The 115,343-nt window shown below is 33.1% G+C and carries 68 protein-coding genes, 3 tRNA genes and 1 riboswitch (1 of these 72 running past the window's edge); of the genes, 30 read left to right on the plus strand and 41 right to left on the minus strand.

From position 1 onward, the window contains the following. Positions 1–1,158 precede the first annotated feature (1,158 nt). A complete protein-coding gene (locus OXU93_RS03050) occupies positions 1,159–1,584 on the plus strand; it encodes a TerB family tellurite resistance protein (protein WP_267384415.1) in 426 nt (141 codons plus the stop codon). A gap of 124 nt (positions 1,585–1,708) precedes the next feature. Here the strand turns inward: OXU93_RS03050 and aroB are convergent, their stop codons facing one another. Continuing rightward, positions 1,709–2,800, minus strand: coding sequence for a 3-dehydroquinate synthase (gene aroB / locus OXU93_RS03055; RefSeq protein ID WP_267384416.1), 1,092 nt, complete (start codon positions 2,798–2,800; stop codon positions 1,709–1,711). 861 nt (positions 2,801–3,661) lie between these two features. On the opposite strand from aroB, the gene petL reads away from it, so the two are divergent. Then, entirely contained in the window at positions 3,662–3,763 is a 102-nt protein-coding gene (petL, locus tag OXU93_RS03060) for a cytochrome b6-f complex subunit PetL (RefSeq protein ID WP_267384417.1), read from the plus strand. Between the two features lie 383 nt (positions 3,764–4,146). On the opposite strand, the gene OXU93_RS03065 is transcribed toward petL, so the two are convergent. Both OXU93_RS03065 and ldpA read right to left on the minus strand, forming a co-directional pair. After that, a complete protein-coding gene (locus OXU93_RS03065) occupies positions 4,147–5,967 on the minus strand; it encodes a R3H domain-containing nucleic acid-binding protein (RefSeq protein WP_416378779.1) in 1,821 nt (606 codons plus the stop codon). A gap of 41 nt (positions 5,968–6,008) precedes the next feature. Continuing rightward, a complete protein-coding gene (ldpA, locus tag OXU93_RS03070) occupies positions 6,009–7,085 on the minus strand; it encodes a circadian clock protein LdpA (protein ID WP_416378780.1) in 1,077 nt (358 codons plus the stop codon). 360 nt (positions 7,086–7,445) lie between these two features. Here ldpA and OXU93_RS03075 point away from each other — a divergent pair, with 360 nt between their 5' ends. The 5 genes from OXU93_RS03075 (at position 7,446) to OXU93_RS03095 (ending at position 16,643) form a co-directional block, all read left to right on the plus strand. Then, positions 7,446–8,621 carry a glycosyltransferase gene (locus tag OXU93_RS03075; protein WP_267384419.1) on the plus strand — a complete coding sequence of 392 codons (1,176 nt, stop codon included), beginning with the start codon at positions 7,446–7,448 and terminating at the stop codon, positions 8,619–8,621. Between the two features lie 2,241 nt (positions 8,622–10,862). Further along, the gene (locus OXU93_RS03080) at positions 10,863–11,120 is read left to right on the plus strand and encodes a hypothetical protein (protein ID WP_267384420.1); all 258 of its coding nucleotides are present in this window, start codon (positions 10,863–10,865) and stop codon (positions 11,118–11,120) included. Between the two features lie 1,017 nt (positions 11,121–12,137). After that, the gene (locus OXU93_RS03085; RefSeq protein ID WP_416378781.1) at positions 12,138–14,174 is read left to right on the plus strand and encodes an FAD-dependent oxidoreductase; all 2,037 of its coding nucleotides are present in this window, start codon (positions 12,138–12,140) and stop codon (positions 14,172–14,174) included. Between the two features lie 320 nt (positions 14,175–14,494). Then, the gene (locus tag OXU93_RS03090; RefSeq protein ID WP_267384768.1) at positions 14,495–15,793 is read left to right on the plus strand and encodes a homoserine dehydrogenase; all 1,299 of its coding nucleotides are present in this window, start codon (positions 14,495–14,497) and stop codon (positions 15,791–15,793) included. A 4-nt stretch (positions 15,794–15,797) separates the two neighbouring features. After that, entirely contained in the window at positions 15,798–16,643 is an 846-nt protein-coding gene (locus OXU93_RS03095; protein WP_267384421.1) for a peptidoglycan DD-metalloendopeptidase family protein, read from the plus strand. Between the two features lie 125 nt (positions 16,644–16,768). Here OXU93_RS03095 and OXU93_RS03100 read toward each other — a convergent pair whose 3' ends face one another. Further along, positions 16,769–17,614 (minus strand): hypothetical protein, encoded by an 846-nt coding sequence (locus OXU93_RS03100; protein ID WP_267384422.1) that lies wholly within the window; start codon positions 17,612–17,614, stop codon positions 16,769–16,771. Between the two features lie 603 nt (positions 17,615–18,217). Further along, complete coding sequence (gltB, locus tag OXU93_RS03105) at positions 18,218–22,903, minus strand: glutamate synthase large subunit (RefSeq protein ID WP_267384423.1); 4,686 nt, start codon at positions 22,901–22,903, stop codon at positions 18,218–18,220. A gap of 519 nt (positions 22,904–23,422) precedes the next feature. On the opposite strand from gltB, the gene OXU93_RS03110 reads away from it, so the two are divergent. Together OXU93_RS03110 and recR are read left to right on the plus strand one after the other, a co-directional pair. Further along, positions 23,423–24,529: a DUF3747 domain-containing protein gene (locus OXU93_RS03110; protein ID WP_267384424.1), complete on the plus strand. Its 1,107-nt coding sequence runs from the start codon at positions 23,423–23,425 to the stop codon at positions 24,527–24,529. Positions 24,530–24,667: 138 nt separating this feature from the next. Further along, entirely contained in the window at positions 24,668–25,258 is a 591-nt protein-coding gene (recR, locus tag OXU93_RS03115; RefSeq protein ID WP_267384425.1) for a recombination mediator RecR, read from the plus strand. Between the two features lie 569 nt (positions 25,259–25,827). Here the strand turns inward: recR and OXU93_RS03120 are convergent. From OXU93_RS03120 to accC, 6 genes are all read right to left on the minus strand, one after another. Then, on the minus strand, positions 25,828–27,444 hold the full coding sequence (locus tag OXU93_RS03120; RefSeq protein WP_267384426.1) for a M48 family metallopeptidase: 1,617 nt from the start codon (positions 27,442–27,444) through the stop codon (positions 25,828–25,830). Between the two features lie 1,048 nt (positions 27,445–28,492). After that, a complete protein-coding gene (gene thiC / locus OXU93_RS03125; protein WP_267384427.1) occupies positions 28,493–29,875 on the minus strand; it encodes a phosphomethylpyrimidine synthase in 1,383 nt (460 codons plus the stop codon). Positions 29,876–29,884: 9 nt separating this feature from the next. After that, positions 29,885–29,981: riboswitch (TPP riboswitch) on the minus strand. A gap of 519 nt (positions 29,982–30,500) precedes the next feature. Then, positions 30,501–30,965, minus strand: a complete 465-nt coding sequence (locus OXU93_RS03130) for an MEKHLA domain-containing protein (protein ID WP_267384428.1) — start codon at positions 30,963–30,965, stop codon at positions 30,501–30,503. 343 nt (positions 30,966–31,308) lie between these two features. Beyond that, positions 31,309–31,380 (minus strand) — tRNA-Gln (locus OXU93_RS03135). A gap of 255 nt (positions 31,381–31,635) precedes the next feature. Next, a complete protein-coding gene (locus OXU93_RS03140; RefSeq protein ID WP_267384429.1) occupies positions 31,636–33,216 on the minus strand; it encodes a glucose-6-phosphate isomerase in 1,581 nt (526 codons plus the stop codon). Positions 33,217–34,150: 934 nt separating this feature from the next. Continuing rightward, entirely contained in the window at positions 34,151–35,515 is a 1,365-nt protein-coding gene (gene accC, locus OXU93_RS03145; RefSeq protein WP_267384430.1) for an acetyl-CoA carboxylase biotin carboxylase subunit, read from the minus strand. A gap of 832 nt (positions 35,516–36,347) precedes the next feature. Between accC and OXU93_RS03150 the strand changes: the two genes are divergently transcribed. The 3 genes from OXU93_RS03150 to lexA all read left to right on the plus strand — a co-directional run bounded on the left by OXU93_RS03150 (position 36,348) and on the right by lexA (position 40,214). Further along, a complete protein-coding gene (locus tag OXU93_RS03150; protein ID WP_267384431.1) occupies positions 36,348–36,851 on the plus strand; it encodes a hypothetical protein in 504 nt (167 codons plus the stop codon). Between the two features lie 518 nt (positions 36,852–37,369). Then, positions 37,370–38,959 carry a YcjF family protein gene (locus OXU93_RS03155; protein ID WP_267384432.1) on the plus strand — a complete coding sequence of 530 codons (1,590 nt, stop codon included), beginning with the start codon at positions 37,370–37,372 and terminating at the stop codon, positions 38,957–38,959. Positions 38,960–39,608: 649 nt separating this feature from the next. Beyond that, positions 39,609–40,214: a transcriptional repressor LexA gene (lexA, locus tag OXU93_RS03160; protein WP_267384434.1), complete on the plus strand. Its 606-nt coding sequence runs from the start codon at positions 39,609–39,611 to the stop codon at positions 40,212–40,214. 1,106 nt (positions 40,215–41,320) lie between these two features. Here the strand turns inward: lexA and OXU93_RS03165 are convergent. Further along, positions 41,321–43,105 (minus strand): glycosyltransferase family 39 protein, encoded by a 1,785-nt coding sequence (locus tag OXU93_RS03165; protein ID WP_267384435.1) that lies wholly within the window; start codon positions 43,103–43,105, stop codon positions 41,321–41,323. A 912-nt stretch (positions 43,106–44,017) separates the two neighbouring features. On the opposite strand from OXU93_RS03165, the gene OXU93_RS03170 reads away from it, so the two are divergent. Then, entirely contained in the window at positions 44,018–44,710 is a 693-nt protein-coding gene (locus OXU93_RS03170) for a PHP domain-containing protein (RefSeq protein WP_267384436.1), read from the plus strand. A gap of 70 nt (positions 44,711–44,780) precedes the next feature. On the opposite strand, the gene nagA is transcribed toward OXU93_RS03170, so the two are convergent. Next, positions 44,781–45,950 carry an N-acetylglucosamine-6-phosphate deacetylase gene (gene nagA / locus OXU93_RS03175; protein WP_267384437.1) on the minus strand — a complete coding sequence of 390 codons (1,170 nt, stop codon included), beginning with the start codon at positions 45,948–45,950 and terminating at the stop codon, positions 44,781–44,783. A 175-nt stretch (positions 45,951–46,125) separates the two neighbouring features. Here nagA and purE point away from each other — a divergent pair, with 175 nt between their 5' ends. From purE to OXU93_RS03190, 3 genes are all read left to right on the plus strand, one after another. Continuing rightward, positions 46,126–46,662 (plus strand): 5-(carboxyamino)imidazole ribonucleotide mutase, encoded by a 537-nt coding sequence (purE, locus tag OXU93_RS03180; RefSeq protein ID WP_267384438.1) that lies wholly within the window; start codon positions 46,126–46,128, stop codon positions 46,660–46,662. A 32-nt stretch (positions 46,663–46,694) separates the two neighbouring features. Beyond that, positions 46,695–47,504 (plus strand): tetratricopeptide repeat protein, encoded by an 810-nt coding sequence (locus OXU93_RS03185; RefSeq protein WP_267384439.1) that lies wholly within the window; start codon positions 46,695–46,697, stop codon positions 47,502–47,504. 1,199 nt (positions 47,505–48,703) lie between these two features. Next, entirely contained in the window at positions 48,704–49,678 is a 975-nt protein-coding gene (locus tag OXU93_RS03190; RefSeq protein ID WP_267384440.1) for a sirohydrochlorin chelatase, read from the plus strand. Positions 49,679–49,728: 50 nt separating this feature from the next. On the opposite strand, the gene OXU93_RS03195 is transcribed toward OXU93_RS03190, so the two are convergent. After that, complete coding sequence (locus OXU93_RS03195; protein WP_267384769.1) at positions 49,729–50,088, minus strand: DUF1823 family protein; 360 nt, start codon at positions 50,086–50,088, stop codon at positions 49,729–49,731. A 1,511-nt stretch (positions 50,089–51,599) separates the two neighbouring features. Beyond that, complete coding sequence (locus OXU93_RS03200) at positions 51,600–52,514, minus strand: transposase (RefSeq protein ID WP_267384441.1); 915 nt, start codon at positions 52,512–52,514, stop codon at positions 51,600–51,602. Between the two features lie 204 nt (positions 52,515–52,718). On the opposite strand from OXU93_RS03200, the gene carA reads away from it, so the two are divergent. Together carA and OXU93_RS03210 are read left to right on the plus strand one after the other, a co-directional pair. Continuing rightward, the gene (gene carA, locus OXU93_RS03205; RefSeq protein WP_267384442.1) at positions 52,719–53,861 is read left to right on the plus strand and encodes a glutamine-hydrolyzing carbamoyl-phosphate synthase small subunit; all 1,143 of its coding nucleotides are present in this window, start codon (positions 52,719–52,721) and stop codon (positions 53,859–53,861) included. A gap of 1,114 nt (positions 53,862–54,975) precedes the next feature. Continuing rightward, entirely contained in the window at positions 54,976–55,251 is a 276-nt protein-coding gene (locus OXU93_RS03210; RefSeq protein WP_416378782.1) for a phasin family protein, read from the plus strand. Positions 55,252–56,431: 1,180 nt separating this feature from the next. On the opposite strand, the gene OXU93_RS03215 is transcribed toward OXU93_RS03210, so the two are convergent. Further along, a complete protein-coding gene (locus OXU93_RS03215) occupies positions 56,432–58,303 on the minus strand; it encodes a phosphodiester glycosidase family protein (RefSeq protein ID WP_267384443.1) in 1,872 nt (623 codons plus the stop codon). 917 nt (positions 58,304–59,220) lie between these two features. On the opposite strand from OXU93_RS03215, the gene OXU93_RS03220 reads away from it, so the two are divergent. Then, entirely contained in the window at positions 59,221–60,222 is a 1,002-nt protein-coding gene (locus OXU93_RS03220; protein WP_267384444.1) for a DnaJ C-terminal domain-containing protein, read from the plus strand. A 1,394-nt stretch (positions 60,223–61,616) separates the two neighbouring features. Here the strand turns inward: OXU93_RS03220 and OXU93_RS03225 are convergent. From OXU93_RS03225 to OXU93_RS03245, 5 genes are all read right to left on the minus strand, one after another. Beyond that, the gene (locus tag OXU93_RS03225) at positions 61,617–63,074 is read right to left on the minus strand and encodes a DUF4335 domain-containing protein (RefSeq protein ID WP_267384445.1); all 1,458 of its coding nucleotides are present in this window, start codon (positions 63,072–63,074) and stop codon (positions 61,617–61,619) included. 61 nt (positions 63,075–63,135) lie between these two features. Then, a complete protein-coding gene (locus OXU93_RS03230) occupies positions 63,136–63,720 on the minus strand; it encodes a DUF3038 domain-containing protein (protein WP_267384446.1) in 585 nt (194 codons plus the stop codon). Positions 63,721–65,072: 1,352 nt separating this feature from the next. After that, positions 65,073–65,672, minus strand: coding sequence for a peroxiredoxin (locus tag OXU93_RS03235; RefSeq protein WP_267384447.1), 600 nt, complete (start codon positions 65,670–65,672; stop codon positions 65,073–65,075). Between the two features lie 228 nt (positions 65,673–65,900). Continuing rightward, positions 65,901–66,311, minus strand: coding sequence for a CAAD domain-containing protein (locus OXU93_RS03240; RefSeq protein WP_267384448.1), 411 nt, complete (start codon positions 66,309–66,311; stop codon positions 65,901–65,903). A 213-nt stretch (positions 66,312–66,524) separates the two neighbouring features. Then, entirely contained in the window at positions 66,525–67,400 is an 876-nt protein-coding gene (locus OXU93_RS03245) for a 6-pyruvoyl trahydropterin synthase family protein (RefSeq protein ID WP_267384770.1), read from the minus strand. A 720-nt stretch (positions 67,401–68,120) separates the two neighbouring features. On the opposite strand from OXU93_RS03245, the gene OXU93_RS03250 reads away from it, so the two are divergent. Further along, complete coding sequence (locus OXU93_RS03250; protein ID WP_267384449.1) at positions 68,121–68,735, plus strand: hypothetical protein; 615 nt, start codon at positions 68,121–68,123, stop codon at positions 68,733–68,735. 921 nt (positions 68,736–69,656) lie between these two features. Then, complete coding sequence (gor, locus tag OXU93_RS03255; protein ID WP_267384450.1) at positions 69,657–71,009, plus strand: glutathione-disulfide reductase; 1,353 nt, start codon at positions 69,657–69,659, stop codon at positions 71,007–71,009. A 366-nt stretch (positions 71,010–71,375) separates the two neighbouring features. Here the strand turns inward: gor and OXU93_RS03260 are convergent, their stop codons facing one another. The 3 genes from OXU93_RS03260 to folD all read right to left on the minus strand — a co-directional run bounded on the left by OXU93_RS03260 (position 71,376) and on the right by folD (position 76,628). Then, positions 71,376–74,414: a plasmid replication protein, CyRepA1 family gene (locus OXU93_RS03260; protein WP_267384451.1), complete on the minus strand. Its 3,039-nt coding sequence runs from the start codon at positions 74,412–74,414 to the stop codon at positions 71,376–71,378. Positions 74,415–75,231: 817 nt separating this feature from the next. Further along, positions 75,232–75,750 (minus strand): hypothetical protein, encoded by a 519-nt coding sequence (locus OXU93_RS03265; protein ID WP_267384452.1) that lies wholly within the window; start codon positions 75,748–75,750, stop codon positions 75,232–75,234. Further along, on the minus strand, positions 75,747–76,628 hold the full coding sequence (gene folD, locus OXU93_RS03270) for a bifunctional methylenetetrahydrofolate dehydrogenase/methenyltetrahydrofolate cyclohydrolase FolD (RefSeq protein WP_267384453.1): 882 nt from the start codon (positions 76,626–76,628) through the stop codon (positions 75,747–75,749). The genes OXU93_RS03265 and folD overlap by 4 nt, the downstream gene beginning before the upstream one ends. Positions 76,629–76,721: 93 nt before the next feature. On the opposite strand from folD, the gene OXU93_RS03275 reads away from it, so the two are divergent. Together OXU93_RS03275 and ctpB are read left to right on the plus strand one after the other, a co-directional pair. After that, positions 76,722–77,240: a DNA-binding protein gene (locus OXU93_RS03275; RefSeq protein WP_267384454.1), complete on the plus strand. Its 519-nt coding sequence runs from the start codon at positions 76,722–76,724 to the stop codon at positions 77,238–77,240. A gap of 674 nt (positions 77,241–77,914) precedes the next feature. Further along, the gene (gene ctpB / locus OXU93_RS03280) at positions 77,915–79,285 is read left to right on the plus strand and encodes a carboxyl-terminal processing protease CtpB (protein WP_267384455.1); all 1,371 of its coding nucleotides are present in this window, start codon (positions 77,915–77,917) and stop codon (positions 79,283–79,285) included. Between the two features lie 330 nt (positions 79,286–79,615). Here ctpB and OXU93_RS03285 read toward each other — a convergent pair whose 3' ends face one another. Together OXU93_RS03285 and OXU93_RS03290 are read right to left on the minus strand one after the other, a co-directional pair. Further along, the gene (locus tag OXU93_RS03285; RefSeq protein WP_267384456.1) at positions 79,616–80,782 is read right to left on the minus strand and encodes a cysteine desulfurase family protein; all 1,167 of its coding nucleotides are present in this window, start codon (positions 80,780–80,782) and stop codon (positions 79,616–79,618) included. Between the two features lie 102 nt (positions 80,783–80,884). Continuing rightward, positions 80,885–81,292 (minus strand): zf-TFIIB domain-containing protein, encoded by a 408-nt coding sequence (locus OXU93_RS03290; protein WP_267384457.1) that lies wholly within the window; start codon positions 81,290–81,292, stop codon positions 80,885–80,887. A gap of 112 nt (positions 81,293–81,404) precedes the next feature. On the opposite strand from OXU93_RS03290, the gene coaE reads away from it, so the two are divergent. Then, a complete protein-coding gene (gene coaE, locus OXU93_RS03295; RefSeq protein WP_267384458.1) occupies positions 81,405–82,016 on the plus strand; it encodes a dephospho-CoA kinase in 612 nt (203 codons plus the stop codon). A 1,276-nt stretch (positions 82,017–83,292) separates the two neighbouring features. On the opposite strand, the gene OXU93_RS03300 is transcribed toward coaE, so the two are convergent. Next, positions 83,293–83,366: transfer RNA gene (locus OXU93_RS03300), tRNA-Asp, on the minus strand. A gap of 772 nt (positions 83,367–84,138) precedes the next feature. Beyond that, positions 84,139–86,214: a M3 family metallopeptidase gene (locus OXU93_RS03305; RefSeq protein ID WP_267384459.1), complete on the minus strand. Its 2,076-nt coding sequence runs from the start codon at positions 86,212–86,214 to the stop codon at positions 84,139–84,141. Between the two features lie 3,178 nt (positions 86,215–89,392). On the opposite strand from OXU93_RS03305, the gene OXU93_RS03310 reads away from it, so the two are divergent. Then, positions 89,393–91,678 (plus strand): Rne/Rng family ribonuclease, encoded by a 2,286-nt coding sequence (locus tag OXU93_RS03310; RefSeq protein ID WP_416378783.1) that lies wholly within the window; start codon positions 89,393–89,395, stop codon positions 91,676–91,678. A 785-nt stretch (positions 91,679–92,463) separates the two neighbouring features. After that, positions 92,464–93,330 carry a prephenate dehydratase gene (pheA, locus tag OXU93_RS03315; RefSeq protein WP_267384460.1) on the plus strand — a complete coding sequence of 289 codons (867 nt, stop codon included), beginning with the start codon at positions 92,464–92,466 and terminating at the stop codon, positions 93,328–93,330. A 220-nt stretch (positions 93,331–93,550) separates the two neighbouring features. On the opposite strand, the gene OXU93_RS03320 is transcribed toward pheA, so the two are convergent. Both OXU93_RS03320 and OXU93_RS03325 read right to left on the minus strand, forming a co-directional pair. Next, a tRNA-Ser gene (locus OXU93_RS03320) sits at positions 93,551–93,635 on the minus strand. Between the two features lie 126 nt (positions 93,636–93,761). After that, positions 93,762–94,709, minus strand: coding sequence for a TIGR04168 family protein (locus OXU93_RS03325; protein WP_267384461.1), 948 nt, complete (start codon positions 94,707–94,709; stop codon positions 93,762–93,764). 1,471 nt (positions 94,710–96,180) lie between these two features. On the opposite strand from OXU93_RS03325, the gene OXU93_RS03330 reads away from it, so the two are divergent. Together OXU93_RS03330 and ftsY are read left to right on the plus strand one after the other, a co-directional pair. Next, positions 96,181–96,639, plus strand: a complete 459-nt coding sequence (locus OXU93_RS03330; protein ID WP_267384462.1) for a DUF2141 domain-containing protein — start codon at positions 96,181–96,183, stop codon at positions 96,637–96,639. A 1,642-nt stretch (positions 96,640–98,281) separates the two neighbouring features. After that, entirely contained in the window at positions 98,282–99,703 is a 1,422-nt protein-coding gene (ftsY, locus tag OXU93_RS03335; protein ID WP_267384463.1) for a signal recognition particle-docking protein FtsY, read from the plus strand. Positions 99,704–100,102: 399 nt separating this feature from the next. Here ftsY and OXU93_RS03340 read toward each other — a convergent pair whose 3' ends face one another. The 8 genes from OXU93_RS03340 to OXU93_RS03375 all read right to left on the minus strand — a co-directional run bounded on the left by OXU93_RS03340 (position 100,103) and on the right by OXU93_RS03375 (position 109,756). Further along, positions 100,103–101,602, minus strand: a complete 1,500-nt coding sequence (locus OXU93_RS03340) for an Ig-like domain-containing protein (protein ID WP_267384464.1) — start codon at positions 101,600–101,602, stop codon at positions 100,103–100,105. A 53-nt stretch (positions 101,603–101,655) separates the two neighbouring features. Further along, complete coding sequence (locus OXU93_RS03345) at positions 101,656–102,474, minus strand: TIGR03943 family putative permease subunit (protein ID WP_267384465.1); 819 nt, start codon at positions 102,472–102,474, stop codon at positions 101,656–101,658. Positions 102,475–102,513: 39 nt separating this feature from the next. Continuing rightward, positions 102,514–103,554 (minus strand): permease, encoded by a 1,041-nt coding sequence (locus OXU93_RS03350; protein ID WP_267384466.1) that lies wholly within the window; start codon positions 103,552–103,554, stop codon positions 102,514–102,516. Positions 103,555–103,922: 368 nt separating this feature from the next. Next, positions 103,923–105,173 (minus strand): precorrin-6y C5,15-methyltransferase (decarboxylating) subunit CbiE, encoded by a 1,251-nt coding sequence (gene cbiE / locus OXU93_RS03355; RefSeq protein WP_267384467.1) that lies wholly within the window; start codon positions 105,171–105,173, stop codon positions 103,923–103,925. A 29-nt stretch (positions 105,174–105,202) separates the two neighbouring features. After that, positions 105,203–105,823 carry a cobalt-precorrin-8X methylmutase gene (locus OXU93_RS03360; protein WP_267384468.1) on the minus strand — a complete coding sequence of 207 codons (621 nt, stop codon included), beginning with the start codon at positions 105,821–105,823 and terminating at the stop codon, positions 105,203–105,205. A 365-nt stretch (positions 105,824–106,188) separates the two neighbouring features. Then, positions 106,189–107,361: an amino acid ABC transporter permease gene (locus OXU93_RS03365; RefSeq protein WP_267384469.1), complete on the minus strand. Its 1,173-nt coding sequence runs from the start codon at positions 107,359–107,361 to the stop codon at positions 106,189–106,191. Between the two features lie 145 nt (positions 107,362–107,506). Further along, positions 107,507–108,574, minus strand: a complete 1,068-nt coding sequence (locus tag OXU93_RS03370) for an amino acid ABC transporter substrate-binding protein (protein WP_267384771.1) — start codon at positions 108,572–108,574, stop codon at positions 107,507–107,509. 714 nt (positions 108,575–109,288) lie between these two features. Continuing rightward, a complete protein-coding gene (locus OXU93_RS03375) occupies positions 109,289–109,756 on the minus strand; it encodes a DUF4168 domain-containing protein (protein ID WP_267384471.1) in 468 nt (155 codons plus the stop codon). A gap of 177 nt (positions 109,757–109,933) precedes the next feature. Here OXU93_RS03375 and rsmH point away from each other — a divergent pair, with 177 nt between their 5' ends. Then, positions 109,934–110,842, plus strand: a complete 909-nt coding sequence (gene rsmH / locus OXU93_RS03380; RefSeq protein ID WP_267384472.1) for a 16S rRNA (cytosine(1402)-N(4))-methyltransferase RsmH — start codon at positions 109,934–109,936, stop codon at positions 110,840–110,842. A 73-nt stretch (positions 110,843–110,915) separates the two neighbouring features. Here rsmH and kaiC read toward each other — a convergent pair whose 3' ends face one another. From kaiC to OXU93_RS03395, 3 genes are all read right to left on the minus strand, one after another. Further along, positions 110,916–112,478: a circadian clock protein KaiC gene (kaiC, locus tag OXU93_RS03385; RefSeq protein ID WP_267384473.1), complete on the minus strand. Its 1,563-nt coding sequence runs from the start codon at positions 112,476–112,478 to the stop codon at positions 110,916–110,918. 105 nt (positions 112,479–112,583) lie between these two features. Further along, positions 112,584–112,895, minus strand: coding sequence for a circadian clock protein KaiB (gene kaiB, locus OXU93_RS03390; protein WP_267384474.1), 312 nt, complete (start codon positions 112,893–112,895; stop codon positions 112,584–112,586). A 260-nt stretch (positions 112,896–113,155) separates the two neighbouring features. Beyond that, a complete protein-coding gene (locus tag OXU93_RS03395) occupies positions 113,156–114,040 on the minus strand; it encodes a circadian clock protein KaiA (protein WP_267384475.1) in 885 nt (294 codons plus the stop codon). Positions 114,041–114,865: 825 nt separating this feature from the next. Between OXU93_RS03395 and OXU93_RS03400 the strand changes: the two genes are divergently transcribed. After that, on the plus strand, positions 114,866–115,343 hold the 5' end (the start) of the coding sequence (locus OXU93_RS03400) for a hybrid sensor histidine kinase/response regulator (protein WP_267384476.1). The gene runs 2,048 nt beyond the window's last position; the window shows 478 of its 2,526 coding nt (coding positions 1–478); the start codon lies at positions 114,866–114,868; its stop codon lies beyond the right edge, outside the window.

Genomic DNA, 115,343 nt, shown 5'->3' on the forward strand with positions numbered 1-115,343 from the left:
TCTAAATAAAATCATTGGTATGGTTTTTTTTCTCAATGGGAGGGTTTAGATTCTCAATATCTCTTTAAAACTCAGAGGTCAGACTCTCCCAATATATTTAGTTAGTCTATAAATTTTTTATAATATTGTTACGATAGTTTTCCTGTTTTGATTTTACTCCCAGTTATTCTTCTTACTTTTTACAAAGTAAATCGCTTTCATTTTATCATTAAATTAATTTAAATATATTTAAAAATTCAGTAAAACTTTATCAATTATCTGGTTGATTTGTAAAATTTAATATATAAAAAATTAACAACAAATTGATATAAATAACTATTATTATATCTCGTAATTATTATCAGTTAATTTACTTAAAAAACAAATGTTATCTTATCATCAGATAATGTGTAGTCTATTTCTATTTCTTTTTGTAAATCTTCTATTTTGATTAGTCAAAGCTTTCCCCTTATTTTTAGTACTTCAAAGAAAAGATATAGGTAATGTAGTTTAGTTTAGCTATAGTATTTCATACTAGCAAAAAAAATTTAGATTGTTTACGATTTTTTTGATTTATAGTTATTTAAGAGTCTATAAATTCACAAAAAAGTGATACTTAACTATATATTTATTCTATAGTCTAATACTATACATTTCTTTTATAAATTCTTTACAAATAGTTCTGAGCAATAGTTTTCTATTAAAGTACGTTAATATTGTTAATTTTCTTGTAGTCTTATTATATCTTTTTATAAATTATTTTTAATTTGTTAGCAACAATGGTTTTTCTCTATAAGTTATGAGAACAAACTTGTCAATGATTAATATTTTTTCTATATTTGACTGTTGATTGATTCGATAAACTATAATTAAGGTCAGAATTTTTTCATTAATTATAGATTGTTTACTCGATTATTATTTCGTGATAGACGATCAAAAGTTCTTTGCTAAACACTTTTATCATAATATTTTCGATAAATATTATGAGGTTAAAAAGATATGTAGACATTTCCCACTTTATCTTATTAGTAACGTATATATCTTGAATGGTTATTTAAACTTCAGTCGAAACAACTAACGCAGATAATAAAAATTAATGCTTTTGTATTTTAGTTCTCAACAAACATAGATTAATGCACTTAATATATTCACAGACTTTGTATTTTAGAACATAAAATTATGGCAGGAATTATCAACACTTTAAAATCATTAGTTGATCGACATCAAAACCAAGTTCGTAACCGAAAATTTGTTGAAGCAGTAATGGCTTCTATGGCATTACTAGCATTAGCAGATGGAGAGATCAGTTTTGCTGAATTAATGGCTAGAGATTACTTTCTTGATCATGTTCAGCAATTACAAATTATTGAACCAAACGAAGCAGCAGAATTATTTCGTTATTATGCTGACACTATAAAGGATGATATCAAAGTAGGACAAGATAAAGTCTGGAATCTAGTGTCAACTTTTTGTGGTGATGACATCTTAGCACCTTTGTTATTAAATATCTGTAAAGCTATTGCCGAAGCTGACACAAATTATAGTGAACAAGAACACACAATAATTATAAAACTGACTAAGATACTAGGTCTGAAAAATTATTAGCAATGTAGATTGATATTGTTCAAATAAAAATCAGATAATAGCTTTTTGAACTAACTAAAATCAACTATTTAAATAATATAAAAGCTATCTCTAAAAGACATTGTCTTACATAAATAATTAGTAGCTAAATAAATAGACAGTTTTTAATAACCTCGAATGAAACGTGATCGCTAATGATAACTTTCCCAATTTCTGTCGGAAGAATAAAACGAACTTTACCAGCTTTAATTTTCTTATCAGTTTGTAAAACGTTAATAACTTCATTAATTTTTAATATTTTAGGGAAAGTAGTTAGCAACCCTACTTTTGCAATCAGGTCATTTTGTCGCTTAACTTCCTCTTCAGTCCATAATTGTAATTTAACAGCAATTTTGCCTGCTGCTACCATTCCAATGCCAACTGCTTCTCCATGATTAATCGTTCCATATCCAGTTAAACTTTCTATCGCATGACCAATAGTATGACCGTAGTTCAAAATAGCCCGTAAATCTACCTCTTTTTCATCTCGGACTACCACATCTACTTTTGCTCGGCAAGAACTAACTATAATATATTGCAATAACTCACAACTTAAATCATCTAAATTATTAAGAGTTGTGGCTTGCTCTAATTGTTCAAATAGGTCCCGATTCCAGATAATTCCATATTTAACCACTTCCGCCATTCCTGCACGGAATTCCCTAACAGGTAAAGTTTTTAATACAAAAGGATCAATAAATACTAAACGGGGTTGATAAAACGCCCCAATAAGGTTTTTCCCTTGGGGATGATTGACACCTGTCTTACCCCCAATAGAAGCATCTACCATTCCCAAAAGGGAGGTAGGGACCTGAACAAAATTAATTCCTCTAAGCCATGTAGCTGCTGCAAATCCTGTTATATCACCAATAACTCCTCCTCCTAAAGCTATCATAGTCGATGAACGCTCAAGACGATTTTCTAAAGCAGAATCGTAAATTCGAGTTATTGTGTCCAGATTTTTATAGGATTCCCCAGAAGGAATCAAGTGGTCAAACACTTTAAATCCTGATCTAGTAAGCGAATCTACTACTATTTTTCCATAATGGTTGAAAATTTCTGGATTAGAAATTAGAATGATTTTTTGTCCAAGATCAAGCCTTTCAAGGTAGCTTCCCAATTGACTGAGAATATTTGAGGCGATCACAACTTGATATGAGGACTGTGGTAGTTTAACTTCAATAATTGAAGATGTCATGGATAGACTATTCCTTTTTCTTAATAAGTATTGTCAATATTAATCAATTGTAGATTACAATGACATAAGTTATATTGAATCAATAATAAAATATTTTATCCATTAGTTAATAAGCATAAGTAACAGCATTAAATAACAAATATAATTACTGAATAGCGGTTGCAATCAAATAATACAGGGAGGACATTATAATTAATAATCTCCAAATTTAAAGCTTATCTTTGCTGTTTTTTGAAAATCCTTAATATTTTTATTTGTATTAGCTTTTGTTAATTGCTTATGGGGACTTTTTGTAAATACAATTTAATACCATATGTAAATATGTTTTGCTTTGATAAATAATAATAGTCTCAACTACTAACAGAGTAAAATATATTTATATTATAAAGACAACCTGTGATATTTATATCTGATTGATAATATCACTATTTATGATAGCTCTTTATTTCTAGAAAAAGCACTATTTAACTATATAATATCCGACTTTAAATAATATAGTTTTACTTGTAAAAAATTCTAGGACAGAGTACAGAAACGCTTATAATAAGCTATTGTTTATGATTTAACTCATCCTTAATAATTTAGTTTTATTAAGGATGAGTTAAATCAATCTTATTTTTTAAATATTTGATTTATAAAATATTATTTTCAAAAAATTATAAAAAAAAAGGATTAGACATATATAATTTGTGAACATTTAAATTAGAACATATGGATTTTACTTTCTCTCAATTAATAAGCTATGATTCTGTATTAGCGAATTATTTGAGCTAAAAGTATTATTATTAAATAATAATGCCTATTAAGGAGCGTTTTCGAGTACAATGACTCAATAATCATTATCATCGGAGTCATTCACAAATGTCTACTTTTGCTGTTTGTGCTTTTGCAAGTTATCTAATTTTCTTTACAGTGATTGCTTTAGGCTTATATTTTGGTCTACGATCTACTAAAATTATCTAAAAATCGTTAGTAACCAATGATTCCTAATCATTGGTTATCGAGAAACTATATTTCAAGTTTCGCTTTTAAAGCAACTGCTTCGTAACGAGTATCATTTCAAAGTAGTGGATAGGATAAGCTAACACTTAAAAATAGTGCATGTTATGTTGTTATTTAATTTAGAATTCAATAGTCAATACTTGAAGTTAGTAGTGACTAGACGATAAAACAAGAATAGAGTAGCTATAAAAAAATTATACTAAATAATTAACGTAATTGGCATTATATAAGGTACCAATAATTATAGTGAACAATTAAGTAAAACCATTCTTATCAAGATATCTACTAGGGTTAACTGTGTCTACTTTTCTGAATATTTGAGATTGACTGACACTTGGTTAGGTTTAAACTGGATATATTCGCAGTCTCCGGTTAGGTTCTTTCCCAAGACTATTAGATTGTAAACGATAATGTTCTACTAATTCATGTTGCATTTTTCTTACTTTGGATGATCTCGGTAATAATTCTACAGGTTGTCCTTTAGGTAGTACGATCTGTTCTACTGCCAACCTAGCTTCTTCTAAAGCCTCAAATTCATCATCGTTACCCTCACGAGCAAGCAAATGTAGATCAGCTGTTTCAGGAACCTTTAACTCATCCATACCCAAGATTATTTGTAGAGTTCGGGTAATTTGGGGAATAGTATTAGACTTCACCCCATGAATGGGAATTTGACGAACCTTAGCAATTTGAAATAACTTAGATTTGTTCTTAATATGTGATCTTAAAGCCACCACTACGTCAGCATCATGTAAATCCTTAGTTAACACAATAGGAAGACTGAGAATTTCGATCACCTGTTCGATCTGTAATCGCCCAATACCGTAAGGGTAAATATATATAGGCCAATCTTCTCCATTTGGACCTGGAGTACGAACCCTATGGTCTATTTGCTCTGATTGATGCCAGGAAGCAGATAATAGACTATCAAATTCTGAAACTAGGGAAGGACTTACTTTTTGTCTAAGTAAAGTATCTACTGGACTCATCTTCCCTGATTTACGCCATCCTGTAGGATCTTCCGGTGTTTGTAATAAAGAATGACTTCCCAAAACATTATTGAGAGGTTTTTCAGATTGTTTCTGACTAATTTGAATATATCCGTGATTATCAACTGTTCTGATTGGAGAATTCGGTTTGCCACCACGCAGAATAAGATCAACAACTTGAGAGACATTCTCATGAATAACCCAACGCTGACACTCTAACATTTCAATAGCAATTTCAAAGGTTGGAGGAGCTTTTCGTTCTAATATAGTCTTTTGCGAACTCCGTCGTCTGGCTTCCTCATCTCCTAGTATTACTGCCTGAATACCTCCGACTAAATCAGAAAGAGTTGGATTTTTGATTAAATTTTTAATACAGTTACCGTGAGCAGTTCCCACCAATTGAACTCCCCTTTCAGCAATAGTACGAGCAGCTAATGCCTCGAGTTCAGTTCCAATTTCATCAATAACAATAACTTCCGGCATATGGTTCTCTACTGCCTCAATCATCACCTTATGCTGTAATTCGGGACTAGCCACTTGCATTCGTCGGGCACGACCAATTGCAGGATGGGGAATATCTCCATCTCCGGCAATTTCGTTAGACGTATCAATGATTACTACTCTTTTATGCAAATCATCTGCTAATACCCGTGCAATTTCTCTTAAAGCAGTAGTTTTTCCCACCCCAGGACGACCTAACATTAATAGAGATTTTCCTGTTTCTACTAAATCCTGAATTAGAGTAATAGTTCCAGAAATAGCTCGTCCCATACGACAGGTTAAACCGATAATCTCTCCATTACGATTGCGAATCGCACTAATACGATGTAGAGTGCGCTCGATTCCAGCTCGGTTATCACCACTGAAATGTCCAACACGTTCAATACTGTAATTTAAATCTTCAGCAGAAACAGGAGTATTTCCTAAATATGATGCTTCATCAAGAAAACGTACTTCAGGTAACCTTCCTAAATCCATTACAATTTCAATTAAGTTGTCGTTTTGAGGATGTTTCTCAATTTTTGTTCGAATGGTGGAAGGTAGAATTTCTAAGAGTTTATTGAGATCATCAACAATTTGTATTCCTTGAGAATAGATTGGTTCTGACATTAAAGATTCTGAAGTTAAGGATAATAGGAAAGAATTAAAAACAATATTTGTCTTGGGGTTCAACATAACTCAAAGAGTATCGTCAACGACAAAAATTTGATTTTAAATCAGTGGTATTTTAGGGAACATATCAAAGAATCTGCTATTTTTAAAGCTTTTAACAGTAAATTAGGTTGGTTTTCTAAGGCTAATTGGTGATTTAAGTTCATGGATTGAGTTTCTAACTGTCTTACTATAGGGGATAATACTGAGCGGGCATAACTACCGTAGGCAATACCGGACACAGCCACAGTAGATGAAACTGAAGGAGTTAATAGTCCTATTTCTCTTAATTTGGCAACAGTGTGATGATTGGTTCCTCCTGCTAGTTGGACAAATCCAGGTATTTGAGTATCGAGAACTTTTTGAGCTAATTTAATTGCCGCGTGGGTGGTTCCCTTACCAATATCTCCACTCATAGGACGACCATCAGTTTGCCAAATTAAAGGGATTGGTAGAGGAGAAATCGTTTCATAGAGAAAATAAAGATAGTCAACAAACCCAATCCCGTCGGGACAGCTAATAGAGAGCAATTCAAAACTACTAATCCAAGGAGCAATTGCTTGCCATAATTGTTTAAACTGATTTTCTCGTCCTACTTGAGTATGAATTTCTATGGCATCAACACCTATTCCTTGAATAAGAGGAATTATTTCTTTTGAAGAGATTAAATAGGAGTTACTTTTAATTAATTGATAAGGACAGACACGGATACAACGACCACATCCATAGCAACGACTTTCTAAGACCCCAAAGTTTCCTTGTTCAGATTCAATAATAGCTCGAGGAGGACAGATTGTTTCACACGGACGAAAACAGTTTGAGGGACAATTCTGGCTATCAAAATAAGCTTTCCGAAAATGTGGATCTTCCCCGTCATTTAAACTTACCATTAACCAAGGTGTTGCTTTTCTAGAGAATTTTTGATGTCTTTGACTATATTCTAATTTTTTAGCCATTTGTATAGCTGCTTTTGCGACGATAATCACACTAGTATCAGCTGACACGTCAATGCAGTCAGCACCAGCTAAGGCATAAGCCAAAACAAGAGTACGAATAGCTGGTAAATCCTGGAAACTAGCCCCACAAATTAGCTTAAACCAATTTCCTACTCTGAGAGATTGTAAAGGATAAGATGCGCTCACTCTGTCTATGCTAGTTTTTGGTTCACTTTTTATTTTAATAAATTCCCGTCGTGTTTAATCAAATCCTTATCCCGATTAAAGATAATAAAAACTCAATCAAGAAAAATATTTATCTAAAAAACTTTAGCAATAACACTATATGATAACACGTATCGTCTTGATACCCTAATAAAATTTAGTTAACCAAAAAGTTCAATATGTTTTTATTGTTTTTATTGTCAGTCGTTGAACCCCAAATCGACTGTTGCCAAACAAGAACTAATAATAAGGTTTACAGGTATTCAAGTTTTAGTTATGATCTCCCTAAATTTAAGGCAATTTTATACCATTAAACATTCTGTGTGAGGAAAGAATAGAAAAATGTTTAGTATAATTAATATATTACAATTTCTCTGCTTAATCCCTATTCTAGGGGGGACAATATTTTCAATCCTAACAGTTTTAACAATTCAATATTTTTTAAAGAATTCGAAGTCAGATATCATTGATAGTTTTACTCCACCCCTGACTGTTCTCAAACCAGTCCGGGGATTAGAAAAGAATTTAAAACATAATTTATGTACTATTGCCACTCAGGATTATCCAAACTATCAGGTTATTTACTCAGTTCAAGATCCTGAAGATCTTGCTTTTCCTATTCTAAAAGAAATTCAAGAAAAATTTGGTTCAAGTCGAATTTCTATAGTGGTAAGTACTCTTGAAGTAGGGGCTAATGGTAAAATTAATAATCTTTTAGGAGCCATCAAAGAGGCTCGTCACGACATTATTGTTATCAGCGATAGTGATACCAATTTACGACCAGATTATCTTAAAAAGATTGTAGCTCCTTTAGATAATCCCGAAGTAGGATGTGTCTGTACTTTATTTAAGGTAACAAAAGGTGATAGTTGGTTTGAGAAAATGGAACTTTTGAGCATCAATGCTGACTTTATACCTAGTGTTATTTTTGCAGAAGTAACAGGAGCTTCTAACGCTTGTTTGGGTCCTTCTATTGCCATTAAACAGTCTACTTTAAAAGAAATAGGTGGTTTAGACAGTTTAGCAGATTACCTAGTGGAAGATTATGAAATAGGACGGAGAGTATGGACTTCTGGTAAAAAGATGATTTTATTACCTTATATTATTGATACAGTAGTAAGTTTAAAAAATGTGCGTGATTGGTGGACTCATCAAGTATATTGGGATCAAAATACTTATTTAGCAAAACCTATTCCTTTCATTGCTACTATTCTTATTAGAAGTATTCCCTTTGCTTTATTATTCGCTTTGATTCGAGGAGATATAATCGGACTATATAATTTAATAGGAGTCATAATCATTCGTTTAATAACCGCAGGAATAACATCCTGGAAAATGGAAGATATAGAAGGAATTAAAAGTCTCTATTTATTGCCATTTCGTGACATATTAGGTTTAGCATTCTGGATATTATCATTTTCCCAAAGAACAGTGGTATGGCGTGGAGTAAAGTTCAAAGTTACTAGTCATGGTAAGATGGTAGTCTGTCATGACTTAAAAATAGGTGAAAATAACTAATTTTTAATCTAAACATTATTAATAATAAATAAAAAATTTGTGTATAGGTCTGCAACCATATTCAAGATTATTTTTGATAAAATTATATAGGATGACTATCTAATGTAATTTAGTACCTACTCTAAAAGAGAGGACTATAAATTTTATATTACTATTTAATGATTGATTTGTTATGACTGTTAATCATATTTATTGATCTTTGTTTTTTTACTAGATCTAATTTATTTTTTGACATGTAATTTCTTGTAAAATATATAAAATTTTTTACCTGTTTGGATAAATAGTAATTACAATTACTTTTGTAAGTCATAGGGTAGCCTCATAATTAATTCAGTTATTTTAAACTTAAAAATATTAATTTATTAAAATAAAAAAGTAATAATATATATTTTTTATAGTTTTAAGTTAATATTTGACAAATAAAATTAATGGATATATTTTAATCTTCAATACATTTTTGATATGTTTATTTTATAACAAAACTTAGTTATTATAAACTAATATTTTTCATGATTCTAGCTATCTATCATAATCATTAATATCTAAGCTTGATTTTATAAGCTATTGAAAATTTATTGGTTTATTACCCCATTTTTTGTCTATGATATTTATATATAAATTATCTAATATTTAATTTATTTTAAATAATTATTTATTTTTTATTACTTAAAGAAGATATAGTTTTTACTTACTTATAGACAAAGTATATTTAACTATATATTTAATAACAACTTTAGTTTCCTAATAATTATAATTCTAACGCTTTTTTAGAATTTACTCATAGTATTTTATAAAAGTTATTATCAGTTTTTTTAGAATTAATACTAAAAATTCATAGAAACAAACATGATTACAATAAGAATATTTTATTTATTTTATAAAGTGATTATATAATATCTTATTTATATAAAAGGTTTTTATAACAATACCTAGTCTGTAATATTACATCTAAGTCTTGATGTAATCGTCTTGATAGAGTAACTTTGTCTATAAATATTAAGAATATACTGTTTTTAGCTAATTCAACTTAATTCCAATAACGGGTTTAAGATATTAAAGTTTAATATCCTCATGTTGTTAAGACTAAGAATTTGCCTTTAGCTAAATGACACAATAAAAGACTACTAGTATCTTATTGAGATAGCCTCTCAACACTTATATCTTGAGAAAATAAAAAAAATTTATGGTTAGAATGTATAGATATTTTAACCATAAATTTTAAGATTTTTAATTTAATAAAAAAACAACTGAATAATTCTTGATTTTAAACAAAATACTTCTTTGTTACACTAATCAATTTAATCATCTGTTGTTAAGATTCTTAAATACTTTTTTCCAAATAAAATATACTGTAATTAATTAATACGGTTTCTTAAAAAGAGCTATACAATACAATTCTTATAATTTATTATATTTGCCCACGAACCATAATGACATCGGTAAGTAAATCGCATTGGTATCGATATTATCAACATATTTATAGAAAAGAATCACATAAGAATAGTTTCTACGAGTGAAGATGACGCAGTTGTATATCATTTATTAGCTGAAAGCCTTACATAACTGAAAATTTAGATGATTTGGTAAATGATGGTATCTAGATTATAAAAAACATTCCTGTTGTTACAATCATTAAGTTTTGAGTATATTCTCTAGCCATGGAAGATCTTATGTTAGGGACTGCTATATAAGAAATTTAAGTAGATACTTTGTTACAAAAATTCAAAAATATAGATTTTATGGTGACATAAATAATATATTTGGACGTTTATTGTTAATAACGTGAACTTTTCATATTTTCTTGAAGTCTTAGTATTAAGTGTTGACAGTTAGTTCTGCCACTATTAGTTGACAGTATGTCTCCATAGTTTTAATTCATGGATTTACTTGTAGTGTGCACTAAAAATTCTGTCACCTTGATTTTGTTAAACTCATTTTTTAGTGGTGTACTAAAATGATGAAGTTTAGAAAACATACTGAGATAGTCAGTTATTTTTTTCAAATGCTCTGTAAGCAAAAAAGAATTAGGATAATAACTGCTCTAAAACCCATTAGTGCTGTATTGTCCATAAATAATTTCTGCGGCAGAGTAATTTTCTATTAGATTCTCATTAAAATCCACTTATTGGTTCATGCTATGAGGTGAGGTTATCTGCCAGGATTTTAGAGAACATAGAAATTAATCTATTCGTCACCCAAGTTTATCGATTAAAACCGATAACATTCATTCTAAAACCGATTATGAAGAGTTTAAAAGCGCATATTCAGCTACAAGCAGTAATCTACCAAATTCCAGCAGAGACAGCCAGCGAATATCTAGAGCTTAATATTGCCAGAAATACTGGACTCATTTCTTCTGAAGAGTACACAGAGACAATATGGATGGTAGCTGCTGCTGTTGCAGAGACTGAACAACTATGGATAAATCACCAACTATTCTCTCAGCTAGTAACGACTTTAGTCAACGAATATTACCTTAGTTTTATTGTTTCAGATTGACTAATTACTCCCCACGATTACCACTCTATTTAAGTGTTTTTACTTAACTTAAAAGTTTTGTTGAAGTAAAATATCAAGAGAGTATTTCATAGTTTTCGTTTTGTTATGGTCCGCAAAAAGAGATATACTGTACACTTGCTGAGAATAACTTAGTAATAAGAAGTTCAACATCTCTTTCCTAACTATTTATAAAACCAAAGTTTTATAAAACTATAATAGCTCTTCTATTGTTCGGAGTAGAAGAACAGTATATACTATGATTACTGATAATTATAGCCAAGTAGATTTGGAGTTAAAGGATTAGGTGTTGGGATTAGTTCTGGTTTGCAAGGATTGATAGTAGGTATGACAAGGATTCCGACTCTATAGGAGGAAAGCAAACTTAGAATAAGATGTTTAACCAATTCTAAAGATAACTTAAGATATGCTCGAAATATACCTATAAAGACCACTATAGAAATATATATTGGTTAGTGCTTGCAAAATGAAAAATGTTAGTTTCTCTTCTTCTAAAAAATAGTCTTATTGATTATGAAAAAAACTTCTTAAATGTTAAACAATAGATATTAACTACAAGACATCTATTATTTGTGAGCAAAATATATTCTTATAATTGTTTTTAAAAAAATAAATTTTCTAGTAAATTAGAAAGTATAAAGAGTTAACAATTATAGTCAATTTCTGTTCCTATTTATTTACTACGTAAAAAAAATTATCTTAGAATTTACTCGATTTAGATTGAAATAAGTCATGAAGACTGAAAGCAGTCTATTGCATTGATTAGTCAAAAGATTATAGAATATTTTTGTATTTTAAATACTATAAATAAAATGGGTGAATTTAATAAAGATTTAATTCATAATTAAAACTGGATAAGATTTTAAGTAAAAATTGAGTACTGATTTAGTGATCTTTATACTAGGATGAAAAGAAAACTTTGATATCAATAACTTCATAGGAACTCTCCCCTAAACAATTAGTCTCACTTATCTATTTCTTGTAAAGGATGCACAAATAATGCACCAAATCTATCGTTATTTAGTTACATTGCCTGTCAGTTTTATTTTATGGCAAATTAACATTTTTTCAACTCTAGCTAACTCTCCCAGTACTCCAAATAAAATTGTTGAATGTGAAATTCTAATTGTTGGAGGAGGACTTGCGGGAACAGCCGCAGCTTATGAAGGTTTACTCGCTGGGAAGAATATATGTCTTACCGAAATAACTGATTGGGTAGGAGGACAAATTTCGTCCCAAGGAACTTCAGCTTTAGATGAACGACCAACCCAACGATCACAATTAATATACCCTCGTGGTTATCTAGAATTAAGAAAACGTATTAAAAAGCATTATGGTAAACTCAATCCCGGGAACTGTTGGGTAAGTGAATCCTGCTTTTTGCCGAGGGACGGCGATCTAATTCTAATGAAGATGTTAAAAGATGCAGCTAAGAAACACAACGGAACTCTAAGATGGTTTCCTTCAACAGTTATTAAGGAAATAAATATTGGAAAAAAAAACAGGGAAGTAACTGGAGAACAAATCTTAAGTGTAATCGCTATTCAACATCAATCGGCTGATGGTCAACCCCCTCTTAATACTGATCCTCTTTCACAAACTATTGAAGACGCTTACACTTACAAAAATTCTTCCCGCTTTGATAAAACTATTATCCATTTTATTCCCGATAAAAAGAATCAACTAGGTCCCACAGACTGGTATGTTATAGAAGGCACAGAAACAGGGGAAATTATCGGTTTAACGGGCGTTCCCCACCGTTTAGGAATTGATCCTCGTTCCTCTTTTGAACCCTCTTCATCAAGTATTATAGGTGATCCTTACTGTACTCAGGGATTTACTTTCACTTTTGCTATAGAAACTACAAAGGAACCTCAAACGCATGAAATGCCAATTTTTTATTCCCAATATGCCCCTTACTATAGTTATGAGTTAGAACGATTAGCTAACTTTGATTTAGTTTATACTTATCGACGAATTTGGAATCAGGAAAAAGGGAAACCTAAAAAATTTGGGGGAATTAATTTCACTGTTCCCACTGCTGGGGATATCTCAATGCAAAATTGGACTTGGGGGAATGATTATCGTCCAGGGAACTCTCAGGATAATCTAATCTACACTCGTCGGCAATTACAAGAGACTGGACAGTTGAAACCAGGGGGATGGATGGGAGGACTGAGGACTGAGTCTCTCCGTAAAGGTGAAGAAAACGCCTTAGGATATTTTTATTGGTTAATGAGAGGAATGACAGATTCTCAATTAGGAGAAGGAGTAAAAAAAATTAATGTTAATCATCGTTTTTTATTAGGTTTAAACTCTCCTATGGGAACTAAACATGGATTATCTAAATATCCTTATATTCGCGAAGCAAGGCGAATTATTGGACGAAAATCTTCTGCATACAAAAATGGATTTCTCATAACAGAAATTGATATTTCTCGTCGTAATTATCAAGATGAATTTTATAAAAAACATCTTACCTCTGATATCTATCGTCGTCTTCATGCAACTATTCGACGATGGGAAGGTTTCGATATTTTAAATAAAAGAATTACTCCTGGTGACGTAACAAGACGAAAGCGGTCTACTCTTTACCCTGACTCAGTAGGAATCGGTCATTATGCTATTGATTTTCACCCCTGTATGACTGAATTTCCTGTCGAAAAACCAGATAATATTGAACGAAAAGGAGAAAGACAAGGAGCGGGGCAAGCTTATCCATTTCAAGTTCCTTTAAGGGCAATGATTCCCCAAAAAATTGATAATTTATTGATAACTGGAAAAAGTATTGCCGTGAGTCATATTGCGGCTGCAGCCTACAGGGTACATTCCTTTGAATGGTCATCAGGGGCAGCAGCTGGAACTGTCGCTGCTTTTGCTTTGAATCAACAAACTTTACCGTATCAAATGGTTAAAGAACCGATTTTTCGATCAAAAATGTTAAAGAAACTACAAAAAAAATTAAACAAAAATGGTAACTTTACCAACTTTCCAGATACTTCTATTTTTAATAACGATTGGGACCATTGGAAGTAAAATTAATTTAAACTCTAGGATAGAATTGGTTAGAGGAACTTATTTAAGTATTTTATAGGTAAGATAATCCTAAAGAATTTTGCTATGTAGTCAGTCAACAATGTGATGTAAGTCCTGATAGCTTGACTCATATTTCTGTTTGTACTAAAAGTCGATAGTTTCTTTCTATCTAAAAATAGAAATGAATAGCTAAATAATGATTAGTTACTATTGACGAGGTTGAAATTTGCTGTTCATTTCTTGAAATTTTAAATTTATACTAAACTACCGCCAAAAACAGTTAATCTAGATCCAAAGAAAGGATGATTAGGAGTACGGTGGTGGCCTTTAAGATTGGTTTACTAGGTTTAGGAACAGTAGGAGCAGGAACTGCCCAGATATTGCTTGATACTTCGGGGCGAAATCCTCTGTTAAAAGAAATTATTATTGGTCGGGTAGGAGTACGAACACTAACAAAAACCCGTACACCCAAATTCCCCCCAGAAATTATCAGCACAGATTTAGAGGCTATTGTTACTGATCCTAATATTGATATTGTAGTGGAATTACTAGGAGGACTAGAACCCGCAAGATCACTCATTCTACAAGCAATTAACCGAGGAAAACACGTTGTTACCGCTAACAAAGCGGTTATCGCCCGTCACGGGTATGAAATTTACGAGGCAGCTAACCGTGCAGGTGTTTATGTTCTTCTAGAGGCATCTGTTGGTGGAGGGATTCCTATTATTAAACCGCTAAAACAGTCTTTGGGAGCAAATCGCATCACCAGTATTATCGGTATTGTCAATGGGACTACTAACTATATTCTAACCGAAATGACTACTGCTGGGGCTGATTTTAGTGATGTCTTAAATGAAGCACAAAAGTTGGGTTATGCTGAAGCAGATCCCTCTGCGGATATAGATGGGTGGGATGCAGCTGATAAGATTGCCATTTTAGCCTCTCTAGGATTCGGTGGACGGATTCAACGAGAAAGTGTCTACTGTGAAGGAATTCGTGAAGTAAGTAAAGTAGACATTGCTTACGCAGATAAATTAGGATTTGTAGTTAAACTTCTAGCAATAGCAAAGGGACTAGAGGGAACAGAGTCTGATACTCTTCAACTGCGGGTCCATCCTACTTTAGTGCCTAAATCCCATCCTTTAGCTAATGTCGACGAAGTAAACAATGCCATTCTAGTTGAAGGTGATCCTCTTGGACAAGTTATGTTTTATGGTCCAGGGGCAGGATCTGGTGCTACAGCAAGTGCAGTTGTTTCAGATATTATGAATATTGTAGCCATTCTAAAAAGTAGTAACCATACTCAAACTATTGATCCTTTATTGAGTTGTACTCATCAGCATTATTGTAAAATTACCCCTATAAAATCCATTGAGACACGTTTTTATGTTCGATTTCTCACTAGAGATGTACCGGGAGTAATCGGTCATCTCGGAACTAGTTTTGGGAACTATCAAGTGAGTTTAGAGTCCGTGGTACAGATCGGGTTTAAAGAAGGACTAGCAGAAATTGTGGTGGTCACTCATTGCGTTTGTGAAGGAAACTTTAGAACTGCCCTAGAGGAAGTCCGCACTTTAGAGGCAATTAAAAACATCCCTAGTATTTTACGAGTTTTGTAGGCCTGTGAGTAGTCAACTTCTGTTCATTTTCCTAGTTTCCTTAATCACCCTTATTATTAATTTTGCTGAAGCATCACTGTCTCAACTATGTCCTACTCCAGTGTTATCTCGCTTACAACGTCATAAGATTGTATCAGGAGAGAGCATATCTAGTATTGCTCAAGACTATAATTTAATTCCTGAAACTTTGATCAAACTTAATCCTAACCTAAAAAGAAAGTCAATTTGGGTAGGGCAAGAGATTCTAGTCCCTCCTTTTAATGGAATTCGGATAGAAGTTCCTAATGGAGCCACTTGGAATGATTTAGCTAAAGCTTATGGCATTCGTGCTGATGTACTTTTTGAAATTAATGGTTGTGCTAAGATTCCTACTGTGGTGTACATTCCTGGGGTAGATTGGCAAATAGGAGAAAAGACCGGGCAAAATGACTATATGGGACTTAAGAGATATCCTTTACCTTCTGTCACTAGGGTGGGTTTAACTTATGGATGGCACCGTAATCCAACAACAGGACAATCTTTTTTTCATGGAGGTATAGATTTATTAGCCCAGGTTGGAACTTCGGTTTTGGCTGCTGATACTGGAAGGGTAATATTTGCTGCTCAGGAAGGAACTTACGGTTTTTTAGTCGTGGTGTACCATGGCAATGGCAGACAGACCCGTTATGCTCATCTAAATCGGTTTCAGGTAAAGATAGGTCAGACAGTTAAAGAAGGAGATGTAGTAGGATATGTGGGGAAAACAGGACAACCAGATTTATTAGAACCGCATCTTCACTTTGAAGTTCGTTATAAGTTTCCAGTAGGTTGGGTTGCTCAAGATCCGGTGACTCATTTGCCGAAACTTTAAGTCATATTCGTAACAAAACGCTTCTAATTTAGTTAGAGAACAAAAAACGGGGAACAGTTTTTATCATTTTAGGCTTTCCTCATAAAAACATTTTGGCTTATATTCTATTCCCCAAACTTTTTGACCTATCCATTGGTATCTATTGGAACAAAAAGTCTTGATTTTCGTAGATATCTCCATGCTATTCCTTCAGGATCTTTATTTTGACTCCATTCAGGGAAACTAGGATCGCTTTTTCGTCTTCCAATAGTACTTGGGGTCGTATCCAAACGCTTGGCCAGATCCACTTGGATTAAAGACAATTCAGAAGAAACCTTAGCAGATTTCTCCATGCTTAACGAACTTTCTAAGATTGTCTGAGCAATTCCTTCTGGTTCAAAATCAACAACGGATTTCTCAATAGCTGTATTGTCCAATTTTCGTTCGTCTTCTTTGGGTTCAGCTAGTTGAGAAAGACCTCTTACTGCTGTATTAGAAAGCTTATCTTGCTTAATTGTAGGAGTCTTTAACATAGGATGGTGGTTAGTGCTGTTAGCTATGGGTTCAACATCCTCTGACTCTTTAATTGCAAGTTCAGGTTCACTGAAGTCAAAAATACTACCTAGAGTACTAGCGGTAATGAAGTAATAAACTATCCCTTGATCAGGGAATTCTTTGCAATAAGCTCCGTATTCCTTGGCTTTTTTGGAGAGAAATCGATGAGCGTTTTTAGCAGTAAGATTAGCTTTCAAGGACAAATCCATTGGAGTTAGACATCCCTGGTTTGCTTGTAATAACTCGTCAAAAACTGGGTTGATCTGAAAACACCATTGTTGCCATTTATAACTATTCCAAGCTCTCCAGAGAACAGTCATACCCACGACGCCTAAAATCCATAGCCAAGTTTCATACAAAAGAACGATCCCTGCCGCTAAGGGAAGAATAAGAAGAAGAAAGGCGGCCGGATTGCCATTAAATACTTTTCCAGTCATAATTTCTGGTTATTGATCGAAGTGCATGACAAAACTAATGCCATTAAGGATATCGAGTCCTGTTAACATTTTAAGATCTAAATGTTGAAAAATTTTATATTAACAGTATTGTATTCAAATGTCGTCATAATACATTTCGAACTCATCAGATAGTTGGATAATGATGTTCTCACAATATTATTGATAATAAATTATCCAATCTTGGCAAAATATGACAACATAATTTATTTTAGAAAAATATTTTTTGCATTATAAAATCGTATTATTTTGTGACTAGTACTATAGTTAAGAAAACTATCAATCAATAATTTAGTTTTCTTAACTCATTGACAATTAATTGTAGGTGGGGAAGAATATCATTTTACAAAAATTGGCATTTTTAATGTTAATTGCTATATAAAGCATAATAAAATATAGATTATTAACGGATAAATTAACATTAATTTATCCGTTAATAATCTATATTTTATTAGAAACTTAGATTCGATACTTAGTACTATTTTTACGCGTTTGTTAGTGAATAAAACGCGTAAAAAATTTTGAGATTACTCCTTTCACATCAAGATATGAGTAAAAAGAGTAACAGTGATTACGAGACACTAATTACTTAGTAGGAGTTAAGGTTTTCTCCTCAACTTTAATGGGATTAGGATTAGTCTCGGGACTATTTGCCTCGGAAGAGGGAAACACCTGCCAGAATTTACTTACATAATCTTCCCAATAATTTAAAATCATATATCCTTTTTTGCTACCGGTACGATCAACATGAGATTGAATTAACTCTTTTAATTGAAATTCTCCTGCTTCAGTACAAATCTTTTGAATTTCTACGGTTTCAAAATTCACTTTTTCAGAAAAGCTTTCTTCTTCATCCAAGAAGTAACCCAATCCTCCAGTCATGCCTGCACCTACGTTGCGACCAATACTTCCTAAGACTACAATTACGCCTCCCGTCATGTACTCACAACAATGATCTCCAGCACCTTCAATAACTGCTTTTCCGAGAGAGTTACGAACACCAAACCGTTCACCTGCACGACCATTAGCGTATAAAAAACCTCCAGTTGCTCCATAAAGACAAGTGTTGCCGATAATGACACTATTCTCTGGCTTATAGTTACTTTCCTTATGTGGAATAATCACAATTTCTCCTCCGTGCATTCCTTTACCAACATAATCGTTGGCTTCTCCTTCAAGGTGTAAAATCATGCCAGGAAGGTTAAACGCCCCAAAACTTTGACCAGATGTCCCTTTGAAGTTCAGGTTAAGCTTTCCTTTAAATCCTGTATTTCCATATTTTTTAGCAATTATTCCAGAAATACGTGCTCCAACTGTACGATCAGTATTGATGATATTAATATTTTTTGTGACGGAGCGGTGTTCATCAATCGAAGAAATAATATCCATATCAGCTAAGATGCGATCGTCTAATACCTCTCCATTGCTGTGAACTTCTTCATGGTTTAACCAACTACGCTCTTCTTTGACATCAGGGAGTTTAATCAAGCAATCTAGGTTCAACGCTTGGGTCTTGGTTAATTTTGGTGTCTTACGAGAAATTAAAAGATCGGAACGTCCAATCACTTCATCTAAGGAACGATAGCCTAATGCTGCTAGAATCGATCGTATCTCTTCGGCAATAAAGTAAAAGAAATTAGTCACATTTTCAGGAACTCCACTAAACCGTTGACGTAATTTTTCCTGTTGAGTAGCAACCCCAACCGGACAGTTATTAGTATGACAAATGCGAGCCATAATACAGCCCTCAGCAATAATAGCAATAGAACCAAAACCGTATTCTTCAGCCCCCATCAATGCAGCCATTATTACGTCCCATCCAGTTTTTAAGCCCCCATCGGCGCGTAGGATGACGCGATCACGCAATTGATTTTCTAGTAACATTCTATGAACTTCGGTAATCCCTAATTCCCAAGGACATCCCGCATGTTTGATTGAACTTAGAGGTGATGCACCTGTTCCTCCATCATGTCCTGAAACCTGAATAACATCGGCGTTAGCTTTAGCAACACCGACTGCAATAGTTCCAATGCCAATTTCTGCCACTAATTTCACTGAAACTTTAGCCATAGGATTAATTTGATGTAGGTCAAAGATCAATTGAGCCAAATCCTCAATAGAGTAAATATCATGGTGAGGAGGGGGAGAAATCAAAGTTACACCGGACCTGGACCGCCGTAACATGGCAATATAAGGACTGACTTTTTTCCCCGGTAACTGACCTCCTTCCCCAGGTTTTGCTCCCTGAGCCATCTTAATTTCCAGCTGTTTACCGTTCATTAAATATTCGGGAGTTACTCCAAACCGTCCTGACGCAATTTGTTTAATAGCAGAACTTGCTGTATCTCCATTTTTTAGTCCATTAAGGTGAGGGAATGTGGGAGAATTCCCATTAGCGTCTACATCTGTAAGAGTAATAAAGCGGATGCGATCCTCTCCTCCTTCCCCAGAATTAGACTTTCCCCCTAAACGGTTCATAGCAATCGCTAAAGTTTCATGTGCTTCTCGTGATAGAGCTCCTAAAGACATTCCCCCGATACAAAACCTTTTGACAATGGCTTCAACTGTTTCTACCTCTTCAACAGGAATAGAAGGGTGATCGCTATTAAATTCTAATAGATCTCGTAAGGCAGTAATAGGACGCTCTTCAAGATACTTACTGTACATCGCATAATGATCATATCTCTCTTTATTACCGTCATTCATTCCTTCTTTATAAACTGCTACTGCTTTATGAAGAAATTTAGCCATTTTAGGAGAGTTCATATGATATTCTCCTCCTGGACGATAGTTAATAAAGCCAAAATTTCTCAGTTTTTTATCGGTTAAACTTGGGAAAGCACGACTATGAATAGCAATGATTTCCTCAGCAAGGTCTACAGTACTTAATCCACCAACACGGCTAGTGGTTCCATCAAAGGCCATCTTAATTAATTCAGGTCCTAGTCCGATTGCTTCAAAAGTTTGTGCCCCATGATAGGAAGCCAATAAGGAAATTCCCATTTTAGAGAGAATTTTTAACAAACCTAATTCAACTGCATGACGATAGTTTGTAAATGCTTCGTCGAGAGTAATAGGTTCAATCTTTCCATTTTCCATCAACTTCTGAGTTTTGGTATCATTCCACCATTGGCGAATAGTTTCTAGGGTTAAATGGGGACAAACTGCTGACGCACCATAACCTATCAAACAAGCAAAGTGATGAGTGCTCCAACACTGTGCTGTATCTATTACCAAAGAAGTTTGCAGACGTAGACCGTGTTTAATTAAATAATGGTGAATAGTTCCTACAGCCAATAAAGGAGGGATATAACTAGTTGTTCCTGCAACACTGTCCATCTCCAAGGCACGATCACTCAAAATGATAATTTGTGAACCATCGTGAACTGCTTGAGTGGCTGCTTTACACAATCTATCTAAGCCAGTTTTTAGTCCTCCAGGTCCAGCAGTTAGATCAAACAAAGTAGATAGTTGCGTTACTTTAAATCCAGAAGATTTGATCTGCTCTAATTCCGTTTCATTGAGTAAGGGACTTTTAATTTTCAATAGTTTTGCATCTTCTGCTTTAGGATCTAATAAGTTTCCTTGTTTCCCTAATAACATTTCCAAAGACATCACCAAACTTTCCCTTAACGGATCAATGGAGGGGTTAGTCACTTGGGCAAACCGTTGTTTAAAGTAATCGTAGAGTAAATGGGGTTTATTCGAAAGAACAGCTAAGGGGATGTCGTCTCCCATACAGAAGATAGGTTCTTTCCCCTGAGTTGCCATAGGAACCACTATCATTTCGACATCTTCAGCCGTGTATCCAAAAGCGGTCTGTTGTTGCAAAAGTTGGCCAGGTCGATCAAGAAGAATTTTTTCTGCAAAAGGTTGTGGTGCAAGTTCTCGACGAAACGTATGCAACCATTCTTGGTAAGGATGTTGTAGAGCAATACGTTGCTTAATATCCCAATTTTTGAAAATTGTCTTGGATTCTAAGTCAACTGCAATAGTTTGTCCAGGACCTAATCTTCCTTTTTCTACAATATCTTCTTCCGGTAAATCGACAACTCCTGCTTCAGAGCCAACTACCAAATAATCATTTTTAGTGATGCAATAACGAGCGGGCCGTAAACCATTACGATCTAAACAGGCACCCACCGTTTTACCATCACTGAATGTGAGTAAAGCGGGACCATCCCAAGGTTCTTGAAATCCACTGTAATATTGATAAAAGCTAGTTATTTCAGGATAATCTTTTAAATCAGGTTGATTTTGGTAAGCTTCAGGCACTAGGATCATAGCTGCTTCGAGAGGACTACGTCCAGTCCTAACTAACAATTCTAAAACACTATCAAGGTTATAAGAGTCACTATTATCATTGTTAACAATGGGCGTTAATGCTTCTAAATCTTCGGCAGTCCATCCAGGAATTTTTAAATGTACTTCTCTAGCTGCCATGGAATTAATATTCCCAATGAGAGTATTAATTTCTCCATTGTGACCCAACAAACGCATGGGTTGCGCTAAAGACCACTTTGGCATGGTATTAGTACTAAAACGACGATGGTATAAAGCAAATCGGCTACTATAATTAGGGTTTTTTAAGTCTTGATAGAACTCTCCCAAGATCACACTACGTACCATTCCCTTATAGACAATAGTACGACAACTAAAAGAACAAATATAAAAATCATCTGCCAGTCGCTTGCCTATCCTTGACCGCACCACATATAACATTCGGTCTAATTCATCTCCTGATAACCCAGCAGGAGAAGTTACCATCACTTGTTCAATATGGGGTTGATTTTGTTTAGCCTGAACCCCTAAAACTTCAGATTTAACAGGAACTTCACGCCATCCCAATACCCTTAAATTAGCTGCAGATATTACTGCCTCAACATAAGCACGATCTGCTTCTCTTTTGATATTATTCTGGGGTAGAAAGACCATACCAACTCCTAAATGTTCAATAGGTGGCATTGTTAGACCTTTTCTTGAAAACCAGGGCATTAATACTTCACGAGGAATTGCTGTCATGATCCCAGAACCGTCTCCTGAATCATTATCTGCGCTACAGCCACCCCGATGTTCTATACAGCCTAACGCAACAATTGCCTGTTGAATAAGTTTATGGCTTCCTTTTCCTTTTACGTCGGCAATAAAACCAACCCCACAGGCATCTCTTTCTTCCACCAGCCATTTTTGACCAAGATAGGAAGGTAATGGTTGACTGGTTGATTGGTGATGGTGATTAGTCTGTTTTTTCATAGGGTTACGCTTATCCATACAAATTAAAGGTACGATATTATGGTTTCTAATACTGCAAAATAGGTCGCTAAAGCCGGTTCTGCGAAAAGCTCACAAGACCATCATATTTAGGATATGATCAACAACAATTAATGATAGCGGAACAAAATAGATAATCTTTCCACACTTCTAGTTGTAGAGGCATTCAAAGATCCTCGACCTCTATACTATCGAACCTTAGTCATGACAATGCAGTCTGTTAATGATAATTTAGTTTATCCAAATTCTAAACTGACTTAAATTTCTGGTAGTTTTTCAAAAGAAAAGTTAAACCGCAACGATGAAGCTAATTTTTTAGGAGATGCAACATTTGTTTCTGTCGGTGCGTCCTTGTGGAGGAGGATAGAGTACATCAATCAACAAAAACACCTAAATGACTAGTAAAAATTCAAAATAAGCCCCGAAATCTCTTACTCCAACTTTTTCCTAATTGAATTAGATCTTTGAGGAAAATAAAATACATTGATCATTTTCTAAGACATGAATATTAGAACATTTATGAGACTTACACTTTTGGGCAAAACAGCTGCCATCATCGCCTTTTGCTTAACTGTTATTACGCCTTGTCCTCCCAGTAACGCTTCAAACTTCGAGGAAAAAGAAGTTCATCAGAGCAATCTTATAGCTATTGCCAGACCTTATGGTGACAATAAATACGATTTGCTAATCATAAGCCAAATTCCTGGTCAGCAAAAGTGTTGGAGTGAAAGTGGAGCCAATCCGATCTTAGTTAATCCATTGCTTCTTAACTTTAATTTTATAGGAAGTTGCGAACGTAGTACAGACAGCAATGGCTATTCTATTCGCATTGATGGTCAAGACTATGGTCTGGATTATCTCCTGCGTATTGTAGAGCATAATGGAGAACTGATACTTATTGGAACCCATCGAAATGATCCTAGTCAACCTGCAATCATCGTCGGAAGAACTAATGGCATAGCCGATGGTTTCATTCGACTTGATCTGGAGCCTGGCTGGAGATTCACAAAACGGACCTATAATGGTAGGGAGTTAAATCATGTGTATCTTACAGGGGACAGTTTAGCTATACAAAAGCAATCCTTTCTGACAGCCACAAATTCTTCTATATCTATACAGAATACTCAAAATAGTGAGCCTATGCGGGAGATGATTTTTACAGCAGGCAGTCGACCTGATAGTCAATCTTCGGCGCTTATTTTTCAACAGTCCTCATCTAAAACCTTACCTCCCCCCCCTCAACCTCGTTCATTATCTACTACTAAATCTTTACCCAAGTTTTCCGACTTACCTCCTCTTGCGCCTCCTCCTCAAAATAATGGCAATTCTATTGTTCCTCCTCCCCAACCTCAACTCCAATCACCAATAAGCACTAACTCAAAACGTAATTTGTCTAATGCTACACCGGTCGTCTTACATGCTTCTCCCAGAGGATATCGCGTGATTGTTGCAACTAATACTAATCATCAAAAAGTTAAAGTGCAATCACTCTATCCCGAAGCGTTTCCTACTTCTCATAAGGGAAAGTCTGTTTGGCAAGTAGGATTATTTAGTGACCGCGATAATGCAGAGAAAGTCCATCGTACTCTAGAAAATGCTGGGCTAAAACCAACTATTATTCCCTAAGCGGGAAAATATAGTGATTAGTAAGAGAGAAACTCTGATTCAATTCTTTTATATAAACTTTATTTTTACTTAATAACTGAACCTAATCGATATCAATATAATAAAGGATGTGAGTTAAAACATGAAGGGGATTAGACCATGTACACTCCGCCCCTTGCCCGTTTGATTGAGCAATTGGGACATTTACCAGGAGTTGGACCAAAAACTGCTCAAAGACTCGCTCTGCATATTCTAAAATGCCCAGAGGCGGAAATTCAAGTTTTGGCTGATGCTTTAATTGAAGCCAAAAAGAAGGTCGGACTATGCCAGGTTTGTTTTCACTTTTCTGCCGATCCTGTCTGCGAAATTTGCCGCAATCCTCATAGAGATTCCCAAGTTATCTGTGTAACAGCAGATTCTCGTGATGTTATTGCCTTGGAAAAAACTAGAGAATATAAGGGAAAATATCATGTTCTGGGAGGAATTATGTCTCCAATGGATGGAGTCGGACCTGAACAATTATATATCCAACCTCTTGTTAGACGAGTCAGCCAAGATCAGGTAAAGGAAGTGATTATAGCTCTTAGTCCTACCGTAGAAGGAGAAACAACTACTCTTTACATTGGTCAACTACTCAAGCCATTTACAAAAGTTACGCGCATCGCCTTTGGATTACCGATAGGAGGAGACTTAGAATATGCCAATGAAGTAACTTTGACACGAGCATTAGAAGGGCGACAGGAACTATAATGATCAACCATCATTTCATCTTCAACAATAACTAGCGCATGGATGTAGTGGCAAGAAGAATATCATGAGTCGCTTATGTAATTAGGATGGGGCGATTGTTTTGAGTTTTATAATTAATTGATAAGTCAATTGATCTATATTAAAGATATTAAAATTAAAAATCTAATTATGGTGAAGGATATAAAGTTTATAATCAAATATGATTAACTATTTGTCTAAGATCGTAAATATTCTTTCAATAAAACCTTTGCCAAATTGTTGACTGTAGCAGTCAAAATGGAAAACTTAGATTGGCTGTGATCAGTGAAAGTAATGGGGAGTAAGTAACTTAAATATTGACACTGGATAAGAATTAGAAATTAAAGGATTAAATTTGAACAAAAACTCAGAAATATCTTGAAGATGTCTGTTTGCTTTGTTTTCAATAGTATAATTACTGTTGATTCATATCTATCTAACTAGACTATCGCTGGGATATACTAGAACTTAACATAACACTTATTAATCAAACTAATACTAATTCTCTTGAGGGGTTAGATTGCTTTCCCTGGTTTTTATCTTTTACTGTTTTACTTATCTTCTTTATCTGCGCTCTGTTCTTTTTTAAATTTAGTTAGTAATTTAGTTGCTTTTTGTCGAATTTTATAATGTTTTTCTATACCTTCATATGCGTAACGGTTAAAGTTATTTTGCACAATTATCTCTTCGAGATATTTAATCCGATCATTAGTATCTGGATGAGAAGACAACCAAGCAGGGGGATTATTTTTCTGTTTCTCATCCATGGACTCCATTAAATTCCTCACCCCATCAGCTGCATATCCAGTAGCCGCTAGTAGTCGTGTTCCAAACATATCAGCCTGTTTCTCCATTTCTCGACTATAGCTAAGGATAATAAGATTGCCGGCTAATCCTCCTAGATAGGGAACATATTGTACTATGCTGCCAGCCAATGAACTTTGAGTCATTTGTTGAAAACTGTGGGAGAGAACAGTGTGAGCTAATTCATGAGCAATTAAACCAGCTATTTCCGCTTCTGAGCTGGTTTTAGTAATTGCTCCTACATTAATAAAGATTTTGCCACCAGGCAGAGCAAAAGCATTAATGTTTTCATCCATCACAACATAAAATTCGTACTCAAACTCATCTCGTCCAGCGACGGAAGCCAGTTTTTTTCCAACTATATTAATATATTGATTAATATCATAATCTTCTACAAAAGTTAACTGTTTTTTAAGTCCCTGGACATAATTCGCTCCTATAATTGCTTCTCCTTGTATTAATAAATAAGTAGTTTCTAAGGTAGAAAGAGGAGCAAATACATTCCCCATCAAGGCCACTCCAATACCGTCCATAATTGCATTACCAATCACATTCCAAGTCATTTGTTTTCGTAATTTATTCTGATAGCGGAGCAGGTTTTGGATTGCCATTTTCTTAAACTCAGAAGCGCGAAAGTGATCTCGATTAAATAGAACAAATTGACGGGCAGTTAATGAGGCAGCTAACCAATTTTTAGCTTTTTCATCAGATCCGATTTTGGCTGCTACTAGTGAGGCTTCATTCGGGTAAAGATTTATCGCATTATATAAAACTTTCAAGGCTTCTTTTGACTTTTTGTTTGTTTCGAGAACTCTGGCATAATGGAGATGACCAGGAATAAATTCGGGATATTTTTCTGTTAGGAGTTTTAACGCACTTAATTTCTTACTTTTATAGATAGGATTGTCTCCTAAACTTTCTTGGTACAATCTCCAGTAAACACCACCACCAGGCAATAAATGTTTGGATTCATAAACAGGTTCAGGGATAATTTCTCGGTTAAGTTCTTTTTCAGCTTTAAATGGATTTTTAATTTCTCGATATAATCGTTCGGCGAGCAATGTATCTCCACAACGATAGAGATGATCAGCTTTAGATATAATTTGGTAACGAGTAATTGTCTTAGGGGAAGTAATATTTTCGTGAGCTCTTTCTATTTTTTTAGTTATTTTTTTTTCTAGTTCAGGGTCAACCTCAAAGTGTATTTTATTGATAGCAGTTACTTTATTCAATGAAATATCTTGTTTGCTAACAGCTTCTTTTTCTATTTGTGTTTTAATAAAAAAGGTAAATTCAGGCAAAGCCTCTTCACAATTTGTCATAGCTTCTTTTTTAAGAGAATAACCTGAAGTAGCAGCTTCCATATTAAAATTAGTAGATATAGTTTCTTTCTCTAGAAACTGTTTAAGTTTAGTTTTTTTTTTAAATTGTCGTTTTTGAAATTAAAATTTTGTACAGGCTGAAGTCCTAGTAAGTAATCATTTCGAAAAAAAGTCCAAGAGGGCTCCAAGTTCAATTCTACTAATTTAAACTTGTCTCGGATAAAAGAAACATTCTGGGATACTACTGTCGGGATCTGTATAGTTACACTTACTATCGTTAATAATAAACACCGGGATACACTCATAATAATACTTTTTTTCATTAGACTGCTATATATTAATTACAATAATTTTAAATCTTTTTTAAAGAAAACTATAAATAAAAGTTAAATTAGACGTATATAATTTATAGAAAATAATTTGCTAAGAGAATAAATCATTAAATATGACAATTTAATCTAGAGTCAAAGCCGGAAAATTAAATCGTTACATTTAATAGTTTATTAAAAAAGCAAATAAAATTATATCCAAACTCTAAATCTCTATAAATCAGTCAGTAATAAATATCATGTCGTTTTATATGGTGTAGTATTGGCATTGTGTTTTGAACGAATACTCTCAATAGGAACATGTCTATGTCTTTTCTAACTGATAAACCAATTATTTTAGAGTACTGATTTTTATGAATATAAATACAAAGGTACAATTTTAAAAAATTTAGTAATTTAACACATTCCAACTTAAGTAGTTAGTTTATGGCAATACGTGTTATATAAACTCAACCTAATAATAAATAACTTATCTATATAATTAGATATAGTTTCAATCTATAGTCACATCAAGATAATTTCACTATTCAAATACTACCTGCCTAACACATTTGTCACTTTCCTACCTTTCTATTGATTTCTTTCTAACTTACATTTAGGGGAAAACATCGTCTAAATTAATGATTTATCTTAGAATCTTCGCTCTTTAATCTAGTTAGTTTGATCAGAACTATTTAATTTTTTTAGATTTAAGAAATAGATAAATATTCTATAAGGTTCTAATATCGATGGGGATAAATGAGAGCTTATCCCCATCAATATTATTGAGCTACAAATTGTTTATCTTGTTCTTTAGCCAAAAATTTTTCCAGTTCCGTCAACGCATCAGCATCAACTTTTGTCTGCATAGGACAGAATTTAGGTCCACACATCGAGCAAAATTCTGCTGTTTTGTAGACATCCGCGGGTAATGTTTTGTCGTGGTACTCCCTCGCACGATCAGGATCTAAAGATAATTCAAATTGACGATTCCAGTCAAAATTATAACGAGCTTTTGACAGTTCATCATCACGATCTCTTGCTCCTGAACGGTGACGAGCAATGTCGGCTGCGTGAGCAGCAATCTTGTAAGCAATTAACCCGTTACGGACATCCTCTGCATCAGGTAATCCTAAATGCTCTTTAGGTGTAACATAACATAACATTGCTGTGCCATACCAACCAGCCATAGCAGCTCCAATTGCCGAAGTAATATGATCATAGCCTGGAGCAATATCAGTTACTAATGGTCCTAAAACATAGAAAGGCGCTTCGCTACACTCTTCTACTTGTTTTCTAACATTTAACTCAATTTGGTCCATGGGAACATGTCCCGGACCTTCTATCATTACTTGGACATCGTGTTCCCAAGCACGATGAGTTAGTTGCCCCAAAGTCTTCAATTCAGCAAATTGTGCTTCATCAGAAGCATCATGAGTACAGCCAGGACGTAAAGAGTCTCCTAGACTGAAAGAAACATCGTATTTTTTAAAGATCTCGATAATTTGATTAAAATGAGTATAAAGGGGGTTTTGCGCATGATGATGTAGCATCCACTTAGCAATAATACCGCCACCACGGGAGACGATTCCTGTTAAACGATTTTTGACTAGAGGAAGATATTCAATCAATAATCCTGCATGAATCGTCATATAATCTACACCCTGTCGAGCATGCTTTTCAATAACATGTAGAAAATCATCGGGGGTAAGATTTTCAATCTTACCATGAGCGCTCTCCACTGCCTGATAAATGGGAACAGTTCCAATAGGAACAGTAGATGCTTTGATAATAGCTTGACGAATGGTGTCTAAATCTCCCCCCCCCGTAGACAAGTCCATCACAGTATCTGCTCCGTATTTCACTGCCAGATTGAGTTTAGCTACCTCTTCATCCACATTAGACGAGTTTGGAGATGCACCAAGATTGGCATTGACTTTGCATTTAGAAGCAATGCCAATACACATCGGTTCGAGATTTGAGTGATTAATATTGGCGGGAATAATCATCCGTCCCCGTGCTACTTCTTCTCGAATTAACTTAGGAGGAAGGTTTTCTCTCTTAGCCACATAGTTCATTTCTTCAGTAATTATACCTTGACGGGCATAATGCATTTGGGACACGTTGTCATGGTTATAACGCTTAGCAACCCATTGTGATCTCATACTTATTTATACCTCAAGAAACAGCTTACCTACGCCGATATCACCCAGTATCAGATTCTAAGGGTCTTTCTCGGTCTAGTTAAATCAGACACCCCTAGTTATGACATTCCACTCAACTAAAGCCAAGTGGATCTTTAGACTGAACTTTGCCTACACTAACACTACCAGCTTTGGTTTTGCAGTTTCATATCCAGCCTAACTACACTTTCTTAAAATGAGCACCCTGATGGACTACTCCCCAAGTGTAAACTTGAATATATCCTATCCTATTTAATTTCTAATTTGATTTTAACTGTTTAGTCTTTTACTTTTATTTTTGCAACAAATGATGACTAAAAATATAAAGGTTGCGAATCCTGGTACTAAGAGATTAAGTAACTTTTATCAGGAACTTCAAGGTTATTTATTTAAAAGTGTTTCATCGCATTTTTCACTAACTGACCGATTTTTAGAGGCTTGACTATAATTTGTCTATACATTACTGATCAGGAAAAAACTATATACTAAAAAAAGAGAAAAGCAATTGAATACTACGGTAATATTTGTCCAAAAAATACTCATATATACCGAGTTGTTACCAATAATTAGTTTGGTTTGATTTTTAAGTAGGATATTAACAATAAATCTAAAGAAAAGTCCATTTAGAGAATGTAGCTGCTTGTCCATGAAATTGATTGTTAGTATCAACAATATTCCAAACAATTACATTTTCGATCAAAAATTTCTTTCCTGTACTAGAACAACGAATTCCTCTATAGTTATCGATAAAACCTCTATTTCTTACTGTTTTTAACATCTTGTCTCTTTCTTCGATTTGAGTAAAGTCTACAGGACTTTTAGAGGTAGTTTGGGTGAATTCTTCCCAATTCATTTGCCAGAGTGTTAAAGCTATCTGGTTACCGTAATTAAAAATAGGATTCATTTCTAGTCCATGAGAAACTACAACAAATGGGAGAAACCAAAGTATTTTAGCTTCTTCAATATTATTAGTTCTCTCAATCAGTTCTTTTCCTAAAAATTTACTATAACTATTTAATAATAGTTGACTCCAAGTTATTACTTCTGACTTTTTCCAGATCTCTATACTCATTATTTTATCTAACTAAAAATTACAAAAGTCAAAGCTAAATATATCTGTATATATATTTAGCTGATTAATATAGAAGTACTCTAAAAGTAGCCCAAAATTATGCTTACTTCTAACCTTTGTAACATTAATTTACTAAAAATAAATACTAATTGAAAAATTAATAACTACATTATTGCTTATCGAGTAACAATGTTAAAGGTATGCTTATAAAAAACGAAATTAGTGGAAAAAAATTGATTTTTCTCTTTATTCAGACAAAATCATCTTGAGTTGAATATCTTTTCCCCTAAGTTAGTAGAGCTCACTTTAATAATAACAAGTGACAACGTTTTTAACTATCTAACTGGGGTGCTAGGATTCGAACCTAGGAATGGCGAGACCAAAACCCGCTGCCTTACCGCTTGGCGACACCCCAATGCTAACGCCCTTGTAATTATAACAGAGTCTAATGGGAATTTGTCAAGTTTGTGTTTCGAGTAACATATTCATTAGATGACAATACAGTTAATACTCTAAATTATGCCTGATATTTATCATCAAATACAAAGATAAGAAGAATATATACTTATATACAGTGCTGTATATAAGTATATATTCTTCTTTCTCACTACGTTTTAAGTATTTTAATTTACATAACTCCGCTACAGTACCATGTTTCCTAGCAGGGTGGTCAACCGATGGAAATTTTGATAGTTGAAGGATTTCCCATATCTCCTTCTAAAATAACCCCTCGTCCATTGGCTGCCAAGTGGCGCACAATTTTGTAGACTGCTTCCACTTCATCAGAAGCCCCTGCCTTTATTGCTAATGTAGCTAGATCTAGAGTTCCAGCAGAATCTTCAATCGCTCTTTGGACTTCAGTTTGTAGAGATAAAACAGAAGAAGCCATCTTTTTACCTGCTTCTACTCCAGGTTGATGATAGGCGTTAATATTTACTAACGAGCCATAAAAGCTGACAGTACGTTCATACATCGCGATTAAAGCCCCAACAGTGCGAGGATTAACCTGAGGAATTGTAATAGTCACAGAATCACGGTTATTTTCGTATAATGCCTGCCTAGTTCCCTGAATAAATCCTGATAGATAGTCTCCAGAGGTGATTCCAGGATCTAACTCAGTAGATGATCCTTGACGATCCTCTAATACTTCAATAAAGGTTGCAAAGAAATTAGGAACTCCTTCACGCAGTTGCTGAACATAAGCATGTTGATCTGTAGACCCTTTATTTCCATAGACTGCAATACCTTGATAGACTGTATTGCCATCAAGATCTTTTTCTTTGCCCAAAGACTCCATAACTAACTGCTGTAAATAGCGACTAAATAAAAGCAAACTATCTTTATAGGGAAGTATTACCATATCTTTTTCTCCCTTCCCATCACCAGAATAATACCAAGCTAAAGCTAACAAGGCTGAGGGGTTGGTTTTAAGATCTTTAACCCTGGTTGCTTTGTCCATTTCCTTAGCCCCGATCAACATTTCTTGAATATCAATCCCCTGTAATGCGGCGGGTAACAACCCTACTGCAGAAAGTTCGGAGGTCCGTCCGCCTACCCAGTCCTGCATAGGAAAACGGGCTAACCAGTTCTGGGCTATCTGATCCATTTTACTTCCTGGCATGGTGATAGCAACAGCATGAGGAGCAAAGTCCAACCCCTTAGTTTTGTAAGCTGCTTTGACTTCCAACATACCGTTACGAGTTTCGGGAGTTCCTCCAGACTTAGTGGTTATTAAAACTAGAGTACTTTTTAGACGATCACCTAAACGAGTTAGGATACGATCCATCCCTGATGGGTCGCTGTTGTCAATGAAATGAATAGCCATAGGAGGAAAATCAGGAGATAAGGCCTCGGCTACAAATTGAGGTCCTAGCGCTGAGCCACCAATTCCAATAGATAGAACGTCGGTGAATTTATCAGCGGTAGGGGGTTTAATGCTTCCACTATGAACTTTAGTTACGAAGTCTGCAATAGCTTCAAGAGGTTCGGTGATTTCTTTTCTAATATCGTCATTAGGTGCTAATTCTGGAGCGCGTAGCCAATAGTGCCCTACCATTCTACCTTCGTCCGGGTTGGCGATCGCCCCAGCTTCTAGAGCCTCCATATCCTGAAATGCTTTCTCAAATTTGGGCTTAAGTCCGTCAACGAAAGTATCATTAAAGCGCATTCGGCTAATATCTAGATATAGTCCTAATCCTTGGTGATAATATAGCCAGTTTTGATAACGTTGCCAGAGTTGTAGCTTATTCATAGGAAATATTGCACTATCAAGATGAATTTTAGAGATAATTAAGTACCTCTCCAACAATCATAGATATAGATCTTAGAAATAAAGGGTTAAGATTTTATTATTTTTTTCAAAAAGTTTAAACTTAGGATTATATAAGTAAAGGTTTTCTTTATTTTTATAATTTTAAGATATTATATTTTGATTTATAACACTAATCTTTGTCATATAATCCGATTCATAATTGACAAATTAAATTTTTTAACGTATTTTTTGCCTTGTAAATTGATTAATAATTAATATCTTATGATTTACCAATTAAAATAAATTGTGGAGTAATATAATCTTTTATATAAACTCAATAGATCATAAAAATTTAACAAAATATCTCCCAATTTATTGTCAAATAATATTTAATTTATACATTCTTTAAGGATCAACTCAGATTTTTTAGTCATTAAAAATAATTTGTTTTTAATATTAAAAATATTCTAGAAGCTCATTTTTATCTTATATTTTAAAAATTTTTTATGAACTCTATTTGTTTTGAGATAGACATTTTTTTAAATTGATCTAATTGCTAGCTTTTTTACTTGTTTATAGATGTACACAAAAATTATATTTAAATAGTTAATTGTATAGGAGTAAAATAACTTAATACTCCTACAATCAATTTTTTAAAAAAGCATCATAACATTATTTCTTGCATAATAAAGTTGGTAACAAGTTAATCTCCCTTAATAAGTTATTGGCTTCATTTATGTATACAATATTTATCTTTAGAGAAATATTTTTTTTGTACAAATAAACTATTTTTAAGATTATATTGACTATATATAAGTACTTAATAGTATGTCTGTTTTTACTATCTGAGTACAAAAATAATACTCAGCGCTATTTCTAGAGAACAGCTCAACATAATTTAATTCAAGTTGTATAAGCTATTTAAGTAGAAAACTTAACTTTTTGTATCTGATTTTTCTAGCAAATATTCCTCAATAAAATTAGTGTATACCTCACCAGTCAAAAAAGCAGAAGTTTCCAAAATTTGTTGATGGAAATTAATAGTAGTAGGAACTCCTGTGATTGCACATTCTCTTAAAGCACGTTTCATCCGCTTAATAGCCCTTTCTCTATCAGGAGCCCAGACAATTAATTTTCCGATCAAAGAATCATAATAGGGAGGGATTTCGTAATCTGTATAGACATGAGAGTCCATTCTTACTCCCGGACCTCCAGGGGGAAGATATGCACTAATTTTACCTGGATGGGGACGGAAATTATACTGGGGATCCTCAGCATTGATACGACATTCGATTGCATGACCTTGAAATTTGATTTGATTTTGGGAAAAGCTGAGTTTTTCGCCTTGAGCAATACGAATTTGCTCAGAAATTAAATCTAATCCAGAGATCATTTCTGTCACAGGATGTTCTACCTGAATACGGGTGTTCATTTCCATAAAGTAAAAGTTTCCCTGCCTATCCACTAAAAATTCTACTGTTCCTGCCCCCACATAATTAATGCATTTAGCTGCTTTAATAGCTATTTTCCCCATTTTTGCGCGTAATTGGGGATTTAAAAAAGAACTAGGAGCTTCTTCAAGTAATTTTTGATGACGACGCTGGATAGAACAATCTCTTTCTCCTAAGTGAACTACATTGCCATAACTATCAGCCAGAATTTGAAATTCAATATGACGAGGTTGTTCAATAAACTTTTCGATGTAAACTCCTCCATTCCCAAATGCAGCCTCAGCTTCTCCTTGAGCTCCCTGAAAAGCACGAGGAAATTCTTTATCTTCCTGAACCAAGCGCATTCCTCGTCCTCCACCTCCAGCAGTGGCTTTAATGATGACGGGATAACCAATATCACGAGCAACTGCTAAAGCTTCTTGTTCCGTGTCAATTACACCCCAACTTCCAGGGATTGTAGGCACTCCTGCTTTTTGCATCGTTTTCTTCGCGGTAGACTTATCTCCCATTGATCGGATAGCTTCAGGACTTGGTCCAATAAATGTAATTTTATGATCTGCACAAATTTCAGCAAACTTAGCATTCTCCGCTAAAAAACCATATCCTGGATGAATGGCAGTGGCATTGCGTGTAAGGGCGGCAGCAATAATGTTAGGGATATTGAGATAGCTTTTATTACTCGATGGTGGACCTATACAAACACTCTCATCAGCAAGTTGTACATGAAGTGCCTGGCGGTCTATCGTCGAGTGAACAGCAACCGTAGCGATTCCTAGTTCCTCACAACTATGTAAAATTCGTAAGGCGATTTCTCCGCGATTTGCAATTAAGATTTTAGGAAGTTGCATTGTTGAACCGGTGTATAAACATAAAACAGTCGTACTTAGTAGAATATCGGGTTTTGTACGTTAATTTCACTTAACTATACAACTAGCCAATATATATCGCGTATTATATCCTTGCTCAATTGAAACTTTTTAGCCATTATTAAAGTTAGACTAAAAAAGTTGTTAACTCTTAAAATGGAGATATCGTCTTTTTTATCTTATTTCTATTGAAACTAAGAATCTATTCAATATATCTTGGCTAATTATCAAAATAATAAAATAACCATTAATTGAGGTTAATAAGCGATTATAGATGATTAAGCCTAAATTTCTTAAAAAACGAACGAAATATTTTGAGTTAGTACTCTAGTCTTTTTTCCATAATCAGAGTATCAATGCTGATATTGTTTGCTAATAGACTAACTATACTGTTACATATTGTACTTTATCTGAAACACACGCCTGACTGATCCATAAATGCTAAAAATACAGATAGTGTTGGAACTTTTGGAACAACTAAAAATTTTCTTGAGAAGATACTACATAGTTCTTTAATGTAATTAAAGTCAATCCTAAAGTGAAAGTATAGATATAGTTTCAAGATACGTTACTATCAAAATCAAGGATTATGTAGGTTATAAAAATAGTTTACATAACCAATGTCTGAAAGATATAAACGATAGCCTTGATTCAAGAATTGATTGTAAATTGTGATATTGTTAATTTTTTTCTAAAATAATTGATAATACAATATAGAGTTAAAAGTAATCGGGAGTAGAAAATAGACGTTTTTTATCCTAGCTCTTTTCTTCTAATCAAAAGTGTACTTTGCCTCAATACTTAGATAATTTTTATGAATCTAGATAACCAACTAGAAATTCTCGCCAATGACGCCCCTGGACATGGCGTACCTATAGAGATTATGGAACAAGCAATTAATCCAGTGCTTAAGTTCTTTGCTAGTCAACAGAAAAAAACAGACTATTTTGTTTTACACACGAGTGACCGTCATTGGATAGTTACAACCTTAAATAGCCGCAAATACCCCCAAATAACAAAGCGAGTTGTCTATGGTTTTGTTAGCCATCAGGATGCCTGTGATTTTCAACATACTGTAGACCCCAATGGTATTAATTCCCCTATTGATGTTATTTCCTTACCGATAACTCATCTTTTTTTCCAAATGTTTGCTATTTGTCAAGTTGATAGTATTATCCTTATGGATAAACCAAATGATAAAACACAAGGGGTTGAAATAGAGCGAAAAAATATAGATAACATGATAAAAAAGCAACTACAACAGGTAGCATCCAATATTTCTTTAAGTTCTCATAGAACGATAGTTGATTGGGCATAATTAATGCTAACTATGTCTTTAGTTTATTAACAGAAAACTATTTAATTATCTTAAGCTTGTCCTATTTATTTTCATAGTAATACTTTTATCTTAGCTTTAGTAAAAGTACTTGCAACTTATACTGTCGTAATTATCACAGCTAATTTAGAATAACAGTGATTTATATGGTCAATCAACTTTAAGCTAGTGTTGGACGAGACGAAACTGGCAGATAATAACCATTTAAAATTCCCTAATATATGGATATTAAGTCAAAGTTGTCGTTTTTATCGTTCTGTTCACTGCCATAATGGGTTTAGAAGCTTATCTTTCTTTCTCCTGCCCATAAGTCCTCTGTCTTGGTTCGTTTTGTTTACTCCAGTTTAGATTAGACAGACTTTGATCGTCTATCTAATCAGATGCTTCAATTTCCTTTGTGTTTCTGCCTAGAAGCCTTTATAAAACAGAACCAGGAACAGTAAGGCGAAAGGCGCACTAGACTCTTTATTCTTGTCCCTCTCCACTTTTTTTCTCTCTCCATGCCTCTGTCCCGTCTGTTATTTCTGATGATTGGTTTGAGTATAATTCTCGGATTGATTATATGGTTAATTAATTCGATTTATCGTCTTTATATTCAAGTCTCTTTTACAGTTCCTATTTTAGGAAATCTATTGATTTTCTTGATTATTTGTCTCCTGAGCTTGTTAATCTATGCTTTTGTTTATTTCTTCAACCGGACTTTCTCTGGTAAATTCTTTTCTACTCGTCGTCAAGAGAGATCTCGTACTAAACTACCTAAACAAAAAACTGAAGCAGCACAGGAAACTCTTAAGGCAGTACGTTACCAAGTTCAACAGATTCAAGACAAAGTCACTCAAAAAGCTCTATTAAATCGTTCTCATCAAATTGAAACTAGTTTAGCCCAAGGTGATTTACAAGTTGTAGTTTTTGGTACGGGATCAGCGGGAAAAACTTCTTTAGTCAATGCCTTAATTGGGGAAATAGTTGGCAATGTAGAAGCAACTTTCGGAACGACCAAAATGGGGGAAACCTATTCTTTTCAGTTGTCGGGAGTTCTGAGAAAGATTTTAATAACAGATACTCCAGGAATTTTGGAAGTAGGAGTAGAGGGGAGTGAACGGGAACAGTTAGCACGAAAATTAGCGACAGAAGCAGATCTATTATTATTTGTGGTGGATAATGATTTACGTCAATCGGAATATGATCCTCTACAGACTTTAGTAAACATTGGTAAGAGGTCGTTATTAATCCTGAATAAAATTGATCTTTATCCTAAAGAAGAACTGATACTGCTAATACAAAGGTTGCAACAAAGAGTTAAGGGGTTGATTTCTTCTTCAGATATTATTGCAGTCGCTGCTAAGCCTCAATCATTCTCACTAGAAACTAAAGAAATCATTACGCCAGAACCAGAAATCATTCCCTTAATTAAACGTCTTGCTGCGGTTTTGAGGGCGGAAGGGGAAGATTTAATCGCTGATAATATTTTACTGCGATCTCAACGCTTGGGGGAGGAAGCAAGAGATATAATAGACCGTCAAAGAAAACAACAAGCAGATAAGATTATAGATCGTTATAGATGGATTGGTGCAGGGGTCATTTCTGTTACTCCTTTACCTGTAGTAGATATGTTAGCAATGGCAGCTGTTAATGCTCAAATGATAATTGAAATTGGACAAATTTATGGCTGTGAATTAAATAATGAGCGCGGAAAGGAATTAGCTTTATCTTTAGGAAAAACTTTAGTAAGTTTAGGAATAGTGAAAGGAGCTTTAGATTTGTTAAGTAAAGCCCTGCAATTAAGTATAGCTACTTATTTAGTTGGAAAAGCGATTCAGGGAGTAACTGCGGCTTATCTAACCTATATTGCTGGGAAAAGTTTTATCGAATATTTCCGTCAGAACCAAGACTGGGGCGATGGAGGAATTATCGAGGTTGTACAGCATCAATTTGAACTGAGTCGTAAGGATAAATTTATTAAAAAATTTGTTACTGATGCTATTGTTAAAGTGGTAGAGCCCTTAACAGCAACTTGGGAAAAAGAAGAAGAAAAATGTAGTATAGAATCTATAGAACAAGAAGCTATCTTAGAGGAGGAGGATTGGTAATTTATGCCATCAATGGATTTAGCGACTTAAACCGATTTATTCTGTTAAATATTAATCAATTAATTAAACAAATTTTCTTTGAAGAGAAGTTCGTGTAGGTAAAAGCCTAAGAATATAATCCTTTATTGAATTTATTGTCTATAGTCATTTTCTTAAAGCACTACTTAGTAGGTTTAAAATGTAATTGAATTAGATATATACTGAATTAATTATAATTATTAAGATAAACCAAGAAACTATTGAGAACAAAAAATTAGGAAAATATTATTTAATTATGCTAAAAGTTATGTCTAAGACAAAGTCACAGCTTATTCAATAGACTATATCTTGTAGATTGACCTCGAATTAAAATATATCTAAACAGGTACGTTTGTAAATTGAGGCAGTCTTACTATTGACTTATTTTGTTAAAAAATTTTTATCGTTTAGATACTTCTTTGGTTTATCTCAATAATTCTAATATATAACAAGTTGAGCCTTCTATCTCTGACGTTTCCAAGAAGATAGTTTTTCTATAGTTGATTTTAGGAAAAAATTATAGAAATTAAACAAAGAGTGAAATAGATATATCATAGTACTTGTGTTCGTTAAACTAAGAGGTAAAAATCTTACCGCTGATTTATAGTTATTTCTGTTTACGTCAAAATCTATGGAATCTTTAACCCCTGCCCAACAAGAACTATTTGACTGGCTCGTTGAGTACATCGACAAAACCCAGCATGCACCTTCCATTCGTCAAATGATGCATGCCATGCACCTGCGGTCACCAGCTCCTATTCAGAGTCGTCTGGAAAGACTACGAAATAAAGGTTATATCGATTGGATAGAAGGCAAAGCTCGTACCATTCGTATTTTACGTCCTAAACCTAAGGGGATCAGTATTTTGGGTGCTATCACGGCTGGTACGTTAGTTGAACTCTACATCGATGATCAAACTAAATTAGATTTATCTGAAATCACTGAACAGAAAAATTACTATGGGTTGCGAATTGTAGGAGATAGCATGATTGAAGATTTAATAACTGAAGGCGACCTAGCTATTATGAGATCTTTGTCTAGAGATGAATATCCCCAAGATGGCGAAATTGTAGCTGCTATTGTTCAGGGTCATGGAACAACTTTAAAACGATTTTATCAAAATGGTGAAAAAATATTACTTAAACCATCCAATTCTCAATATAAATCAATGGAGCTTAAGACTTCTGAAGTAGAAATTCAAGGAGTTTTGGTAGGGGTTTGGCGTGCTTACTCATAATTTGTTCTAATCACGAGTAAGCTGAAGAATCGAAGACAGACGACTTATCAGCCTAATCAATTGCTTTGCTATTCAGAGCTTACTATGTTTTCTTTATCTAAGGAATAAAATTTAATTATTTTTTTGTTATTTATTGCATTTATATATCTGATAACTTCACCTCAAATAAAGACAAAGTACAACAGCAATAAATAAGGGAAAGTATTAAATACTAATATACCTGAAATTAGGTTAATGTAAATAAAAAATAATTTACATATAATATATTTAAGAACTAATAGTAATTATTTAGTGTAATTTCATTATACAGATCTGGTTTTATGGTAGCGATAACAGAAAGAATAAAGTAATATTTTGGGTTAAATAAGTTAGAGGTGAATAAATTTTTCATTAAAGAGTAAGGAATGAGCAAACTTGATTATCTCGAAACTAAACAGAAAAATATGAATTTTATTTAACGAAACTAATGCTTGATCTAACCTATTAATATATAGTTATTTATTTCTATCTAATTATTTATAATTCGCGAATTTAGGACAAAGACTTCATGTAGACAAAATAGCTAGTTTTGATTTTAAATAAACTTAATTAAATTAGTTATCTGTATGACGACAATTACTGGAATAAACAATATAATATATCAAGGCTATTAATCTTTTAGTTAGTAAAAATTTACTCCAATAGTTTAGGGTGGTTAATAAGCAAAGGAAAATATATTCTATCAGTTAAAATTAAACCATATACTTTCTTGTGATGATTAATACATACGAAATTCTGTTAAGCCAATACTTAACTATAAATCTATATGAAATTTATATTGTCTATTCTAATTAAATCAGAATACTATTTCGACTATCTAAATAGGTATTATAAATAGTAGTCCAATAAACTAGATAAATGAAAATATTATTAATTTTTATAGATTAAATGACCCCTAAAGAAAAAATTACTTTAGGGGTCATTTAATCTATAAAAATTTAGATAGTACTACTGTAAAACTCATGTAACTAATCTCCACTCACTTGGAGAAGTTTAATATTAAATATGCACTATTTTTGATAAAGACTGTCATATTTGATCTCTAAAAAAATTCACATCATTAGTAATTATTGACAAGTATACCGTTGATAATTGTAACCATTAACTTTAGGAAACTTTTGTTGATCAACAATGCATTGTTCTAGATCAATAGGAGCTTTGAAATTAACTGCCCATACCTCAAGAGGATGGGGAATTTTACTAATTTCTTGTTTTAAATTTTCTGTTGCTTCAGGGGATTCCGATTGTTCTTGGTGAACCAATAAAAATAAAGTATCTTGGAGCTGTGAACGTCGTTGTAATTCTAGAGCAATTCCCATAGTTTCTCCTGTTTGTACTAAGCTTCTATGGGTTGTCGTAATTAAAACCGGACTAGAAGCTGTATCTTTAATGATTGATATCAAGCGATCAGGAAGATAATATTTTTGATATCCTAAATTAACTAATACAGTAACTGATCCTAAAAATCCCATAAACCAAACAGTATAAACAGCAAATTTTCCGTTGCAATTTAGTTTACTATAGATTTTCATTAATAAATGAGCAGGATTTAACGATATTCGGTATTTTTCTTCGATTATTGAATTATCAATATTAGGTTTACTCCAAAGTATCGCAAGACTCACAGCAACTAAAACTATGACAGCTGGAAAATAAACAAAACTGTATCGTGCACCACGAGTAATATCTAATCCTAGAAAATAGGTAATCCCTAAAAAAAGAGAGATTGCACTAATAATAAATATTATCAACCCCTTTATTGGAAAAAAATAGTCCGAATATTCTAATCCTTTTTTAATTCCTTTGTGTACATAGGGAATTAACCAAATAAAAAATAATAATAAGATTAAACCAGACAAGATGACAATACCTAAAATAGAAGATTCAACAGGCAGTAAAGATATCATGGGAACCCAAACTGCTAATAGTTGAAATGGAGGACTAATCATATATAAAATATGTTCAACTGGATGAATCCAGGTAATCATGCCATTACCGTATCCCTTAGGGATAATAATTGCTATCCAAGTTACCCCAGCTGAAATTGCCCCTACTAAAACCCACATAATACGGATTAAATTTCGTGATACAAAAGACAAATTATTTTTTCGTTGTTGATGACAACAATAAATTAAAAATATTATTGTAATCCCTTCTGAAAGTAAAGTTAGTCCAAAAAAATAATGGACTGATAAGCCAAGTCCATTGATAAATATCCAGACAATAATTAACCATAATGGTATCAATCTATTTTTGTATATACTGTTAATTGAAACCATAAAACAGATTAAAGAAGCAATTACAAAAAGAATTGCCAACGTATAATGACGAGCTTCTTGTGCGAGAAAGATTCCATAGGGAGAAACTGCCATTAAAGCTGCACTAATATGTCCCACCCGTTGAGAACGAAAGGTGATTTTTCCCAAAAAATAAATCGCTGGAATCGATAAAATTCCTAATAAAGCAGAAGGTGATCGCATCACCCAAACATTTACGTATTCTCCTAATGGGATAAATAGTTTTACCCATAAATGTACTAATACAAAATATAGAGGAGGATGATTATCTTCTTGTAAGAGTAATGAAATAACATCTCTAATGCTTGCATCAGGGTTAAATCTTAGGGGTTGTAATAAAGTACCAATAGAAATCACCTGATTGAGAGGAACTGAGGTGAAATCATTCCCCAAACTAAACACCATCGTAGCAAATTCATCTGTCCAAGGAGGTTTAGTCGTTAATTTAGTAAACCTGAGAATACCCCCAATAACTATCCATAACCCTAATAATAGCCAGTTTATCAATTTCGGTAACTGATTAACCCAACGTTGAGAAAATTGCATTTTTAACATGGACTACTTCACAAGCAACTTCTCATAAAATAACTCATCTTGTCATTTATGGAAAAAATTGGAGAGTATTATGAGAGCTTAAGTTAATGATTCACAAAGAAAACAAATTAGACAAACCGATCTTGCTAATCGTACACATTATTGTTGTTACACTATAGTGCATTTTTTATTTTTTAATATTAATTGAATATTTTTTAAAGGTAAAATCTTAAGTAATTAATGGTAATTTTTTTTGATGTATATATTTCAATAATTAAAGATTTAATATCTTTTAAAGTGTTAAAATATCCTCATTAGGAATAAACTGATTGCCAGCTAACATAAGTAGTTATGTTTAGTATAGTTGTGTCCCCTTAATCTTACCTAGTTTTTAAGAGTCTTATTTGATTAGAAAGGAAACCTGAGATTACAGCAGCTTGTAACTCATATTTCGTAGACGGATAATATGTTGTTTAAATTAACATTTAAGGTAAAAAACTATATTAGTAGGTTTTTGTAACAAGTAATCACTAACTTGCTGAATAATACCAATACTTTTATTTTTATCAATCAAAGCTTCTACAAAAATAGAAGACTAATTATATGATTTTACGGAAGCTTTGATTCTATACGAATTTTTCGTTACTGAAATAACGGGCTTTTTACCTGATATTCAAAATAATACATCGATATAAACACATCCAGATAATTATTGTTGATATCGATATATTATCTAGCAACTTGACCCAGCTATTTTTTAAAGTTATGTTCAGCTTAGTGATAGCTATCTAAGTATTTTGCTCATCAAATAGGTTTGAACCAAAAATCTCATCACTTCAGATAAACTAAACGTGTAATTTTTAACTTTTTAAGCAAAGAATTGTTATCCTAGACGTAACAATTTGTAATATTCTTTTAATAAAGGTACTGACTATGGTTGTATTTACGTTAACCCAACCATCAACCCAAGATACTGAAACTCTTAAGAAGGTTTGGCAAACTTTGCACAGAGAAAGCTGCCCTTACAATTATAATTTTCACATGCATACTACCCACTCCGATGGACGATTAAAACCTCAAGTTTTAATTGAACAAGCAGTGGCTCTCGGCCTTAAAGGGATAGCAATTACTGACCATCACTCTATTAGTGGTTACCAAATTGCGCAGAACTGGATTAATAAAACTCGCCTACACTATCCTCATATACCTCTACCTCATCTTTGGACTGGAATTGAGATTACTGCTAATCTCCTTAATACTGAAATTCATATTTTAGGCTATGGTTTTGCTCCACAACATAGTTTGATGGAGCCTTATCTTCAAGGAACCCATCCCGAATACTTTTGTAGTTCAGCTCATCAAGTTATAAATGCTGTCCATCAGGCTGGTGGTTTAGCTGTCCTAGCTCATCCTATTCGTTACAATTGCTCTGTAGATGAGCTGATACATGCTTGTACCGATTTAGGTATTGATGGAGTAGAGGCTTTTTATGCCTATGGCAATCCAAAACCTTGGACAACTAGTCCGAAACAAACAGAACAAATATTAGCTTTAAGTCAAATATATGGGTTATTTAACACCTGTGGAACTGATACTCACGGTTTAAGTTTACTTCGACGGATCTAGTTTAAGACTGACAGATGATTAAGAAGAGACTTTCACGCCTAATTTGAGACTTACATATTGTTAATAACAACTATTCTTTTTTTAATCTTTTCCAATTTAAAGTATGGTTTATTTTGTCCCAATGCCAGCGCAGTAAGTGAGCAGGCTGCCCTTTAGAAATTCCAGGCAGCCTAATGGCTTTTCTCGGAGATTCTGTTACCAAAGAAATAGCAGTTTCTATCTCACAGATTCCCCATTTTACTAGATTACCCAATCCAGAAAATAAGGGCAAAGTTGTTCCCGACAATGTTCCATTCATTAAACTTGCCGTTCCCTGTTTAACTTCAATTTGTCGCTCATCCCAAAGATAAATTCCATCTCCTAGTCCAATGGGAGATAAAGCATCACTAACTAAAAAAACTCCCTGGTCATAATGGCTTGATTTTAGTAATATTTCTATCATAGTTGGACAGACATGTCGGCCATCAGCAATTAATCCACAATAAACATTTTTATTAATTATCGCTTCTCCTAGTAATCCTGAGTTACGATGATGCAATGAAGGCATAGCATTGTAAGCATGTGTTACCATTGACGCTCCCAATTCAAAAGCTTTTTTTGCTTCTTTGTCTGTAGCTTGAGAATGTCCTAAACTAACAGTAATGCCTTGAGATTTTAAATAAGGAATTACTTTATAGGTTGAGTCTAATTCGGGAGCTAAAGTTATTATCTTAACGCGATGAACATAATCTCCCAAAATCAACTTAACCGCTTCTATACTAGGAGTTAATAGATATTCTTCACGATGTGCACCCTTTTTTTGTGGGTTTAAAAATGGTCCTTCTAAGTGAACTCCTAATACTTTTGCTGTCTCTTCTGATTTAATGCTTTGCTGACTTATAAATTTATCAACTATTGAAAGTGTTTTATGAATATTTTTAACTGATGTTGTTATAATTGTTGGACAAAAACCATCAACTCCTTCTTGCCATAGAAAGTTGCAGATTCTTTGTAATATAGGCAAATCTTTTTCTTCTATTTCAGAAAAAGCCAATCCTAGCGCCCCATTGATTTGTAAGTCTATACCTCCTAATGATAAATTATCTTCTTTTAAATCCAAGATTGTTCTATGCTGGATAGATTCAAGACTTGTTTTCATCGGTAATATATTTTCAATAATACCTTGAGAGTTAATATAAACTTGTTGACTGTCTTGATAGCCAGATATTTTTGCATTAATGATAATAATATCTTTGAGCATTGTTTTATTGTGAATAATTTTTTGTAAATTGCATTTTACTTATCTATTTATAATTTTAAGTCTACCAAGAATTTAAGCTTGATCAATAAATTCATTATTACTAATACTAAGTCTCTGTGTCTAGATAATTTTTCATTGTTAGAATTAACTTGTCGAATACACCTAATCAACTATTATGACTAACTCTTTCCCTCTTATAGGAATAATTATGGGAAGTGATTCTGATTTACCAATCATGAAAAGTGCAATTACCGTTTGTCAAAACTTTGGTGTATCTTATGAAGTTAAGATCTTGTCTGCTCATCGTACACCGAAAGTTATGACGGACTATGCTCAGACTGCGTGCGAACGGGGAATAAAAGTGATTATTGCAGGGGCAGGAGGAGCAGCTCACTTACCAGGAATGGTGGCTTCTTTAACTTCCTTGCCTGTTATTGGCGTTCCCATTGCGACTCGTCATTTACAGGGAGTAGATTCTCTTTATTCCATTGTGCAAATGCCTAGAGGTATTCCCGTTGCTACTGTCGCTATTGGAAATGCTGAAAACGCTGGACTACTCGCAATTCAAATTATAGCATCTTATGATCTTAAATTGTTGAAACTAGTCCAAGAGTATCGACACAATATGACACAAATAGTGATTGATAAACAAAAAAAACTTAACCAGTTAGGCTATGAAAACTATTTAAAAAAAATGGAACAGAAGTCATAATAAGTAAAAAACACTATCAATAGAAACTTACAATGATTCGTATATTACTAAGTCTATTCAGTATTCTCCTACTATGGATTGGGACTGTTCCCAGAGCCTTAGCGCAAGAAATCCCCATTCTAATTACTCAAGAGCAATTAGAATGGGGAGAAAAAATCGCTAAAAAAGCTGTTGAAGCAACGCAGAAAAGAGATTTTACCCAGGCAGAAATCTATTGGACTCAACTAATTGAAAAATTCCCCAAAGATCCAATATTATGGAGTCATAGGGGCAATGTTCGTGTCAATCAGAATAAATTAGATAAAGCTATCATAGACTTTAATAGGGCTATTGAATTAGCTCCTAATGAGTCTGCTCCTTACCTTAATCGAGGAATAGTTCTGGAAAAACAGGGAAAATATTACGAGGCAATTGAAAATTACAATCGAGTCTTAGAAATTACTCCCAATAATGCTATTGCTTACAATAGTCTTGGTAATGTTCAAGGAGGTTTAGGAAACTGGGAACAAGCATTACAAAACTATCAAGCAGCTGTCAATGTTGATCCAGATTTTACTTTCGCAACAGCAAATGTTGCTTTGGCACTGTACCAGTTGGGAAACAAAAAAGAAGCCGTAAACCAAATGAAAGACATTATACGAAAGTATCCTATGTTTCCTGATGCACGGGCAGCATTAACAGCAATTTTATGGGAGTTAGGAAAGCAAGGGGAAGCTGAGAGTAATTGGGTAGCAACAGTAGGAATGGATAACCGTTATCAAGATTTGGATTGGGTAACAAAAGTTCGTCGTTGGCCACCGAGGATGATAACGGCTTTGGATAGATTTTTAAATCTAAAGTAAAGTGGTACTAACATTATTAATACTATATTGTTTTTTGTTTAAACTATGTCACTAAATAAAGCAAGAAGTCTCAATACTAATACTAAAATTAAGACTGTAAGTCTTAAGACAATTTAGCTAAATTATCTTAAAGTGTCTGTTCCTTGCTGCATATTGCCTTAATTACTGATTAATTGAACAACTGATACAAAATAATTTATCTTAATCAAGAGCAGTATGTTTGTTAGAAGGACATTTAGTGTATTCATTAATATCAATACCAATATATTTAATTTTCAAAAATTAAACATATTGGTATTGGCTAATTTTTGTATGATTACTCCTTGAGATTAATTTTTATCTATAGGTTAAATTGGAAAATATTACCTTCTTTATAAAATTTTCAAGGTTGTAATTTATTTATTTGTTAGATAATTGCGGTTTTTAAAAAATTTTTGTCAGTCTAAATAGCTTAGAATAGAGCCATAATTAATATTTAAAAAAAAGTTTTTTATATTTAATTGTCAAGTATTAATACACTCTTCTTTCCCAGGTTTTTTGTTATATAGTTATTAACTATATTCAATATTCAGGTAGATTACTTTAAGTCTATATCAAAAAATAAAGTTTTTTAAAATAAATCAAATATCTACTTTTATCTTAAATTACATAGATACCCTCAGCTAAAGTTTATGACAACGCAAAAAATAGTTGTTGTACCGTAGCAATATTCTCTTCTTTTAAAAAAATCTATAATGTCGATCATAAAAACCTAAATATTGTGATTGAGCTAATAAATACCAATGAAAGAAACTAAAATAAAACTTGTTATATATTTTTTGTATAGATCAAAATATATATCTACAACTTTAACAACATACTCTATCAGTTTTGTCTTCTAATTGATTATGGTAGCTTTATGTCATCAGATTACTTATCTCAATGCATAACTATTATAAACATTCTGTATAAAATTCAACTTAAATATTAAGCCTTTCTTTCTAAAGAAAAGTGTAAAAAATCACATTAAGAGTCTTAACCATGACTACTAATATAAGGAGGATTAAAGTATAAATCGTTGATAGGATTCAAGACAAATAGCTATGATAAATAATTTTTATTATGAGCAATAATAAAAATTGTAAGATACTACTTTATATAGCAAGTCAGGATTGCCATTATCTATATTCTGATTTATTAAACTCATCTAAGAGGTATAAATGGTTACTCAGGCTTTAACATTTTCAACAATGTTGGAAAAGTTTCCCCCTTTGCCTTTCCGACGCCCCCTACTAATTATTGGACATGGAACTAGAGATATTGATGGAAAACAAACGTTTCTTAATTTCGTAAATATCTATCAGACATTGGATACATCACGCCCTGTCATTCCCTGTTTTTTAGAGCTAACAGAACCGTTAATTCAAGAAGGTATTGATCACTGTGTAACTGAGGGATTTAAAGAAATAACAGCTCTCCCTTTTTTATTGTTTTCTGCCCGTCATATAAAATTTGATGTTACCAACGCTTTAGATCGAGCGAAAGAACGTTATCCTTTTTTAAAGTTTCATTATGGCCGACATTTGGGTAATACCCCCTTACTATTGGATATATGGCGGTCACGTTTAACTAAACTTGATAGAGAAATTATTGCTCCTGAAGATACCGTATTACTTGTTGTTGGTAGAGGTTCTAGTGATCCTGATGCTAATAGTGACATATATAAGTTTTCCCGTTTATTATGGGAAGGAAGTCAGTACCGTACAGTTGAAACCTGTTTTATTGGCATTACTCATCCCCGCCTAGAACAAGGATTTGAACGAGCAAGACTTTATCATCCTAAGCGCATAATCGTACTTCCTCATTTTCTATTTACAGGGGCACTAGTTAAAAAAATCTTTCATATTTGTACTCAACAACAAAAACGATATCCCCACATTGAAGTCCTTAATCTTCCTGAAATTGGACTGGCTCCGGAATTATTTTCTATAATCCGCGAAAGAGAAATTGAAAGTCAACTAGGACAAACTCAGATGAATTGTGAGATGTGTAAATTTCGACTTTCCTTTGTTAGAAATAACCATTCCCACGATCACCATTCCCACGATCACCATTCCCACGATCACCATCATATCTCCCAAAATTTCTATGATGATATAATGCAATACCACAAACAAATCTGGCAGGTTCCATGAAAAATGGTAAATGAACAATCAATTTGTTTCAATTATTGTCTACTATAAATCTAACTTGCTAAATAACTCAACAACCAATTAGCCATAGTGGCACGGCGAGTTTGTCTTGGTCCAAACTCGCCTATCTTATAGCCTTTAAATCCTAACTGCTTTTTAAGTAATTGTTTATTTTCTTTTGGAATAGAACGGGTTAGCTTTACAATGGGCGGACGACTTCCAACAAAATCAGGAGGCTCTGGATAATCTTTTTTCCAGTTCTCAGCAACTTGAGTATTGTTCCAACTTTGACTAGACTGTTCATAACGATAGCCTAAATAGTGCCAAACTAATTGGTTTACAGTTGTATCATCAATTTGATCATTAAGAATTGCCCAAATAGTATCGGTGTTGAGAGGAGGTAACTGAGTAATCATTGGCTTTAAATTGAATATCAACAATAAACTATTAACAAATCCTATTTAATAATAGACTTAATTATTATCTCATAAAAATATGATACACATAAAACTCATCCTAAGAGTTAGGATTACTATTTTCTAGCTTTTCTATATTTATCTATATGACTATCTACTAAGTAAGAAATTATCTCAATGATGACTGTTGATATATTTGCTTTTTCTATGATTACTATTTGCAAAAATTATTAGAATATTCACTATAATAATTTATATCTGGCATAATTTATTTTAAATATTTATTTTTATCTACTTTCATTATATTGGATAAGGACTGTATGGTCTTAGATTCTTATCTTAATATTCTACTTAAGCACGTAAAATTCTATTTTTAGAGATTGATTTATTAATAATAAGTTTTACTCCTATTTCTTCTAAAAGAAGTGATATATTTATCATTCTAAAAAATCAGACTGTTTAAGAACTTAAAATCAACTTCTCTTAAAGTTTCAGAAATTTTACTTTAAAAATTGATAATATTTAAGATAGGGCTGCATTGATTATATCAATAGGTTAATATTTTTTGCTTAAGTCTATTATATCTAAGCCTGTATTTTTGTCATTTAAATTCAAGTAAGTTAAACCTTTCTAAATTACTATCTATCATTAAATTTTATCAAAATTTATTTTGCTTGAATTTCTTCAGGTCCGATTAAATCTAATGAGCTTGAGTTTATAAACATTAACGATTTTATAATATATACTGGGAGGACTAGTATAATATGAATTTATTAACTAGACTTTACCATAATAAGACTTAGTTTAATTATTCAAATCATAAAATTATAAATAGCGTTATTTATCTCTACAATAGTAGACTACAGACTAAGTATACAAGTATAGATATAATGACAAAAGCACAGTAAAGTTCAGTTAACTTAAACTTAAAAATATCAGAGTATATTCCAAGAGATTAAACATGAGTAAGATCTAAAAACTTAGACTATAGTATTAAGTATGAAGGAACAATAAATAGAAAAAACTTAACGCCTTGCGAATACTACTTTTAAAAAAGTCCTATTATAGTGATTTACAAAAATTGAACAACTAATAAAGAGCCAAATTCAATTTAACTTAAAATATTTTAACGTTCTCAATATTCTTTAAAATAGTTTATGAAAATTAACAAAAAACCTAAAATTTAATATCAAAAATTTTAAAAATAAATAACTTAAACTATTCAATATAGTTCAAGCATTAAATTGTATAAATCGTTACCTGTTTTTACCAAGAAATATTTATAGAAATAAGAGAAAGAATTTGCCATAAGTATAAATTTATTTAGAAAAGAGTACTTAATGAATCTTAAAGCTTTGCTGAAATAAAACTAGTAGCTTGTTTGATCAGTTTTTTGGTTAGCTTATCCTGAATTGTTAGGTTGATAGAACTATTGATTTTCAAAGTAGTAGATAAAAGGACTACGTTCATACTATTTTATACAAAAAACTGAAAGCATTAATAAATCGTTAGATGTTTATTGTAGGTAAATTATCATAGTCAGATTCCATAGAATAAATTTGTCCGTCCATCAATAAACGTGTAATTCCTTTAGCATATAAATAGGAACAACTTTTATATAGAAGACGACCATCAGGGATCTTAATCACTCGTTGAGAACGATTGGAAAAGCGACGTGCTCCTTGATGATTATCAAATACAGGTAAAGTTTTTTGCTGCACTTCTTCGGCTGGAATTTGACCTAAATGAGCAAATTCTTTAAGAGGACGAGCAATTAATTCAGCAGAGCGATCAATTACTAAATAACAAGTTTTAGGAAAAACAGCACACGATAAGGGCAAGACTTGAACCTCTCCATCTTGAGCTAAAGATTGATCATAATTTTCCTCTTCTCCCTCATTCCAATCTTCATCCTCTAAGTCTTCATCATCATCAATCTCACCTGATAAATCCTCACCAATCATTTCTCCAAGAGCAATGACATCGACAACTTCAAGGTCGTCTTCCTCATTGTCTTTATTTAAATTTCGAACATATTTCGATGGCTGATCTTTTGCCAGGATAGGAAGCTGCTTAATATTAGTTTCTGTCGAGGATGATTCTAATTGACTCTTTGATGTCACCAGCACAAGTCTACTCTCAGTTTTTATAGGTTTAGACTCTGGTTGACTCTCTGATACCATCAATACAGGTTTAGCATTTGTTTGTGCAGATGATAACTCTGATTTAACCGTCCGTGCTAAACGTTTTTGTTGAATTAACTCCTCATACTCTGACTCTGACAGATGACTTTTGAGAAAACGGCTAATAGTAGAGCTGCTAACTCCATAACGATCAGCTAAAGTGGATGTAGTTTCTGGTGTTTGGCGATAAAGCTTAAGAATTTCTTGTTTATCGTCGTCGTTCAATTTCTTGGGACTCATAGGATTCTAGCTACCTTTTTGGCAGTTTGACTTCACCCTGACACGCCGAACCACATCTGGTAAGATCGTCGGTTGTAACCTGGGGATGGGTGTGTTTCAACAGACGACAGACGACTAGACAGTCAGGCATTAATAGCTTGCCTGATCCAGTCTACCGCTCACCGTTGATTTTCATCCATTTTCAGTATCAAAAATTTAATGATTATGGCGATAGTAAAAGCGACACCAGCTCTATTGATGTTAGTGGACGGAACTTCTTTCGAAGGGTGGTCATTCGGAGCAAAGGGTACCACGTTAGGAGAAATCGTTTTTAATACAGGAATGACTGGCTATCAAGAGATTTTGACTGATCCAAGTTACTGCGGTCAAATCGTCACCTTTACTTACCCTGAGTTAGGAAATACGGGGACTAACCCTGATGACGAAGAATCCTCTTGTCCACAAGTTAAAGGTGTCATTGCGCGCAATATAACCTATAGTCCAAGTAACTGGCGATCTACAGAGTCTCTCCCTAACTATTTAAGTCGCCATAAAATTGTTGGAATTTATGGCATAGATACCCGTGCTTTAACCCGTAAAATTCGCTCAGTAGGAGCAATGAATGGAGCAATTTCTACAGAAATTCTTGAACCAACAGAATTACTGCGTCAAGCTCAATTAACTCCCAAGATGGGTGGATTAAATTTGGTTAAGGAAGTATCCACTAAAGAGGTTTATGAGTGGTCTACACCTACTGATCCTATTTGGGAATTTCGTCCAAATAACAAAGAAGTTTCAAAAGATCCGTTAACGGTGGTGGCAATTGATTTTGGAATTAAACGGAATATTCTTCGTCGCTTGGCTAGTTATGGTTGTCGGGTTATTGTGGTTCCGGCGAATATATCTTCTGAAGAAGTCTTAAAATATAATCCAGACGGAATTTTCTTATCCAATGGGCCTGGAGATCCCTCAGCAGTCGAAGAAGGAATCAAACTTACCAAAGCGTTAATTAAAACAGGAAAACCTACCTTTGGAATCTGTATGGGACACCAAATTTTAGGATTATCCTTAGGAGCAGAAACCTTTAAGTTAAAGTTTGGCCATCGGGGTTTAAATCAACCTTGTGGATTAAATAAACAAGTAGAAATTACAAGTCAAAACCATGGTTTTGCAGTGAAAGAAAAGTCTTTAGATGTTGATGTACAAGTTACTCATCTTAATTTAAATGATCAGACTGTTGCAGGTTTATCCCATAAAACTCTACCTTTTTTCTCAGTTCAATATCACCCTGAAGCTAGTCCTGGTCCCCACGATGCAGATTACTTATTCGATAAATTTGTTAGATTAATGCACGAAAATAAGAACTAAGTATATAACTTTAATAATTCTTAAAATTATATGGGAAACGACTCTTAAATATTTTCATTAATTTACTTGACTTTTCTGTGTATTCATCACACTAAAAAAAGACTGAATAATTAATGAAGTTATTTATTTACTTCTCTCTAAAGAGACGTGATTTATTAGAGAATTATGTGGACAATTTTTAAGAATTATTATTTTTTACTCTAGCTAAATAGTTGTTTTTTAGTCATAATTTTTGAGTCATGATTTTTTAGTATTATTTATCATAAAAATAGATATAATTCAATTATATTTAATCCACTTTTATATGGCGATAAATGATAAATCTAATAATGTTTTTGTACTTTCTACTCACCTTTAAGCTCATTAAATAGCTAATTCTATTTTTAGTAGTGGCGTTTGTTTTTGCACATTTGTTTCATAACTTACTATAGAAAATATTTTGTATTGTGTTAGGTGAATATATTTCCCTCAAGTAAGAAGTATAATGATAATCTCCCATATCGCTAAAATGATTAACATGGGAGATTATCATTATCAGCACTAGTTACTAGATTAATATTTAAATTTTTCTTTGTCTATTATGCATTATTATGATAATTGTCGTACATTGAAAAATATAAATATTAGTGTTGTTAGTAGGAAAAGTGAGTCAATGAACTGTTATTTTAATTATATTTGTCTCTGATAATGTAGTACGGTTAGATAAACTTTTCTCGAGAACTTGCTACTGCTATGTCTTAACAAACTCATTGTTTTATTTAGTATTCATATCAACGGCAACATTAGACCAATGTATCATTGTCATTTTTCTCACTCAAGAATTTTATACTAAATTTCCACGAGTTTTACAGAAAACATTGTAATTGGAGTAATTGGAGTAATTGAAGTAATCACTCCAATCTACGCAAATTTGAAATAGAGCTTAATAGATTTCGTTATGGTAATTAAAGACTGTAAGAGTAGATAGTCATTCGTGAATCCTGATGACTTCAGAGTTTATCTGCCAAGTCCTCAATCAAGAGAAAATTACTTCAGTTAGGATTTATTCAGTCAAGACATGATTATACTAGAAGATGAAAATATTGCTTAAGTTACGAGGAGAAAATTGTTAGTCATGGCTGATCTAGGTAATTTAGTCCAAAAAGCATTTTATATGGGAATAGGTTTAGCGTCTTATGCGAATGAGAAAACTCGTGTGGCTCTCACTGAGCTAGAGAAACAAGCACAAAAAGTAGCTGATACAATGGTGGCACGAGGGGAAATAACCGCTGAGGAAGCACGTAAGTACGTTGATGACCTGATACAGCAGGCTCATACAAAAACTTCAGACTTATCTGAATCTTCTTCTGATAAAGAACCTCGATTAATTGAAATAATTATAGAAGAATAGACTACAAAAACCTCGAAGTCCTATGATATAAATAAACTGTAAGACTGATTATCTTCTTTAGAAGAAAAATTGTGACTTTTAAAAGATAAATACGCTATTTATTATTTAAATTATTAATATAAAGTCGAACAGGCTTCAAGAAAAACATTAAACTCAATAAATAGTCAAATGTCAATGAATGGTGTGGAAATATATGTCACAAGTTAAAACAAACGATGGACAAAAATAGACTTCAAAGCATATTATTTTAGTTGATAGTAAAATGTATGATCTTATATTATCTATTAAATAGATAATATAGATAAGTTTTATTTAAACTAGATGAGATATAAAGTTAAATGTTTATAAAAATATATATTTGAATTAATTTACTTTTTTAAAATATATGTTGTTTGTTCGTGTATGAGTTACTAATACATAATTATTTATGCATATTAATCTTTAATAATTAAGCTAGAATAGACGAGTTCAATAGAAGTAATATCTAAAATTATTTACTAGTTTTAATTTCTAACGAATTTCACTTGTCACTTAACTTATTTTTGTACTATTCTCTAAAATAGAGATAGCTTTAGGATAGTCATTTAACTGTTCGTTTATGCTAGAATCATTTATTTAATATTCCTGGAAAATTATGTAGTGAAAAAGCTAGACTAACTTATAAAAGTGATTAACTATAATCAGCCGACAGTGCTGAAATTATATTTCACTATAGTATTTTTGGTTTTGTAGGTTGGAATACTATTAATTAAAGTTAAATATATTCCAAAGGAATTATAGCCTGTACTGTTTTTTTAAATACGCTCTGCTAATAATAACAATAAAGAATAACAGAAAATAGGAAATTAATTAAAAATATTTTTTATTTTCTTCCTTTTTTTTATAGCATACTTCAACTATCGTCTAAAATCAGATGAGTCTTATCGTCTATCAATTAATAAACCATACTCTTATTTAGATATCTTCTATATCTTCTTTATTTTCTTTAAATTTATTCTGTACCTTCCTGAGCTTTTAGCCGAGATTAAAATAGCATTCTCCCTAAATTAATCTTGACAAAATTTTCATAACTTTTAAGGTCATAGTCCACTATTTTTATTTGCTAATTTTAAAATCAGTTGGGACGTAGACTTTAGTTTGTCCACAATTGTCTTATACTATACTTTTTGAAAGTAATAAACTATGGATTGACAAAAACTCCTATTCCATTGTGAACCCTTGCCGCAGTGATAGGAGAACGATCAATCAATTGTCCTCCTAAGCTTAAAGACGTTGAACTTCCTCCATCCAAATTTAACGCATTGACTGCTCCCAACTGCTGCATAATTTCTGCCATTTCCCTTAAACTTGCCCCCCGTCCTCTAACACGATTATGAACTGCCACTAACATAATCTTTCCTTGGTTCGTTACACCAATAGCACTACGAGAAGCTTTTTGCTGTTGAAATCCTTTGCTAAACCTTTCTAGAGCTCCATCAACTACAATATGATTGTTACTAATCAAGACTGGACCTGCTCCAAGAATGTTAGGATAGGTCTTGAAATCTGTAGGAGCTGTAGTATTTTCAATTTGAACCTTTGTTCCCAGTTGCAAGGCAGCAGCAGAAATAGTACTATTACGAATGATTAACAAGTAGCCGTTGGCTGGAATAGAAAAGGGGTTTTTACCCACTTCATTAGCTTTTTTTTGGTCGATTACCCTACCATTTTGTATAAAAATAATTGTTTCATTATCTGACATGGGGACGTATTTGGGTCCCCACTCAGGAGTATAGCGGGCCATTCCTGCTTGGACATAACCACTATTTAGAAATAAGATAGGAATGCGTTGTCCTTTGCTAGTAACTAGCGTTTCTTGAAAACTAAGACGGCCTATTTTTATCTGCCCTTGATTATTCCAGGCGATTACCCCGCGACCTAAAATGGGGCTGGATAACCAACGAGCTTGTGATCGGATTGCTCCTAGAGGCAACTTATTATTACGATTAAAAAAACCTCCATTGATCGCTGCTGAAGCTTTCCATTCTTTAGCTATGGTTACTAAAGGAGCTGTCCCTTCTTGCCTGTTGGGATAGGTTGTAATGGGTTTTAGAGAAATCTGAGATGATCTCGCATTGATTTCCAACCAATTAACTGGAAAAATATTTTTTCGTAATTTAACTAACTGTTGTCGCCAAATAATATCTTTTGTCCAAGAGATTTGCTTTGGCACCCTGGCATCAGGACGGACATCGATGACAATACGATAGGGGTTAGCAATACTAAAGACATTTAAACCGTGGGATGTTGGTAAATTTATATGAACTTTTGTGATTTGTCCATTTTTCTCTAAAGAAAATAATTGAGAAGTAATGGGTCGAGAAATATTGCTACCGAGGTCATCTTCATCGGGATCATCCCAAGTTTCACTAATTGGAGACAGTCCTGTTGACATCTGATCAGAAGAAAAGACATTAGTATGCGCTGAAATTGTTACAACCCCTTTCCCTTTAGCCTGACTGACCTGCCAAACAGTCGGTCGATCAACATCGACCACGATGCGCTTACCCCAAATTTGGTTCCCTTCACGTATACCACTGATACGTGCTGGCGGTAAGGTGATCTCTAAAAGATTATCCTTCACCTGCAAAGTTCCTTGCACTGACTCTATTAAGTCGGTTACGTCTAAATATCGATATGGCTCGATAAATCGTGCTGTAATAGAAAAAGATTGGCTAGAATCGGTAGAAAACCATCTAATAGGTTGTAGGGTCGGCTTATTTGTGCTCAGTAGTTCTATCCCTAATAAATTCATCACTCCAGTATCACTAATTCCAATCCGCTGACTATTACCCCGACTCCACTTGCTCCAAGGAATGTTGAATAATTTCCCATTTAGATATATTTCGTTCCCTTGTTGCGGCCCATCAGAAGCTTCGACAGGTAAAGGCTTAGGGAAGAAAATATGTTGAGTAATTTTGTCGTATTCTCCGGAAATTAACCAATGAATTAACAGGGCTGATACTAGGGAGAGACAATAAAGGCTAAGAGAGTTCAACTGCACTTGTCTCACAGATTCATCCTCACACGGCTTTATTTGAGTCTTAATATCTTAAGTACCAACTTAACATAGAACAATCACATAAGTAATTTTTTCTTAAAAAATTTTATAGGGATAAACTTGTTTCTCAATGAGTAGTTGCTATATTTTGATGACTGGCTAAGTATTAGTCCTAAAAATTATTTGAAAACAAAATATAATGATGCATATTGTGTAAACGCTGTAAAAATTACAGTATAAATAAAATCATTAGATACTAGACAAAGCAGTATATAACTACAACAAAGTTAATCTCAACAGCAAGTTATTATTTTTTTACATTTGAACTTCTCTAGTCTATTATTCTCCTATCACCAAGTCAAAAAGTAAGGTAGCTAAATTAAATCTTAGTATTTAATAACAGCTGCTTATAAGGTTAATAGTATACATTAATTCAATTGGTTAAATTTTATTCAGTTAATTATAATTCTAGAATATAGCAAACTAATATTCTCTAAATAACTATACAAATTACAACTCCAATCATAGAATTATCTTTGCTTATGCCATAATAGTTAAGAGTATCCAATTATTATAACAACTTATCTTTTAATTATTAATTAAAAGATAAGTTAAACTGCAATTCAAACAGATTAAATTAACAAATACTAATAATATATTGCCAAGTTTATTTATAGTACAGTCAAAATTATGTTCACTTCATTTCAAGTCAGATTATTGTAAAAATGTTAGTGTATCCTCTATGATGTTCTTCCTGTTTCATAAGATAGATTTGATTGAACGTAATGGTAGGGAAAATTCTCTCTCCTATGTCAGGGAAAACCGAACAAAATAGGCTTGACGGTTTTGTTATTCTAGATTAGAAGGATAAGATTATTCAGATTGAACTTCAAATCTTTTTTTGACTATCAACTAAGAGGTTTTTATTGATGGCTTCAACGGACTACAAAGATTATTACGCTATTTTGGGAGTGAATAAAAATGCCAGTGCGGAAGAAATAAAAAAAGCCTTCCGTAAATTGGCTGTAAAATATCATCCTGATAGAAATCCTGAGAATAAACAAGCAGAAGAAAAATTCAAAGAAATTAGCGAAGCTTACGAAGTTTTATCAGATCACGAAAAACGTCAGAAATATGATCAATTTGGTCAATATTGGCAACGAGCTAATCAAGATGTTTGGCCGAATGGTCAGAGTGGTGTTGATATTAACGATTTTAATTTTAGCCAATATGGTAATTTTGATGAATTTATTAACGAATTATTAGGCCGTTTTGGCTCGACTAATGGATCAAGAACAGGAGGTTATAGTTATAGAACTACTGCTGGGAGACAACCTGAATATAGTGATTTTAGCGGCTTTTCTGATGTAGGAGGGTTTGGAACTCAACCTCCTGTAACTGATAGAACAGCAACATTGCGTTTATCTTTTTCTGAAGCTTTTAAAGGTGTGCAAAAACGTCTTAATTTAGGCAATGAAGTTCTTGATGTTCGAATTCCTGCCGGGGCGAAGACAGGAAGTAGGGTAAGAGTTCGGGGCAAGGGTTCCATTAATCCTTATAATCAACAACGGGGAGACTTATATCTCAAAATTGAATTGATCCCTCATCCGTTTTTCCAGTTTGAAGGGGAGAATTTGGTCTGTACAGTTCCTATTACGCCTGATGAAGCTATCTTAGGTGCATCTATTAATGTCCCTACTCCCGATGGAATGGTAACAGTAAGGGTTCCTCCAGGAATTAATTCTGGTCAATCTTTGCGTCTTCGAGGTAAAGGTTGGGTTCATCCCAAAGATGGACGAGGAGACCAATTAGTCAAAATTGTGATGGATACTCCTCAGAGTCTGACAGAAACAGAATTGGAACTTTATCAAAAAATTAGTGCATGTCGTGTACATAATCCACGCAGTCATTTAAAAACGGTGAGTCTTTAAAAATTACAAAATAAATCTATGATTGAACTACTATATAATTTTGATCTGAGAAAAATTTATTGAGCAATTAGCAAAATTAGTCTATCATTGTTTATTAATTTAAAGAGTTTGATATGTGTTAACTTTTAATTCTTGATTAAGCTGATAACTGCTTAAGCTAAAATTTATTTTTTGATATTAACTGTCAAAAAAATATTTAGCTTATTTTAACTATTGACTATAATTATGACAAAATAAGAGCAGGGATATATAAGAACAACTTATCTTAATAAGGATAAACCTGATTATCAAGGGCAGTTTATGATGAAGGGCGAGCGCGATATAATCTAGGTCATTTTTTCTGCTTATTATAGGGTCAAGTCTTATACTTCGATATTTATATTTTTCTGTGAATTGCTTCTTTAACATAAAATATTTTTCTAATGTAGAGTATCATTTTTATATTTAAGTGATTCATGATTATCGTTAATTCTTCTAATTAACTTTATAAGTAAAACTTACTTGTACAAAAATTGCCTAAATGCTTATTTATGAATATTTTTCAAAAAAGTTATCTAGTTTCTGGATTAAAAATATAATTAATTTAATTTAAACTAGATATCTTTACTATTTTCTTAATCTAATTTAAGTAGAGCAAAACTCCGGTAAATCAAATTATCTATTAAATTAAGATGTGATTTTTATCACATTAATTATACTAGCTTTATTAAAAAATCGCTGTAGTATCTTATCTAAATAATTCAATTGATGTATTTTAGCTTTTTTGATATAAAGTAAAGTTTCCTTTTAGGAACTACCCTCTAATAAGTATACTCTGATAGATTAGTTATCTGTTTTGGATATCAATTTAATCTCACTACTTATTTCAAGCCATAGTAAAATTTTTATTGCAGTATGTTCGTATTCTGTAATTTATATGTAGATAAACCACTGTCTACTTATTATTACCTATAGCTTTATATATGACTAAAATTTGAAGCTTAATATTTTTTATAGATTATTATTGGTGTTAAAAAAAATATATATATATTCATGATAATCGTATAATTATTCAGTCCTAAACTATTTTTATTTAGTTAACTACTTATGTTAACTATGGTTTGTACTTATAACACCTTATATATTTAAAAATACGAATAGAAAAGATTGTAAGATAAAAAGTGAAAATTAATCTTTTATTACTTGATTAATTAACTAAATCTATCTCCGTGTATAAATCAAGTAATTGTACAAAGATGCCGCAGTTGTACTATTTCAAAAAAATAAAGTAAAGATAGCTTTTTTAAGTAAATCAAAATAGATTTAATTTTTCTTATTATCTTCTTTCTTTTTCGACATAATTTTTGAATATAAATTATGTAGATCAAATCTGTTTTGTCAAAACAAAAAGTCGTTTACTCCCACTCTAAAAAGGTTTTAACATTACCATTAGGACTTAAAACTAAGCGGATAGTTTGATTTTCTGATGTATCAAGCGACGAAACAAAAATACTCCCAGGGGTAGGAATGAATGCTTTGCTATAATACATTGTAGCTGCTTTTCCTAAAGGAATTACTTTTTTTAAGGAACCATCAGGCTGAACAATTAGGCGGTATTCTAGAGTTTGAGAGAGATTTTTAGGTGGTTGCCAGTGTTGTTGAAAATACTGACGAACTTCTGCTACCTGAGGAGTAGCATCAAGGAGAGTTTTCTGAGGGGTTGGTTGAACGAAGGCATACTCTTCGGACAAAGGATTAACAATAGGAGTTTCAGGGATTGACTCTTTAGAGGATTGCTCTACCAACATTTCAGTCCGTAGAGGTGGTGGAGTGGAAATGTCGGGAATATCACTAGGACTATCAGCCATTGTTGAAGGAAAAGAAGACATAATTGCGGGATTTCTTAACCCTTGAGGTGTCAGGATATCTCCAGCTGAAGGCTCGGTAGAAAGTTGATAATAATTATTAGTTGTTAATGGTTGTAGAGAAGTTGTAGAAAACAAGGAGGAGGATGGTAACACTGGATAAGTGGAAGGTTTTATATCGGTAGATGAATTACGAGAAGGTGAAGAGATTATATTAATTCTTTCTGGGGGAGGTAATGGATCTTTTGTTGCTAATATTGGAGGCATTGATAGAGAAGGAATAGGTGCATTTGGTGGAGGTGGTACAGGAGGCAATACATCCAAAAAAGATAACATTTGTTCTGGATTTTCGTTATTTTGAATTAAGGATACACCACTATAGTTCAATCTATCGAGCCATTTTGGTACCACTGCTGGAACAGCAATGGCTAACAGAGCAACTGCAGTTACCCAAGTCCACACCCAAATTTCCTGACGGTGAGTAGAATTCTTGGAAGAGGATAAGACTGTCAGATCCTCTTGATAATTTTCTAAGGCATTAAGTAGATCAAAGAGTTGAGACGAAGTTAGACTAACGAAGGAATGGGAAGCTTTCCTTTTTAAGGAACCTAATTTAAGCTGATGATTTAAAAAGCCTTTAGGCTGTAATGAGGGAGGTAAATTGGACTCATTTATTTCATCACTAGAAGAAGAAATTTTAGTCGAACAAGTAACTTCTTTAAAAGAAGACTGATGAGTAATAGTCAAGCAACTAATGGTTTGACAGAGAAGATTTTGAACATAACAGGCAACCATATCACATAAAAATTCTAGTTGAGGGATATCTCCCTGAATCGTTACTTGTTGTTCTTCTAAAACTTTAGGATCATCAAAATTCAGCACAAAATTTAACTCTTTTAGGGGTGCCTTTTCTTTCCAACGAGACAAATAAGGACGTTTGTCCCATAGTTCAAGGGTGCAAGTAGGAGGAGTGTAACGTCGGACAGGGGCATTATTAAATAATTTCATAGATAAGATTTAAATATAGGATAAGATAAGAGTAATTTAAATTATTAATTTAAAGGGTGTTCTAACGCGTGTGATCTAACATGGCTAACCAAAGACGGTGGTGTCCATTATTAGTACTATAAAAAAGTAAGTCTACTAGGAGTTTAAATGCTAATTTTGATAATTGGGGAAACTTAAAACTTTTGTTTTTAGATATGTTTAATTGATAAAGGTACTCAAACTTATTAAAGTAATTGCCGAGTAACGCAAGTTCTAGCGGATCTTTATTCTGAGCTGTAATTTGTTCTAGAAGAGTAACAGCACGACGGATAATTTCTTTATTTTGTTGGCATAAATAGCAAATAATGACGATTAACGAGCGCACTTCCTCTACTTTTAATGACTTTGATTTTAGACTTTCGTAGTATGTTAAAGACTGTCTTTGCATCCATGGGAGCCAATTTTTGACTATAATCGTTTGTAGTCCTAGTTCAGTAGCTGCTTCGCTCAAACTATCATTATGAAGATTTATTAAAGCTTCTAACCCCAGTAGTATTAAGTCTAAATGAATATTGATACGTTCAAGTTCTTCTGAAGTAGGAACATTTGTCCAAGAAACTTCTGCCCAATTAGTTATAGACATTGATGTTTTGACAGTAGAAGACATCGATTAAATTTTCCTCCATAGTATGTCATCAGTAATTATAGGGGTAGTTTATCTAACCATTTTAAACCAGCTCATAAGTAGGTAACATAATTCTTAACTTATCTAGCCATAGGGTAAATTATTAACGTAAAATAATCTCATATATTCAGTAATTAAAACTAAGACAATGTATTCATAGTATAAAGTTGATGTAATTATGAGATTTAATCCTGAGTAACTCTTAAGAATATTGTTATTTTTTTAGCGTAACAACTATATATTATTTTACTCCTTATATTCATAAATTTCTTATATTCTGTTTTCTATCAGTAAATACTTTAATGTCTCATCATAACAATAATTTTTAACTCTATTGTATTCCAAGAATAATTAAATTCAATTAGGTATTGATAATGGTAAATGTCTAGATCATTGTGTGTTGTTTACTGTTTAGTTATCATAAACTATCGTAACTAACTTTTATTTTAATTAATTTTATAAAAATACTATAATCGTATAATATATTTTAGCCCAAAGAACTTCTATTATACTTATCGTATTACTAAAAACTTTCAGCTTAACAGCAAATAAAAGAATAAAACATATTCTATAGTATAGATAAATAATACTAAATTCTGACGATAATAATATATTTTTATACTATTGTCTAAAAATAAAAAAATGATATTATGTTTGTAGTACTTTTAAAAATTTTATTGATTTAAATATTAATAGTACAATAGATACTTAACAAAGTGCAAATTATTCAAGTTTAATCAAACTATTAAAAATACAATAAATTATTGGCGTGTTATTTATTCCTGAAAATATAAATTTTCTAAAAAAATTCAAATGAATAACTCTAAATACTTCATATCTCTCTCGAGTCTATTTGTAATAAAAAATCTCTTTGATTTGTCAACACTTATATTAGGTTTAAGAGGATAAATAAATATTTACATTTTTATCAAAAAGAACGCATTTTAAATTACCTTTGCGCATACATCTAAATACCTAATAGTCAAAATCACTAAATTTTAATATTAACTAGCTGACTGTAATTTAGTTTGATTATCAATATGTAAGCATAAAATTGAATATAAATAGTTACTTTTTGGCATAACTTCAACAATGTCATACTAAACAAGGCTACAGTTCTCATTTACCATAACTGCTAGTTTATTATGACTTAGTTGAAAAAGGCCAAAAACGTTCATGTTAAGCGTACTAAAAAATCTATAGAAGTTAATATTATGCCTAACTAAAGAAACTGTCTAAAAAGTAACTGTCAAAACTAATATACCCCAAGTATAGGTAGGGAATAATATCTGGCATGTAATTCAGTAGGAGATAATGAATATTGGTTAGGAAAACTAAACAGCTGAAAAGTATACTTTTGCCTTCACAGGATCAGGAATCATAGTTCTGTCTCCTTCTTTCCAATCTACAGGGCAGACCTCATCTGGGTGAGTCTGAACATGTTTAATTGCCTTAAGGGTTCGCAATGTTTCTTCAACACTACGACCAAAGGAAAGATTGTTAACAGTAGAATATTGAATAATTCCTTCTTTGTCAACGATAAACAGCCCTCTTAGGGCTACTCCAGCTTCTGGATCTAATACATTATAAGCAGTACTAATTTCTTTTTTAATATCAGAAATTAGGGGATAATTAATGTCACCAATTCCCCCTTCTTTACGATCAGTTTGAATCCAAGCCAGGTGAGAGAATTCACTATCGACTGACACGCCCAAAACTTCTGTATTAAGTTTGGTGAACTCGTCATAGTGATTGTTAAATGCTATGATTTCAGTGGGGCAAACAAAGGTAAAGTCTAAGGGATAGAAAAATAGGACAACATATTTGCCACGATAGCTTGATAGTCTTTTGGTCTGGAATTCCTGATCAATAACGGCTGTCGCGGTGAAGTCGGGCGCAGGTTGACCGACCTGCAGGCGTCCCTCTGTCGTCATAAGTTGTAATTCTCCTAAAATCTGCTGGACTTGGGAAAACTTTCACGTTTACCTTCGGTTCTGAATATATCATACAATCTCTACAAATGTGCCATTGCTCAATGGCACATTTGTTAAAATAAAATGGGTTCCTTTATCTCTGTCTGTAAAAAAATACATTAACAATATGTAGATAAAAAATCCTCCGTACTGCGATAGTCGGAGGGATTTTAGTCTACGAAAAGTGATTTAAGCGTTTTCACCAAAAATTTGATTTTTTAGGGCATCAAACTCGGCTATTAATTCTTGGCGGTTAGACGCTTTCCATAGATAACGCCAAACGAACCAGGCAGTATGAGTTAGCCCTACGAGTTGTAAAACAGGAGCTAAAAGGGGTATATCACTAATTGCTCCGAGAACTGCAACAATAATCTTAACGCTGATGATGGCAAGAAGGACAATCCCAAGAGTGGTCAGTAATTGTCTATAGGTGTTGAACCATTGTCCAATGTAATCAGATGCATTAGAAAGAAGATCAACTAAAGGTTCTAGCCACTCTTGCCAAGGTTGATCAATTGTAGAAGATTGCTTGGTAATTGTCCCTGGAACTTCAGTATCCAAGATTTGAGGGATCGTTTTTTCTTGAGCTTGGGATTCCATTGTACATCTATCCTTAATCTAAAATTGGAGATTTTTGTAGGCGACAAGACAGTCGCATCATTTAGTATACTGCCTAGTGTTTGCCCATATTGTTAGACACACCAATGCTTAGATCATTTCCTTGAAGCAACTGTCAACTTGCTATAATCTTCAAGTTTTAATCTTACGTCAATTCTAGCAGTTTGACGTCAGTTCATTCCGAGTTTTAATCCTCTAATTAGTAGTTGCCAAGATAGACTTTTGATGGGTCAATTTTTGAGAAAGTTCAGAATACTTATGACAATAAATCTCACAGGAGTTGTTTGGACTCTCGATTAATTTAACTTTATCAAGCTCTACACCGAGTTCTCCAATAGGTTTTTGCAGTAATTGAGCAATATGAAAGGTTATGTTTTCAGTGGTAGGAACAACTCGAGTAAAGTAAGGGATATCTTTGTTAAGAAAGTTATGGTCAAATGGTTCGACTACATAATTGTTGACGACCTCTTGTAAGGCTCCTAAATCTACTAACATTCCTGTACGTGTATCAATCTCTCCAGCAACAGAAACTTCGAGATGGTAGTTATGACCATGGCCATGGATACGAGCACATTTTCCATAAATTTTAGTGTTTTCTTCTAGGCTTAATTCGGGAAGAGCTAGGCGGTGTGCTGCACTAAAATGGGTTTGAACGGTTAAACTAGCTTTCATAGCATTTCCTTGGTATTGTGCCCATAATTGAGGATATTCAAATAATTGGATATTAGCAAGAGATAAATGGGGCGCTAACTTTTGCCAAATAATCCTTGCTAGGTTTTCGGTGGTGGGTAAAGTTTGTTGAAATTCTTTCCAAACGTCGTTTAGATAACTATAATCTAGCTGATCTATAACTTCTTTTTTGATAACTTGTTCAACGCTGGAAAGGTTTTCTACCATGCCATACTGATCAACCTCCCCGATTAAGGAAACGTATAGAACATAATTATGTCCATGACCAGGAAACTTTGCACAGGACCCAAATAGTCTTTTATTTTTCCCCTCATCGAATTCGGGTAGCCAATACCGATGACTTGCCGAGAATCTTGCGCGGCGGCTAATAATACATTCCATAAAAGTTGGAGGAAACAATTTTCGTAAAAGTTTAACAAACCCTGTCATCTTTAGCATAAACTAGTTAGAGACAAATTTTATTACTTAACTTTTATAAAGCAAGATGTTTTACTTAATCAAAAGTGAGTTATTTATCTCGAAAATAGTTAGTTTATTCATGTTTTTCAAGAAAAAGAAGTCCTAAAGTCTTATTCCTTAAGTCTTATTCCTTTAATAATTATCAGCTATTTTTATACTATGTAGCTGTTAATTGGTAATAGCAATTTCATAATATTTGAATATTTGGTGTAATAATTTGATTTACTATTTATTAAGTTCTAGTTTAAAATTTATTGATTTTAATAAACATAATTTTTTTAAAATTTTCTAAATATCCTAAAGATTCTAAAAATCTTTTGTTTTTTGTTCAGGTACAGCGAAATCCTAAAAAATATTGATAAATTTTGGCAATTAACGATATGAATTAGCTAGACAAACAAGTTAGCGCGCATTCATTCTGTGAGTAAAAATTAAATATCAAGGTTAAAAAAACTTAAATAAGAGTAAAATGTCAATAATTCTCTCTTTATTATCAAAAGAGCTCTATCATTTAAACCATCTACAATAGAAGCATGACATGTGCCTGTCTTTGAAATTGGTTTCGCTATCTTTGTGATAACATTAGACTTGACAATTGATATATATTACGGAGAGAAGAGAAATTAAAGTATCTTAGTTATCATGCTCTCTCAAATTGTTCGTCCTCTAGTTCAAACCCAAATCCGTTTGTTAGCAAATTCTCAAGCTACTCGAGCGACCCTAGTCGATACAATTGCTCGTTGGTTAGGTTATCTTGGAGTTCAAGCGATAGTTACCCAACTTTCTCCCAAGGCTGAACGCATTCATGTTTGTCTAACGGTAGCTAAACCTGATTCATGCGATACTAAGGACTGGCAACAAATTATTAAAAATCTACAAGTATCAGAAATAGATACTAGAAGATCATGCTCTAAGATTGACAGCTTAACCAATGAAAATTATTGCCATATGAATGATGGTCAACAATTGCAACTGTCTAGATTATTGGCCTATCTAATACAAGTAGGAGTTCCTAGTGATAAAATTGACTGGTATGAGGTAGAAGCCCAACTTTCTTCTCTTAAGTTGGATCAATCTATACTAATTAGTATTAGATCTGCTCTAAAAGTGCCTCAATCACCAGAATTATTGAAAGAACTTGATCCAGATGTCGCAGCGAACGTCTTTCCTATTGCGGTAAGGATTGCGTGGTTAGATCAAGAAATTAATCACCATGAAAATAATGCACTTATTGCTTTATTAGCAGCAATGAAATGATTTAAATTACTGATGAATTTATGATGTTTATATTAAAAATTATTTTTATTTTGAATAATTAATTAGCTAATATTCTCATCTAATTTTTATTTATTTTCTCGTTATATAGATTATTTTTTTACAATTAACTAGTTTACGTAATACTATTGTTAGTTGTCTGTTCAATCTATAGTACAAAAAGTTTTAAAAAGTATAAATTAGAGACAATAACTCAATAAATAAAGGTAGATAACTATAAGTGATTATATAGTTAGAGAATGTATAAATGCAAAATATTATGAAGTTTTTACCAAAAAATTTTTTTCTATATATTTTTAAAAAAAGTTCAGTATAAAATACTTTTTAGATAATTAAATAAATAAACAATTGCTAGTATTAATATTAACAATTGGCATCTCAACATTAATAAAGATTTTACTAGTTTCAGGTTAAATTAATTTTTTGATCAGAGAGTCTACATCTAATAGTCAATTTTTAATTATTTTAAACGTTTATTTAGTTTATGCTGTTGAACTCAAAGCTTCATTCGCTAATATTTGCAATGTATTTAAATTAAGCAATCTACTTTTCATATATATTAAAGTTTCAACGTTAAATTTTTAATCATACTTTAATAAAAGTACTATTGCAGCTAGTTATTTAACATCAGATACGATCAAAAAATACTTTTGTAGTTATTAACCTAATAGGAGGTGTCTTTAAAGTGCAAGGTTTGAGTGAAAATTTTTGCTATCAAAAATACAGGCGAAGAGTGTTGCTATCACTTGTAAAAAGGTTAAGTCAAGCAAAAAGATAAGACGAATAAAGTTTAATCTGCAATCATGAATAATCATTGTGTTTAAATAGCCAACTATCTTAAGATAAAAATGGATACGAAAAGCACAAAGTAAAAGTTTAAGTCTAAGGAGATCTAGTAAAATTATGAGTTTTGATTTCGATTTATTCGTCATCGGTGGTGGTTCAGGAGGGATTGCTACTGCTAGACGCGCCGCAGAATATGGAGCTAAGGTCGGATTGGCAGAGTTTGATCGTCTAGGAGGGACCTGTGTGAACAGAGGATGTATTCCCAAAAAATTAATGGTTTATACTTCTCACTTTCCTAGCATTTTGGAAGAGTCCCAAGGATATGGATGGAGTCCAGTTAAGAGCACTCTTGACTGGAGTAAAATGGTTAAATCCATCAACGGGGAAGTTGATCGCCTTAATGGTATTTACCAAAAAATGTTAGATAAATCTAATGTTCGAGTATATCGTACTTATGGTAGACTTCTCGGCCCACACACAGTGGAAGTAGGTGACACTGAAGTCACTGCTGATAAAATTTTAATCGCTGTGGGGGGACGTCCTATTAAACCTGATATTCCGGGAAAAGAATATTTAGTGACCTCTAATGCGATGTTTGAACTACCAAAAAAACCCAAACGTGTAGTGATTTGGGGGGGAGGTTACATTGGGGTAGAATTTGCCTGTATTATGCATGGACTGGGATCAGACGTAATCCAAATTATTCGCCGCGATAAAATATTGAAAGGATTTGATGAAGATCTCCGATCTGCCATCCAAGAATCTATGCTAGAACATGGTATTCGTATCTTGAATAACTGTTCCATCTCTGGAGTAAAAAAAACAAACCAAGGTTTAACAGTTTCTCTAGAAGGAGATAGCAATAATGATATGGTCTTAACTGATGCTATTGGATTAGCTGCCACTGGGCGTATCCCTAATTTAGATAACCTAGGACTAGAAAATACAGGAGTTGAAGTACAAAATGGAATAATCATTGTCGATAAATATAGTCAAACTGCTGAACCGAATATATATGCAGTAGGAGACTGTACAGATCGCATCAATCTTACTCCTGTCGCTATTGGTGAAGGTCGCGCCTTTGCTGACGCTAAATTTGGTGGTAAATCATGTACGATGAGTTACGAGAATATCCCATCTGCCGTATTTAGTACCCCAGAAGCTGCTACTGTAGGATTAACTGAAGCACAAGCTAAAAAACAATATGGGGAAAGTACTATCAAAGTCTATCGCAGCAAGTTTCGCCCTATGTATTATGTATTGTCTGGAAAAGAGGAAAAAACTTTTATGAAACTTGTTGTCCATAAAGAAAGTGATCGGGTTTTAGGTGCACACATGGTAGGAGATCATGCAGCTGAAATCATTCAGGGAGTGGCGATTGCAGTGAAAATGGGAGCCACGAAAGCTGACTTTGATACTACTATTGGTATTCATCCAAGTTCTGCCGAAGAATTTGTGACTATGCGTTAAGTGTTTTGATTGTAGAATTCAGGGAGGGTTTAATTAATAATTTCATTAGATTTGCCCTAAAAGTCTTTATTTGTTGAAATACATAAATCTACATCTAAAAATCCCTTTATTTTTTGCATAGTACGATAATAGAGAGCTTTCATAAAAGCTCCCATAAAAGCTCCCTATTATCGTGTCATAATGGAACGCAGTACAATTTGTCACTGTCATTTATTTTTCTAATATGTTTGTTTGAGGTGTTTAGATTTATTTTCCATTCTAGTGTTTACGACTTAGATAATAATTCACAAAGTTTTCACTAAAAATATAACTGCTATCTAATATGCTTTAAGCTATCTAATCTTTAAGCTCGATTAAAACAAACATCTAAAGTTCTAAACTCAATTGGATGTAATTTTTGTTTTCTTGTTGCTGAATTCCAGTCATTTCCAACCTACTGTTTGTATATTCTTCAATCCAAGATTCAGAACTACCTGGAGATTTTTCATCTCTTATCCACCATTGTCTAAAGATTTCTTGTCTAGCATCACTAGGAAGAACAACTTGGTACACTCGCACTCGCTTTTTATCAACTTTTTGAGAACCAATACAAGTTAATCCATAGCCAATTTTATCTAATAAGCGCCTTATGATTGTGATAGGGCTAGAATTTTTAGCAATACCAATTCCTGTAATAGTTTTTATTTCTGCTCGGTTTTTAATAGCAATTCTTGCCATAGCTTGTAAGTCTTCATCTGTAGGTTTTAACTTTCGCTTATGGTTCATGAGTAACACAGGAATTCCTAATACCTCCATCGTTCCAATAATTCCCCCTAATTGAGAACCATTAAAATCAGGCACAAAAAGACTACCTTGTCCTTCCTCTAAGAATTTTTTCGCAAAAATAGTATCTCTATTTGTTAAATAAGAACGTCCCAAAGTTAAAAAATAATGAAGACGAATCTTGTTATACCATCCTTCATTGTCTAAGGCAACTAATTGAGGAGTTACTTCAATACAGTAGCGTTTTTGTAAATTATATTTTCTGATGTTATGCCGTTCAACCGCAGTTTTAACTAACCTCTTATTTAATATTTGATATTGTTGGTCCGTAATTTCCTTCCCTCTTGCAATCATTAAACATTCTTCATAATAATTCTGTTCTCTAATACTTTCAATTGCTTTTATTAATTGATGAGAATTTTGACTATTATCATATAAGTATTTTTTATGTGCTTTAGTATCTTTAATTTTGACTAGTTTTTTCTTACGAAATACTAAATGATTTTTATTACTAATATTTCTTAGTATAGATTCTCGATAATGAATCATTGAAGCATTAACACGAACTGCCATTTTGGCCCAACAAAGTAAAGATTCTGCTTGGAATTCTATATCTATATCATCTAGAGCTTCTAAATCAGATTGTTGTAGTAGCTTGATGTTTAATTGAGTAACACGATTGCTAGAAGTTAATAAATTAGGAATTGAGGTAGAGCCATTTCCAACTGTATTAAAGCCATAAGAAGCACACCAAAGATAACGAGGAATATTATCCCGAATTCGTCCTAACGATTGACAGACAGAAGTAGCAGCTTGTATTCCTTGGAATAATCCCCAAACAGAGGTAAAATGATTTTTGACATCAATACTAATCCCTGTCTCAATAGAAGGACTAGCCAAAATAATATCGTAATTCAACAAGATTTTATTTAAATAGTTGATAGATTGATAAGCATCATGATTAGGATCAGTTAATGATTCAGAATCAATTCTTAGGATTTTTATCTCCGGAAATCGCTTTTTTAAGTAAAATTCTAGAGTTTGTGTACCCCACTTGCTCGTTAATTTCTGAGCAGATAGACAAACGAAAGGTTTACCCCCTTCCTGAATATGTTGTACTAAATCTTTGAGCCATTCTCGGGGTGTAACTTCTGAATAATTATGCACCATCCATGCTTCTTTATCCCTAGGTTTCCAGTTATTAGTTATGATAAAAGGTTTAAATTTAATCCCAATTAAAGAAATTAAATAATCGAGAGAAACATCACTTAAATCTGCATCAGAAACAACTATTTTTCCTTGAGATTCTAAATTTTGTTCAAGTAGCTTCTTAAAAGATCTTAGAATAGATACCCTATTTTTTTTGCAAGTATTTGAGTTTAATACATGCCATAAAACCTGTTCAACCTCATCTATAATAATTAGACCATTCGCCCAATCACTAGGGTTAAACTTAGATAACGAATTAGGATGAAGAGAATCAATACAAAGTCCACATCCTTTGAACTCTTTAACATTATTTTTATTGATGTCTGTCAAATAAGGAATTTTAAATCGTTGACAAAGTTGTTCAACTAACTTAATGCGATGACCAATTACTAATATCTTTTGTTGACGAGAAACAGCCTGTTCAACAATCTTTTCAAGAGCCTTAGTTTTTCCAGTTCCTATCGGTGATTTAATCCCTATTAAACTAGCAGTTGCAGGAATTGATAAGTCTTCTAAATATCTAGTATTAAGCTCAATGTCAGAAGGATAAGTTAACTGACTCAAACTTTGTACTTTCCAAGTTGTTAAAGGTAAAGCTTTTTCGTATACTTTGTCAAAACTTTCAATTCCTTTAGAAGCTAAAAAATCATCTACCCCCTTTCCAGATTTTGATGACCAAACAATAACGTTAACTTGACACCCTGCTTGAGTGAATAAACTTCCCAATTTTCTAATAGCAGAATTTGTTGCCTTGATAGCACTTGGTTTGCTATCCTGATCAAAGGCGATATAAATTTTTCTTCCCGAAACTGCTAACTTTTTGAGTTGAGGAATAAGATTAGTTTTACCAATTCGGTTACCCAACTTATCTCTAGGAGTTCGATAACCATTATTAACCCCTGGGAGAGCAATGGCAGCATATCCTGCAGTTAGTAATGCCCCAGCTTTTTTAGCCCCTTCAGTAATACAAAGGGGAATTGAAGGATGATTTATGATCCATTGCCAAAATCCTAAATCCGAAAGTTGATTATTAATCTTGTCTAAAGTAAAATCTTGGTGGTGACGTTGAGCTAATTGTTGCCACAAACGCAACGGCACCCGTAGGGCAAAAATCCCTGCGGATGTTTTAGGTGGATGTTCATATTTGATTAACTTCCGCTCATCATAACTCATTCGAGGGAAATTGGGCTTAAAGCATCCCCATAAATCTTCAGAACCCGTCAATAAGTCTACTCCTGAACACCACCAACCCCCTTGTTTCGTATGCTCATAGCGTCTTAAAATAGAGTTATTGACCCGACCGTCATTACGTCTAGGAAGTTTTTTGGAATACAACAAATAATCTAAAGGAGAAGTTCCCTCTAAGGCTGTTACATTGAGATTAATCAATTGTTCATCAACACCGCTATTTTGCCATTCCTGCCTATGGTTCATTGTTCCTTCTTTATCCTAGACTAATTGAAGCAAACTCTATATGTAGTGTTTGGATCTCTAATATTAAAAGAAAGACTCTAGATAGGGAAGATACTAATGAACTATTTAACAAAATTATTCTAATAACAGTATAAAATTTAGTAGTATTTTTCTCGATAAGTTACATAAGCATACGGTATTAATTTCTCTGTGTTGTGAGGTGGATAATTTTTATGAAAAGAAACAAAGAAATAAATACTGTCTCTAGTATTTATTGGGATATAGTATTGTAGATATACAATCCTATTTAATTCTTATCTTTAAATACGCAAAAAAAATTTTTAAAACTAGAATCCATATAGCTAAAAATTTAGTAAAAAACAAGGAAATTTTATCAATTTTAAGTCAAAAGCAAGTATTTTTTATTAAAAAAAGAAGATATAAGCAGATAACTAAAAAGTAAGTTAAATTATAAAGAAAATTTTTGAATGAGGACAAGGGCATGTATTGACATACACTAGAATTAGTTAATTGTTGTAAACTAGCTATACTGTATCCTGTTTTTAAAATAAAATTGAATAAGCTATGAAAATATAAATTTTATCAGGCTTTAAATTCATATTTTCTTGACATTAGTTTAGTTCTGTATTAGTTGTTGTTAGGACTAGCTTAGTCATATTTAGTTCACTTTTTCTAAATTTTAATATCGTTAGGTTTATTCTAATTAGATTCTTCTAAAGTATTTTGTTGTAAATAAAAAATATAATTCTAAATGCTAAAAAATACCTAAAGTATTCAACATATTCCATGATCTTTGTATATATCTAAATAAATTAAATTATTTAATTAACTTCTCAATTTTAAAATCAAAATCACTCATCCCTTTAAGAGATTCAACCCTAAAATAATAATTACCTTTGATATTACTAGTAAAAATACATGTTGCAGAAGGTTCAGGACTACTATCTTGGATAATTGCTTGTCCATTTGGATCTTCAACATAAAGATTAAAATCTACGTTTTTAGCCGTTGGAATCACTACAACTTTCCAAACAACATCATTATCAAGATGACAGTAATAATTACGAGAAAAAATAATTTTTACAGGGTTAACATCAATAGCAAACTTACAATTTCCTTTAACCGATGTTACTATAAATAAATATATTCCATCTACAAAACTAGTAAATGTACAGTAGGCATCAGCATTATTGCTATTGTCCTGGGCAATGATATTGCCCACAGGATCTTCAACAATCAAATCGAAATCAACATCGTCCCGCTCGGGAACAACGGACACCCGCCAAGTCTTACCTTGAGATAATTCACAAGTATAGGTCTGGAAAAATTCGTTCATGGTGTCTCCCGTTGATGATAGCTTAATACCGTATTACTCAATAACATTGCCACGGTCATCGGACCTATTCCCCCAGGCACTGGTGTAATATATCGAACTATATCGGCCACAGATTTAAAATCTACGTCCCCTACCAACTGAAAAGTTCCATCCCCTCGAACAACACGGTTAATCCCTACGTCGATAACTATCGCTCCAGGTTTGACCATATCTGCATTAATGAACTCTGGTTTGCCTACTGCAACAATTAAAATATCTCCTTGATAAGTCACACTGCGTAAATCTTGGGTACGAGAATGAGCCATGGTCACTGTGGCATTTTTTTCAAGTAACATTAATCCTAACGGTTTACCCACTAAAATACTTCTTCCTACTACCACTGCATGTTTACCTGCTAATTCGATCTGATATTCTTCTAATAGACGCATAACACCAGCGGGAGTACAACTGCGTAATCCAGGTTCACCACGCATTAGACGTCCCAAGTTCATTGGATGAAGACCATCAGCATCTTTATTTGGGTCAATGGTTAATAATAGTTTGACTGCGTCTAAGTGGGCTGGCAAGGGTAACTGAACTAAGATTCCATCCACTCTAGGATCTTCATTAAGTTCTCTAATAACGCACTCCAGATCATGTTGAGATATATTTTTAGGAAAATGATGACCGAAAGAAGTAATTCCTACTCTAGCGCAAGCCCGCTCTTTATTACGAACATAAACGGTACTAGCAGGATCATCTCCTACCATTAATACGGCTAATCCTGGAGGACGGCCAATCTTAGGTTGTTGCTTTTGCACCCAGGATTGAAGTTCACTCTGAATTTTTTCTGCTAAGGCTTTACCGTTTAATACGAAAGAAGAAGTTGAAGAAGACATTGACAAATGATTGGTGAATTTAAAATTAGTAAAAGTTTCAAGGTGTCCTTTCAGTTAAAATATCTCAGTTAAGTAAAACTATTCCCACTCATCATGAAAGATTTAAACATTAGAATTTGCCATGGTGGATTTTTGTTATTGCTACTGGGAGAAATTATTGGCTGTAATCGACTGAATTTTTTCAGAATCGCTCAAATACCAGTAACTCCTATTAGTGAACTCATCCAACATCAGCAACAAGATGAAGACCCTCGAACTCAAGAGACAATTTATTACATTAAGGGAACTGTGGTTGATAATGCGCCTTTTATAGATAAAGGTTCTTATAGACTTCACGATGATACAGGGACAATTTGGGTTCTGACCAATGACATTCTTCCTAAACCAGGAGATCTTATAACAATCAAAGGACGGGTAGAACATCAGCCAATTTCTATTGGAGGTCGGAATTTGAACGAATTGTATGTTTTAGAGATAGAACAACTTAAGACTCAGTCTCAATCTATCAACCAACCGACACAACCGTCATCTCCTTCTCAACCCCAGTCTACATCCACATCGGATTTGGATATTAATAAACTTCTATTACCTCATAAAAGTAACTCAAAATAAAACTAAATGACAATAAAAAACATGCAATAGCATAAACACTCGTCATTATCTCGATTATATCTAACTAATATTGGAGTTAAAGACATTAAACTCCTTAAACTCCTCTTAAGTCAGTCTTGATGATTATTCGCCAAAAGAATGATTGCTTGCCAAAATTGCTTGATAACATACCCATGTTCATACATATTGAAATACTGGGATTTTTTTTCGTCATGTAGAATAAGGAAAACTCCAGAACATTCACTAACACAGGAATTAGTTGAAGGAATTAATTATAAAGTTCCTAACCATATATAGTTTAGAGTTTATAATGGACCAAATATTACTCTTTATCTTTATTCTTTTCCTTTAACTTTTGTGATACGACAATTAGTTTTACAAGAAGAAATTGATTTCTGCTTAGTACATGTGGATACTACTAAACAAGAACGATGCTATTCTAAAAAAACAATCAGGTTCATCTCATCGAAAAAGATTATCAGATAGTCCTACTTTATTTTTTCAAAGACAACTTAAAGTAAAAAGAAAACATAGTGCATGTCTATACTTACACTTAATTCTTATATTGTGGTGGTTAATCGAAGCCATCGAGGTTAAAAGAAACTAGTTCCATTACCTGAATTCGTTAATTTGCTAGAACCATTTTGTATTGTCATTATTCTGCAAAAATCACCATGAATAGTCCGATAAAACCCGTTTGGATTCACCAAATTTGTCTTTGGGGAGGAATGATCGCAGCCGTAACTTCCCAGTCTCTGACTACTCCTGCATTTAGTTCTCCTGAATCATCGATAACTATTTTAGAAGACAATCCTAAGGTGATCGTCGATGAGATGTGGCAAATTGTTAATAATGAGTTTGTAGATAAAGAATTCAATAGAGTTGAATGGAAAGAAAAGCGTCAGGAATTGCTAGTCCAAAATTATGCTAACCGCGAGCAGGCATATAAAGCTATTCAAAAAGCCTTAAAATGGCTAGGAGATCCTTACACTCGTTTTTTGAACCCTAATCATTTTGCCACTCTTACTAGTCAAACTTCTGGAGAATTATCCGGTGTGGGGATTAGATTGACACTCGACAGACGTACTAGTCAATTGTACGTGGTAGAGACCGTTAGAAGTTCACCGGCCGCTAAGGCGGGTATTAAAGAAGGTGATCGCCTTATCCGCATCAATGGTAAGCCAACAGCGTTAATGACTCTTGAACAGGCTCGAGATGCGGTTACAGGAGAAATAGGAACTGACATCAGTCTACAATTATCTCGTAAAAATAAAGGGATATTTCAAGTCACCTTAACACGAGCACAGATCGAAATTGCTGCTGTAAGTTATAACCTAAAACAAGAAGCTCAACTTCGTATCGGCTATATTCGCCTCGACGAGTTCAGTTCTCGCGCCGCTGAACAAATGAGGAATGCCATACAAGATTTGAGTGAAAAAGAAGTATCCGGTTATATTTTAGATTTACGGGGAAATCCAGGAGGATTACTTCTTGCTAGCATAGATATTGCCCGTCTTTGGTTAAAAACAGGGGAGATTGTCATGACGGTTGATCGTCGTGGTGGTGATCGCCATTTTTTAGCTAATGGAACTTCATTAACAGATTTACCTTTAGTGGTATTAGTAAATAAAGGCTCAGCCAGTGCTAGTGAAATATTGGCAGGAGCTTTAAAAGAAAATGGACGGGCAACAGTGGTAGGGACTAGTACTTATGGCAAGGGAACAGTACAGTCAGTTCACTCCTTATCAGATGGGTCTGGTTTAGCAGTTACCATTGCCCGGTATTATCCCCCTAGTGGGGAGGATATTAATCAAAGAGGTATTAACCCCGATGTTTACCTAGACTTGAGTATGGAAAAACACATACAACTTAAAAATGATCCTAGTTTAATGGGGACTCATGCTGACCCTCAATACAAAGTAGCTATTAACGTATTAAGAAAAAATGTTCTCCCTATTTCTTTACCCAAAATATCTAAGCCAGTTAGTCTTCGTTGGGAAAATTTACACGAGGTGGTGAAAGATAAAACCTTCATAGGGAAATAATAAACTGACACATTGAGAATACTTGAATTGTTTATTATCTGAATTAATGTATAATCCTGATGGTTATTTTATAAGATAAGAGGCACCTAATATTACATATAGAGTGTCAAAGATAAAGAGATTTTGAGACATAGATTTAGCAAGCTAAATTAGCTATAATTCTAGTCGTTAATAGTTAATACACTTAATTAAGAACAATCATTAACAACAGTAGCCCCAAGGACGAAAAGAACTTAACTATAATCTTTTTTGTTAAAGAAATATTATAGTTTGATATGACACTTATTTTATAAGGCAATTTAGGTTATCAATCTTATATACTACCGAATATTACAGTTGAATAGTGGCTCGGCGTAAAGACTTAATAGTGCTTATGGTTAATTCACTCACCTGTTCAATATCTTGGGTAGTTGTAAATCGTCCTAGTCCGAAACGCAAAGAGGAATAGGCCAATGACTTCTGACATCCTAAAGCCATGAGAACATGAGAAGGAGTTGTTTTTACTGAAGAACAAGCAGATCCTGAAGATACTGCTACTGTTGGTTGTAATCCTAGTAATAAGGCAGATCCATCAACTTTTTCAACACTAATGTTGAGGTTACCTGGTAACCGCTGAGTGGGGTGACCATTAAGATGAATACCACCTAGTTGATTTAATCGATGCCAAAGATAATCGCGTAATCGGCTTTGACGTTTTCCTTCAGACTCTATTTCTCCCAATCCTAACTCCACAGCCTTAGCAAATCCTACAATCTGGGGAGTACCAAGAGTTCCTGAGCGTATTCCTCTTTCTTGTCCTCCTCCATGCAACTGAGCAGCTAAACGGACTCTAGGGTTACGACGGCGAATATACAATGCCCCAATGCCTTTAGGTCCATAAATTTTATGGGCAGTCAAAGATACAACATCTAAGTTCATTGTTTGAACATCTAGAGGAATTTTTCCGATCGCTTGCGCTGCATCGCTGTGAAATAAAATTTGATGATCATGACAAATCTGTCCAATTTCTGCTAAAGGCTGAATAACCCCAATTTCATTATTAGCCGCCATAACTGAAATTAAAATCGTATCAGGACGAATAGCTTTTTCTAATTCATCAAAATCGATTAATCCATTCCTTTGAACAGATAAGAGAGTAATTTCAAATCCTAATTTTTCTAAATAATGACACGGCTCCAATACTGCTCTATGTTCAGTCTGAACAGTAATAATATGTTGTCCTTTATCAAAATAGGCCTCGGCAATTCCTTTGATTGCTAGATTATTAGCCTCTGTAGCCCCACTGGTAAAAATAATTTCTTCAGGACTACAATTGACAGCATCTGCTAAAGTATTTCTTGCTTTCCTGACGGCTGCCTCGCTTTCCCATCCATAAATATGAGTAGTGCTTGAAGGATTACCAAAATGTTGAGTAAAATAAGGTATCATAGCCTCCAATACCCGCTCATCCATGGGAGTTGTGGCGTGATGGTCTAAGTAAATGGGACGTTGAGACATGACTATATATAACCCACCCACAGATATTCAGTACTTGATTCTTTTACACCAGCACTAACCCTAATACACTACCATCGTAGTACCTAACATTGCTTCCATTCTTCATGATAACGTATTTTTTCTTAGGCGTAAGATTTTTATAGCCCTAGCCAGATATCCTGTGTGCTGAAAGTTTTGTTTAAATTGTTGAAACTCTCCTGCATCAAACCAAAGTCCATGGCACTTTAAACAAGTTTCATACCAAAGAGGATATTCGTCAAAATCAAGTATTTTGATCATTGAAATTTGACATCGGGGACAGTTAACTTTTTTTTGTAATGATTCTGATGGATTCTCCTCCTGAAAATTACCCGAGTCTATAATCTCAGAACCTTTAATATTTTTTAGCTGTTCGGCTTCTAAAGAGTCCAACCAAATTCCTAGACATTGGCAACACCGATCCACTTCGGTCTCTTCATAGATAATTTTTTCCAAATTGCCCCCACATTTTGGACAGATTGATATATTCATAAATTCTTGTTACTGGTATTTCTTATCTATAGGATAACTAATATTTATATAAGAAATATATAAGATAAACTTAAATATAACATTACACTATTAAAAATATTAAGGATAAAAAATGAATACAAAGTCACAAAGAATTATTGGGTTGACAGGAGGAATTGCTACTGGAAAAACCACGGTCTCTAATTACATCAATAAGATTTATAAAATTCCTGTTTTAGATGCTGATATTTATGCTAGAAAAGCTGTTTTACCAAATTCCCCCATCCTGCAAGAAATTTTTATTCGTTATGGACGATTAGTTCAGTTTCCAGATGGACAATTAAATCGTCAAGCGTTAGGAGATATCATTTTCAATGATATAGAAGAAAAACAGTGGTTAGAAAGTAAAATTCACCCTTATGTAAAAAATAAGCTTGAAAAAAAAATTAGTCAATCAAAATATTCAACGATAATTTTATCAATACCTCTACTTTTTGAGGCAAGATTAACTAATTTTGTTACAGAAATTTGGGTAGTTTATTCTTTTCGTAAAGAACAGATAAATCGATTAATAATAAATAATAATATGACAAAAAAACAAGCAGAGAAAAGAATATCAAATCAAATATATGTAGGATATAAAGCTAGTTTAGCTGATGTTGTCTTGTATAATTATTCAACTTTAGAGGTATTATATAGACAAGTTGATTTTTATATAAAAAATAAAACTTTTATTCATGTGTAAATTAGCAAAAATAAAGACAATGTAATTGTACTCAATATATTTAAGTTATAATTAATAATATTTAATCTCATGATTCTAGTTATTTTTTATTGTGCTTGTTTATTATCAATTAATTTTTTACCATTCTAAATAAAGGCTAAGCTTACCATTAGTAATGAGAAAAAATTAAATATTTAAGAACTAGTAAATCACTACATGGTTCTGATAATTACTAGATATTTAAGCAATCTAAATAGTAAAAATTTTTTGTATATATCTTTAGATAAAATAGATATAAAACTAAGATATATTGATGAGTGAGTGACATCTTATATCCTTTTAATAATATTGATAATAGTATCAGATTATAAAGCTTATTTATATTTAGAATCTAATAAGTTGACCTGTTTAATTGTCATCTAAACTTATATTGCTATATAAAGACATAAGTCTCACATTAGGTAGTTTGTATTTTCTATTATATAAGTTAATTAACTACTCTGTATAATAGTTAATATATTAGCTTAAATATAAGCTATCTAAAGAATAGAATTTTTACAAAAAACAAAAAAATAACTATCATATATTGTATAAGTAAATTAATTACACGGTATTATTTTCTGTATATTGTATTAATTTTTAATGTTTAAAATTAATACTATGTTCTATAAATACTGATTTTTAGTAATTAATTTATACAAATAAAAAACAAAAAAATCTTAATTTAAGAGTAAAAGTCTTGGAAAGCATTTCGAAAATAATTTTTGTCTTGTATTTTATTCCAGTCAAGGAATCAAGATTTAGAAGTTAGTTTCACTTTTAAGTAGTAAACCAAGCGCTACATAATAAGCTAAATACATCAAATGATAGGGAGAGCTCCGAAAGGTTAGGGTAAGGTTCTGGCGACGAAGCTAAGAAAGCTGATCTAAGATAAGTAAATCGACTTATATAAATAATTCAGAACAGTCCATACCTTAAAGACAGCCTCTTAGCTCTAGCTTAATAGGGACAAGTACTCCTAAATTGTGATAGATAGTTAGAATCTTCATAAGTCCGAAATAGTTTTTATAGTGATTAAACACTATATACATTGCAGTTAACAGACAATCCCCAATAGTATCTAAGTAGGTTATCCAGATGATGATAAACAAATGGCAACACTTTCCATCTAGAAAAAGTTAATGAAGTAATAAAGTCTTAAATTGTGAGCTAGGAAATTTCGCTTTACACGCCTGTGTAATCTATGGAGAAAAACACCACTAATCTATAAACTGTTTTCTAAGTTAATTCGTTTATACGGGACTGACGGGGCTCGAACCCGCAACTTCCGCCGTGACAGGGCGGTGCTCTAACCAGTTGAACTACAGTCCCATTTCCTAAGCCGTCCACTAATATAACTAAACTAACCAGGATTTGTCAACCCCTTAAAAAATTTTTTGCGATCATGATGGATAATCTTATGTCTTAGAGTATTTTTAACGATTGAAATTTTTATCATAAATCATCTTCTTATCCTTGGTAAAACAACTCAGTAGTAATGATTATCCAATGATAATCATTACTACTGAGTTACTACTAGTTTAGTTAAGGCATTTGTTTTTAACACATACCCTGATTAAAAGCTATAGAGAAAAAAATAATAAGACAAAACAAATCTAAGGTTCTTAGATTTGTTTTGTCTTATTATTTTTTTTGCCTTTAAATACCTATTTGTTCCTAACGCCTTTTACTAGCTTTTAAACTATTTATCAATCACTATAAATGATAGTAATTTAACTTTAATAATTATCATATTTTTGATATTATATTTAATATTTTTAGATTGCTATACTTTTTAAAAAACTACAACATTTAATTCAGCTAGAGTAGTTAATTATAGCATTAGACAAACTTAATAAGTATACTGTTTATTCAGTTAGTAAGGCAGCTATTTTATTAACGGCTCAATTGAGTTTTATGAACCTAGAATATTCTTTAGTCCATAAAAACTATTTAGTTATAAATAAGTAGTTATTGATTAAATTTAACTAATAAAAATCAGGAGATAGAGGATAAAGCATATGTCTAAAAATTATATATAAATTGATAACCAGTTAAAAATAAATTAACATAATAGATGAAATACTAGTTATTTTTTTAAAAACTATAACAGTCCACGATGTTTTAGTAAAAATTTAGTTTTAGGTTCTCGTCCCCGAAAAATCTTGAATACTTCCATTGGATGAATGCTTCCTCCCAATGCTAGGATTGTATTTCGGAATTTTTGACCAACTTTTGCTATAGCTTTATTATTTTCTAAATCTACTTCTTCAAAAGCGGCAAAGGCATCTGCACTTAATATCTCAGCTAATTTATAACTGAAATACCCAGCCGCATAGCTTCCTGAAAAAATATGGCAAAAAGTACATAAAAATGAATCTTCTGGTAATGGTTTCATGACCATTGTTTTTTGCGAAATTCTATCACGGACTTGACAGGGAGTTTCTTTGTCATTAGATCTGTAACGATGGTGTAATTCCAAGTCTAAAAGACTGAAATGCAACTGACGTAACATTGATGAACCACTCATATAATTACGCGCAGCCACTAATTTTTGATAATAATGTTCTGGTAAAGTTTCTCCTGTTTGATAATGTTTAGCTAGACTAAATAAAGTTTGACGGTCATAGCACCAATTTTCCATAAATTGGCTAGGTAATTCCACGGCATCCCATTCAACATTATTGATTCCTGATGCCCCTGGATAATCTACTTGAGTTAACATATGTTGAAGTCCATGCCCAAATTCATGAAACAAAGTAGTAACTTCATCAAAAGTCATTAAACTAGGATTTTCTCCCACAGGAGCGGTTTGATTGCAGATAAGATAAGCGACAGGTAAACGAGTATAAAATTGTTTGTCTGTTTTGATTTTTGCTCGACCAATACAATCATCCATCCAAGCTCCTTCCCGTTTTTCTAATGGACGACTATAAGGGTCAAGATAAAAGTAAGCAATTGCTTCCCCTAATTCATTGCTAACTTGGAAATAACGAACATCCCTATGCCACACAGAAGCTTGACCATCAGCAGGAGTTATAATTACTTGAAAAATCCGTTGTGCCAGAGTAAATAACCCATCCAATACTTGAGGTAAAGGAAAATAGGAGCGTAATTCTTCAGCAGTAAAATTAAACTTTGTTTCTCGTTGTCTTTCTGTCCAAAAATTGATATCCCAGTGTTTTAAATTATCAGTTTTAGCAAAAGTTTTTAAAGTGTTTAACTCATGAATTGCTGCTTTATAACTAACTTGCCGTAATTCTTCAAGAAGCTTTTCAGCTGTTTCTACATCAGCAACCATTTTACGGGCTAAACTAACTTCTGCATAAGTATTGTAGCCCAACAATTGGGCCATTTCCTGACGTAGTTCTAAAATACGTTCTATTAAGAGATTGTTATCTAAGTTTCCCTCAGAAGCACGAGTTAAAAAAGCTTTATAAACTTTTTCTCGTAAGTCTCGTTGTTCACTATTTTTTAAAAAGGGGACATAACTAGGATGATCAAGTGTAATGACCCAAGGACCTGTCTCTGGAGTCGCACTTTCTTCTCCTTCAGATCTGGCAGTTTGAGCAGCTAAGCTAAGTAAACTAGAGGATAACCCATTCACTTCTTTTTTTGTCGTTAATTTAAGCTTAAATGCTTTAGTTGAATCAAAAACATTATTAGAAAATTTATTAGATAGTTCTGCTAGTTCCAATTGAATTTGATTAAATCGTTCTCTTTTTCTTCCTGACAACTCTACTCCAGCGAGTTTTGCTTCACGAATAGCTGTCTCAACAATACGCTTTTGAGCAGATTCTAGATTATTCCACTTTTCACTATTTCTCAGGGCTTTAAATGCCTTATACAAGGACTGACTTTGGCTTATTTTATTGATAAATTGAATAACATGAGGTTGAGACTGTTCATAAGCTTTCCGTAGCTCAGGACTGTTTTTAACTGACATTAAATGCTCAACAACTCCCCAACTCCACTTTAACCGCTCTTCAATTTCTGTTAAAGGTTCTACTAATCCTTTCCAAGTAGGAGTAATATTCATTTCCAGATTAGTTAATTGGAAATCTAAGTTTTTAAGTAATGTAGTCATAGCCGGAACTACTTGATCAGTCCGAATTTGATGAAAGGGAGGGAGCCCTTTCCCAAGGAGTAATGGGTTATCGTTTATAGTCTCGTTGATCATAATTTGAATTATATAGTTCTATACAAGCTTAAGTAGAAATCAGAAAAAAGAAATAGTCTATCTAAAAATATAGAAAAAATATTGAAACATCAAGAACTTTGATTGATTAAAAATCTAACAAAAATATATAAATATTGCTAGGAGTTAATATATTATGACTAATATTTTTTTAAGCGGCAATATACCTATGCACTGGAGTTTACAAAATAACATGATGATTAACTTGACATAAAACGTTAATATATAATTTATATATATTAAAAAGGAATAAATCAGATTTTTCAAACATAACTTTAGACTTGACTAAACTAACAAAGAAAGAAAATGAGACAATTATTTATTCTTTTAAAAAAATAAATAATAGATTACAATTATCTATTTTTATTTTTTAAACGGACTAGTTACTAAAAAAGGTAAGTAAAATTTTAAAGTAAACATATTTTATATTTAATTGAAACCTACTCATATTTATCCTCGGAAAATAGTATTTACTTTGTACTCAGATAAATAATTAATAATACCCTTTATTACCTATATAAATATTAGTCGCTAAAAGAGCAAAATTTTATAGACAAGGCATACAAAATTATATTCAAATACTTACATAAACAATGGCTTAAATAGAAGCTTAATCACAGGTAACTTTCACCTCTTTATTTTAAATTTACCACTCAAACTGGTATTTATTTTTATAGTTTGTAATTAACATTTTAATAGAGTTCAATCTTATTTGAAAAATAAAGTATTACAATAATTATAGAATATGATTTATATTAATAAGTTTATTATACTGATCATCTTTTTTTCTTTAGAATAACTAAAATAAAAATCAAAAAAACATTATTAAGACATATAATAAGAGATGTTTGAACAAGCAATATATTTATCTATTGTCAATAGCAAAGTTTAATATAATTAACTACCTACATCTATTGTAAAATATAGTCTTTAGCCTATTTATTAATAAATAGAAGTCAGAAGTAGAGCAAAAAATAGACTTAATAGCCTGTTCATATTAAATAATTATTTAAATATTATTAAAATTAAAGCAGTAAACTATATTCTTTTAAAGGCTTAAAATTATTTAAAAAAATTAATTTTAAATTTATCTAAGCTATAAAAATAACTTTGATCATAGAAAATGTAAACAAAATTAATTTTAATTAAAAATCTATATTGAATACTATTATAATTTGAGTTTTATATGGATAATATTTCAATATAAACTATGCTTGAAAGCATATGATTTAACCAAAAAGTAATTTCATATTTTTTGGATTATCTTAAAATATTGCCTGCATTTTTTAGGGTTAAAAACAACAAACTAATACCGTTTATTTTTAGTACATTTTAAATCATATAAACATTAAAAACTATTTAAACTTAACTAAATTAATAACAAATATTTTTAGCAAGAATATAATCATAACAACTATCATCCTTTGGTGTTTATTATAATCAAAATCATCGTCTAATAAATTAACTCTATTTTTATTTATTGTTTCTCAGTTACTTTAAAACAATTCACGTATTATCCTAATTTGTAGAGGTTTTTGAACTGGCATTTGTATTTATTTTGTACAAATATCATTTTTTTACAACTAAGTATTTTAATTGTTAAAACTAATCTTAAAGACTTAAAATATTGATTGTTGTATTTTCAGACAAACTATTACTATTATTAGTTGATAAATTAAAAATTTATATCTTTATTTTTGTCAAATTTAATATCTCCTTTTAAATCTTATGAATTTAAAACACATATTTTTTATCTACTTAAACCTTGTTGTTATTAATTTATCAAATAAATAGTACTTTTTCTGCGATACTTATATAAACAATTCAATTTACAATTTAGAAAAGTAAAAAAACTGTAGACAACTAAATTTTGTACAATCAGCTAATCATTAACTAGAGATTTCAACGGTAGAGTACAAATCTATTCTTACATTTTTAGGAAAGTGTCATAGACAAAAGTTAATAGATTAGGAGTGCTAATATTAGTTTATATGAATCTCTACTTGCATGTCATAAAATGTAAAATGATTGATAACAAAACTTTATAAAACAAAATTTCAAGCATTATATTCATTTTAACGATGTCATAAGTTAACTTTTATTGACTTCACTATTTATTTTTTATAAGCATTTTATATTTGTATTTTTTAATAAATAGATTGTATAGGCTCTGGATAGTAGCTTTTTTACCTATTAATTCTTTGTTCATAAGGTATACTCCACCCCTAGTCAACGTATTAATAAAAATAAAATTTTTATATTCTTCTCTTTCTCTTATTTTCTTAAATCTTTCTATTTCATTCCTGAAATTGAAGTGTATGAACCAGCAAACTTAATATAAGAAAAACTTATATTAAGTTTGCTGGTTCATACACTTCAAACATTTAGCTTTCAAGTCTATATAAGAAAAATAAATGACGCACATGTTCTATGTTAAGATCATCTCTGACAACTAGAAATGTATCGAAACTATGGTAACTAAATGAAGTTACATCTGACTTATAAACGCATGAGATTCTAGGAAATATGATTTACACTAGATGCTCAACCTAAAAACCTAAATTAGGAATGATTGGGTGGTATTAGCATTATCTGAAAATTGAAAATGAGCTAATGGTATGATTTTGAGTTTTCAACTAGATTTTAATTGGGTTAAAATGATCTAGTATTTGTGTATGTTATCTTTAATGATTAATATCCAAGGAAACCAAAGCCACTCGACCAGCTAGAGTGATTTAATACAAATAGGACTCAACTGTTTAGTTGATTGTAACCACCATCAGTGAAAACAGTTAAAGTGTTTTCTAATCAGTTCTATTATCAACTCGATTCACCAAGGAAGCGTCTTGCATGTAATAAATGTTGGTGCTGACAAGTTAATTCAAAGAGGAGTCTATTAAATATCAAATTACAATTCTCGTTTTAAAATTGGTAGAGATACATCCAAAAAACGAGTAACCTCCTTAGACGAGATTACGTTAGCTCAATTTAGATAGCCAACGTTCAGGTGAAATATGGGGCTGAGTATAATTTTTTCGATTCTTTACTGGCTTAAAGTCAATCGCGACTACATTTAGAGAGTTTTTTGACCAATTTATTATCGACAGGCACTTGACTTAATAAAGTGTTCTGGTCGGCTACACAAGTTTGAGGGAATTGCATGCCAAAGCAAATTGTTATCGCAGAGCAACACCACATTGCTGCTGTTTTTTGGGAAGATCAAATTCAAGAGCTGGTGGTTGCTACTGGCAACCAACAAGTTAGTGACATTTATTTAGGAGTAGTGGAAAATGTAATCCCAGGTATTGATGCAGCATTTGTCAACATTGGGGATGCGGAACGCAATGGATTTATTCACGTCACCGATTTAGGTCCTCTTCGCCTAAAAAAAAGTGCGGGGGCTATTACAGAACTGTTGACTCCCCAACAAAAAGTATTGGTTCAGGTAATGAAAGAACCAACGGGGAATAAAGGACCACGGCTCACAGGGAATATTACGTTGCCAGGCCGGTACTTAGTCTTAATGCCATATGGTCGAGGAGTTAACCTTTCTAGAAGAATCAAAAATGATGATGAACGTAGTCGCCTACGTGCATTAGCTATTTTGATTAAACCTGCAGGAATGGGCTTACTAGTTCGTACAGAAGCCGAGGGGAAAGCTGAAGAAGCTATTATGGAAGATTTGGAGTTTCTGCAGCGACAATGGGAATCTATTCAAATTCAAGCCACTTCAACTCGTGCTCCTTCTCTTTTAAATCGCGATGACGATTTTATTCAAAGGGTATTACGAGATATGTACAGTGCTGAGGTAAATCGCATCGTTGTAGATTCTCAAGCCGGAGTTAAACGAGTTAAACAACACTTAATGAACTGGAGTGGTGGACGTTCTCCTGAAGGAGTATTGATTGATCATCACCGCGAACATCCTGGAGTTCTAGACTATTTTCGTGTTAATGCTGCGATTCGAGAAGCGCTAAAACCTAGGGTAGATTTACCTTCTGGCGGTTATGTTATTATCGAACCAACCGAAGCTTTAACAGTCGTCGATGTTAACTCTGGTTCATTTACCCGTTCGGCAACAGCAAGAGAGACAGTTCTGTGGACCAATAGTGAAGCAGCTACAGAAATTGCCCGTCAATTGCGTCTACGCAACATTGGAGGGGTAATCATTGTAGATTTTATCGATATGGACTCGCGGCGCGATCAACTTAAGCTTTTAGAACATTTTAATAAAGCTCTCAAATCTGATAAAGCTAGACCTCAAATTGCACAACTCTCAGAATTAGGTTTAGTTGAACTGACTCGAAAACGTCAAGGTAAAAATATTTACGAATTATTTGGTCAACCTTGTCCTAGTTGTGGCGGTTTAGGACATATGATTAGTCTTCCAGGACGCTCTGAATTAATTCCGTTAGACACAGTTACTGCCTCTTCCTCTTCCTCTTCCCCTTCGATAAAACCAGCAGAAAAACCTATGGACAGGTCTGAAATTTTTGGGGAATCTAGTTTTGAAGATGAAACATATCAGTCTCCTAGTCAACTAGAACTACTTCACCATCCAAGCTATCAAGAACAGAGTAATGTTCTAAATCCCACTCGTCGCCGCCGTCGTCGTCAATCCCAACCTCAGTTGAGGGATGAGTCAATAGCTAAAGTGGTTCCCAACGTTATAGTAAAAGAGAGTGAATATTTAGGGGAAATAGAAGCTGAATCGAGGAAAGAACGAGGTCAAAGACATTTGCGCCGAGAAGAAATACCAATAGAAAAGGTATTTGTGGAAATGGCTCCCCTAGAACAAAACCTTTATGCTTTGATGGGAGTTTCTCCGCTAGTGCATCTTGATCGTGAATTTAAGGATCCCAAGTCTGTATTAGTATCCGTTAATTCTCCTGAAAATTCAGTAAATGTCTCGAATAAACAAAAAATAACAGAAGAACAGGAGACAAAAAAGATACAAAAAATAACAGAAGAACAGGAGACAAAAAAGATACAAAAAATAACAGAAGAACAGGAGACAAAAAAGATACAAAAAATAACAGAAGAACAGGAGACAAAAAAGATACAAAAAATAACAGAAGAACAGGAGACAAAAAAGATACAAGAAATAACAGAGGAACAAGGGATACAGAAGATACAAGAAATAACAGAGGAACAAGGGATACAGAAGATACAAGAAATAACAGAGGAACAAGGGATACAGAAGATACAAGAAATAACAGAGGAACAAGGGATACAGAAGATACAAGAAATAACAGAGAAATACGAAATTCCTTGTGAAGATACGTCATTTGTTGTCTCTCAATCTATTCCTTATGGAGTATCTGAGTTTCTAGATGATGACGAAAAGACAGACAATAAAGCAACGGAAACAAAACCACTAGAAAGTGATTCCGAACGCCCTGTTATTCGTCGTCGTCGTCGTCGTTCTTCTGCTAAAGAAGCTTAAGAATTATCTTTACAGTCAATACAGATATATAAGAGGATACAAAGTAAGATTATCCCTTCTTATTGTTTAATAACAATAAGAAGGGCTCTAACAGAGCTGGCTTTATCTTGAACTTATCTTGCTAAAAAATTAGCAAGATAAGTTCAGTTTATTTGTGTACGTAAGTTCTTCTAAAGAATATCGATCAGCTATTTACTATAAATATAGTACTGGTATTTACCATAACAATTAAAATACTAACTACAATAGAACAAATAAACTATCATAAGCTATAAATTGATGTTTTTTAAATAACTTTTATTCTCGTATTTTCTATAGAAAATTTATATTTAAACTTCAAAAAACAATGATTTATATAGTTAATATTATAAATTTTCTATTTTTAACAACTTTTAAGTATGTCCCTAACTATTATTTCAACAGTTTAAAATAAGCGTAGATTATAAATAATCAAGCTTCATAAAATTACAGGGATATATCTTCAACTAAAAAATAGATTTAGAAAGATATTCTATTAGTTTCTTATCCATAATTATCTGAATTTCCCATTGGAGGTTACCGAAAACAGTTAAACAAGGATTTATAGTATCTTAAAGAATAATGAAGATCGAGATTGAAGACTAAAATAAATGTCCATAGTTAATAACTTAACTATGGACATTTATCTCTTTGTAAAAATTTCTATTGACTAAATGATAATCACGTAAACTGTAGATTAAGTTAAGTTGTTTAGATATAACTGTCCGAATCCCGATATAATCAATCAGATTACAAATTTATTGTCTATGGCTATTTCTATTGCTCATCTAGGTCCAACAGGAACTAATGCAGAAACGGCTACCTTAGCTTATCAGCGTTGGTTAGAGCAACAAGGAGAAACAAAATCTCTTTTATGCCCCTATCCGACAATTGCTCAAACTTTATATGCCGTTGCCTATGGGGAAACTCAACAGGCAGTTGTGCCGGTAGAAAATTCTACAGAGGGAACTGTAGCTATCATCCTCGATAGTCTTTGGCAATTAGATAAACTTAAGATTCAACAAGAATTAGTCTTACCCATTTCCCACGCTTTATTATCAAGAAGAAAATCTCCAAAAGGATTAAGAAAAGTTTATTCCCACCCTCAAGCTTTAGCACAATGTCAACATTGGTTAGAGCAAAATTTACCTTCTGTTTCCTTGATCCCAACAAATTCGACTACGGAAGCCCTGCATCAAATCGCTCTCGATTTAACCTCGGCGGCGATTGCTTCTCCTCGTGCTGCTAAATTGTACAATTTTCCTATTCTGGTAAATGATATTAACGATTATCCTGACAATTGCACTCGTTTCTGGATATTGGAACTAACGCCAACTAGCATAGAAGGAAGTCGGATTTCTTTAGGATTTAGTGTTTCTAATAATGTCCCTGGCACACTGGTCAAACCCTTAGAAGTATTTGCCAAACGGGGGATTAATTTAAGCCGTATAGAATCGCGTCCCACTAAGAGATCATTAGGAGAATATCTTTTTTTTATTGATATTGAGATCGACTCAGAGTTCAATTTTATTGAAGAAGCTTTGGCTGAACTAAGAATCTATACAGAAACTTTAAAGATTTTTGGAGGCTATAGAGTTTTTTCACTAAAAACCATAGATATTGCTCAGCTTTGAGCTATTCCTATTAATGCAATATACACTTTGCAATCGTTTCATCAGCTAAATGGTTACAGGTAGAAATTAACATCTTTGATTTATATATCGAGCGAGTTGTAGTATTTTGCATACTCAGTAAATTTTATTGTCTTGTGACTACGTCATAGAGATTTCCTGTAACCTATCAACTTTAAAACTTGATTTTGACTTAGAAACTTTCTAAGAATTGATATCATGACGGAGAGGGTGGGATTTGAACCCACGTTGGTTTGACCCAAACCCGATTTCAAGTCGGGCGCATTCGACCACTCTGCCACCTCTCCAATAAGATAGACAGCTTCTATTCTATCAAAAATTGTTAAACTGATGTGCAATTAATAAGACTTTAAGAATATCTAGTAAAAAGCCCCACATGTGATTACAGAATATGGGTTTTATTAGTCGATTAATTAAGGTAGCTTGGGACTTGGAAAGACTGTACCTGAGGCGGTTGTATCTTGATGACAATACAAATATTCTTGAGACACAATTACTCCATCAGTATTAATCCAAACCAAAGATATTTCCATAACTTCTCCCTTACTCAAAGATACTAATGAAAAATTACGTAATTTAACTTTATTCCTTTCTATATAACGAGGAACACTAGCAGCATTCAAATAAATTGTTTTTGTTGAATTACGTTTAACCTTAATTCTGAATTGAGAATTCGTATATCGTAATCGGTGATGCATATGCCCAAAAGTTACAAGAGGAACGTTCTTCCCTAAGGCGTGAACTTCAGCGATAGCCTGTGCAAAGTCAGGGTCTCCATGATCGCCTCCCAGGGGTTTCCAATCACGCCCGCAGATCGATTGGGGTTCTTCTCCTAATCCTGCTGGTCCATTATGTCCTAAAAAAATCATGGTGTTATGCGCTGCTTGTCGGGCTGCAGCAACAATTTTAGCGGTAGACTCTGCAAAATTAGAGACACCGTAGCGATCATGCAAGAAAGCCTTGTTTTTCCACTGAGATCCTCCCCAACTATAGGGACGACTTCCAACTACTGAGAGGTTTAATTCCTCAAAATCTAGTTTTGCATAGCCAACATGAGCTGTTCCTAATAAATCGAGTTGTGCTTGTAGCCAATCTTCTTTCGTTCGATCATAAGGACATTGTTCGCGCCCCCACTGTGAAGCAGTATACCAGGCATCATGATTGCCCATAATAGCTGCTTTAGGGAGATTGAGATCCGCGACTAGATGAACAATAGAAACTTCCTCATTTCCAAAATCTCCGACAAATAGAACAAGATCAACTCCTAAATTTTCTAGAGCGAGATTATCGTTTTCTTCCCATTGACCATGGACATCACCAACCACGGCAATAGTAACTTCTTGCTTTGAATAGTTAGCCATACTAGCTGGATAAGGACCCAATTAAGTTTTTTAGTCCGACCTAGTTATCGTTGTAGCTTTTAATTTCAACGATACTTGAGAGTAGTGATTTATTTTTAAGGCTTTTTTACTAAAGTCTTTTCACTTACCCGTTTATCATAACATACACAAAAAATATAACCTTTAATTTAATTAAAAGTGATGGGAACACTAAAATTAACTTTGCCTGTATCCTTATATTGATATTCTTTTGTGGCAAGGAATAAAGCTGGTTGCTGCAACATATAATTGTCAACAAAACCATTTTAGTTATAAATCTTATCTATCTAGGAGTGACAAAAAGAAAACTGTCACTTTTGTAAAAACCCTTAGAAGAAACTGATGAGATGATAAGTACGTGTGAGGAGTAAGAACGTAAAGACAAAAGCTTTCGGGGTCGAAACATGGCAAGACTCCCGAAAGTTTTTTGTTGTGAATATTAATTACTTATGTTCAAGTAGACTGTGCTGGTTATCTCTAATTGTGGAAGAAACGCTAAGATGACTAGCATAGTTCTATTTACTATTGATTTAATATTTTAAAGGGCAATTTCTAAAATCAGAGATTGGTCGCCACAAATAATTACGTTTGTATATATAATCTATTTCTGTTTATTATTTATCTCGTAAATCTGCATTTACTTATTTCTTGTTTATCTCAAAAAAACAAAATTATTCATTTTATTGTTTGGAAATAATTTTATTATAGTAATCATAGAATATCAGACATATTTTTTGTTAAAAAATATTATTTATAACATCAATAATTAATAGTATTTTTTGAATCACTGGATAAATATGTGCTAAATTCTTGTTGATTTATAGACTATCACACTAAGATCATAGTACAATTCACGTTGTTATGTCATCAGTTCTAAAAACTTTTTTATTAATTTTTTAGGGCAAAAGAAGATTATTTGTTATAGTCGAGCAAAGCCAAATTACACTTTGGATCTCCTTGAGACCTGGCTTGTGGTAAAATATAGTTACACCGAGCCTAGTATAGCAGACTGATAGCCGTAAATTTAGGACAATAACAGAAGTTATCAGTATCGCATAACATGTTAGAAAAGAACTGAAGTTTAGTTTGATAAAATAGCACACTCACTCAGAATGTAGACCATCATTGAACTACCTAAAATATAAAGCTTAACTTTTTAATTTTTACTTCTTGAGTTAGTCATAAGCAAATACAGAGTTTAGAAATATACTTTTATTAATTGATACAGGTTAATAACTTACTTTCCTAGCTTTTATACTAGATAAATTCTTGTGTTTAGATAAAAAAACAATATTATTGGTAATAATGTTCTATTATTAAGGTATTAAGTAAACATTCAAGAATCTCAAAATAAAGAGAAAATCTAACAAAAAATTACTATATTAAACTCTTCTTTTAAGAACTAACAACTGAAACTATATTTAGATTTAAAAAAAATCAAGAGGAACTCAAAATGAAATATAGATACCGAATAAATCCTAGCTTGCTATATTTAGTCGGACTGTTAGGTATTTATAGCCCTGTGAATGCTAACTTAATGAGCGATCTCACGATTGAAATTACCGGATTTGGGGAACGTCGTGGACAGCTTTGTTTTAGTTTATTTTCAAGTAGTCAAGGTTTCCCTGATAGTAAGAAAGATGCAATTGAAAGTGAATGTGTAAAAATTACCAATAATCCTATGCGAGTAACATTCAATAACCTACCATCAAAAACCTATGCTGTGGCAGTTTTTTTAGATCATAATGAGGATGGGAAACTTAATCGTAATTTTATGGGGATTCCTACAGAAAAATTTGGATTTTCTAGTAATCCAGTAATTAAGAGTGGCCCTCCTAAGTTTGGAGAGTCGGCTATTTTGGTAGTTGGTAGAAATATGAATATTAAAATTAAATTACAATCTATTTTGTAATTTAATTTTAATATTCATATTTTTATGATTACTATGTAGTTTAGCTATAGTGTTTAATTTATTTATATGAGAATTATTGTAAAAATAAGCTACTTAAATAAATTACTTTGAATTTAAATTGAAAAAATAAATAATTTTACATCTTCATCTTTAAAAGTGCTGATATTATTATTCCGGACATTAACTTATGTATTTATTGGTAATTTATCAAAAATGAAATAATAAAACTAAGATGACTAACAAAATTTATGTAGATAAATATTTAGTTTTATCTCCTTATTTTTAAAATTTAAATACTATCAAAAATTTTTAATTTATTAACTCAATAATTTCATTATTTTATTTAATAAAGTCATAAAATTAGTATATAAACACTAAGCAACTAAGCATTCTTACTGTGAACTAACTGATTTAAAACCACTATAAATCTTCTTTGTGTAGAAGGAAATTACTTACTTAATATAAGTAAATATTTTAGTTGATATATTTTTTTAAAAAATTAAAATTTGTCCTATTTTCTATGAAATATATACTGTTGATTTTGATAAAATAAAGAAGAAATTAAATATGACTTTTAAAGAAAAATTGAAAATAGTTATGTCTTTAGTATCATGAGTTTTTAAGATATTTAAATCTGCTTTCCAGCTTATTCCCCAACACTTTACAGTCTATTAAAACTATTTTTGCAACTCAACTAAATAGTTTTATTAATATAAATTTATAGTATTGTAGCAAATTATTGTTTCCCCAAATAATAATAACAATAATCGACTTTGATTTAAGTCTAACTTACTGTATTTGATAGGAATTTATATATTATTTCCTATTGATTATATCTGCATCCTCGGCTAAAAAATAACTAATCATAAGATCTATATCTTAACTCTAATACAGAATATAGTTTTATATGTCAAACTATAAATATTTATTTTTAACTTTTTAGAATCCTCCATGGACTTAATGATGATTTTATCCTATCATCCATTTGTACTTCCGTATTTCTGAAAAAAAGTTATTGTATAAAACATATACAAATTTTATATATAATATAGAAACAACTTCTGTAATACAACAAAAACTAAGTCGTTAAGTATTTAACCTCAAAGATATATTTTATATAAAGTTTCAAACTATATTTCTTTAGATGAAACAATAAATTACCGTGTATTCCCCTTTAACTGTACTTTGTGGTATTAACACCGAAAAACTATCACTCCGTACTAAGTGATTTCCTAAATATTAAGAAGAAACTATCTCTTTAAAAAAATAGCCAAAACTAGATTATGGACTGTTTTTTTTCAGAATGGAGAAATTTAGTCTAACTGTTGATAATTTTCGACAAAAATTGAATAAGTCATTTTCGATTACTTTTTCCAAATTAAATTGAGCATTATAAGAATCAAGAATCATAATCGTAACAGTAGTAGTTCCTAACCCGACATTCTTAAATCAAGAAAAAGTAAATCATTTCTGTACTATTAGTTATCAATGGTGTCAAAATTCATTTTATTTACAGGTGCTCTAACAAAATCAAATAAAAGGTTAGTCTTGTCTAAGAATATATTTTTGTTTATTAACTTATTACAAAATTTCTGTTAAGATAATTCGAACATATGACTTAATTTTTGCTAAAAACATACTTATGTTCAATTGGTTTTCTCGTAAAATTGAAACGTCTGCTAAATCTCAAGAATCAAAATCTATTGAAGAAAAAACTCTTTCTTATTCCTCACAAACCGAAGCACAAATCCCGGAAGAAACATCCTCATTAAGTCAAGAGGATTATCTGACTTGGGCTAAGTCTGCTTATCAAAGTATTCAACAGAGAAAAGAAGAGTCTAAATCAAAAATAACTGATACTGAAACTGACTTACAACCAAGAGAAAACATAGAAATACAGTCTGGGACAACGACTAAAACTTCAACAACAGAAGTTCTTGAAGAACCTACTTCTGTTGAAAAACAAACAACACCTGCTTGGACACAAAAATCTAATCGATTAGAAATTCTTAAGGAAACAGCGATAGAGACGGAAAAGATAGAAGAAGCCGGATTAGCCTTTGATGAAGAATTTGTCTGGTCAGTCAAAGTTCTTGCTGCTCAAGGCCGCGCACCTGAAGATATTTCCGCCGAAGAGATTAACTGGCTAAAACGACTACGTCAAGGGCTAGGTAAAACCCGTCGGGGACTAGTCAACAAACTAAAGGCAGTTGTTGGTCAAGGACCACTCAATCAGGACGCAGTAACAGAAATTGAAGCTTTATTGTTGCAAGCGGATGTAGGGTTAGAGGCTACTGATCATATTATTTCAGCCCTACAAAGTAGACTTCGCGAAGAGACATTACCCCCTGAACAGGCAATCGCTTATCTTAAAGAAATTCTACGCGATATTCTTGACGCTCCTCTAAAACAAATAAGGAATCTTGGATTTGCCCCTGAAAAGAATACTCTCAATATTTGGTTAATGACAGGAGTTAATGGTGCAGGTAAAACAACCACTATTGGAAAACTAGCTCATTTGTCCCAACAATCTGGTTATAGCTGCATCATCGCGGCAGCAGATACTTTTCGAGCAGCAGCAGTGGAACAGGTAAAAGTGTGGGGTCGGAGGAGTAATACTCTAGTTATCGCTAACCCAAGTAAAAATACAGATCCGGCGGCGGTAGTATTTGACGGAATTGTAGCTGCTCAATCTCGTCAGATAGAACTTTTGTTAGTAGATACAGCAGGACGATTACAAAACAAAAAGAATCTGATGGAAGAGTTATCTAAAATTAGACGAATTATTGACAAAAAAGCTCCCAATGCCCAAGTTGAAGCTTTACTAGTTCTCGATGCTACATTGGGGCAAAATGGACTACGTCAAGCTGAGGTTTTTTCTAAATCAGCAAATTTAACAGGGGTAGTTTTAACAAAATTGGATGGGACCGCTAAAGGTGGGGTAGCATTGGCCGTTTCTCAAAAACTTCATTTACCCATTCGCTTTATCAGTGCAGGAGAAGAAATTGAAGATTTACGTCCCTTTTCTAGTTACGAATTTGTAGAAGCTTTACTTAATGTTTGACATCAATTTTAATTTTTTGGTAAGTATTTTGTTTACTAATATTAAGTATTAAGCGCAAAAAGATACTTTATATATCCATTTGTGCCAAATATTAAATATTGCTAGTAAAGTCAATTAAAATGATCTAGTCGTTATTTAAATACACAAAATACTGATAGTATTTATCATTTTGAAATTTTTAAGAACAATTATGAAATATTAACATTTAATAATAATCTAAAAATATTTGCTGCACATAGGACTAACAATCTTGTTCCTTTGTCAAAATAGACAACAGACCATTTTACTCGTTCAGATAAATATTTTTAGTTTTTGTTTTCATATATTGTAGGAGTATTTTCAATATATATATTTAAAGATTTTTAAATTATTTTTATTGTACATATTAGAATTTAAAAATTAAGGTAGCCATTTAGGACGAAATCCAATTAAAGGTAATTCTTTCAATTCCACTTGAGTACTAGAATTATTCTGTTCTGGTGGAATTAGCAGCCATAATTGTCCTCCAATAATTGCTTCTCCTGAATTACTAGTCAACTTATCATTAAAAATGGGATTATCACTAGTTATAATCTGGTCAAATAAAAGAGCCAAACCATCGGGAGCTAAACTAATATTTATATCCCGATAATCAGATAGAGTTGCCAAAGGCATCATAGCTCCTGTTTTAATATCAAACTTTGCGAAATAAGGTTGTTCTTTGTATTCTTCAGTATCTACTAACTCAGTTAGCAAACAGTAAATAATAGTTCCCCTTAAATTAAATTGACAATCAATGATGGATCCTTCAGTCGTTAGAAGTTCCTTTTGTACTCCTTGGTTATTAACATAAAAAAGCGATCTCATATAACGCAAGTTAGCATCATCTGTATTGAAATCCACCATAGCTGCCGCCGAGCCATTAGGAGCAAAACTAAGTAATTGTCCAAATTTTGGTAGAAAATCTAAAGGTTCAGCTCGAGGTTCTAAGGGCAGGATTCCAATCCCTTCTCCTCTGGCTACTGCTAAAGTTTGACTGTCAGGGGTGATGGAAAATTCTCCGCCTGTAACCTTTAATCGTTCTGGTTTGTCCCCAGATTTTAGCATCCATAAGTCAAAATCAGCCGGATTTTGGCGGTTAACTCGTTGTATTACAATAATTTTTCCATCATTCGATAAATCAAACTGGTTGTTTTGATAGTCTTTATTATCAAGTATCAGTTCTGTTTTCCCGGGTTGGTTAGCTGTAGGGTTATCTACCCCATTATCAACTCCTGTTGTTACCTTATACAGTTGCAATTCTCGTAATCCTTCAATTCCTCGTCCTTGAGGTGCAGCAGAAAAGAGAATGTAATCACCTTGGGGATAAAATTCGAAATTAATGACAACTAGTTCTTTCGGAGTAAGAATTCGTTTGTTCTGTCGAGTTAAATTATAAAAAACTAGTCTTCCCTCCTCTTCGCCCTGAGTTCCAATATAAGCTAAAGCACGATCACGACTTTGAAACTCTCCTACAAATGGTTCCATCACTTCCCCTGGTTGTCCTTGTTGTCTAAATCGCTCCTTGGCACCAGAAAGATAAATTTGATAGGTTTGTCCATAGGGAGCTGAGTTTTTTAAAGTGTAAGCTAGTCGTCGTCCAGCCCAACTAAACTTACCAGGAACAGGAGGATCAATTACTAAATTATTTTCAACACTAACGGTATCCATCGGGCGATTAAAGGTTAGAATAAATGCCCGATCTTTTGCCCCAATTTGCTTGTTTTGCCAAGTAAAACTTTTGACTCGAGGCCCTTTCTTAAAAAAACATTGACTTCCACAGTTATTTTCTCCTATTATTAGACCTCCAATTACAAACATTAAAGCCGTCATTATAAATAAAGAAATTTTGTCAATAGGTCGCAATACTAACTTATTCATAAGAATATGGTCAAACAACAATTAATTTCTTTTCAAGAAAGTTGTGAGTATGTTTAATATCCATAAGGAGAATCAGGAGTAGGAATAGTTTTAATAGATGTAGCTTCTAACACTAATTGGCGTTTTTTTATAGGAGTTTCTTTCATGGTTTGTGTATCAACTTTCAGAGTTTCTGTTATCATTAGTGCCTCTACCTCTAGCCAAGTATCAGGAGGATAAGTATTACGATCACTCTTTAATTTTAAAGGCAACCCTACTGGATAGGCATCTACTGCACAACAAGTAATAATAAAACGACTTAGGAAAACATAATTTCTAGGTAAAATAGAGGAGTGAACCACAAACCCTGTGACTTTAGCCTTTTGTCCTTCATAGGCGTCAGGTTCAGGATAAGCATTCAATGTACGGATCCATTCAATAAGAGATCTTTCCTCTGGTTTGAGAGTGGATCTGAAGATTTGGGTTTGGGTTCGAGTGACGGGCAAAGATTCGGAAATTCCCCTCTGTAATGCCATTTTACTATTGAAAATAGTTGGGGGAATCATTAGTCCAGCGATAGCTGTCACAATTAGTAAACTACTGCTCCACACTGGAGGAAACAACGTCACATGTTGGACTGCCTTAAAATTTGTAGAAGTGGTGTTTTTTCTGCGTAAACTTTTGATAAATTGTGAAATTTTAAACCCAGTTAATATAAATAGAATGACGCTGGTAACGAAAACCAGCCAAAAGTAATTAGGATGGATCAATAACTTTAATTGTCCAGTTGCCCAATATTTAAACAATAAAATCGTCCAGGCTAGCAAGGCTAACACATCTAACCCTGGTATAATAAATTTTCGAGAAGATTTTAATTTTGAAATAAAAGTCATTACTAAATTGATATTATTTGATTAAGCATTGCTTTGATTTTAGAAGAAATAACTATGATTTAAGGCTAAGATAAAGGTCAATTGAGCAATTAAGACAAATAAATAGATCAGCATTCTAGGTTTAAAGATTGAAAGCATTAAGCCGATCGCTTTGATATCAATCATAGGGCCAAAAACCAAAAACGCCAGCAAAGAACTAGTTGTAAAAGTAGATGCAAAGGAAAGGGCAAAAAAAGAATCTACTGTTGAACAAATAGACACAATTGCTGCTAGAAGCATCATAGCTATGATAGAACTAATGGTTCCTTGACCCAAACTAAGAATGATTTCACGAGGGACAAAGACCTGTAAAGAAGCTGCAATCGCACTCCCCAAAATTAACATTCCTCCCAATTCTCTTAATTCTTGTATGATATTATCTGATATCAATTGAAGTCGTTGACTTAAGTTTGAAGCCAAATCTGTAGATAAAGCAGTAGGAGAAGCAGCCATATCCCCAATTGATAAGGGTTTTCCTGGCTTATCAAGTAAAAAAGTGCCTGACTGCAGCAATGTTAAGCTATCTTGACGCAAGCCTTTTTGAACTGACAAATTTTTTTTACTTGTCTGATGAAGTAATTTAGTAACTCGTTTGGATAAAAACGGTTGCAACAAAGGACGGGGATCTTTTTGAACGCTAAAAACACAGCCCATGATCACAGCAATGGTTAAAGAAAATATAATCCGAAAAATGACAATTTCTGGTTGTCCTCGAAAAGCTATCCAAGTTGACCAAACAACAATAGGATTGATAGTCGGGGCAGCTAACAGAAAACCAATAGCTGTGGAGGTAGGTATTCCCTTCATCAATAATCGTCGCGCTACTGGGACATTTCCACATTCACATACAGGAAATAAAAAACCAATACAACTGCCTGCTAACGCTCCTAGAAAAGGGTTTTTAGGCAATATTTCGATTAATTTCTCTTCATCAATCAATAATAGTAAGCTGCTTGATAGTAATACTCCTAATAGAAGAAAGGGAAAAGCTTCTACTAGCAGGCTAAGAAATAATGTAAAAGCGTTATACAGTTGACTCATTATCAGTGATTCGAAGGTTTCTTTAGACTTAACTTATCCTAAACCTTAATGGATATGAGTACCTTGACAAAAATTAAAATTACTACACTTTTAAAGTGATATCTCTCTTGCAAAAAATTTTGGATTTGGCAATAAATAATAATAAAATTTTGACTTAAAGTTAGAACTTATTGGAACTATTTTGTCTTTTTTAGCAATCAGTAGCTTGAAAACTCGATCTTTTGCGGCAGGTTTATTCCTTCGCATCATACGTTCCGGCACTTCCTATTATCTGTTCCCTAATTAGTTTATTAGAGAACCCGGTGCCAGACAAACTTATAGCTGAGGTTAGGTGTCAATAAAATGTTAATTTCCCATGGCCTTCCACCTTACCTTACCGAGAATGCTCTTAATAACATAATAGGATTTAAGGGAGAAAAGCGTGTCAAATTTCCAGCAGGGGCAGAACGAGAAATTTGTAGATTTAATACCTGATAATCCCAAGATCTTCTTCTAAACCAGTCTATAGCAATAGCTAAGTTTTCCAATGTTGCTAATGCCATAACTAAGATTCCATCCTCAGCCAACTTATCTTTACAAACTTCTAAGATTGAAATAATATCTCCTCCACTCCCTCCCATAAAGATGCGATCTGGTTGAGGTAAGTCAACTAGAATGTCAGGGGCTTGTCCGCAAATGGGGACAACATTAAAAGTTTTAAAACGCTGGCAATTTTTTTCAATCAATACAATTCCGACTGCTGTTTTTTCTAAGGCATATATTTTAGAATCCGGACATAATCTAGCGACTTCAACAGATACGGAGCCTGTTCCTGCACCAATATCCCAAACAATTTGTTTGTTTTGCAAGGCTAATTCTCCCAGAATATTAATGCGCATTTCTCGTTTGGTAATTAATCCTGGTCGATCTTTGAAGGTAGAAAATAAGTGATCTGGTAAGCCAAACAAAGGTAAATTACTAAAGTTAACTTCTAAAAAGTTGTTCAAAGGCTTATGTAAGGCAACAACTATATTAAGAGAGGCAAATTCAGTAGTTTTTTTTTCTGCTAATTCCTCGGCAGAAAAAGACTGTATTTTTTCAGTACTATTTCCTAAATCTTCACATACCCAAAATTCATAGTGGCAAGGTAAATTTAAACTAAGATAAAGATGAGCAATTACGGATGGATTATTATTGTGGTCCGTCAAGATAGCAATTTTGTCAACTCCCTCTTTAAACACAGTAATTAACTCATCTGTTTCTCGACCGTGAACACTGATAACTTCAGCATCTTGCCAGGGTATTTTTAGACGATTAAATGCTAATTGAATACTACTGATATTAGGGTAAAATTGCAAATCTTTTGCGGAAAAATATCCTATTAAAAGTCGTCCTAGTCCAAAAAAAAATGGATCTCCACTTACTAAAATCACAATATGATGGTGATTGTCTCTTACCTGATTAATCTTTTTAATCAATTCGAGTAAGTCCCCAATCACTATTGTTTGAGCAGGGTGGTTAGGAAAGTAGCTCAGGTGCCGTTCGCTTCCAATCAATAGTGTAGCTTTATGGACAATCTCTTGGACTGGTTTAGTCAGTCCTATTATTCCATCTAAACCAATTCCTATTACTTTAATCATAATTATCTTAAAAAAGATAAACTATATATTTATTGACTATTTTGCTGATAAGCCAAAATCAATAAAGTATTGAGAATAGCAGAAGCAACTGTTGATCCTCCTTTACGACCTTCAACTCTGATTTGAGGAATGCCAGTGTTAGCTAACATTTCTTTTGAGTCAACCACAGAAACAAAACCAACAGGACAGCCGATGATTAAGGCTGGTTTAAACCTAGAGGTAGTCAATTCTTGACACAAAGCGATTAAAGCAGTAGGGGCATTTCCAATTACATAAATAGCTTGAGGGTATTGATTAAAACAAGTTAACAATCCAGTTTCAGTACGAGTTTTCCCAGGTAAGACACTGCTGACCTGTTCTATGGCGCTAATAATAGGATTTTGAAATGTTTGATTGACTAAGGTGGAGATTCCTCGCTCTATCATTGTAACATCAGTTATGATGGGTCTTTTTTTAGGCAAATACTCAATAGCTTGAGTAATTGCATCAGGACTAAATTTAAGTAAATCAATAAAATCAAAATCTGCTGTAGTATGGATAACACGACGAGCGATCTCGTATTCAAATTTATTCAGATCATGATCTCCTATTTCGTGATCAATAATCGCAAAACTTTTGTCAACAATTGGATTATTAAATTGTTGAGTCATTGTTAATAAAACCTCTATGGGTAAATTCAAAAGACTTTACAAATAATCAAAATTCTTAGAGCTACTCAAATAGACTTAAAAGAATTAGTAAGTAATCCACAGAAATAGACTTTTCTTATGTTGCGGTATCTACTTTAAGATCATCTTATCATTGTTATTTTGATAAGTATTCTTTTAATAGAAACAGAGTTAAACCATTCTAACGATTCTTTATAATATGTCAGTGTTTTCCACTCCTGATACCTATGTTACTAGGGACAGAATTAAACAAGTTTCTATTAATACCTCTCACAAGACTATCCTATCTATATCCATGACACAACGGCTAAAATTGATTAGCTGTAGGAAAGGAATAGGAATAGTTTTTAACGTTCTTGGAGACGTACAATTGTGTTGAGTCGGTTCATTACTGTGGATATAATCAGATTGACAATAAGATAGGTTATCATGACAACTAACAACATTTCTACAGCTCTTCCAGTCTGATTAGAAACAGTATTAGCAACAGCATAAATATCATTGTAACCAATAGCGACTGCTAGACTAGAATTTTTAGCCAGGTTAAGAAATTCACTTGTTAATGGCGGAATCATAACCCGTAATGCTTGGGGAAAAATCACTAACCGCATCGACAAACCTGAGTTAAGTCCTAATGCTTTAGCTGCCTCCCATTGCCCTTTAGATACTGACTGAATACCTGCTCTAACGCTTTCAGCGATAAAAGCTGCTGTGTAAATAGTTAATCCTAATAACAATGTAGCAAATTCAGGGGATAGATTTAATCCCCCTTGAATGAGATTGATATCACTGTCATACTGAGGTAACTGCCAATCAATACCAAAGATAAAAGTTAATGAGATAAGAGTTAATATACCAAACAATATCCCCTTATAAAGTCGTTCTTTTTTTTCCAACGTAACTATAATCTTATATCTTTTATTCCATACTAATCCTATTAAAAAACTATTGAAGATAATAAACCCCAGAACTAAAAAAGTTTGTAAACTACCTAAAGGACGGGGAAGGTAAATTCCTTGATTGGAGAAAAAAATTAGATCCCAAAAATTACCAGGTTCATAAATTTTAGGGAATTTTAGAAAAACGGCAAAATACCAAAAAAATAATTGTAATAATAAGGGGGTGTTCCGTAAAATTTCAACGTAAATTGAAGCAATTTTGCGAACTAACCAATTATCAGAGAGTCTTCCTAATCCAACAGTAATGCCTATGATAGAAGATAAAATAATACCACCAATCATTACTCTTAAGGAATTGAGTAATCCTACTAGAATAGCTCTGCCATAGGAATCAGTAGAACTATAGGGAATCAAAGAGTCAGAAATACTAAAAGATGCTGTGCGATCAGAATCAATTAAAAAAAATAATCCGAAATTCAATCCTAATCTTTTAAAGTTATTAATTAAATTAGTACCCAAAGTCAGGACAATTAATCCTAGCATTAGGACAACAAATACCTGAAATACAATCTTGAGAAAACGGGAGTCCCGCCATAATGGTATTTTTTCTTTATCAATCATTTTAGTTAGTGGTTGGTAATTTATGGTGAATAGTTTTACTATCACTAATAGCCCTCAAGCACAGTACTTCTTAAATTAAGAAGTTAATAGTAAAATAGCTTCAACATCAACTATTAAATATTGACTCTCAACTATGTACGACACCCTATCGAAACGGTGGAGAATATAGCAAGCCGCCATCAGTCCAAAGTTTATTAAGTCCCCGCTCCAATCCCAATGGCCGACCGATGTTGCGTTCATAAATTTCGCCATAATTTCCGACATGCTTAATAATACGGAATGTGAAATCATTAGGTAACCCCATGTCCTCGCCTAATTTATTATCTAGCCCTAAAAACCTTCTGATATTAGGATCTTCACTAGATTCAAAGGTCTCTATATTGTCAGACATAATGCCAAATTCCTCTGCTTGCATAGTAGCGAAAGTGATCCACTTTACTGCATCAAACCAATCAGAATCCCCATCGGCGACAACTGGACCGAGTGGTTCCTTAGACATAAAAACATTCAGTATAACATGATTATCTTTTTGAGGAAAAACAGAACGACGAGTTACTAATTGAGATAGATCTGAAGTAACTGCCTCACAGCGACCTTCTTGATAGGCGGCATAAAGGGCGTCTACATCATCAGAGATAACGGAATTGTAATTTTTTACTCCCCGTTTACGCATCTGATCAGCTAAATTTTGTTCTGTAGTAGTTCCAGCCAGAACACAAATTGATTTAGCTTCTAAATCTTCTAATTTAGTTGCCCCACTAGCTTTAGTCACCATAATACCTTGACCGTCATAAAAAACTGTAGGGGCGAATGCTACACCGACCGAAGTATCTCGACTCACCGTCCAACTAGTATTACGATTTAGAACATCTACCTCTCCGGACTGAACAGCAGTAAAGCGTTCTTGTGCGCTAAGCTTACGGTACTCAACTTTGGAGGAATCATCAAACAAAGCTGCTGCGATTGCCCGACATATATCTACGTCCAAACCAGAATATTGCCCATTTTCATCCACAAAACTAAATCCTGGAACCTCTCCATTAACCCCACATATTAGATTTCCTCGTTTTTTAATCATTGCTAAACGACTTCTGTCGGGATCGCTTTTCCCTTCTTTTGTAGTATTTTGAGTAGTTCTTTGCCCATCTCCACAAGCCGTCAAGGGAACTACTGAACATAGAGTAGCCAGAAGGAAGGACAGCCATTTAGCCATAAACCGGGTTTGCTTAGACATTTGTTATTTCTAAATATTGATGTAATGTATCGATACCAATTATCCATTAAAATGATTCAAAGAAACCTTCAGCTTTGCACTGAATTAGATTTTAAAGTAATTTAACAGCGATATCACAGTAAGAATTGTCTTTTAATTTAAACGACTATAGAGTTCTATCGACAGTTCAATACGATATAAAAAGTATAATGGACAAGTAGCAGTACTATTTTCTATCTAATACGCCAATAATTGAATCAATAAAGATAAATATTTAGGTAATCGGTTCCAATACCTAGGATATGGTAACCACTGTTAATTTTTGCGAGTAATCTGTTCTGACTATACTATCGTGTAGTGTATATGTTTTGAAGTATCTTTGATGAGATTCATATGGATAGATTCTAATTAAAGAACAAGAATTATATTGCAGATAGTAATACTATAATTGCTTTCACATCAATAAACTTAGATTAGTAATCTTCATAATACAACCACACTTTTAGTCCGTTTATAGATCTTTTAGAATAGCTATGACAACATTGTATATAATTACAATTTTGCAATAGTTTTAATATTTGAAATACTAGATTTTCTAAGAGACTTAAAAATTATTGACCAGCAATTAGTCATACTTGGGCTAGAAAAGTCATATTCATTAACTCTAGGATAGGTAGGTGATTAGATTCTATATATATTTATAAAATTTTGTTTCTATTTCTCCTGCTGTATCTTAACCATGGCATTTTGAATTTGTTGTTTTAAAGTTTTGTCTCCCTGTGCCTTTTCAGTCATAGTATTAAATTTACTTGCAGTTAATCCACGTTGTTTTGCAAGAGTTTTAGAATTATTACAAAAATCAACGGCAATTTTTTGCACTTCATTAGGTAATTTTCTAAAACTCTTAGGACGATCACAAGCAATTTCTGGGGGGGGATCATCAACAATATCTTCAATTTTTTGATATGCGATTTGACGTTGAGACTCTATAGTTAACACAATTCTAGCATAATTAATAATATCGGTTTCAGTGATCTCCGAAATTGACGACGGATCTTGTCGAGAAAAGGTAGGAACAATATTACATCCGTGGAGGATACCGATAAGTGCTAGTAAACTAGCCATTAAAGAACGAGTCAATGTTCTGTTCAAATTCAATAGGGAACAGTGAATAAACACCATGCGCGTTAACCGTCAAGTATATAATTCTATCGAAATCCCCGCCCGGATTTCTTCTTTTTTTGAATTATTTTAAGCATTATAAGTTCCTGTGATCTCCAAGAGAAACTGAGACCACATAATTCAACAATTCTCCTGTCACTAACTATCTGTGTAATTCTCAATTTTTTATCTTTTTCTATGAATTACTTAAATAATCCTTCATTAACGACTTTTACCGACACTCAAAAGACTTCGTTTATCCATACTCCCGTTTTATCACAAGAAGTCATTACTGGATTGAAAATTTGTCCAGGAGGACATTATCTAGACGCTACAGTAGGAAGTGGTGGACACAGCTCCTTAATCTTAACTGCTTTTCAGGATGTACGGATAACTGCTATTGATCGAGATCAACAGGCAATTGCGGCAGCAACTGCTAATTTAAAAAAATTTGGGCAAGAACGAGTTAGGTTTTGGCAAGGAAATTTTGCCAATTATCCGGGAGAAAAAGCAGAATTTTCAGGTATTATTGCCGACCTAGGGGTTAGCTCACCTCAACTCGATTTTCCTGAACGAGGATTTAGTTTTAATCATGAAGCTTCTCTAGATATGAGAATGGATCAAACTCAATTTCTAACGGCGGACGAAATTATTAACCATTGGGAAGAAAAGTCTTTAGCTGAGCTTTTTTATAATTATGGAGAAGAACGACGATCACGACTTATTGCTAAGCGCATCGTACAGCAAAGACCATTTTTGACTACCACCCAATTAGCCCAGGCCATTGCTTACACAGTTCCTCCCAAATACCGTTATGGACGTATTCATCCTGCTACTCGTATTTTTCAAGCGTTAAGAATTGCAGTAAATGAGGAACTTGTGTCTTTAGAAAAATTTTTAGAGCGAGTTCCCCAATGGCTAAAACCTGAAGGACAGATCGGAATTATCAGTTTTCACAGTCTCGAAGATCGTATTGTAAAACATCGTTTTCGTGACTCTTCAACTTTGACAGTCATCACAAAAAAACCAATTACTGCTCAACCAGAAGAAAAAGCTAGAAACCCCCGTTCCCGTTCAGCTAAACTCCGATTTTCTCAACGAATATAAGATTGGGAAGAATTGAATATTTATACTTAAATCTATAACAAGTGGTTAAAATACTTAATAGCTTAAGCCTTAACTACTCATCGAGAGATTTATCTTTAACTCCACGAACAATACGGGAAAGTTCGTTTTTTTCATCAATGGTAATTCGAGTAGGAGAACCACTGATAATACCTTCATAATTGCGAAATGAGCCTTGAATTCTTGGACCACCTTGATCAATAGTGTATTCTCTAATCCCTTTATCATGCCAAGAACCACGCATTTTGAAGACATTAATTGCTCTAGACATCTCACCTCTAATCTCTACATATTGCAGCATAAGAATAGTATCAGTAATAGTAGAAATATGAGATTCTGTAATAGAATGCGATCCCATAAATTGATCAGTTGTATTGGTAAAAAAACCTGTAATTTCCTCTTGTTTTGCGTAACCTGTTACCCCAATTACAAATTGACGAAAAGCGTTATTAGTAACTCCTCTTGCCAATGCTGAAAGAGAATCAATGGCAATCCTCGATGGTTTAAATTCAGAAATTTCTGATTTAATTATTTGTAAATGATCTTCTAATCCAGCAGATTCTGGATAGCTACATATTAATTTTAATAGTCCCCTCTGTTCCATTTCTTCAAAATCAATTCCCCAGGAAAAAGCATTTCGAGATAATTGGGCACGAGATTCTTCATAAGCGAATAAAATTGACCTTTCTTCTTTACGACACCCCTCTTCTAAAAATTTACTTACTAATAAAGTTTTACCAGTTCCTGTTGCTCCAGTTGCCAGAATAATTGAGTCTTTAAAAAATCCTCCTCCACACATTTCATCAAGAGTTTTAATTCCAGAAGAAGCTCGAGTATTTGAAGAACGTTGAGTAAGTCGCATAGCTCCTAACGGAAAAATATTAACTCCATCATTAGTAATAGTGAAAGGATACTCTCCTTTCATATGGGTTGTTCCGCGCAGTTTAAGAATTTCAACTGTTCTTCGACGACGTTCCCCTTCTAAAACATTTCTTAAAATAACTACATTATCAGAGACGAATTCTTCTACCCCAAAGCGAGCGATCTGCCCATATTCTTCCACCCGTTCCGTAGTCATGATTGAAGTGACCCCTAACAGTTTTAACCGCGCTACTAAACGGAAAATCTCTCGACGTACCACGGATGCTGCATCGTATTGCTGGAAAACAGCTGTTACCGAGTCAATAGAAACCAGTTTTGCTTTATACTTGCGAATTGCATATTGAATACGTTCAATTAGGGCCGACAAATCAAAATTTCCTACCACTTCTTGTCCATCAGGATCAGGGGAAGCGTCAAGAATAAATAGTTTACCTTTATCAATTATTTCTTGTAAATTCCAACCAAAACTACAGGCATTTTGAATAACATCTGCTGGTGATTCCTCAAATGTTACAAATAATCCTGGATGATCAAAATATTTAATCCCATGATAGAGAAATTGAATTGCTAGTAGTGTTTTACCAGTTCCTGAAGTTCCACTCACTAGGGAGGTTCTTCCCATAGGAAGTCCACCATGGCTAATTTCATCAAACCCTTCAATCATAGTTCGAATTTTACGAACTCCTTTAGAAGGTAACTTTTCTAATGTCTGCCTGTTAGGAAGAGGTTCATTCATTTTTTATTTATTGACTATTTTTATTAAAGATTAATGTTAATTTAACATGTGAATATGTGCAAGTTTGCCTTAATACCGTAACAAATAACATCTTGATTTCTTTTGCTAATTATCTTCTCTTTCTCTCATTTCTTCATATAGAAGATCTAAGCCAATAAGAACTTTTTCTCTATCTGAAAGATCACCTATAATTTTACGAACAGGGGAAGGTAAAATTTTAGCTAAAGTTGGCGTTGCTAAAATTTTATCTTCCTCAGCTAATTGAGGGTTTTTTAGTACATCAATAACTTTAAGGGCATAAACTCCTTTAAATTCATCTTCTAGAATATTTTTTAGTATTTTTAAAGCTTTTATAGAATTAGTGGTATTGCCTGCCACATAAAGTTTAAGAACATAGGTTTTTTTGAAATTTATCATAAGCTAAAGATTAGAGCATTTTAATATAAAAAATGTTATTTATATTATTTGAAAATATTTTTAATGTGATTGTAGTACAGTTACGTGTTAGTAACAATAAAACAAAGGATTAAAGTATAACGTAGCAAGTTTTTAGAGATGCAAAAGACTTGGCGTTTACAAAAGTTAAAGTTTTAGAGCTTATCAGCCACTATCATATCTAGCTTTAAGGAAGATATTTTTAAAATTTCTCAAATACCAAATCTATCTAGGAAAATATATTAACTATAAAGATTTTCTCTGGGAACTGAACGACGATACATTTCTCCCAAATGTGCTAGTATGTCAATGATAGTTAAGCGGTAATCTAAAAGAATTTCGTCACTGCGACCTTCTATTCTAAGTTGCTGGGAAAACTCATCGATTAACTCCATATGAATTTCTAAAACTTTAGAAATTGCAATATCTGCAAAAAAAGCCTTATTAACAAACTGATCAATAAACTGGTTAATCTCAGTCTCATTACTAAAGTAATTAAGAATAATCTTTCGATATTCCTCAGTTAAATGCTTGATAAGTTCCTCTTTTTGCACCTTAGAAAGGTTTCGAAAAAAATGTTTAGGGTTTCTCTTATAAAAAACTCCTAAATAGCCAAGTCTTTCCTTAAGCTTTTCTGCTAACCGACGTTGTTGCAAGAGTAAAAAACTTAATTGTTCATCGGAAACCAATTTTTCGGGCGGAAAAACTGGGCTTTTCACTAATGAACAACTTGGTCCTAAATGTAAAAACTGCGCAATAGCTAGCTCAAGAGATTTCTCTACATTATCCAATGTGGCTACTGGCTGTCTTACTTCTGCACTATGATATAGGCATGTTAGGGCTTCAACTTTTTCCGGAAGAGTGTCGAAGTTTAACTCTGGTTCAATAATAACCACCGGAAGTAAAGTCCCTTGTTCGTAAAGTTGATTAAACAAAGGAGAGACTGTAGTATCTCGGAAAATAACGAGACAGTCGATTTGTCCACCATGACTGTTTACTAAATCTAGTAACTCCTGAGAAGAGTCAACTAGTTGAATAGAATAAGACTTACTACTCAGAATGTTCTTCAAATTCTGGGCAACACGGTGGTCACTGATATAGAGACAAATTGATAATCTAGATTGCAAGGTTTTAAGACTTAAGAGCTAGGTTATTAGAGAGTTATTAAAAAACAAACCGAAGAGTATCAGTAACTCCCCAGTATAAAAGTTAACATAAATATCATCAAATTAGATAACTTAAGTTCTTTGACTAAACTATCTTAAGGATAATTAGGTTACCATTTAATGATCGACTCTTTTCAGTTGTTCATTGTCAAAATTCTTTTTGTCTTAAATAAATAGGAGCAAATAAGTATATTCTTAAAACTGTAGTTTAAAAATAGTAATTGCCAAATATAAAGACAAATACAGTTGCAATATCTTTATTGTTTACCTTCTACGTCAACAATAAAGATATTGGGTTAGCTTTACTTAATTAACGAAAGAGTAATATAGTTAAAAATTATCGTATCAGTTTTTTGTACAGACAATAAACCGTTCAATGAAAGTATTTTATATTAAAGATATAAGTAATTCTATTATTTTTATACTATACAAAAATATTTTAGGTCATTTATATTTGATATTTACACAAATATTGGATGTTAAATTTGAAGTATTTTTAGTTAAAAATAGTAAATGATAATTAGCAATATCTAATGTTTTCGTTTGTGTCGTATAGCATAATCTCAACAACTTGATAGTTACGAGAATCAAATTTTAAAGTGATGTCACTGACAGTTGATCTAGATAAGCCATCGGTCTTTGTACAATTAGATATTTGCAAACTTATTTTAAGAATTGTAACTATTTGTAATTTACAAGTCTTTAAAGACCATTAATCAAGGCAAGATTAAAATAGAGGGTAGAAACATCTATCTTGGGTTTGGACAGAATCACTCGTTAGGCCGAATGCTGACCCTAAAACAATTCTTGCACCCTGTCCCGATTTGCCAGTCTACTATCACTATTTCAGAGATCACTACTTTATTTTGCTCGGGGGACTACGAGGGAATAGTAATAGTAGATTATAATCAAGAGCCATTAGGTTTAGTCTCTGCCCATTATCTTCTTTCGATCTCGCCACTTCTACAACAGTCTTTTGAGGCTACGCCTTCATTGTCTAGAGTTTCTAAAAACGGTGGACAAGTATCACAATCATTAAAATTGGATAATCTGGAGGACTTGTTAACTCCTTTAGTACTTATTCCCTATACTCTTAAATTAACAGACTTTTATGCCTATTTAAAAGATAAAAATATTGATCCAGGAATTCCTCATACCTATGGACTTGTGGATGATAATGAAAGTTTTCAGGGACTTCTCGATAGCAGGAAACTGCTGAAAGCTCTTTTAACTAAAACAATCCCTGTTGCCCCTCAGCTGTTTC

This window comes from Cyanobacterium sp. uoEpiScrs1, from assembly GCF_947331815.1.
In the GTDB taxonomy this organism is placed as follows: domain Bacteria; phylum Cyanobacteriota; class Cyanobacteriia; order Cyanobacteriales; family Microcystaceae; genus Rippkaea.

Coding starts and splice junctions, on each gene's coding strand:
- OXU93_RS03050 (WP_267384415.1), top strand. CDS start 1,159: ATGGCAGGAATTATCAACACTTTAAAATCATTAGTTGATCGACATCAA.
- aroB (WP_267384416.1), bottom strand. CDS start 2,800: ATGACATCTTCAATTATTGAAGTTAAACTACCACAGTCCTCATATCAA.
- petL (WP_267384417.1), top strand. CDS start 3,662: ATGTCTACTTTTGCTGTTTGTGCTTTTGCAAGTTATCTAATTTTCTTT.
- OXU93_RS03065 (WP_416378779.1), bottom strand. CDS start 5,967: ATGTTGAACCCCAAGACAAATATTGTTTTTAATTCTTTCCTATTATCC.
- OXU93_RS03075 (WP_267384419.1), top strand. CDS start 7,446: ATGTTTAGTATAATTAATATATTACAATTTCTCTGCTTAATCCCTATT.
- OXU93_RS03080 (WP_267384420.1), top strand. CDS start 10,863: ATGAAGAGTTTAAAAGCGCATATTCAGCTACAAGCAGTAATCTACCAA.
- OXU93_RS03085 (WP_416378781.1), top strand. CDS start 12,138: ATGCACCAAATCTATCGTTATTTAGTTACATTGCCTGTCAGTTTTATT.
- OXU93_RS03100 (WP_267384422.1), bottom strand. CDS start 17,614: ATGACTGGAAAAGTATTTAATGGCAATCCGGCCGCCTTTCTTCTTCTT.
- gltB (WP_267384423.1), bottom strand. CDS start 22,903: ATGGATAAGCGTAACCCTATGAAAAAACAGACTAATCACCATCACCAA.
- OXU93_RS03110 (WP_267384424.1), top strand. CDS start 23,423: ATGAGACTTACACTTTTGGGCAAAACAGCTGCCATCATCGCCTTTTGC.
- recR (WP_267384425.1), top strand. CDS start 24,668: ATGTACACTCCGCCCCTTGCCCGTTTGATTGAGCAATTGGGACATTTA.
- OXU93_RS03120 (WP_267384426.1), bottom strand. CDS start 27,444: ATGGAAGCTGCTACTTCAGGTTATTCTCTTAAAAAAGAAGCTATGACA.
- thiC (WP_267384427.1), bottom strand. CDS start 29,875: ATGAGATCACAATGGGTTGCTAAGCGTTATAACCATGACAACGTGTCC.
- OXU93_RS03130 (WP_267384428.1), bottom strand. CDS start 30,965: ATGAGTATAGAGATCTGGAAAAAGTCAGAAGTAATAACTTGGAGTCAA.
- OXU93_RS03140 (WP_267384429.1), bottom strand. CDS start 33,216: ATGAATAAGCTACAACTCTGGCAACGTTATCAAAACTGGCTATATTAT.
- accC (WP_267384430.1), bottom strand. CDS start 35,515: ATGCAACTTCCTAAAATCTTAATTGCAAATCGCGGAGAAATCGCCTTA.
- OXU93_RS03150 (WP_267384431.1), top strand. CDS start 36,348: ATGAATCTAGATAACCAACTAGAAATTCTCGCCAATGACGCCCCTGGA.
- OXU93_RS03155 (WP_267384432.1), top strand. CDS start 37,370: ATGCCTCTGTCCCGTCTGTTATTTCTGATGATTGGTTTGAGTATAATT.
- lexA (WP_267384434.1), top strand. CDS start 39,609: ATGGAATCTTTAACCCCTGCCCAACAAGAACTATTTGACTGGCTCGTT.
- OXU93_RS03165 (WP_267384435.1), bottom strand. CDS start 43,105: ATGTTAAAAATGCAATTTTCTCAACGTTGGGTTAATCAGTTACCGAAA.
- OXU93_RS03170 (WP_267384436.1), top strand. CDS start 44,018: ATGGTTGTATTTACGTTAACCCAACCATCAACCCAAGATACTGAAACT.
- nagA (WP_267384437.1), bottom strand. CDS start 45,950: ATGCTCAAAGATATTATTATCATTAATGCAAAAATATCTGGCTATCAA.
- purE (WP_267384438.1), top strand. CDS start 46,126: ATGACTAACTCTTTCCCTCTTATAGGAATAATTATGGGAAGTGATTCT.
- OXU93_RS03185 (WP_267384439.1), top strand. CDS start 46,695: ATGATTCGTATATTACTAAGTCTATTCAGTATTCTCCTACTATGGATT.
- OXU93_RS03190 (WP_267384440.1), top strand. CDS start 48,704: ATGGTTACTCAGGCTTTAACATTTTCAACAATGTTGGAAAAGTTTCCC.
- OXU93_RS03200 (WP_267384441.1), bottom strand. CDS start 52,514: ATGAGTCCCAAGAAATTGAACGACGACGATAAACAAGAAATTCTTAAG.
- carA (WP_267384442.1), top strand. CDS start 52,719: ATGGCGATAGTAAAAGCGACACCAGCTCTATTGATGTTAGTGGACGGA.
- OXU93_RS03210 (WP_416378782.1), top strand. CDS start 54,976: ATGGCTGATCTAGGTAATTTAGTCCAAAAAGCATTTTATATGGGAATA.
- OXU93_RS03220 (WP_267384444.1), top strand. CDS start 59,221: ATGGCTTCAACGGACTACAAAGATTATTACGCTATTTTGGGAGTGAAT.
- OXU93_RS03225 (WP_267384445.1), bottom strand. CDS start 63,074: ATGAAATTATTTAATAATGCCCCTGTCCGACGTTACACTCCTCCTACT.
- OXU93_RS03230 (WP_267384446.1), bottom strand. CDS start 63,720: ATGTCTTCTACTGTCAAAACATCAATGTCTATAACTAATTGGGCAGAA.
- OXU93_RS03235 (WP_267384447.1), bottom strand. CDS start 65,672: ATGACGACAGAGGGACGCCTGCAGGTCGGTCAACCTGCGCCCGACTTC.
- OXU93_RS03240 (WP_267384448.1), bottom strand. CDS start 66,311: ATGGAATCCCAAGCTCAAGAAAAAACGATCCCTCAAATCTTGGATACT.
- OXU93_RS03245 (WP_267384770.1), bottom strand. CDS start 67,400: ATGGAATGTATTATTAGCCGCCGCGCAAGATTCTCGGCAAGTCATCGG.
- OXU93_RS03250 (WP_267384449.1), top strand. CDS start 68,121: ATGCTCTCTCAAATTGTTCGTCCTCTAGTTCAAACCCAAATCCGTTTG.
- gor (WP_267384450.1), top strand. CDS start 69,657: ATGAGTTTTGATTTCGATTTATTCGTCATCGGTGGTGGTTCAGGAGGG.
- OXU93_RS03260 (WP_267384451.1), bottom strand. CDS start 74,414: ATGAACCATAGGCAGGAATGGCAAAATAGCGGTGTTGATGAACAATTG.
- OXU93_RS03265 (WP_267384452.1), bottom strand. CDS start 75,750: ATGAACGAATTTTTCCAGACCTATACTTGTGAATTATCTCAAGGTAAG.
- folD (WP_267384453.1), bottom strand. CDS start 76,628: ATGTCTTCTTCAACTTCTTCTTTCGTATTAAACGGTAAAGCCTTAGCA.
- OXU93_RS03275 (WP_267384454.1), top strand. CDS start 76,722: ATGAAAGATTTAAACATTAGAATTTGCCATGGTGGATTTTTGTTATTG.
- ctpB (WP_267384455.1), top strand. CDS start 77,915: ATGAATAGTCCGATAAAACCCGTTTGGATTCACCAAATTTGTCTTTGG.
- OXU93_RS03285 (WP_267384456.1), bottom strand. CDS start 80,782: ATGTCTCAACGTCCCATTTACTTAGACCATCACGCCACAACTCCCATG.
- OXU93_RS03290 (WP_267384457.1), bottom strand. CDS start 81,292: ATGAATATATCAATCTGTCCAAAATGTGGGGGCAATTTGGAAAAAATT.
- coaE (WP_267384458.1), top strand. CDS start 81,405: ATGAATACAAAGTCACAAAGAATTATTGGGTTGACAGGAGGAATTGCT.
- OXU93_RS03305 (WP_267384459.1), bottom strand. CDS start 86,214: ATGATCAACGAGACTATAAACGATAACCCATTACTCCTTGGGAAAGGG.
- OXU93_RS03310 (WP_416378783.1), top strand. CDS start 89,393: ATGCCAAAGCAAATTGTTATCGCAGAGCAACACCACATTGCTGCTGTT.
- pheA (WP_267384460.1), top strand. CDS start 92,464: ATGGCTATTTCTATTGCTCATCTAGGTCCAACAGGAACTAATGCAGAA.
- OXU93_RS03325 (WP_267384461.1), bottom strand. CDS start 94,709: ATGGCTAACTATTCAAAGCAAGAAGTTACTATTGCCGTGGTTGGTGAT.
- OXU93_RS03330 (WP_267384462.1), top strand. CDS start 96,181: ATGAAATATAGATACCGAATAAATCCTAGCTTGCTATATTTAGTCGGA.
- ftsY (WP_267384463.1), top strand. CDS start 98,282: ATGTTCAATTGGTTTTCTCGTAAAATTGAAACGTCTGCTAAATCTCAA.
- OXU93_RS03340 (WP_267384464.1), bottom strand. CDS start 101,602: ATGAATAAGTTAGTATTGCGACCTATTGACAAAATTTCTTTATTTATA.
- OXU93_RS03345 (WP_267384465.1), bottom strand. CDS start 102,474: ATGACTTTTATTTCAAAATTAAAATCTTCTCGAAAATTTATTATACCA.
- OXU93_RS03350 (WP_267384466.1), bottom strand. CDS start 103,554: ATGAGTCAACTGTATAACGCTTTTACATTATTTCTTAGCCTGCTAGTA.
- cbiE (WP_267384467.1), bottom strand. CDS start 105,173: ATGATTAAAGTAATAGGAATTGGTTTAGATGGAATAATAGGACTGACT.
- OXU93_RS03360 (WP_267384468.1), bottom strand. CDS start 105,823: ATGACTCAACAATTTAATAATCCAATTGTTGACAAAAGTTTTGCGATT.
- OXU93_RS03365 (WP_267384469.1), bottom strand. CDS start 107,361: ATGATTGATAAAGAAAAAATACCATTATGGCGGGACTCCCGTTTTCTC.
- OXU93_RS03370 (WP_267384771.1), bottom strand. CDS start 108,574: ATGGCTAAATGGCTGTCCTTCCTTCTGGCTACTCTATGTTCAGTAGTT.
- OXU93_RS03375 (WP_267384471.1), bottom strand. CDS start 109,756: ATGGTGTTTATTCACTGTTCCCTATTGAATTTGAACAGAACATTGACT.
- rsmH (WP_267384472.1), top strand. CDS start 109,934: ATGAATTACTTAAATAATCCTTCATTAACGACTTTTACCGACACTCAA.
- kaiC (WP_267384473.1), bottom strand. CDS start 112,478: ATGAATGAACCTCTTCCTAACAGGCAGACATTAGAAAAGTTACCTTCT.
- kaiB (WP_267384474.1), bottom strand. CDS start 112,895: ATGATAAATTTCAAAAAAACCTATGTTCTTAAACTTTATGTGGCAGGC.